The sequence below is a fragment of the Mesorhizobium sp. WSM4846 genome (genome assembly GCF_055811415.1).
Genome location: NZ_JBVVPZ010000015.1, coordinates 1 through 111,902, shown reverse-complemented (window position 1 = coordinate 111,902; position 111,902 = coordinate 1). Strand labels below are relative to the sequence as shown.

107 protein-coding genes and 4 pseudogenes (1 of these 111 running past the window's edge) are annotated in these 111,902 nt (G+C 62.6%); 46 read left to right on the top strand and 65 right to left on the bottom strand.

The window, feature by feature from the left end:
• The 3 genes in view from AC0L15_RS15295 to AC0L15_RS15285 are tightly spaced (at most 18 nt apart) and all read left to right on the top strand, a layout consistent with a single transcriptional unit that may run on beyond the window.
• Nucleotides 1-1,260: the 3' portion of a heavy metal translocating P-type ATPase gene (locus AC0L15_RS15295; protein WP_287249186.1), read on the top strand. It extends 999 nt beyond the left edge of the window; only the last 1,260 of its 2,259 coding nucleotides appear in the window; the start codon falls outside the window, past its left edge; it ends in the stop codon at nt 1,258-1,260.
• On the top strand, nt 1,257-1,445 hold the full coding sequence (gene ccoS / locus AC0L15_RS15290; RefSeq protein ID WP_023798498.1) for a cbb3-type cytochrome oxidase assembly protein CcoS: 189 nt from the start codon (nt 1,257-1,259) through the stop codon (nt 1,443-1,445). Before AC0L15_RS15295 ends, ccoS begins: the two co-directional genes overlap by 4 nt.
• A gap of 18 nt (nt 1,446-1,463) precedes the next feature.
• Nucleotides 1,464-1,595, top strand: a complete 132-nt coding sequence (locus AC0L15_RS15285; protein ID WP_287249188.1) for a hypothetical protein — start codon at nt 1,464-1,466, stop codon at nt 1,593-1,595.
• Nucleotides 1,596-1,622: 27 nt separating this feature from the next.
• Here the strand turns inward: AC0L15_RS15285 and soxA are convergent, their stop codons facing one another.
• The 8 genes from soxA to AC0L15_RS15245 are packed head-to-tail and all read right to left on the bottom strand — an operon-like array spanning nt 1,623 to nt 7,910.
• Complete coding sequence (soxA, locus tag AC0L15_RS15280) at nt 1,623-2,402, bottom strand: sulfur oxidation c-type cytochrome SoxA (protein ID WP_287249189.1); 780 nt, start codon at nt 2,400-2,402, stop codon at nt 1,623-1,625.
• The gene (gene soxZ, locus AC0L15_RS15275) at nt 2,402-2,722 is read right to left on the bottom strand and encodes a thiosulfate oxidation carrier complex protein SoxZ (protein ID WP_287064537.1); all 321 of its coding nucleotides are present in this window, start codon (nt 2,720-2,722) and stop codon (nt 2,402-2,404) included. The genes soxA and soxZ overlap by 1 nt, the downstream gene beginning before the upstream one ends.
• Nucleotides 2,722-3,204 (bottom strand): SoxY-related AACIE arm protein, encoded by a 483-nt coding sequence (locus AC0L15_RS15270; protein ID WP_287249191.1) that lies wholly within the window; start codon nt 3,202-3,204, stop codon nt 2,722-2,724. Before AC0L15_RS15270 ends, soxZ begins: the two co-directional genes overlap by 1 nt.
• Nucleotides 3,205-3,206: 2 nt before the next feature.
• Nucleotides 3,207-3,659, bottom strand: coding sequence for a sulfur oxidation c-type cytochrome SoxX (gene soxX, locus AC0L15_RS15265; protein WP_353813120.1), 453 nt, complete (start codon nt 3,657-3,659; stop codon nt 3,207-3,209).
• Entirely contained in the window at nt 3,656-4,918 is a 1,263-nt protein-coding gene (locus AC0L15_RS15260) for an FAD-dependent oxidoreductase (RefSeq protein WP_473496546.1), read from the bottom strand. The genes soxX and AC0L15_RS15260 overlap by 4 nt, the downstream gene beginning before the upstream one ends.
• Nucleotides 4,905-5,267 carry a c-type cytochrome gene (locus tag AC0L15_RS15255; RefSeq protein ID WP_287249196.1) on the bottom strand — a complete coding sequence of 121 codons (363 nt, stop codon included), beginning with the start codon at nt 5,265-5,267 and terminating at the stop codon, nt 4,905-4,907. Before AC0L15_RS15255 ends, AC0L15_RS15260 begins: the two co-directional genes overlap by 14 nt.
• Complete coding sequence (locus tag AC0L15_RS15250) at nt 5,254-7,428, bottom strand: xanthine dehydrogenase family protein molybdopterin-binding subunit (RefSeq protein WP_287249197.1); 2,175 nt, start codon at nt 7,426-7,428, stop codon at nt 5,254-5,256. Before AC0L15_RS15250 ends, AC0L15_RS15255 begins: the two co-directional genes overlap by 14 nt.
• Before the next feature lie 11 nt (nt 7,429-7,439).
• A complete protein-coding gene (locus AC0L15_RS15245) occupies nt 7,440-7,910 on the bottom strand; it encodes a (2Fe-2S)-binding protein (protein ID WP_023798506.1) in 471 nt (156 codons plus the stop codon).
• Nucleotides 7,911-8,222: 312 nt separating this feature from the next.
• Between AC0L15_RS15245 and AC0L15_RS15240 the strand changes: the two genes are divergently transcribed.
• Both AC0L15_RS15240 and AC0L15_RS15235 read left to right on the top strand, forming a co-directional pair.
• Nucleotides 8,223-8,942 (top strand): response regulator, encoded by a 720-nt coding sequence (locus tag AC0L15_RS15240; protein ID WP_023798507.1) that lies wholly within the window; start codon nt 8,223-8,225, stop codon nt 8,940-8,942.
• Nucleotides 8,939-10,420 (top strand): ATP-binding protein, encoded by a 1,482-nt coding sequence (locus tag AC0L15_RS15235; RefSeq protein WP_473496545.1) that lies wholly within the window; start codon nt 8,939-8,941, stop codon nt 10,418-10,420. Before AC0L15_RS15240 ends, AC0L15_RS15235 begins: the two co-directional genes overlap by 4 nt.
• 42 nt (nt 10,421-10,462) lie before the next feature.
• Here AC0L15_RS15235 and AC0L15_RS15230 read toward each other — a convergent pair whose 3' ends face one another.
• From AC0L15_RS15230 to AC0L15_RS15195, 8 genes are read right to left on the bottom strand one after another with little or no spacing between them, the layout of a single operon-like run.
• Complete coding sequence (locus tag AC0L15_RS15230; protein ID WP_287249199.1) at nt 10,463-11,257, bottom strand: SDR family NAD(P)-dependent oxidoreductase; 795 nt, start codon at nt 11,255-11,257, stop codon at nt 10,463-10,465.
• A gap of 11 nt (nt 11,258-11,268) precedes the next feature.
• Nucleotides 11,269-11,688 carry a diol dehydratase small subunit gene (locus tag AC0L15_RS15225; protein WP_023798510.1) on the bottom strand — a complete coding sequence of 140 codons (420 nt, stop codon included), beginning with the start codon at nt 11,686-11,688 and terminating at the stop codon, nt 11,269-11,271.
• Complete coding sequence (locus AC0L15_RS15220; RefSeq protein ID WP_473496544.1) at nt 11,685-13,952, bottom strand: propanediol/glycerol family dehydratase large subunit; 2,268 nt, start codon at nt 13,950-13,952, stop codon at nt 11,685-11,687. Before AC0L15_RS15220 ends, AC0L15_RS15225 begins: the two co-directional genes overlap by 4 nt.
• Nucleotides 13,953-13,977: 25 nt before the next feature.
• Nucleotides 13,978-14,139: a hypothetical protein gene (locus tag AC0L15_RS15215; protein WP_023798512.1), complete on the bottom strand. Its 162-nt coding sequence runs from the start codon at nt 14,137-14,139 to the stop codon at nt 13,978-13,980.
• Nucleotides 14,136-15,191 carry an ABC transporter ATP-binding protein gene (locus tag AC0L15_RS15210; RefSeq protein WP_473496543.1) on the bottom strand — a complete coding sequence of 352 codons (1,056 nt, stop codon included), beginning with the start codon at nt 15,189-15,191 and terminating at the stop codon, nt 14,136-14,138. Before AC0L15_RS15210 ends, AC0L15_RS15215 begins: the two co-directional genes overlap by 4 nt.
• An 18-nt stretch (nt 15,192-15,209) precedes the next feature.
• Complete coding sequence (locus tag AC0L15_RS15205) at nt 15,210-16,028, bottom strand: carbohydrate ABC transporter permease (RefSeq protein ID WP_023798513.1); 819 nt, start codon at nt 16,026-16,028, stop codon at nt 15,210-15,212.
• A complete protein-coding gene (locus AC0L15_RS15200) occupies nt 16,025-16,954 on the bottom strand; it encodes a carbohydrate ABC transporter permease (protein ID WP_473496542.1) in 930 nt (309 codons plus the stop codon). The genes AC0L15_RS15205 and AC0L15_RS15200 overlap by 4 nt, the downstream gene beginning before the upstream one ends.
• A gap of 53 nt (nt 16,955-17,007) precedes the next feature.
• Complete coding sequence (locus AC0L15_RS15195; protein WP_287249206.1) at nt 17,008-18,396, bottom strand: ABC transporter substrate-binding protein; 1,389 nt, start codon at nt 18,394-18,396, stop codon at nt 17,008-17,010.
• Between the two features lie 361 nt (nt 18,397-18,757).
• On the opposite strand from AC0L15_RS15195, the gene AC0L15_RS15190 reads away from it, so the two are divergent.
• Entirely contained in the window at nt 18,758-19,618 is an 861-nt protein-coding gene (locus AC0L15_RS15190) for a helix-turn-helix transcriptional regulator (protein ID WP_287249209.1), read from the top strand.
• 972 nt (nt 19,619-20,590) lie between these two features.
• A pseudogene (locus AC0L15_RS15185) lies at nt 20,591-20,695 on the top strand (hypothetical protein); the annotation flags it as partial.
• Between the two features lie 147 nt (nt 20,696-20,842).
• On the opposite strand, the gene AC0L15_RS15180 reads toward AC0L15_RS15185, so the two are convergent.
• The 4 genes and pseudogenes from AC0L15_RS15180 to AC0L15_RS15165 form a co-directional block, all read right to left on the bottom strand.
• Entirely contained in the window at nt 20,843-21,106 is a 264-nt protein-coding gene (locus AC0L15_RS15180) for a BrnA antitoxin family protein (RefSeq protein WP_287249295.1), read from the bottom strand.
• Nucleotides 21,107-21,791: 685 nt separating this feature from the next.
• Entirely contained in the window at nt 21,792-22,097 is a 306-nt protein-coding gene (locus AC0L15_RS15175; RefSeq protein WP_473496541.1) for a hypothetical protein, read from the bottom strand.
• 161 nt (nt 22,098-22,258) lie between these two features.
• Complete coding sequence (locus AC0L15_RS15170) at nt 22,259-22,396, bottom strand: hypothetical protein (RefSeq protein WP_287249213.1); 138 nt, start codon at nt 22,394-22,396, stop codon at nt 22,259-22,261.
• A 94-nt stretch (nt 22,397-22,490) separates the two neighbouring features.
• Nucleotides 22,491-22,637: pseudogene (locus tag AC0L15_RS15165) on the bottom strand (epoxide hydrolase N-terminal domain-containing protein); the annotation flags it as partial.
• A gap of 335 nt (nt 22,638-22,972) precedes the next feature.
• On the opposite strand from AC0L15_RS15165, the gene AC0L15_RS15160 reads away from it, so the two are divergent.
• Complete coding sequence (locus AC0L15_RS15160; RefSeq protein WP_287249216.1) at nt 22,973-23,272, top strand: hypothetical protein; 300 nt, start codon at nt 22,973-22,975, stop codon at nt 23,270-23,272.
• 782 nt (nt 23,273-24,054) lie between these two features.
• Here AC0L15_RS15160 and AC0L15_RS15155 read toward each other — a convergent pair.
• Nucleotides 24,055-24,951 (bottom strand): LysR family transcriptional regulator, encoded by an 897-nt coding sequence (locus AC0L15_RS15155; protein ID WP_287249217.1) that lies wholly within the window; start codon nt 24,949-24,951, stop codon nt 24,055-24,057.
• Between the two features lie 78 nt (nt 24,952-25,029).
• On the opposite strand from AC0L15_RS15155, the gene AC0L15_RS15150 reads away from it, so the two are divergent.
• From AC0L15_RS15150 to AC0L15_RS15130, 5 genes are all read left to right on the top strand, one after another.
• Nucleotides 25,030-26,244, top strand: a complete 1,215-nt coding sequence (locus AC0L15_RS15150) for a trans-sulfuration enzyme family protein (RefSeq protein WP_287064521.1) — start codon at nt 25,030-25,032, stop codon at nt 26,242-26,244.
• 31 nt (nt 26,245-26,275) lie between these two features.
• Nucleotides 26,276-27,310 (top strand): transporter substrate-binding domain-containing protein, encoded by a 1,035-nt coding sequence (locus tag AC0L15_RS15145; protein WP_287249219.1) that lies wholly within the window; start codon nt 26,276-26,278, stop codon nt 27,308-27,310.
• 61 nt (nt 27,311-27,371) lie between these two features.
• Nucleotides 27,372-28,487: an amino acid ABC transporter permease gene (locus AC0L15_RS15140; protein ID WP_287249220.1), complete on the top strand. Its 1,116-nt coding sequence runs from the start codon at nt 27,372-27,374 to the stop codon at nt 28,485-28,487.
• Between the two features lie 2 nt (nt 28,488-28,489).
• Nucleotides 28,490-29,578 (top strand): amino acid ABC transporter permease, encoded by a 1,089-nt coding sequence (locus AC0L15_RS15135; protein ID WP_287249222.1) that lies wholly within the window; start codon nt 28,490-28,492, stop codon nt 29,576-29,578.
• Nucleotides 29,579-29,633: 55 nt separating this feature from the next.
• On the top strand, nt 29,634-30,374 hold the full coding sequence (locus AC0L15_RS15130; protein ID WP_287249296.1) for an amino acid ABC transporter ATP-binding protein: 741 nt from the start codon (nt 29,634-29,636) through the stop codon (nt 30,372-30,374).
• Between the two features lie 71 nt (nt 30,375-30,445).
• On the opposite strand, the gene AC0L15_RS15125 is transcribed toward AC0L15_RS15130, so the two are convergent.
• Nucleotides 30,446-31,027, bottom strand: a complete 582-nt coding sequence (locus AC0L15_RS15125) for a TetR/AcrR family transcriptional regulator (protein ID WP_287249298.1) — start codon at nt 31,025-31,027, stop codon at nt 30,446-30,448.
• A 124-nt stretch (nt 31,028-31,151) separates the two neighbouring features.
• Here AC0L15_RS15125 and AC0L15_RS15120 point away from each other — a divergent pair, with 124 nt between their 5' ends.
• From AC0L15_RS15120 to AC0L15_RS15100, 5 genes are all read left to right on the top strand, one after another.
• Complete coding sequence (locus tag AC0L15_RS15120; RefSeq protein WP_287249224.1) at nt 31,152-31,331, top strand: hypothetical protein; 180 nt, start codon at nt 31,152-31,154, stop codon at nt 31,329-31,331.
• Complete coding sequence (locus AC0L15_RS15115) at nt 31,328-31,714, top strand: hypothetical protein (protein WP_287249226.1); 387 nt, start codon at nt 31,328-31,330, stop codon at nt 31,712-31,714. Before AC0L15_RS15120 ends, AC0L15_RS15115 begins: the two co-directional genes overlap by 4 nt.
• A 651-nt stretch (nt 31,715-32,365) precedes the next feature.
• Entirely contained in the window at nt 32,366-32,575 is a 210-nt protein-coding gene (locus tag AC0L15_RS15110; protein ID WP_353813122.1) for a hypothetical protein, read from the top strand.
• Between the two features lie 9 nt (nt 32,576-32,584).
• Complete coding sequence (gene copM / locus AC0L15_RS15105) at nt 32,585-32,821, top strand: CopM family metallochaperone (RefSeq protein WP_353813123.1); 237 nt, start codon at nt 32,585-32,587, stop codon at nt 32,819-32,821.
• Between the two features lie 49 nt (nt 32,822-32,870).
• Nucleotides 32,871-33,203 (top strand): four-helix bundle copper-binding protein, encoded by a 333-nt coding sequence (locus tag AC0L15_RS15100; protein ID WP_287249228.1) that lies wholly within the window; start codon nt 32,871-32,873, stop codon nt 33,201-33,203.
• Nucleotides 33,204-33,380: 177 nt separating this feature from the next.
• Here AC0L15_RS15100 and AC0L15_RS15095 read toward each other — a convergent pair whose 3' ends face one another.
• Genes AC0L15_RS15095 through AC0L15_RS15085 form a run of 3 tightly spaced genes read right to left on the bottom strand, consistent with a single transcriptional unit; the run spans nt 33,381 to nt 38,391 of the window.
• Entirely contained in the window at nt 33,381-36,548 is a 3,168-nt protein-coding gene (locus tag AC0L15_RS15095; protein ID WP_473496540.1) for an efflux RND transporter permease subunit, read from the bottom strand.
• The gene (locus AC0L15_RS15090) at nt 36,545-37,993 is read right to left on the bottom strand and encodes an efflux RND transporter periplasmic adaptor subunit (protein ID WP_473496539.1); all 1,449 of its coding nucleotides are present in this window, start codon (nt 37,991-37,993) and stop codon (nt 36,545-36,547) included. Before AC0L15_RS15090 ends, AC0L15_RS15095 begins: the two co-directional genes overlap by 4 nt.
• Nucleotides 37,990-38,391, bottom strand: a complete 402-nt coding sequence (locus AC0L15_RS15085) for a FixH family protein (protein ID WP_287249232.1) — start codon at nt 38,389-38,391, stop codon at nt 37,990-37,992. The genes AC0L15_RS15090 and AC0L15_RS15085 overlap by 4 nt, the downstream gene beginning before the upstream one ends.
• A 182-nt stretch (nt 38,392-38,573) precedes the next feature.
• On the opposite strand from AC0L15_RS15085, the gene AC0L15_RS15080 reads away from it, so the two are divergent.
• Complete coding sequence (locus AC0L15_RS15080) at nt 38,574-38,882, top strand: hypothetical protein (RefSeq protein WP_287249233.1); 309 nt, start codon at nt 38,574-38,576, stop codon at nt 38,880-38,882.
• Nucleotides 38,883-39,053: 171 nt separating this feature from the next.
• Nucleotides 39,054-39,416: a hypothetical protein gene (locus AC0L15_RS15075; RefSeq protein ID WP_287249234.1), complete on the top strand. Its 363-nt coding sequence runs from the start codon at nt 39,054-39,056 to the stop codon at nt 39,414-39,416.
• A 54-nt stretch (nt 39,417-39,470) separates the two neighbouring features.
• Here the strand turns inward: AC0L15_RS15075 and AC0L15_RS15070 are convergent, their stop codons facing one another.
• From AC0L15_RS15070 to AC0L15_RS15050, 5 genes are all read right to left on the bottom strand, one after another.
• A complete protein-coding gene (locus AC0L15_RS15070) occupies nt 39,471-40,871 on the bottom strand; it encodes an adenylate/guanylate cyclase domain-containing protein (RefSeq protein WP_287249235.1) in 1,401 nt (466 codons plus the stop codon).
• 201 nt (nt 40,872-41,072) lie between these two features.
• Complete coding sequence (locus AC0L15_RS15065; RefSeq protein WP_287249236.1) at nt 41,073-41,357, bottom strand: copper-binding protein; 285 nt, start codon at nt 41,355-41,357, stop codon at nt 41,073-41,075.
• A gap of 26 nt (nt 41,358-41,383) precedes the next feature.
• Complete coding sequence (locus AC0L15_RS15060) at nt 41,384-41,872, bottom strand: cupredoxin domain-containing protein (RefSeq protein ID WP_287249237.1); 489 nt, start codon at nt 41,870-41,872, stop codon at nt 41,384-41,386.
• A gap of 43 nt (nt 41,873-41,915) precedes the next feature.
• Entirely contained in the window at nt 41,916-43,274 is a 1,359-nt protein-coding gene (locus AC0L15_RS15055) for a multicopper oxidase family protein (RefSeq protein WP_287249239.1), read from the bottom strand.
• Between the two features lie 17 nt (nt 43,275-43,291).
• On the bottom strand, nt 43,292-44,749 hold the full coding sequence (locus AC0L15_RS15050; protein WP_287249240.1) for a TolC family protein: 1,458 nt from the start codon (nt 44,747-44,749) through the stop codon (nt 43,292-43,294).
• Between the two features lie 153 nt (nt 44,750-44,902).
• Between AC0L15_RS15050 and AC0L15_RS15045 the strand changes: the two genes are divergently transcribed.
• Nucleotides 44,903-45,457, top strand: coding sequence for a hypothetical protein (locus tag AC0L15_RS15045; RefSeq protein ID WP_473496538.1), 555 nt, complete (start codon nt 44,903-44,905; stop codon nt 45,455-45,457).
• Between the two features lie 139 nt (nt 45,458-45,596).
• Here AC0L15_RS15045 and AC0L15_RS15040 read toward each other — a convergent pair whose 3' ends face one another.
• The 6 genes from AC0L15_RS15040 to AC0L15_RS15015 all read right to left on the bottom strand — a co-directional run bounded on the left by AC0L15_RS15040 (nt 45,597) and on the right by AC0L15_RS15015 (nt 53,008).
• Nucleotides 45,597-46,034, bottom strand: a complete 438-nt coding sequence (locus tag AC0L15_RS15040; protein WP_091593883.1) for a YqaA family protein — start codon at nt 46,032-46,034, stop codon at nt 45,597-45,599.
• Nucleotides 46,035-46,060: 26 nt separating this feature from the next.
• Nucleotides 46,061-48,064 (bottom strand): multicopper oxidase domain-containing protein, encoded by a 2,004-nt coding sequence (locus tag AC0L15_RS15035; protein ID WP_287249243.1) that lies wholly within the window; start codon nt 48,062-48,064, stop codon nt 46,061-46,063.
• Nucleotides 48,065-48,130: 66 nt separating this feature from the next.
• Nucleotides 48,131-48,634 (bottom strand): cytochrome c, encoded by a 504-nt coding sequence (locus tag AC0L15_RS15030; protein ID WP_287249245.1) that lies wholly within the window; start codon nt 48,632-48,634, stop codon nt 48,131-48,133.
• Nucleotides 48,635-48,687: 53 nt separating this feature from the next.
• Nucleotides 48,688-49,086 carry a Cu(I)-responsive transcriptional regulator gene (cueR, locus tag AC0L15_RS15025; protein ID WP_023798548.1) on the bottom strand — a complete coding sequence of 133 codons (399 nt, stop codon included), beginning with the start codon at nt 49,084-49,086 and terminating at the stop codon, nt 48,688-48,690.
• A gap of 9 nt (nt 49,087-49,095) precedes the next feature.
• On the bottom strand, nt 49,096-51,612 hold the full coding sequence (locus AC0L15_RS15020; RefSeq protein ID WP_287249248.1) for a heavy metal translocating P-type ATPase: 2,517 nt from the start codon (nt 51,610-51,612) through the stop codon (nt 49,096-49,098).
• A gap of 229 nt (nt 51,613-51,841) precedes the next feature.
• The gene (locus tag AC0L15_RS15015; protein WP_287064501.1) at nt 51,842-53,008 is read right to left on the bottom strand and encodes an FAD-dependent monooxygenase; all 1,167 of its coding nucleotides are present in this window, start codon (nt 53,006-53,008) and stop codon (nt 51,842-51,844) included.
• Between the two features lie 209 nt (nt 53,009-53,217).
• On the opposite strand from AC0L15_RS15015, the gene AC0L15_RS15010 reads away from it, so the two are divergent.
• Entirely contained in the window at nt 53,218-53,880 is a 663-nt protein-coding gene (locus AC0L15_RS15010) for a hypothetical protein (RefSeq protein ID WP_287249252.1), read from the top strand.
• Nucleotides 53,881-53,912: 32 nt separating this feature from the next.
• Here the strand turns inward: AC0L15_RS15010 and AC0L15_RS15005 are convergent, their stop codons facing one another.
• Entirely contained in the window at nt 53,913-54,113 is a 201-nt protein-coding gene (locus AC0L15_RS15005) for a cupredoxin domain-containing protein (protein WP_287249253.1), read from the bottom strand.
• Nucleotides 54,114-54,325: 212 nt separating this feature from the next.
• On the opposite strand from AC0L15_RS15005, the gene AC0L15_RS15000 reads away from it, so the two are divergent.
• The 5 genes from AC0L15_RS15000 (at nt 54,326) to AC0L15_RS14980 (ending at nt 59,188) form a co-directional block, all read left to right on the top strand.
• A complete protein-coding gene (locus AC0L15_RS15000; protein ID WP_091593871.1) occupies nt 54,326-55,045 on the top strand; it encodes a FadR/GntR family transcriptional regulator in 720 nt (239 codons plus the stop codon).
• Between the two features lie 60 nt (nt 55,046-55,105).
• Complete coding sequence (locus AC0L15_RS14995; RefSeq protein ID WP_287249254.1) at nt 55,106-56,080, top strand: sialic acid TRAP transporter substrate-binding protein SiaP; 975 nt, start codon at nt 55,106-55,108, stop codon at nt 56,078-56,080.
• A 79-nt stretch (nt 56,081-56,159) separates the two neighbouring features.
• Nucleotides 56,160-56,732, top strand: a complete 573-nt coding sequence (locus tag AC0L15_RS14990) for a TRAP transporter small permease (protein ID WP_287064496.1) — start codon at nt 56,160-56,162, stop codon at nt 56,730-56,732.
• 3 nt (nt 56,733-56,735) lie between these two features.
• Nucleotides 56,736-58,142 (top strand): TRAP transporter large permease, encoded by a 1,407-nt coding sequence (locus tag AC0L15_RS14985; protein ID WP_287249255.1) that lies wholly within the window; start codon nt 56,736-56,738, stop codon nt 58,140-58,142.
• The gene (locus tag AC0L15_RS14980; RefSeq protein WP_287249256.1) at nt 58,139-59,188 is read left to right on the top strand and encodes an L-idonate 5-dehydrogenase; all 1,050 of its coding nucleotides are present in this window, start codon (nt 58,139-58,141) and stop codon (nt 59,186-59,188) included. The genes AC0L15_RS14985 and AC0L15_RS14980 overlap by 4 nt, the downstream gene beginning before the upstream one ends.
• Nucleotides 59,189-59,423: 235 nt before the next feature.
• On the opposite strand, the gene AC0L15_RS14975 is transcribed toward AC0L15_RS14980, so the two are convergent.
• From AC0L15_RS14975 to AC0L15_RS14965, 3 genes are all read right to left on the bottom strand, one after another.
• Complete coding sequence (locus AC0L15_RS14975) at nt 59,424-59,864, bottom strand: hypothetical protein (RefSeq protein ID WP_287249258.1); 441 nt, start codon at nt 59,862-59,864, stop codon at nt 59,424-59,426.
• A 235-nt stretch (nt 59,865-60,099) separates the two neighbouring features.
• Nucleotides 60,100-62,703: a TRAP transporter permease gene (locus AC0L15_RS14970; RefSeq protein WP_287249259.1), complete on the bottom strand. Its 2,604-nt coding sequence runs from the start codon at nt 62,701-62,703 to the stop codon at nt 60,100-60,102.
• A 72-nt stretch (nt 62,704-62,775) separates the two neighbouring features.
• On the bottom strand, nt 62,776-63,759 hold the full coding sequence (locus tag AC0L15_RS14965) for a TAXI family TRAP transporter solute-binding subunit (protein ID WP_023798563.1): 984 nt from the start codon (nt 63,757-63,759) through the stop codon (nt 62,776-62,778).
• Nucleotides 63,760-63,876: 117 nt separating this feature from the next.
• On the opposite strand from AC0L15_RS14965, the gene AC0L15_RS14960 reads away from it, so the two are divergent.
• A complete protein-coding gene (locus AC0L15_RS14960; protein WP_287249260.1) occupies nt 63,877-64,749 on the top strand; it encodes a MurR/RpiR family transcriptional regulator in 873 nt (290 codons plus the stop codon).
• A gap of 10 nt (nt 64,750-64,759) precedes the next feature.
• Here the strand turns inward: AC0L15_RS14960 and AC0L15_RS14955 are convergent, their stop codons facing one another.
• Nucleotides 64,760-66,082: an aspartate aminotransferase family protein gene (locus tag AC0L15_RS14955; RefSeq protein ID WP_287249261.1), complete on the bottom strand. Its 1,323-nt coding sequence runs from the start codon at nt 66,080-66,082 to the stop codon at nt 64,760-64,762.
• Between the two features lie 94 nt (nt 66,083-66,176).
• On the opposite strand from AC0L15_RS14955, the gene AC0L15_RS14950 reads away from it, so the two are divergent.
• A complete protein-coding gene (locus AC0L15_RS14950; protein ID WP_473496537.1) occupies nt 66,177-67,034 on the top strand; it encodes a beta-keto acid cleavage family enzyme in 858 nt (285 codons plus the stop codon).
• A gap of 112 nt (nt 67,035-67,146) precedes the next feature.
• Nucleotides 67,147-67,422, top strand: a complete 276-nt coding sequence (locus AC0L15_RS14945; RefSeq protein ID WP_287249263.1) for a hypothetical protein — start codon at nt 67,147-67,149, stop codon at nt 67,420-67,422.
• 84 nt (nt 67,423-67,506) lie between these two features.
• Here the strand turns inward: AC0L15_RS14945 and AC0L15_RS14940 are convergent, their stop codons facing one another.
• Entirely contained in the window at nt 67,507-68,193 is a 687-nt protein-coding gene (locus AC0L15_RS14940) for a N5-glutamine methyltransferase family protein (RefSeq protein ID WP_473496536.1), read from the bottom strand.
• Nucleotides 68,194-68,565: 372 nt separating this feature from the next.
• Here AC0L15_RS14940 and AC0L15_RS14935 point away from each other — a divergent pair, with 372 nt between their 5' ends.
• A complete protein-coding gene (locus AC0L15_RS14935) occupies nt 68,566-69,240 on the top strand; it encodes a LuxR C-terminal-related transcriptional regulator (RefSeq protein ID WP_287064488.1) in 675 nt (224 codons plus the stop codon).
• 72 nt (nt 69,241-69,312) lie between these two features.
• On the opposite strand, the gene AC0L15_RS14930 is transcribed toward AC0L15_RS14935, so the two are convergent.
• Nucleotides 69,313-71,061, bottom strand: a complete 1,749-nt coding sequence (locus tag AC0L15_RS14930) for a PAS domain S-box protein (protein ID WP_287249266.1) — start codon at nt 71,059-71,061, stop codon at nt 69,313-69,315.
• Nucleotides 71,062-71,307: 246 nt separating this feature from the next.
• On the opposite strand from AC0L15_RS14930, the gene AC0L15_RS14925 reads away from it, so the two are divergent.
• On the top strand, nt 71,308-72,048 hold the full coding sequence (locus AC0L15_RS14925) for a helix-turn-helix transcriptional regulator (protein ID WP_473496535.1): 741 nt from the start codon (nt 71,308-71,310) through the stop codon (nt 72,046-72,048).
• Nucleotides 72,049-72,172: 124 nt separating this feature from the next.
• On the opposite strand, the gene AC0L15_RS14920 is transcribed toward AC0L15_RS14925, so the two are convergent.
• Nucleotides 72,173-72,475 carry a DUF982 domain-containing protein gene (locus tag AC0L15_RS14920; RefSeq protein WP_287064485.1) on the bottom strand — a complete coding sequence of 101 codons (303 nt, stop codon included), beginning with the start codon at nt 72,473-72,475 and terminating at the stop codon, nt 72,173-72,175.
• A 215-nt stretch (nt 72,476-72,690) separates the two neighbouring features.
• Here AC0L15_RS14920 and AC0L15_RS14915 point away from each other — a divergent pair, with 215 nt between their 5' ends.
• The 4 genes from AC0L15_RS14915 (at nt 72,691) to otsB (ending at nt 78,627) form a co-directional block, all read left to right on the top strand.
• Nucleotides 72,691-73,752 carry a glycosyltransferase family 4 protein gene (locus AC0L15_RS14915; protein WP_287249270.1) on the top strand — a complete coding sequence of 354 codons (1,062 nt, stop codon included), beginning with the start codon at nt 72,691-72,693 and terminating at the stop codon, nt 73,750-73,752.
• 41 nt (nt 73,753-73,793) lie between these two features.
• Complete coding sequence (locus AC0L15_RS14910; protein ID WP_287249272.1) at nt 73,794-75,956, top strand: amylo-alpha-1,6-glucosidase; 2,163 nt, start codon at nt 73,794-73,796, stop codon at nt 75,954-75,956.
• A gap of 152 nt (nt 75,957-76,108) precedes the next feature.
• The gene (locus tag AC0L15_RS14905) at nt 76,109-77,869 is read left to right on the top strand and encodes an alpha,alpha-trehalose-phosphate synthase (UDP-forming) (protein WP_287249274.1); all 1,761 of its coding nucleotides are present in this window, start codon (nt 76,109-76,111) and stop codon (nt 77,867-77,869) included.
• Entirely contained in the window at nt 77,866-78,627 is a 762-nt protein-coding gene (gene otsB, locus AC0L15_RS14900; protein WP_287249275.1) for a trehalose-phosphatase, read from the top strand. Before AC0L15_RS14905 ends, otsB begins: the two co-directional genes overlap by 4 nt.
• A gap of 70 nt (nt 78,628-78,697) precedes the next feature.
• On the opposite strand, the gene AC0L15_RS14895 is transcribed toward otsB, so the two are convergent.
• From AC0L15_RS14895 to AC0L15_RS14885, 3 genes are read right to left on the bottom strand one after another with little or no spacing between them, the layout of a single operon-like run.
• Complete coding sequence (locus AC0L15_RS14895) at nt 78,698-79,369, bottom strand: ABC transporter ATP-binding protein (RefSeq protein WP_287122153.1); 672 nt, start codon at nt 79,367-79,369, stop codon at nt 78,698-78,700.
• On the bottom strand, nt 79,366-80,607 hold the full coding sequence (locus AC0L15_RS14890; RefSeq protein ID WP_473496534.1) for an ABC transporter permease: 1,242 nt from the start codon (nt 80,605-80,607) through the stop codon (nt 79,366-79,368). Before AC0L15_RS14890 ends, AC0L15_RS14895 begins: the two co-directional genes overlap by 4 nt.
• 6 nt (nt 80,608-80,613) lie before the next feature.
• The gene (locus tag AC0L15_RS14885; protein ID WP_473496533.1) at nt 80,614-81,624 is read right to left on the bottom strand and encodes an efflux RND transporter periplasmic adaptor subunit; all 1,011 of its coding nucleotides are present in this window, start codon (nt 81,622-81,624) and stop codon (nt 80,614-80,616) included.
• 146 nt (nt 81,625-81,770) lie between these two features.
• Between AC0L15_RS14885 and AC0L15_RS14880 the strand changes: the two genes are divergently transcribed.
• Nucleotides 81,771-82,454, top strand: a complete 684-nt coding sequence (locus tag AC0L15_RS14880) for a TetR/AcrR family transcriptional regulator (protein WP_287249304.1) — start codon at nt 81,771-81,773, stop codon at nt 82,452-82,454.
• A gap of 83 nt (nt 82,455-82,537) precedes the next feature.
• Nucleotides 82,538-82,720, top strand: a pseudogene (locus AC0L15_RS14875) (winged helix-turn-helix domain-containing protein); the annotation flags it as partial.
• 72 nt (nt 82,721-82,792) lie between these two features.
• On the opposite strand, the gene AC0L15_RS14870 reads toward AC0L15_RS14875, so the two are convergent.
• From AC0L15_RS14870 to tpiA, 8 genes and pseudogenes are all read right to left on the bottom strand, one after another.
• On the bottom strand, nt 82,793-83,095 hold the full coding sequence (locus AC0L15_RS14870; RefSeq protein ID WP_128172574.1) for a DUF982 domain-containing protein: 303 nt from the start codon (nt 83,093-83,095) through the stop codon (nt 82,793-82,795).
• 306 nt (nt 83,096-83,401) lie between these two features.
• Nucleotides 83,402-83,836 carry a type II toxin-antitoxin system VapC family toxin gene (locus tag AC0L15_RS14865; protein WP_287249277.1) on the bottom strand — a complete coding sequence of 145 codons (435 nt, stop codon included), beginning with the start codon at nt 83,834-83,836 and terminating at the stop codon, nt 83,402-83,404.
• Nucleotides 83,833-84,084 (bottom strand): type II toxin-antitoxin system Phd/YefM family antitoxin, encoded by a 252-nt coding sequence (locus AC0L15_RS14860; RefSeq protein ID WP_023798583.1) that lies wholly within the window; start codon nt 84,082-84,084, stop codon nt 83,833-83,835. The genes AC0L15_RS14865 and AC0L15_RS14860 overlap by 4 nt, the downstream gene beginning before the upstream one ends.
• 403 nt (nt 84,085-84,487) lie before the next feature.
• A pseudogene (locus tag AC0L15_RS14855) lies at nt 84,488-85,026 on the bottom strand (DUF1697 domain-containing protein).
• A 33-nt stretch (nt 85,027-85,059) separates the two neighbouring features.
• Entirely contained in the window at nt 85,060-86,697 is a 1,638-nt protein-coding gene (locus AC0L15_RS14850; RefSeq protein WP_084646645.1) for a CTP synthase, read from the bottom strand.
• Nucleotides 86,698-86,835: 138 nt separating this feature from the next.
• The gene (locus AC0L15_RS14845) at nt 86,836-87,954 is read right to left on the bottom strand and encodes a L,D-transpeptidase (RefSeq protein ID WP_287064569.1); all 1,119 of its coding nucleotides are present in this window, start codon (nt 87,952-87,954) and stop codon (nt 86,836-86,838) included.
• 211 nt (nt 87,955-88,165) lie between these two features.
• Nucleotides 88,166-88,624 (bottom strand): preprotein translocase subunit SecG, encoded by a 459-nt coding sequence (gene secG, locus AC0L15_RS14840; RefSeq protein WP_027151881.1) that lies wholly within the window; start codon nt 88,622-88,624, stop codon nt 88,166-88,168.
• 305 nt (nt 88,625-88,929) lie between these two features.
• Nucleotides 88,930-89,697 (bottom strand): triose-phosphate isomerase, encoded by a 768-nt coding sequence (gene tpiA, locus AC0L15_RS14835; protein ID WP_027151882.1) that lies wholly within the window; start codon nt 89,695-89,697, stop codon nt 88,930-88,932.
• A gap of 144 nt (nt 89,698-89,841) precedes the next feature.
• Between tpiA and AC0L15_RS14830 the strand changes: the two genes are divergently transcribed.
• The 6 genes from AC0L15_RS14830 (at nt 89,842) to lexA (ending at nt 96,223) form a co-directional block, all read left to right on the top strand.
• Nucleotides 89,842-91,734, top strand: a complete 1,893-nt coding sequence (locus tag AC0L15_RS14830; protein WP_287249280.1) for a SurA N-terminal domain-containing protein — start codon at nt 89,842-89,844, stop codon at nt 91,732-91,734.
• A complete protein-coding gene (trpD, locus tag AC0L15_RS14825; RefSeq protein ID WP_287249282.1) occupies nt 91,731-92,741 on the top strand; it encodes an anthranilate phosphoribosyltransferase in 1,011 nt (336 codons plus the stop codon). Before AC0L15_RS14830 ends, trpD begins: the two co-directional genes overlap by 4 nt.
• Nucleotides 92,742-92,745: 4 nt before the next feature.
• Entirely contained in the window at nt 92,746-93,597 is an 852-nt protein-coding gene (gene trpC / locus AC0L15_RS14820) for an indole-3-glycerol phosphate synthase TrpC (protein WP_287249283.1), read from the top strand.
• 66 nt (nt 93,598-93,663) lie between these two features.
• Nucleotides 93,664-94,161 (top strand): cyclic pyranopterin monophosphate synthase MoaC, encoded by a 498-nt coding sequence (moaC, locus tag AC0L15_RS14815; protein ID WP_287238163.1) that lies wholly within the window; start codon nt 93,664-93,666, stop codon nt 94,159-94,161.
• Entirely contained in the window at nt 94,161-95,366 is a 1,206-nt protein-coding gene (locus AC0L15_RS14810) for a molybdopterin molybdotransferase MoeA (RefSeq protein ID WP_287249284.1), read from the top strand. The genes moaC and AC0L15_RS14810 overlap by 1 nt, the downstream gene beginning before the upstream one ends.
• A gap of 104 nt (nt 95,367-95,470) precedes the next feature.
• Nucleotides 95,471-96,223 (top strand): transcriptional repressor LexA, encoded by a 753-nt coding sequence (gene lexA / locus AC0L15_RS14805; RefSeq protein ID WP_027151887.1) that lies wholly within the window; start codon nt 95,471-95,473, stop codon nt 96,221-96,223.
• Here the strand turns inward: lexA and AC0L15_RS14800 are convergent.
• Nucleotides 96,217-98,664, bottom strand: a complete 2,448-nt coding sequence (locus AC0L15_RS14800; RefSeq protein ID WP_287249286.1) for a ComEC/Rec2 family competence protein — start codon at nt 98,662-98,664, stop codon at nt 96,217-96,219. The two genes, lexA and AC0L15_RS14800, sit on opposite strands and share 7 nt — an antisense overlap.
• A gap of 103 nt (nt 98,665-98,767) precedes the next feature.
• On the opposite strand from AC0L15_RS14800, the gene gltX reads away from it, so the two are divergent.
• Nucleotides 98,768-100,192 (top strand): glutamate--tRNA ligase, encoded by a 1,425-nt coding sequence (gene gltX / locus AC0L15_RS14795; RefSeq protein WP_287249288.1) that lies wholly within the window; start codon nt 98,768-98,770, stop codon nt 100,190-100,192.
• A 181-nt stretch (nt 100,193-100,373) separates the two neighbouring features.
• Nucleotides 100,374-101,702 carry a citrate synthase gene (gene gltA, locus AC0L15_RS14790; RefSeq protein WP_031255684.1) on the top strand — a complete coding sequence of 443 codons (1,329 nt, stop codon included), beginning with the start codon at nt 100,374-100,376 and terminating at the stop codon, nt 101,700-101,702.
• A gap of 144 nt (nt 101,703-101,846) precedes the next feature.
• Here gltA and lpxB read toward each other — a convergent pair whose 3' ends face one another.
• The 9 genes from lpxB to AC0L15_RS14745 form a co-directional block, all read right to left on the bottom strand.
• Complete coding sequence (gene lpxB / locus AC0L15_RS14785; protein ID WP_287247719.1) at nt 101,847-103,013, bottom strand: lipid-A-disaccharide synthase; 1,167 nt, start codon at nt 103,011-103,013, stop codon at nt 101,847-101,849.
• Complete coding sequence (locus AC0L15_RS14780; RefSeq protein ID WP_287247721.1) at nt 103,003-103,905, bottom strand: LpxI family protein; 903 nt, start codon at nt 103,903-103,905, stop codon at nt 103,003-103,005. Before AC0L15_RS14780 ends, lpxB begins: the two co-directional genes overlap by 11 nt.
• A gap of 6 nt (nt 103,906-103,911) precedes the next feature.
• The gene (gene lpxA / locus AC0L15_RS14775) at nt 103,912-104,745 is read right to left on the bottom strand and encodes an acyl-ACP--UDP-N-acetylglucosamine O-acyltransferase (protein WP_128172572.1); all 834 of its coding nucleotides are present in this window, start codon (nt 104,743-104,745) and stop codon (nt 103,912-103,914) included.
• A 13-nt stretch (nt 104,746-104,758) separates the two neighbouring features.
• Nucleotides 104,759-105,217 (bottom strand): 3-hydroxyacyl-ACP dehydratase FabZ, encoded by a 459-nt coding sequence (gene fabZ, locus AC0L15_RS14770; protein ID WP_023801228.1) that lies wholly within the window; start codon nt 105,215-105,217, stop codon nt 104,759-104,761.
• 1 nt (nt 105,218) lies between these two features.
• Nucleotides 105,219-106,277 (bottom strand): UDP-3-O-(3-hydroxymyristoyl)glucosamine N-acyltransferase, encoded by a 1,059-nt coding sequence (lpxD, locus tag AC0L15_RS14765; protein ID WP_128172412.1) that lies wholly within the window; start codon nt 106,275-106,277, stop codon nt 105,219-105,221.
• Nucleotides 106,278-106,457: 180 nt separating this feature from the next.
• Nucleotides 106,458-108,803: an outer membrane protein assembly factor BamA gene (bamA, locus tag AC0L15_RS14760; RefSeq protein WP_287062505.1), complete on the bottom strand. Its 2,346-nt coding sequence runs from the start codon at nt 108,801-108,803 to the stop codon at nt 106,458-106,460.
• Nucleotides 108,804-109,020: 217 nt separating this feature from the next.
• On the bottom strand, nt 109,021-110,163 hold the full coding sequence (gene rseP / locus AC0L15_RS14755) for an RIP metalloprotease RseP (RefSeq protein ID WP_287062507.1): 1,143 nt from the start codon (nt 110,161-110,163) through the stop codon (nt 109,021-109,023).
• Between the two features lie 124 nt (nt 110,164-110,287).
• A complete protein-coding gene (locus AC0L15_RS14750; RefSeq protein ID WP_287247722.1) occupies nt 110,288-111,118 on the bottom strand; it encodes a phosphatidate cytidylyltransferase in 831 nt (276 codons plus the stop codon).
• Nucleotides 111,115-111,846, bottom strand: coding sequence for an isoprenyl transferase (locus AC0L15_RS14745; protein ID WP_236374111.1), 732 nt, complete (start codon nt 111,844-111,846; stop codon nt 111,115-111,117). The genes AC0L15_RS14750 and AC0L15_RS14745 overlap by 4 nt, the downstream gene beginning before the upstream one ends.
• Between the last annotated feature and the right edge of the window lie 56 nt (nt 111,847-111,902).

Below are 111,902 nucleotides of genomic sequence, written 5' to 3'. Positions count from 1 at the left end.
CGACCTCAGAAAGAGTCCTTCCTTGCTGACATGATGCGGTTGATGGAGGCTGCCGAAGGCGGCCGCGCCCGTTATCGGCGCATCGCCGACCGGGCCGCCTCGCTTTATACGCCGGTGGTCCATCTGCTTGCCTTCGCCACCTTTGCAGGGTGGATGATCACCACCGGAGACCTGCACCGATCACTGACGGTGGCGATCGCCGTCCTCATCATCACCTGCCCATGCGCGTTGGGCCTGGCCGTGCCGATGGTCCAGGCCGTCGCTGCGCGGCGTCTCTTCGCTCTCGGTGTGACCCTCAAGGACGGCGCGGCTTTGGAACGGCTGGCCGAAGTCGATCACGTCGCACTGGACAAGACGGGTACGCTCACCTCAGGCCTGACAAAAGTGGCGTCTTTCACGGTGCCGGACGACGAGATCGAAGCGGCCTCCGCGCTTGCCCGGTTCTCTCGGCATCCTGCCTCGCGAGCGGTGGCGGCGCTGCATCCGGCCGGGCAGGCTGCCGTCGAGCAGATTCGGGAGGAGCCCGGAAACGGCATCGAAGGCACGGTCGGCGGCCGCGTTTACAGGCTCGGCCGCCAATCTTGGGTCGACGCCCGCTCCACTGCCGGTTCCGCCTCGGCCGAAGCCTGGTTGTCGGCTGACGGCCGCGTCCTCGGCGCGTTCCGGATTTCCGACAGCCTCCGTCTCGGAGCCGCCGCCGCTACAAAGCGCCTGCGCAGTCTCGGCCTCGGCGTCGAGATCCTGTCCGGAGACGTGGAAACGGAGGTAAGGAAGGTGGCAGGCATGCTCGGCGTAGCAGCAGCCACTGCCGGGATGCTTCCTCGCGACAAAGTCGCGCGGTTGGAAGTCCTGCGCGCGCAGGGACGCAAGGTGCTGATGGTCGGTGACGGCCTCAACGACGCGCCCGCATTGGGAACGGCTCACGTGTCGATGGCGCCCTCCTCGGCCGCGGACGTCGGGCGCAACGCGGCCGATCTCGTGTTCCTGGGCTCCAGCCTGGACAGCGTTCCGAAAGCGATCACCATTGCCCGCAAGGCCAGGCAGCTCGTCACCCAGAACATTGGGCTCTCCATCCTTTACAATGCGCTGGCCCTCCCGCTCGCGGTTACAGGCCACGTTACGCCGCTGGTCGCGGCGGTGGCGATGTCCACATCATCCATCCTGGTGGTTGCCAATGCGCTTCGTCTTTCGGGTCCGAGCCGAGATCCGCAAGGAATACAAGGTGGCGTGACGTCCACTCATCTCGCGGAGGCTGCATGAGCCTGCTCGCCTGGCTGGTCCCCGTAGCACTCGGCATGGGCCTGGTTGGGCTTCTCGCCTTCCTCTGGTCGATGAAAAGCGGCCAGCTCGAGGACCTGGACGGAGCAGCGGAGCGGGTGCTTCTCAACGAGGCGGCCGACACCCCGCTGCCGGATATGGAACAGCCATCACCGAACAGGCGTTGATCTCTAAGGGAAGCGACAATGGGCGAAACTGCCGACAGAAAATTTGACTGGATTGCGGGGCTGGCGACTGTGTCCGGCGTTGCGGTGATGGTTCCAAGCGTTGTCGCGCTTGCAGTCGCCCTGATCGCGGTGATAGCCGCTTTGTTCTAGGCAGGAAACGACGGCCACAGCCCAGCATCACGGCCGCACGGCCGGCGTCTCGATCAGCAGGCCGCGGGCCCGCTCGGTCAGATGGAGCTCCAGGTCGACGAGTTCGGCTGCGCCGAATGCGAAGGGCTCGGCTCTGACCCCGATCATGCAGTTGCGCAGGCGCCGCTGCAGCGAACCGACCGTCTGCCACTCCAGTCGGTAGAGCGGATAGCCGGTCGGATGCGCCTGCGGGATGACGCTGCCGCCGAGCCGTTTGCCCCAATTGTCGTCGTGGCAGGAGGCGCAGGAGAGCTCGAGCTGTCCGATGCGGCTCTGGAACAGACGCCGGCCGTTGTCGCGAAACCGCGCGAGCCGGGCGTCGGTCGCCGGCGTGATTGGCATGCCGCGCGACTGATGCATCACATAGGCCGTCAGGGCGAGCAAAGCGTCGGACTCCGGCGCCAGCGGCTCGGCCTGCTGCCGCCCCGCTCGACAGGAGTTGATACGCCCGGCAAGGTCGATCGGCCGGCCCGTCGCCGCGTCAAAGGCCGGGTAGCGCGCGGCAACGCCGCGCATCGTCTGGCGGGCATCGTCATGGCAGCCGGAGCAGGCGACATCCGCCCTGCCCTGCGCCTGTTGCCAGAGCTGTTCGCCCTGCAGCACCCACAGCATGCCGGGATTGCTCATGTCGTCGGCCTGCAGCGCCTGCGTCTGCGGCGTCATGAAGTCGAAGCCGGAGCGCTTCTCGACGTCTTCGAGGCCGGCGGCGATGGCAATGCCGCAGACGACCGCCGCGATAATCCCCACCAGGCCCCCGAGGGCGCGCATCAGCTCACCGTGATCGTCGCCGACGCCGTTTGGGTCTTCCCGGCATCGTCGGTCCAGGTGAAGTCGATCGTGCCGCTCGTCGTGGCAACGAGCGTGAAGGCAATGAACGGATTGGCCGATACCGCTGGAAAGAGATCGGCCGAAAACACCTCCTTGCCATTGTAGGTGCAGGTGAAACGGCGGATGATGTCGCGGGGGATGTTGGAGCCGTTCGGGCCGATACGATAGCCGGTTTCCATGGGATGGGCGATCATCGCCTTGATCTCGACGACTTCGCCCTGCCTGGCCACTTTCGGCACATTGACGAGCGCGCGCGCCATTATGAAAGGTCCTCGATACAGGCGGCCAGCGTGACGATGGCGCTCGCCCGGCTCGACCAGAAGCTGCCGTCGCTCATCTCAGCGACCGCGACAACGACCTGCGAGGTCGCGAGCCGGATCCGCGTCGAGACCATGGCGCGGCCGGAGCGCGCCCCGAGGTGGAAAACCGCGACATTCGCCTCCGGGTTTTTCTCGTTGAAGACCGCGATGCGCCGGACATGGTCGTCTTCGGTCATCGGGCTCTCGGCGACGACTGTGATCCCGACCGCGTTGCCGTTCTCTACCAGAGGCGGCAGGTCGAGCCGGACGCGGCCATCGAGAACGTTGGCGCCCCCGGTGAAGGTCCGGATCGCTTCCTCGAGGCTCGGACGGGCAACGGCCCAGCGCGGCAGGCTGATCGCCAGCAGGCCGGTCATGCCGGCCCGAAGAAACTGCCGCCGTCCGACCAGGCCTGCGTAAACTCGAAGCGGGTCTTGGTGCATGATCACCCCTTCAGCGTCGTGAGATAGGCGACGATATCCTCGATATCGGCGCCGCCCAGGATCGGCTTGCTGCGCCCGACGGTGGCGACGCGCCGGCCCTGCTCATCCGCGACCCGATAGTAGGAAGGCATGATCGTGTTCGGCACCAGCCGCTTCATGTCGACGACGCGCAGCCGGATCTGGCCTTCCGAAAGTCTTGCCCCGACGCCGGTCAGGTCGGGCGCCAGCGTGCCGTGCAGATGCGCGTCGGGAAACGGCCCGCTGTGGCAGAGCGTGCAGAGGCTGCGCTGCCGGCCCGCGATCAGCGCGGCGCCGCGCGCCGGATCACCCTTGTCGACAATCAGAGGTTGCATGATCGCATCGCCGGTCACGACATAAGACCCCGTCTCCTCGCCGGCACCGGGCGAGGCCGCAAGCTGCAATCCCATCAGAGCCAGAAAAGCCACCCTCATCATGCGAAGACTTCACTGGTGATCGTTCGGAACCAGTCCTGCGCATAGGCCGCTTCCAGTTCGCGGACGGAAAGCGGCGCTTCGAGCGGGCTGGTGCCGCCCGCACCCTCCACCTCGGCAAGCAGCCCGTCACGTGGCTGGTAGACGCCGGCGATCGAAATGCCGTAACCGGGCGCGACCAGGCTGTAGCAGGTGTTGATGAGCTTCGGCTGCGCCGGCTGCCGCTCCCTGACCAGGGCGGCGACCGCGGCGGCGCAAGCTTTTGCCTGGGCGTTGGCGCTGAAGGCGGATTTCGGCATCGCCCCGCCGATCGCCGCGTCGCCGATGACGTGGATCGCCGGCTGCAGGCGGGACTCGAAGGTGACCGGGTCGATCGGGCACCAGCCCGTCTGGTCGGCAACGCCGGCCGACTGCGCAATCGCGCCCGCACGCTGCGGCGGGATCACGTTGGCGACATCGGCAGTGTGATTGCCGAACTCGGTCACCAGCGTCCTTGTCGCCGGGTCGACTTCCGTCACCCTGCCCCCCGACGACAGCGGCACCCATTCGATCAAGCCGGGATAGAGTTCTTGCCAGGCCGCTTCGAACAGCCGCTGCTTCGAAAAGGCGTCCTTGGCGTCGAGGATGATCAGTTTGGATCTGGGTTTGCTGGTCTTGAGATAATGCGCGATCAGGCTTGCCCGCTCGTAGGGACCGGGCGGGCAGCGAAACGGATTGGCTGGCGCGGCGAGGATGACGACCCCACCGTCCGGCATCGCCGCGAGCTGGTCGCGCAGCAGCAGCATCTGCGCGCCAGCCTTCCACGCATGCGGCATGATCGCCGCCGCCGCCTCGTCGTAGCCCGGCAAGGCGTCGAAGCGCAGGTCGATGCCGGGCGCCAGCACCAGCCTGTCGTAGTCGATGTCCGTGCCATCCTCCAGGCGAACACGCCAGCGCTCGGCATCGACGGCGACAGCCCGCTTGCGGATCAGCGCGATGTCGCCGAATTGGTCATAGCTGAAAGTCTGCGCCTCGATGCCACGCAGCCCGGCAATCACGGCATTGCTGAACGGGCAGGCCAGATAGGCGGGCTCTGGCTCGATCAGCGTCACCGCAAGATCGCGATCCAGCCGTTTCAGCGCGCGGGCGCAGCTTGCCCCGGCAAAGCCGCCGCCGACAATGACCACGCTGGGCTGCGTCTGTGCGCGCAGCTGCGGCGCGGCAAGGACGGCCGCGGCGACGCTAGCCGCCACGCCGCCGATCAGGGCTCTACGGCTGGGCATGGCGTACGGCCTCCGGCTTGGCGAGCCATTCGGCGATGGCGCGCGTCTCCGCCTCGGTAAATCCCCTGGCGATGCGGTCCATGACCGTCGCCTTGCGCCCACCGGAACGGAAGGCGTGCATCTGGGCGACGATGTCGTCTGCCGCGTGGCCGTCGAGCGAAGGGATGGCTGAGCCGAGTGCCGCCGGCCCGTGACAGCCGGTGCATGCCGTAGCACCAGGCGCCGCGTCGGCCCATGCCGGCGCGCTGGCCGCAAGCGCCGCAAGCAGGACAGGCGCCGCAAGCAGGACAGGCGCGAGCGCCCGTCCGCCAGGCCTGTTCTTCGCGCGCCTCATATCAGGCGAGGTCATGGTTCTTCAGCGGCAGCGTGCGGATGCGTTTTCCGGTGGCGGCGAAGATCGCATTGAGGACGGCCGGCGCGGCGACCGCGATGGTCGGCTCGCCGACGCCGCCCCAGAAGCCACCGGACGGCAGGATGATCGTCTCCACATCAGGCATTTCGGCCATGCGCAGGACCTCGAAGCTGTCGAAGTTTTCCTGCTCCATGCGGCCGCCATTGACCGTGCATTCGCCGTAGATGCAGGCGGAAAGGCCATAGACGAAGGAGCCCTCGACCTGCCGCTCGACTTGGGCGGGGTTGACGACATGACCCGGGTCGGTGGCCGCCACGATGCGATGGATCCTGAGCTGCCCATCGGTCACCGAAACCTCCGCTGCCGCCGCCACATAACTGCCGAAACCCATGATCTGCGCCAGGCCGCGGTGAATGCCGGTCGCGGGCGGGGTGTCCCAGCCGATCCGTTCGGCAACCGCCTCCAGCACCGCGAGATGTTTTGGATGTTTGGCCATCAGCTTGCGGCGGAAGGCGAGCGGGTCGACGCCGGCCGCATGGGCGAGTTCGTCCATGAAACACTCGACGTAAAGCGCGTTCTGGTTGAGGTTGACGCCGCGCCAAAAACCTGGCGGGATCGGCGGGTTGCGCATGGCATGGTCGACAAGCAGATTGTCCACCGTATAGCCCAGCGTGCCTTCGGTGCCGCTGAGGACGAGGCCCTGGAAGACCACCGGGTCCATGCCGTTCTGCATGCCCTGCGGCCGCACCGCGGCAAGGATCGACTGGCCGGATATGCGCATGTGCAGAGCGGTCAAATTGCCGTCCGCGTCGAGCGCGCCCGTCAGCCGGCATCGGGTGGTCGGGTGATAGGCGCCGTGCAGCATATCCTCTTCGCGCGACCACATGAGCTTTACCGGCGTTCCCGGCACCTGCTTGGCAATGCTGACCGCCTGGCGCACATAGTCCTGGAAGTTGCCGCGCCGGCCGAAGCCGCCGCCGAGATGGATCTTGTGCACCTCGCATAGCTGCACCGGCAGGCCGGCGGCCTCGGCCGCTGCCGCAAGGCTGGCCTCGCCATTCTGGGTCGGCACCCACACCTCGCAGCGCTCCGGCGTGTAGAGCGCCGTCGCGTTCATCGGCTCCATGGTCGCGTGGTTCTGGTAGGGGAAGGCGTAGGTCGCCGTGACCGTCCGGCCGGCGGCGGACAGGGCAGCACCGGCGTCACCTTGCCTGGCGCCGATGAAGGCGTCGTTTGCGGCGAGCCCCTCTTCGAGCATCGCCGCGATCGAGGCGCTGGTGACCTGCCTGTTGGGACCTTCGTCCCAGGCGATCGGCAAGGCATCGAGAGCGGTCTTCGCCCGCCACCAGGTGTCGGCGACAACCGCAACGGCGGTCTCGTCGACTTGAACGACAGTGCGCACGCCCGGCATGCCCGCCACCGCCGCCGCGTCGAAACTCGCTACCTTGCCGCCAAAATACGGGCAGGCCCGGATCGCCGCGTTGAGCATGTTCGGCAGCTTGAGATCGGCGCCGTAGACTTGGCTGCCGTTAAGCTTGTCGGCCGTGTCGAGCCGCGGCAGCGGCTTGCCGGCTATGGTCCAATCCTTCGGGTCCTTGAGCGTGACATTGGCGGGCGGCGTCATTCGCGCGGCGGCGGCAGCCAGCTGTCCATAAAAGGTGGCGCGATCCGACGCTGCATGCGTGACCATGCCCATCCTTGCGGTGCATTCGCTGGCCGGGACGCCCCATTCGGCGGCCGCGGCGGCGATCAGCATCTCGCGCGCAACGGCGCCGCCAATGCGCACATACTCGTGCGACTCGCGGATGCCGCGGCTGCCGCCGGTCGAGAAATTGCCCCACACGCGGTCGCGCGCCAGGTTCTGGGCCGGCGACGGGTATTCCGTCGTGACCTTGGACCAGTCGCAGTTCAGCTCCTCGGCGACGAGTTGCGCAAGCCCGGTCAGTGTCCCCTGCCCCATCTCGGAGCGGGCAATGCGGATGACCACGGTATCGTCGGGCCTGATCACCACCCAGGCGTTGATCTCCGGCGCCGCCTCGCCGCCCTCGGCGCGTGCCGGCTTGATGAACGGCACGTTGAATCCGAGGGACAAGCCGCCGGCCGTGGCGGCCACGCCGATGATGAAGCTGCGGCGGGAGAGGGAAATTGTGGCGTTCATGACTGTTCTCCTCAACCGCGTTGCGTGGCTTCGCCGGCTTTGGCGGCCAGCTTGATCGCGGCGCGCACCCGGTTGTAGGTGCCGCAGCGGCAGATGTTGGTGATCTCGGCGTTGATGTCCTCGTCCGCGGGGTTCGGGTTCTGCATGAGCAGACCCGCCGCAGCCATGATCATGCCGGCCTGGCAGTAGCCGCATTGCGGGACGTCGAGCGCCAGCCAGGCCTGCTGGACCGGATGCGAGCTGTCCGGCGAAAGCCCCTCGATAGTAGTGATTTGCTGGTCGGGCTCGACCGCGCTCACCGGAAGCACGCAGGAGCGCGTGGCGACGCCGTCTATATGGATGGTGCAGGCGCCGCAGGCGGCAACGCCGCAACCGTACTTCGTTCCGGTAAGCCCGATCTGCTCGCGGATCACCCACAGCAGCGGCGTGTCCGGATCGACCTCGATGTCACGTGGCGTGCCGTTGATGATCAATCTGGCCATTGTGCAATCCTTTCGATCAAAGGCTGGCGAGGATCGAGTCTGGATGCCGCCCCTGGCGACAAAGACCGGACGTCCCGGCTAGCGACGGGGCCAAGTTAGGCGGGAGCTGTCGCAGAACCTTGTCCCGAACACCGGCAGTTCATCGCAAGTTGTCGCGGGCGCAGTGCTCTGATACATTTCGTTACACTTCTCACGCTTTGTTGATGTCGGGCGAGATTGCCGCCATGGCGCGGAAGGTGATCATCCGTGTAGACGCAAACTAGATATCGTCGATACTGACCGACTATTCAGCGGCGACCTTGGGAGCATTGCATGGAAGTGGCGCAGCACATCGCGGTCGTCGACGACCACAGGGACATCCGCGATCTCGTGGGGAAATACCTCACGCAGCAGGGTTATCGCGTCAGCGTCGCCGACAGCACGGCCGCGCTCAAGCGGCTGCTCGACCGCAGCCTGCCCGATCTAATCGTCCTCGACGTCATGATGCCTGGCGAGGACGGCATTGCCGCCTGCCGGCACGTGCGCGGAACGGTCGACGTTCCGATCATCTTCCTTACCGCCATGGCCGAGGAGGTCGACCGGATCGTCGGCCTCGAGATCGGGGCCGACGACTACCTGACGAAGCCGTTCAATCCGCGGGAATTGCTGGCGCGGATCAAGGCTGTGCTCAGGCGCGTCCACAGCCTGCCGCCGCAGCGCGGTCGGCTCAAGTCGAACGCGCTGCGCTTCGACCGCTGGACGCTGAATGTCGGCCGCCGCGAGCTGGTCGGGCTCGACGGCGTGGCGGTCGCGCTCAGCACGGCCGAATTCCGCCTTCTCACCGCTTTTATCGAGCATGTCGGAATCGTGCTCAGCCGGGATCAGTTGCTCGACCTCACCGTCGGGCGCTCGGCCGACGGTTTCGACCGGGCCGTCGACAACCAGGTGAGCCGGCTGCGCAAGAAGATCGAGGCGGACCCGAAGAATCCGATGCTGATCAAGACGCACTGGGGCGGCGGCTACTGCTTCACCGCCGAGGTGGCCCAGGCATGATGCTGTTATGGAGACGCAGCCTGGCGGCCCGCTTCCTCATGCTGGTGCTGCTTGCGCTCGCCCTGTCGCAGGCGATCACCTTCCTGATCTCGTGGGACGAGCGCGGACAAGCCCTGCACGCGGCGGCCAAGGGCGAGTTCGTCAGCCGCACGTCCTCGCTTGCCATTTTGCTGGACACGACGCCGCCCTCGCTTCGACCCGACATCCTCAACGTCAGCGGCACGGCCTATACGCGCTTCTGGACCTCGCACGACGGGCCGAGCAATCCCCTCGCCTGGCAACAGGAGGCGCTGACGCAACTCGCCAAGCCGCTGCCCGGCATTGCCGCCAAATATGCAGCCTACATGAACGGGCAGGCCTCGAACGCGGTCGCTGCCGCCGATCCTTCGGTGCCGCCGCGCATGCTGGACCTGTCCGGGAGTGGCAGCCCGTTCACGCGACCTGCCAAGTTTCTTTATCTGGACGGCGCCCCAAACGGCATGGGGCTTTCCGTCCGCCTTGACGACAGCACCTGGCTGAATGCCGCCTACGCCAAGGTGATGCCGAGCGCTTTCTGGACCGCGCAATCGGCGATATCGCTGGCGCTCACCGCGCTCATCCTGTCCGCCATAGCGATTTTCGGGGCGCAGGCAATCGCGCGTCCGCTGCGACGGCTCGCCAATGCCGCGGAACTGTTTGGCCGCGGCGAGGCCGTGCCGCGGCTGCCGGAATCAGGGCCGGACGACATCCGCCAGACCGCCGAGGCGTTCAACCGCATGCAGGAGCGCCTGCAGCGCTTCGTCGAGGACCGCACGCGCATGCTGGCGGCGATCAGCCACGACCTGCGCACGCCGCTGACCTCGCTCCGGCTGCGCGCCGAGTTCGTCCAGGATCGCGATCTCCAGGAAAAGATGCTGAAGACCATCGAGGAAATCCAGACGATGACGGAAGCAGCGCTCGCCTTCGCGCGCGAGGACGCCGCGGTGGAGGAGACGCGAACCGTCGATCTTTCGGCGCTGGTCGGCAGCCTCTGCGACGACCTCGAGGAGCTGGGCCAAAACGTCACCGTCAGCGACGGGCCCAAGGTGCTGTATCGCTGCCGGCCGGACTCGCTGCGCCGGGCGATCCGCAACCTCGTCGAAAATGCCGTCCGCTATGGCGAGCAGGCCAGGGTGAGCCTGGTCAGGCGCACCGACAGCCTGGACATCGTGGTCGAGGACGCCGGGCCCGGTATTCCGCAAGCCGACATGGAACAGGTGTTCGCGCCCTTCTTCCGCCTGGAGCAGTCGCGCAACCGGGAGACCGGCGGCGTCGGGCTCGGCCTGTCAATTGCCCGCGCCATCGCCCGCCACCACGGCGGCGACATCGTGCTGGAAAACCGGAGCAACGGCCTTCGCGCGATCATCAGGCTGCCGCTCATCGACATGGCCAAGCAGCTTGCCCCGGCGCCGGTGCCTGAGACGAGCCCTCCGACCGGACTGCGATCCTTGCCGGCTTGACCGAAACCCGTCCCGCGATCGCGCCAGGCCCGCTGCATAGGCTCAACGGGTGATAGATTGGCCCGAGTTCGTCCCACCCGCGAGAGACTCGCCTCCGTCAGCGACCAGTGCATGGCCGGTCATGTAGGACGACTTATCGGACACCATGAACAGAATGACCTCGGCGATCTCGTCGGTCGTTGCGAAGCGGCCCATCGGGACGATGTTGGCGATCGCGTGCTCCAGCGCTTTGCGGCCGCCGAGTTGGTCCGTGTAGGGTTCGTTGAACGGCGTATCGACCCAGCCGGGGCAGAGCGAATTGATGCGGATGCCGTAACGCGCGACATCCAGTGCGATCTGGCGGGTCATGGTGATCGATGCGGCCTTGCTGGTGATGTAGGCGGTCATCGCTCTGTCGAGGAAGACGCCGGAGTTCGACGACGTATTGAGGATGACGCCGCCGCGCTGTCTCTTCATGACCGGTAGGACTGCTTGGCAGGCGACGAACTGGGCATGCACGTTAACCGCCCAAGAGTGATCGAAACCGGCGCCGTCGATCTCCTCGACGCTGCCCGCGACCTGCACACCGGCATGATTGTGCAAGATGTCGATGCGCCCATGTCGATCGGCCACGTCCTGGATGACGCCGACGACGGCTGCATCGTCGGTGACGTCGACTCGGATGGCCTCGCCGCGCCCGCCGGCGGCGGCGATGGAGTCGACCGTGCCACGCGCGGCATCGAGATCGCGGTCGGTGACGATGACCGTCGCGCCCTCGCGCGCCATGGCTTCCGATCCGGCCTGACCGATGCCGGAGCCGGCACCGGTGACGATGGCGATCCGCCCCTGAAGTATCATTCGATTTTCCCCTAGTACCGGCGGCGAAACAGATTGCGGCGCTCGTAAACGGCGACCGCTTCGTCGATCAGCGCCGCGATGGTGTGCGCGCCGTATTCGCGACGCAGCAGCTCGGCGCGCTCTTTGAGCAGATGGGCTTCGGGAATCCGGCCCGGCCGCAACATTTCATAGGTGTCCAGAATGAGGTCTTGCGGGACGGAGACGAGGTCGGCGGCGCGTTCGAGATTGAGCGCAAGCCGGTCGCGGCCCGCATCGCGGGCGATCGATGCCTGAAGTCTGAGCACGTCGGCCGAAATCCGGATGTCTTCGGCACCGATCCGTTCCGAAATCACTGCGTCGAGCGTCAAATCGGCAAGCGGCATGCCCGACGCCGACACCGCCTGATCGGGCGCGTTCTCGGAGATGGGATAGAGGTCGAGAGGGGATGTCACGGACGAAGCCCTCCTTGCCCGATTGCAAACGCGACATCGAGCGGCGGGGCATCCGGCACTACCAGCCCGGTCTCTATCGCGTAGAGCATGGCGACGCGCACATGGTAGCGGGCGCCAAGGGCCTGACCTTCGGTCGGCACGATGACGGGTTCCGGCGCGAGCCCCAGCGCGTGGAGCGCGGCGTTGCGGCCCATTGCGCGGTAGTGATCGAGCGTCGTGATCGGTGCATTCGAGAACAGTTCGATGTTCATGTGCGGCAGCCGGTCGGCGCGGTGGATGACTGCGGTGCCCTTGGCCTGGATGCCGATGGCATAACCCGAGCCGGAGAGGCGCGCCGCGGTGAGGCCGAGGAAGGACGTGTCGGCGGTATGTCGGATGCGGACGAGGCGCGGCACGCCGCCGCCCTCGCTCACACCATCGGTCAGGGCCAGCACCACGTCGATCAAGTCGTGGCCGGCTGTCGTTTGCGTGAGCTCGTTGCCGAATGCGGGGCTGAGGCCAATCACCACCTCGCGCGGATCCGTGCCTTTGCCGGCCTCGCCGCCTGGAATCAGCCATGGCTCCGAGGTCGGGTCGACGCGACGCTCGCTCTCCAGCACCTTCTCGCGTGTCTGAACATCGCGCACGCCTCGGACCGCTTCCCATCTAGCTTCGGACATTCGATATCCGCTGCCCGGCCCCCGGTAATCGTTGGGATCGTTGAGCGCGCTGATGACCTTGCCGTCGCGCAGGATGGCCGAAGTCTGCAGATAGTCGCCGGAGATGCGCTGGCGAAGCATCAGCAATAGGTTCTCGGCCTCGCGCCCGAAGCCCCGTTTGTGCAGCGCCCGCACCACATCCACCGCCGTTAGTCCGCGATCGCGAATGGCTTCGCTGATGCGCGTGACCTCGCCTGTCGAGAAGGTTTCGGTATCGAGCGAGCCCGAGGCGGCGGCGACGGAGAGCATCCAGGCTTCCGGCACTTCGGCGAGGCCAAGCTCCTGGAAGACGGCGGCCAGCGCCTTGATCGCTTGCATGCGGAGCTCGCGGATATTGCTCTCCTCAATGGGCGTCAGCCCACCATCCGCCTCGAGGTCACGCTGCAGAGCGAGGAAGTCCTCGACGTCCTCGCCGTTGAACAGGGATGGGTTGAACGAATTGTCGTATTTGCGGATCGATCCCATGCCGGAACACAACAGGTCGGAGCCTGCCATGAGGAAGGGCGTGATCTTGGCGCCAACCCGGATCTCGGACTCGCTGACGCGGGTGTCGTTGCCGGAGGCGCATTCAAGGCCGAGCCAGACGGCGATGAGGTTTTCGGCCATGAGCTCGCGCATGCCCCCCGCCATCGAGACGGTCAACGGCGCGCCGTCGATGCCGCCGTTCTGCGTTCCCTGTACGCCCACGGCGCGCTGCAGGCAGAGGCAACGGGCTTCCAGGTAGAGAACGGACTGATGTTCGTGAAAACCCATCAGCAGCTCGGAGGATGCGCCAGACGTGCAGCGTGCCTTGATGCCGCGCGAGGCGTAGGCGGCGGTGAGGAAAGCCTTGGACCAGGGTGTGTCGTCGCCATCGACGAACGCAGCTTCCGTGCCATAAACCGATACCGTCTCGGCATAGGAAGTGAAGCCAGCCATGCCGATGCGCAGCTCTTCCGCTTCCTCGATCGAGCACTGGAACAGCACGCCGCCACGCCCAACCGACGCGCCGACGGCGCAGGCGACGGCGTTGGCCCAGGAGTTCGACGCAACGCGCATCGTCGTCTCGATCTCGTCGAAGCCGAGCGCCACGGCAACGGCGGCGTCTGCTGCAAGCTGCAGAGGATCATCCTTAGCGTTGGTGACGTGCGCCTGGTTTCCCGGCGTGCGGCGCTGCCGCATTTTGGAATAGGCGAAGGTGATCTCCAGTGACGACAAGTGCGACACGACGGAAGCCAGCTTCGCCGGCGTCATGCCGCGAGCCAGCCGCTCGAGCCTTTCGCGCGGCACGTTGATGTCGACCAGCATGCGGGCGACTTCGACCGAATCCATCGCCATCGCCTCGTCGATCACGTCGAGATCGAGATGATGTGCGGCGATGAAGGAATCGAGGATGTCGAAGTCGGCTTCCGGCTTACCGTCGATCTCGACCACGCGTCCGTTCTCGACTCGCGCCGACGGCGCGGGGTCCCACGGGCTGTGAAAGGTGGCAAAGCCCGCTTCCGGATCCTCCGCGGCAAAGCGGTCGTGCCGCAGCGGCCGCGTGTCCCATTCATCGAAGCGGCGCCAGCGCGGGGGCGAAGTCATTGCGTCCCTCCCATATGTCGAGCGCTCAGAACCATCGCAGCCACACAAGCTGGATGAGGATTAGCACGATCACGTCCCAAAAGATCACCTCGCCGATTGTGAACCAGCGCTTCATGCGGTTGACGCGCCAGAAGCCGAGCCAGACGATCGCTGCCAGGATGAGCGGGACAAAGCTGGCGGCGGTCACTCGACCCTCTTTCCCGTGGCAGCGTCGAAATAGTGCAGCGCCTGCTTCGGGAAGGAGACGCTCACCGGCTGTCCCGGCTCGATCGCATCGCAATTCGTCTGCGTCCGCAGCGTGATTGCCTGCTCGCCCGCGTTTTGGAAGATCAGCAGCGTGTCGGGTTCGATCGCTTCTTTCACGTCCACGGTGAGCGTCATGGCTGCCGGTGCATTCGACGCCATGAATTCGATCTGCTCCGGCCGGATGCCGAGCGTGACCGGCCCGTCGGGGCGATCGACCGAGCAAGCCACCGCGCCAGCCTTGAATATGCCGCCTTTGACCACTCCGTCGATCGTGTTCATCGCCGGGCGGCCCATGAACTCGGCGACGAAGCGGTTGGCGGGCCGGCGGTAGATCGTCTTCGGCTCGTCGAACTGCACCAGCCGGCCCTCCTTCAGCACGGCGATGCGCGTCGCCAGTGTCATCGCCTCCTCCTGGTCGTGCGTGACGAAGACGAAGGTTTTGTCGAGCTTGCGATGCAGGCGGTTGAGCTCGGTGCGCATATGCAGGCGCAGCAGCGCGTCCAAGTTGGAAAGCGGTTCGTCCATGAGGCAGATCGCCGGTTGCCAGACCAGCGCGCGCGCTACGGCGACACGTTGCGCCTGGCCGCCGGAGAGCTGCGCCGGCTTGCGCTGCAGATAGTGGGCGATTCGCAGAAGCTCGGCCATGTCCTTCACCGAACGCTCGATTTCCGCGGCGGCCACTTTGCGGATACGCAGGGGATAGGCGATGTTCTCGAAGACGGTCTTGTGGCTGTAGAGTGCGTAGTTCTGGAACACCATGCCGATGCCGCGGAAGCGCGGCGGCACGTTGGTCACGTCCCTACCTTCGATCTCGATGCGGCCGCTCGACGGCTGCTCCAGCCCGGCGAGCAGGCGGCACGCAGTTGTTTTGCCAGAGCCCGAGGGCCCAAGCAGCACGATGAATGCGCCGAGATCGAAGTCGAGATCGAGCCGATCGAGCGCGACGGTGCCGTCCGCAAACCGCTTCGTCACTTCCTTGAACGAGACTGCCATTGGATGCTCCGCTGGTCCTTAGCCCTTCACCGCGCCGAAGGTCAGGCCGCGCACGAGGTGCCTCTGGACGAGAAATGTGAAGACGATGATCGGCAGGGTGGCGACCACTGCCACCGCGGCGACTTGCCCCCACAGGGTGCCGTGTGGCGTGATCAGGCCGGGAATGCCGACCGTCAGCGGCCGCCCCTCGAACGCCACGAGGATGAAGGCGTAGAGGAACTCGTTCCACGACATGATGAAGCAGAGCACCGCCGTTGCCGCGAGTCCGGGCGCGGCCAGCGGCACGATGACGCGCACGAATGCTCCGAGCTTCGAGCGCCCGTCCATCATCGCCGCCTCGTCGATCTCCTTCGGTATCTCGGCGAAGAAGCCGCGCATCATCCAGACGACCAGGGACAGATTGAAGCTCGTATGGGCAATCACCACGGCGTAGATCGTGTCGGTCAGGCCGATTGTCGTGAAGAACAGGAAGAGCGGCACCGCGATCGCGATCGGCGGCGCCATGCGCGTCGTCAGGAAGAAGAAAAACAGGTCTTCCTTGCCGGCGAAATCCGTGCGCGCGAACACATAGGCGGCAGGCGCGCCGATCAGGATCGACAGCGCAGTCGATCCCAGCGAGATGACCAGCGAATTGAAGACGAGGGGGAGATATTCCTTATCGATGAAAACCGCCGGATAATTGGCGAAGGTCGGCATGAAGAACCAGGTCGGCTGCGTCGAGAGGATATCGAGGCGGCCCTTGAAGGACGTCAGCAAGATCCAGACGTACGGCGTGAGCGCAAGCACCAGGACGCAGGCGAGGATTCCGATCGCGAGGATCTTCCAGGATTTGCTCATGGCCTAGCCCCTTGGTCCGCCGACTTCCAGTACACGGCCTTGTAAAAGACCGAGCACATGATCAGCACGACGAGGTAGACCATGAACGAGACCGCGGCGCCGTAGCCGAGATTCCAGGTCTTGAAGTTGACGCGGTAGGCGTAGATCGAGAGCAGTTCCGAGACGGTACCGGGGCCGCCGCCGGTCATGATGAAGACCTTGTCGAACTCTTTGAAGGCGTCGATGCCGCGCAGCAGAAGCACCAGCGCGATGATCGGGCGCATCAGCGGCAACAGGATGTCGGTGAACTGCCGCCACGGCCCGGCACCGTCCATTGTCGCTGCCTCGAAGGGCGAGCGCGGCAAGCTCATCAGCCCGGCCAGGATGATCAGCGTCACGAAAGGCGTCCACTGCCAGACGTCGATGGCGATGATGGTGGGCATGACGAGGCTGGGCGACGAGAAGACGGCGCTGGATTGCGACAGCAGGCCAACGGCCCGCAGATAGTGCGTCGCCATGCCGAAGTCGCCCTGCAGCAGCAGGCGCCAGATCAGCCCGACAGCGACAGGAGCTAGCATCATCGGCACCAGCAGCAGCGTCGTCAGCAGGCGCTGCCGCTCGATGTAGCGCCAGATCAGCCATGCCAGCGCGAAGCCGAGCAGGAACTCGATCGACACCGCGACCAGGACGAAGCGGATAGTACGCCAGAAGGAGCCCCAGAAGATTGCATCCTCACGCACCAGCCTGCGAAAGTTGTCGAAGCCGATGAATACGCCCTTCTGGTCCGGATTGGCGAAACTCAAGTCGGTCATCGCCGTGTAAACCATGTAATAAAAAGGCCCCACGAGGAAGACGAGGACGAGCAGCGCCGCGGGCAGGATCAGGGGCATAGATGCGCCGCGGTCGAGCAGGAACTGTCCGCGCAAAGGTCGAGTGCATTTGGTCATGATATGCCCGGCGTTCTCCCGGGGTTGTCCCCACGGGATTAGGATAGCAGCCCTCACTGCACCGGATATTTCATCGGTGCGCAGGCCCCGAGCAGCGCCGAGATCTCCTTGGCCGACTCATCGAGCGCCGCCTTTGCTTCCTTCTCGCCGGCGAGATAGGAGGACAATTCGCGCACTAGGATGTCGGTCATCTCGCTCGCCTGCGGGATCGTAGGCTTCGGCTTGGCCACCTCATTGGACGCCATCGATGCCTTGGCATACGGCAGCTTCTGCACCTCGGCGGATGCATAAACATCTGGCCTTGCGGAAGCGCCGCCATTCAGATGCTGGTTGAGCTGTTGTTCGTACTCCAGCATCCACTGGATGAAGAGGTATGCGGCCTCCTTGTTCTTGGACGCCGTTGGAATGAGGTATGACCAGCCCTCCACCTGAGCGACCTTGCCGCCTTCACCCTGCGGCATGATGTCGAAACCCATCTTGCCGACGACCGTCGACACATTCTCATCGACGGCGACGGCGTAGGTCGCGTCGTTCCACATGATGAGCTCGGCGACCTTGCCCTGCTGCATCAACGCCATGACGTCGTCCCAGAAGTAGTTGAGCGTGTCGGGTGGCGAGAAGGCCATCAGGCTCTTGTAGTATTCGGTCGCGGCAATGGCCTGCGGGCTGTTGACGATGACCGGGCCGCATTCGGAGCCCGACTTCACCTCCAGCATGTCGCCGCCGAAGGAGTAGAGGAAGTTCAGCCACTCGTACCACAGCGCTTCGTGGCGCTTGCCCTGCAGTGCGGTGCCGTAGAGACCCTGGTCAGGGCGGTTGAACCATTCGGCGATGTCGCGATACTGCTTCCAGTCCTGCGCCGGGCCGAGGTCGTAGCCGTACTTGGCCTTAAAGCCGTCCATCTCCTTGGCGTCGGTCAGGAGATCGGACCGATACCAAGCGTACATTGTGAGCGCGGTGAACGGGAAGCCATAGGCCTTGCCCCCGTACCAAGAGATTTCCTTCCAGAGACCCTGGTACAGCTGTTCCTCCGGCTTGAACTCGGGGTCGCGCAGCGTCGCCGAGGTCATAAACTGCTCGATCGGCTCGACATGGCCGTTGGTGACAAACTTGCCGACATTGCGGTGCTGCTGGAGGATGAAGTCGTAGCGGCCGCGCTTTGAGTTGAGGTCGAGCATCACCTTGCTGGCGGTCTCGGACGCCTCATACATCTCGATCTCGACCGTGATGCCGGTGCGCTTCTCGAACTCGGGCGCCAGCTTCTTCATCGCCTCGAGCGGCGGCAGCGCCTCGCCAATAGTGCGGATCGTGGTTCCCTTGTACGGCGCCGCCGCTTCCTCCAGCGTCCAGGCACCGGCCTGTCCGGCAATGCCGAGCGTCGCGAATGCCGCGAGCGCCGGTGCCGTTATCAGCATGCGTAGGCGTGAACTGTCTCCAAACATCGAGATTCCCCTTTGGTTAATTGTCGTTGCGGTGCTGTCCAACTTGGCTGGGCTTGAATGCTGGTCCGCCGGGGGATCGGGCCGTGCCCGGGCCGCCCGTGAGATCTATGGCGTGTTGGCGGCGATCCGCCATTCAAGTCCTCCACCACTGCGCGCGGAATCGCCCGACTTGTCCGCGAGGCCTCAGGTCCGCAAGGCCTCAGGGTGTCAGTATATGCTATCGACGCCTGCCTGCGTAGCTCTTGGTACGAAGAAGGCATATTCCACAAACTAGACAAAGCCTATAAGAGCATGCCGATCATGGGATATTTCCCTTACAGTGTAATCCAAAACGCATATGCATTTGGGGATAGGAGCGACGGTGAGGGACGAAGCCTCTGCAGCAGCGTCAGGCAGGCGCCTGCTGTCGGATCCCGAATGGTTTGACGCCCTTGGCGAACTTCTCGCGCAGGTGGGATCGCACCAGTTCCCCGACGCATTCGCCAAAACCATCCATCGTCTCGCACCATTCGACTACACGGTGAGTTTCGCCTATAGCGGCCCGGGCAAGCCGCTGTGCGTGCACCACACCTTCGCCCCGAAGCAGTTCGACATCCACGTTCGGGAATACGAGATCGGGCCTTACCTACTCGATCCGTTCTATAAGGCGACGGCGAACGGCACGCGGTCGGGAGTTTACCGGCTGTCCGACCTTGCGCCCGACCAGTTCTACAAGAGCGAATACTACAAGTCCTATTATGTGCAGACCGGACCGGTCGACGAGATCGCCTTTTTCTCCCCCGGCAAGGACGGGTGGATCGTAGCGACGTCGCTGATGCGCGCGCCCAGCCGCCAGAATTTCACCGCGCACGACCTGCGCACGCTGCGTATCGTCGAGCCCTTGGTCCGGCGCATCGTTGAGATGCACTGGCGCACCGACGAAAGGCTCAAGACCGCGACGCCGGTCGAAGACGACAAGGCAGTGATGCGGCGCACCGTGCAGGATGCATTGGAGGCACGCGGCATGCCGCCGCTGACCCCACGAGAACTGCAGGTCGTCGGCCTCGTTCTTGAAGGTCACTCCTCCGAGTCGATCGCCAACCTGCTGGGCATCTCAGCCGGGACGGTGCGCATTCACCGCAAGAATATCTATGCCAAGATGCGCATATCCTCTCAGCGCGAACTATTTGCAATCTTCGTCAAGGCGCCGGCGACCACCTCGTGGCCGGTCACGTCTGGGTAGGCTGGTGCGGCTGGTGCCGCTATTTCGCGGCCGATCGACGAGCCAGGAAGATGGATGCTCCAACATCCGCTCTTGGATGAAGGGAATGTTGGCCTCTGCTGGCGGAATGGGGCGCCTTTCCGAGGACGGCCTTGCGGCTGCTAGCAGACGGACGGCTTTCGATCGTAGCATGGCAATGTCGGCCATGTAGTAGTAGTCCATGCGAATCACGCTTTCCGATCAGTCAATTGAGGCGCTTGCACAAGTAATCAGTGGCGGTGCAGCCGGCGCACAAAACTCCGTTGGCGTATACCGCCAAGGCTGGAAGCTGAAGGCTCTCCTCAAGAACTATGGGCTGCACTACGAGCTCGAAGGCACGTCGCGCGTTTCGGAGACCGTCCGCGCACTGATGTCGGCTGGCATGTTTCCCGATGCTGATGACATATACGAGAAGCTCTTAATCAAGGGAGTCGATCCTCGAGATTATGTTGGTCACGACGACTGGCATGCCGAAGCAATGGACTATCTTAATGCGCGGCTTGCCTTCGAGGATCTGCGGCTTGAACGTGATGGCATGCACGTACGTCTCGTTAATTTGGGGCGACATGCCCCAATCGTGAGCGCTTTCTCAGCGGCTATTCAGGCCCTCGACCTCGATACGGTCCAGCGCGATCTCCAACGCGCCTTGGATAGCGCCGAGCGCGATCCCGAGGATGCGGTTACGGCGGCATGCTCGGTCGTCGAGAGCGTGTGTCGATCGATACTGATTGAGAGCAATCTTGATCTGCCGGCGAAGCAAGATATCTCTGGCCTCTATCGCGCCGTGCGGGAACCGCTGGGAGTATCACCGACCAAAGAAGGGTTACCTGATGCAATCGCCGAGGATGTGCGCCATACGCTGTCTGGTCTGATAACCGCGGTGCAGTCGATCGGTGCGCTCGAACCCACGGCGGCGACGCACATGGTCGCGAACGCGGGTTTAAGCGGGTCGACGCGAGGATCGCACGGCTTGCGATCCACAGCGCTAGCGCCGTACGCCTGTTTCTGATCGAGACGTGGAAGCTCAAACTCCCAGAGCGGGCTCTCCGGAAAGAATAAGCCGCTGAGCAGTCGCCATAGTGGCAACCACCGGCGTTTCACTGATCCCGTCCTAAATGCCGGGGGATATCGCCCGGTGCTCATTTTGCTTCGGGCAGAGCGCCTTTCCTGGGCCGCCGCCAGCTCCGCCCGGCGGCTCTGCGATGCTCAGGTGATGGCGTCCGGACGGTCGTCCTCGCCGATCCGCTTCTCGACCGTGGCCCGCAAAGCATCGTTAATACGGTCCTGCCAGCCCGGTCCGTCGCCCTGGAAATAATCCAGGACAGCTCGATCAATCCTGATTGAAACAAGCTCTCTGAAATTTGGAGCAGCTGCGGTTTCGCGAATCGATGCGGCCGGCTTCTTGGCAGGCTTGAACGCGGCTTCGGCGGCAGCCATTGGATTTGTCGGTCGGCGCGGAGGATTTGCCATCGATGGTCCTGACTCAAGATAATGAAAGGAAGGAGACATGCAACGCAAAACGCAGCTGAATGCCTCGGCCGACTGCCTGGAACAGTGAATCGAATGTCGACGCGAGAGGCAATGGTCTCGCCTCCCCAGGAGGAGGAAATGCGCGCCATTGCATTATTTGCCGGCGTGTTGGTGGCTACGCCCTCGACGGCGGCGGCGCAACTGATCTTTTACACTGCCAGTTTTCCAGATGCCACCTCGGTCCAGCTCAGCATCCTGAACAACAGCGTCTCGCGAGATGGGGACTATGACTTCGACGTCGCTATTGGCTTCGTCGAAACAGCCGCGAACGGCGCCATCAGGTATGAAGATACCGGCAAGCATCGTGCACGCGTTCGCTGCAATTATCCGGCGTATGGTGAGCGTGGCGCGCGAAGATATCCTATAGAGATGCCTCTAAGCCGTTCCGCATCTGACGATTGGAAAGAGAATCTCTGGATAACATTCTGCGCGGCCCCTCGTCATGAAGCGCGTTTTTGCCTGATCGGACGGCGGCCGGGGGTTTATTTCCAACCCGCGGCGCTAGTCGTGGATCACTTGATATCGGTCGTGATGCGCCCGTTGACGCGCCCATGGAGTTCAGGCCTGCTACCGCGATCAGCCCTACAGGAGCGCCGCGAACTGGCGGATGTCGCCGACAAAGAAGCTAGAATCCTCCCAGGCCGCGAAATGCTCCGCGTTCTCCATGTCGTGGAACCGATGTCTGGCGGTCCGCCCATTCACGCGGAAGGCGCACGCCACCGGGGATGGGCGCTTCGCTGGCCACGGCAACCGGAACTTTGGTGTTCTTGCCCTTGATGGTCGGCGGCTGCATCGCATTCTGGTTATAGACCCAGAAAGATGAGGGCGCCGTCTCGGTTAGCCAATAGATCATGATATTGCTGAGCAGGTCGTCACGGCCAAACCGCGCATCCGCCTCGTCACCGATGCCCATTCCGGCCATGAAACTCATAATCTAGGCCGCGATGCCCACCGGCGAGTCGTTCATCGCGAACGCCAGGCTTTGTGGCTTGGTCGCGTGCATCAGATTGAACGCGCCGTGGGTAAAGAACCATTGCCGGATGGCGCCGGCTAAGCTTGTTCAGGCGGAGTCAAGGCGGCGAAATCGGTATTCTAGTCCGGATAGCCGACATCGGTCACGTGATAGCCGAGCAGCACCTCCGGATGACGCTGGGCCAGTGACATCGAGATGATGGATCCGCCGTCGCCGCCCGCAGCGATGAATTTTCCATAACCGAGCGTCTCGGTCATCAGACGCGCGAACGGCGACCATGTCCATCGGGAGGGCGGTCTTGCCGGAAAAGCCGCTGCCGGGAATGGAGGGGACAATGACATGAAAGTCCTCGGACAGCGGCTCGATCACCCGGTGGTAGCGATAGAACGAGTCCGGCCAGCCAAGCAGCAGCAGGAGCGGAGTCGCATCCGGTTTCTTCGAGGGCTGGTGGACGAAATGCAGCTCGATCCCGTCGATGCTGACCTTGAAATTTGGCAAGCGCGTTCAAGCCCGCCTCTGCCCGCCGCCAATCGTAGTCATTGATCCAGTAATCGGTCAGCCGCTTCATAATAGTCGAGATTGGTTCCCATGGCCCAGCCCGCATCGGTCGGCTCATCCGGCCAGCGCGTGTGTTAGAGCCGATATCTCAGGTCGGCAAGCTGGGCCTCGGGTTAGCAATTTCGAAAGCTGTCGGTTTGGTCATGGCAGAGGTCTCCTGTGAGAAGATGGAGTTGCTGGTGAAGCCCCTGAGTAGAGACGGCGGTTCATCTCTCAACTCAGGCGTGTTGTGATGAGATGAGGCTAGAGGGCGCGGCGGGGAAGCGATTGTAAAAATGCGCAAATCATTGCGCTGCATCGCCCATCCGTTCACGGGGCCGCATCAGCTGCGGTTCCTTCCGGAAGCGAAGCGTTTCCGCCCGAGCAGGCCCGCCTTCCATCGCTCCGGAGACCTGCATGCTCGCCCTGCTGTTGCGGGATCACTTGCTTCCCAGTTGTGCGGCGCTCGCTTCGCGCGCTTCGAGCTCGATATCAGCTTTGAGGGTCACATCAGTCGGGTGACCTCAGCGATGGACGAGGCGCTCGAACAAACCGAGCGTTCAGAGCGCGCGCTCGACCGGGGATTGAATGCCTAGGGTGGCTTCCCGGCAAACTGCGCCGTGCGCAAGGGCGATGTCCAATGCCCGCTTAGGGGCGCAAAGGGGACTTCCAGTAGATTCTTCGCTGTCGCCAGCGGGCCTGCGACGATGTCCGCGGCCCTGGCCCGTCCAGATTCTCAAGAGCGAGCCGGACGGCGCGTTCCCTCAATTTCGGCTTCGGACCACCGGCAAGCCGGATCCGCTCGGCGCGATCGCGATCACGCTTCCGAATCCTGATCGTGGGCTGTGGCGTAGTTTCGAGGGGAATCGGCAGCACATAGTTCGCAGTTTCGTTCGGCCCGGGGAGCCACCGCCTTTTACGCCAGGGCGCGATATTGCGCGCCGACGTGCGATTTTTCCCCACGCATCGATCCGATTCGTTCTGCTGGAATAGTACAAACAGCAGAGATTCCGATCGAAGTCAGTGGTAAGCTAGCGTAGCACCCTCCCCTCGCCTAGGCCTGCAAAGCTCTCATCGTAGAGTCGGCGGCAACATCGTGAAAGACATGCACCCGGCGCCATTGCGCCGAAACGAGCCGTTCAGAGATTTGGCCAATGACCGAGCCCCCCGCAACCCTCCAGTTCGAGAACCGGAAGAATTGACCGAAACAGCCTCTCACAGGTCAGGAGGCGGATGACAAAGTCTCCTCTCGGTCCCGTTCCCTGAGCGGTGATGTCGATCCTGTCTGGAATGCTGCAAAGGGCCGCGGATAGAAGGGCACTACTTTACGCGGGACAGGTATTGGCGTCCGCCTCGCCTCTGGACCGTGCTTCCTTGCCTACTCTTCGGGCGAGAGCATATTGCGCGCGGCATAGAGTTCCGCCGTGAAATCGGTAATCAGAGCCGAGTTGATGCCGTCTGGCGGTCGCAGGATCAGCGCTCGGAAATGGACTGCCGGCTCGAAGGGCGTCGCGATAATGCCAGCGATCATGCGGTCGGCGATAACGGACGGATTAACCAGGCCGATTCCCATGCCTTTTGCAGCAAGAATGGCGATCGTTAGGCCGTAGGGGGTCTCGATCAGGATGCGCGGGCGCACGCCATGCGCGGCGAAGACCTTGTCCATCGCAACCCGCACCGTGTCCTCCGGTGACAATGCCAGGAACGCCTCGTCGGCGAGATCGGTTGGCGTGATCACCGCTTTCTCCGCCAGCCGATGGTTCTTCGGCATCACGCAAACCGCGCGCGGCGTGTTGAAGACGCTGTGGAGCACACCGCTCGTGTCCACCTCGTCAGCGGCGAGCCCGATGTCGAAACTGCCTGACGCCACCAGATCGCGCACCACATTGGAGGTGCGCACCTGATAACTGATGCGCACCTGCGGATGCTTGCGCGAAAAGGCCACGATGGCGCGCGGCACCAGCCCGTGCCCCAGTGCCGACAAGCTGGCGACACGGATCGTCCCCGCGCCCACTTCCTTGATCTGGGCCGCGCGCAGCTTCAGCCGGTCGAGACCGACCAGATTAGCCTTCACTTCTGCATGGAAAAGTTCGCCCTCGCGCGTGGCTACCAGCCTGCCGCGGATGCGGTCGAACAACTTGAAGCCGAGTTCGGCCTCCAACTTCGCGAGCGAGCGGCTGATCGCTGGCTGCGAGGTGTCGAGCAGCGCTGCGGCAGCGCCAGCGCCGCGCGTGATCATGATTGCGTTGAAGACATCGACGTCGTGCAGGTTCATGGATAAGCCATATCAAAAACGGATTAACTTTATCGTTGCGGTCATAGATAGCAATGGGCGAGATGGCTATGGTTGCCTATGACCCAGCGCGACGACACCTGCCATGTCCATCCTCCCAAGCGTACGCAAGAGCCGTTCCGGTCGCTGGCGATGCCTGTCGAGCGTGCGTCGACCGTCGTCTTCGACGATCTGGAATCCTTCGAACGTCGCGTCGAGCGTCTGTATGACGGCTTCAGCTACGGGCTCTACGGCACGCCGACCAGCCGTCAGTTGGAGGATCATATCGCCATGCTGGAGCACGCGACGCGCGCGCTTGTCGTCCCGTCCGGCATGGCCGCCATCGTGTTGGCGACCATGGCCACTTGCCGCGGCGGCGACCGGGTGCTGATGCCTGAAACACTTTACAGTCCGGCGCGCGACATGATGGCCCGTTTTCTGGGGCCGCTCGGCATCCACGCCGTTCCCTATGATCCCCGGCTCGACGCTGGAATAGCTGCGCTGCTTGACGACACGACACGGCTGGTGTGGGTGGAATCGCCGGGCTCGACCACCTTGGAGGTGCAGAACGTGCCGGCCATCGTGGCGGTAGCTCACAGGGCAGGCGCATTGGTGGCGGCGGACAATACCTGGGCTTCGCACCTGCTGTTCAAGCCGCTCGACCACAACGTCGACATCTCTATGCAGGCGCTTTCCAAACATGCCGGCGGCCATGGCGATCTGCTAATGGGTTCGCTCGCCGTGCGTGATGAGGCGCTGTTCCGGCGCCTCAAGGATACGGCGCGATTTCTCGGCTACGGCGTTTCGCCAGAGGACTGCGCGCTATGCGAGCGCGGCTTGATGACCATGCCGGTGCGCATGCGACACGCCGACGCCACGGCCCGCAGCATCATGGAGTGGCTGTCGGGACGGACCGAAATCGCCCAGCTCCTTCACCCGAGCCTGCCGGACCATCCCGGCCACGCTGTCTGGAAACGCGACTTCGCCGGTTCGGCGGGTGTGTTCTCCTTCGTGCTACGGCCGGAACTGGCCTCGCTCCAATCCAAAGTCTTCGGTCGCATGCGTCTGTTCAGGCTGGGTGCGAGCTGGGGCGGTGTGCATTCGTTGATCGCGGTCAGCGATCCGCGAAGAGACCGGCCCGCCCCCGATTGGCTGAAGCGTGGTCCGGTCTGGCGCCTATCGATCGGCCTCGAGGCACCCGACGACCTGCTGGCCGATCTTTCCCAAGCCTTCGACCTTTTTGCCGTAGCCCGGCGGAACGGAGCTGCCTCGGCTGATGCCAAAGCTGCCGAGTGACGCCAAACTCAACAAAACAAGGGGAATAACGATGAAAACCAGAAGTTTGAAATGGATCACCGGTATGTCGATCGGGCTAGTGGGTCTGGCCACCGGCGTCGGCGAAGTATCGGCGCAGGCCGTGGTCAACAAGATCAAGGAGCGCGGTTATGTCAGCTGCGGCGCCAGCCAAGGCGTGCCAGGTCTCTCGCGCCCGGACGAGAAAGGCTATTATCGCGGCTTCGATTCCGACATCTGCCGCGCGTTCGCGGTCGCTATCCTCGGCGACAAGGATAAAATCCGCTATGTGCCCCTCAATGCCGGGCAACGTTTCCCGGCACTGCAGACGGGCGAGATCGACATTCTATCGCGCACATCCACCATCACGTTTACACGGGACACGGTTGTCCGTTTCGTTTGGATCAACCTCTACGACACGGACGGTGTGCTGGTGCGCAAGGCCGACAACATCACTGAGCCGAAACTGCTCGACGGCAAGACTGTCTGCCTGCAGGGCGGCGGCTCGCTGACCGAAAAGGCCATTGAGGAAACCGAGGAGGAATTCGGGATTTCCATGAAGAAGGTCTACTACGACTCGACCATTCAGGCGCGTGACGCTTTCTTCGGTGGTCGTTGCGACTCCTACGTAACCGACGGCACCGCCGCGGCAGGCCAGCGTGCCTCGGTGGCCAAGAATCCGGAGGACTACGACATCCTCAAGGTCGGCCACGCCGCTGAGCCCAATGGCGTGGCTGTCGCGCGCGGCGACGACCAGCTCTTCGACGTGGTGCGCTGGACGATCAACGCCCTGTTCTGGGCCGAAGCCAACGGCATCACCGCGCAGAACATCGATGAAAGGCTCGCGGCGGGCAATTCGGAGATCAAACGGGTGCTTGGCGAAGAGCCCGGCTTTGGCGCGCCGCTCGGGCTGGACGACAAATGGGTCTACAACGTCATCAAGCAGATGGGCAACTATGCCGAAATCTGGGACCGGAACCTGGGCAAGGACAGCCCGCTCAAGGTCGAACGCGGCATGAATGCGCTGTGGAAAGACGGCGGTCTCAACTATCCCTTCCCATGGGATTGAGCCCTGGTCGGGGGCGTGCCGTGCGCGCGCCCTTCCCCTCAATCGATGAACCGAGGCCGGTATGCTGAGCGACGCCAAGACCAGATCGATCATCATTCAAGGCGTGTTGGTGACAGCTGTCATCGCTTTCGCTGCGTTGCTGGTCTCCACCACCTTCGCCAATCTAAGGGCGCGCGGTATCCCGATTGGCTTCGATTTCCTGACGATGCCGTCCAGGATCATCATTTCCGAGGCCATCCTCACCTATAAATCGCGCGATCCCTACATTTGGGCGATCGTTGTCGGGCTGGCCAACACGGTCTTCATTTCCGCTCTTGTCATCTTCTTCTCCTCTCTGCTTGGCCTCGTCGTCGGCATCACCCGGCTGAGCAGCAATCCCCTAGCCGCGGGTACCTGCCGGGTCTGGGTTGAAATAGCCCGCAACTCACCGCCGATCGTCCTTTTGATTTTTCTCTATTCGTTGTGGTGGAAGGTGCTGCCACCGGTCGGCGAAGCGCTGAATCCGCTGCCCGGTGTTTATGCATCCATGCGCGGCGTCGTCGTGCCGGCCTTCAGCATCGACATCGGCATGACAGGCGCACTGATCATCCTGTTCGCCCTGACACTCGCCGCGCTCAGCTACGGTCTCGCCCGGAGTGGTCGCCTACCGCGTTTGGTTGTGCCGGCGATTCTGGCTGCCGGCGTCGTGGGACTCTGGCTCGCCGATATTCGCTTCGCTGTCGATTTCCCGGTCCTCACGGGTTCGAACTTCCGGGGCGGCAGTGAACTGACGCCCGAACTCAGCACCATCCTCGTCGGCCTCACGATCTACACCACCGGTTTCGTGGCCGAGATCGTACGCGGGGGTGTTCTGTCGGTCGGCCGCGGCCAGTGGGACGCCGGCCATTCGCTCGGCCTACCACGTGGCAAGATCCTGCGGCTGGTCGTCATTCCGCAGATGCTGCGGGTGATCGTCCCGCCGCTCAATAGCCAGTACATCAATGTCGTCAAGAATTCGACGCTGGCGATCGCCGTCGGCTACCCGGACTTCCTCGCGGTGATGAATACCATCATCAGCAAGTCCAGCCACTCGATCGAAGGCGTCTTCATCATCCTCGGCGCCTATCTCGCCCTTAATCTTACCCTGTCGAGCGCGGCCAACTGGTACAACCGCCGCATCGCCATCGTGGAGCGGTGACCATGGCCATGTCTCTTCCCATGTCCTCCGAGGCAACGCCGGACCATTTCCGGTTCGCCGGCCTGCGGCGCCCCGCCAAGCTGTTGTTCGGCACACCGCTCAACGCCGCGCTCACGCTGCTGTTCGGCGCGCTGCTGTTCGTCACCGTGCCGCCCATGCTGCGCTGGCTGGTGATCGATGCGGTGCTCTTCGACCCCGACCCGAATGCCTGCCGAGCAGCCACTGGCGCCTGCTGGAGCTTCATTTATGCCAAATCCGGCCAACTTCTGTTCGGCATCTATCCGTTCGACGAACGCTGGCGACCAGCCATTGTTTGCCTGCTCATTCTGGCGCTGCTCGGCTGGTCGGTGCGTCCGGCGAGCTGGACGTCACGACTGCTGGCGCTCTGGGTGGCAGCGTTCGCTTTGATCTTCTGGCTGATGGGGGGAGGCTTCGGACTGGCCGAAGTGCCGACTTCATCCTGGGGCGGCCTGCCGGTGACACTGATCTTGACCGTCGTCGCCATCGGGATCGCCTTTCCGGTCGGCATCCTGCTCGCGCTGGCAAGGCGCTCGACCCTGCCGGCCGTCCGAGTCGGCGCGGTGTTGCTGATCGAATCCGTGCGTGGACTGCCATTGCTGTCCATCCTGTTCGTGGCGTCAATCATGATGCCGCTGTTCTTGCCCGAGGCGCTGCTGCCCGACAAGTTCGTGCGCGCGCTTGTCGCGCTCACCATCTTCGCGGCTGCTTATCTCGCCGAAGTGATCCGCGGCGGCCTGCAGGCCATCCCGAACGGGCAGTATGAGGCAGCAGCGTCGCTCGGCCTGCCCTTTTGGCGCACACAACGTCTCGTCATCCTGCCGCAAGCCATCCGGGTGGTGATCCCTGCGCTCGCCAACACCATCATCGTCATGATCAAGAATACGAGCCTTGTCCTGGTCATTGGGCTGTTCGACCTGATCAGTTCAGGCAAGGCTGCACTGGCCGACCCCGAATGGCCGTCGCCAGCCGCCGAGACCTTTCTCTTCATTGGCGCGATCTTCTTTGCGCTGTCCTTCTCCTTCGCCCGCTTCGCCGATTTCCTGGAGCGGCGGGGCCCGGCCGCTCACTAGGAATGCTGCAATGTCGACGTCCGTATCTGCCATCCGGCACGTTCCATCCCTGCCCATGACAAACGATCCCACCGCCGTCGAGATGGTCGGCGTGAACAAGTGGTACGGGGCCTTCCACGTATTGAAACATATCGATCTCACCATCCAACGCGGTGAAAAACTGGTGATCTGCGGACCGTCTGGTTCAGGCAAATCGACCATGATCCGCTGCATCAACAGACTCGAAGAGCACCAGCAGGGCCGCATCGTCGTGGATGGTATTGAACTGACCGGCGACCTGAAGAAGATCGATGAGATCCGCCGCGACGTCGGCATGGTGTTCCAGCACTTCAATCTGTTCCCGCACCTGACCATTTTGGAAAACCTGACGCTGGCGCCGATCTGGGTGCGCAAGTTGCGGCGCAAGGATGCCGAGCAGGTCGCCATGCACTATCTCGATCGCGTGAAGATCCCGGATCAGGCGCACAAATATCCCGGGCAGCTTTCCGGCGGCCAGCAGCAGCGGGTGGCCATCGCGCGCTCGCTTTGCATGAGCCCGAAGATCATGCTGTTCGACGAGCCCACCTCGGCGCTCGACCCTGAAATGGTCAAGGAAGTGCTCGACACCATGATTTCGCTGGCCGAAGAGGGCATGACCATGCTGTGTGTTAGCCACGAGATGGGCTTCGCCCGACAGGTGGCCGACCGTGTCGTCTTCATGGACCAGGGTGAAATCGTCGAGATCAACACACCGGCCGAGTTCTCGAGCCCGCACCACGAGCGCAGCAAGCTGTATCTGGCCCAGATCCTGCATTAGCACGCAATTCCTCGTGCGTATGGTCAGCATGGAGCGCGTGGCGTGAGGCAATGTGATGACGACCCCCACGCTCACCTGCGGCTGGCGCGTAGAGGCCGCAACCCGGCCAGAGTGACCGCAACGAGCCGGCGGACCGCTGCTTTGGATGGCAGGCTGCTGGCCGCTGCGAGGGCGTGGAGGCAAAAGATTGCAAGCTCGCCGGGCGCGATATCATCCCGGATGTCACCAATCCTTGCGCCTTCGGTTAACAGGTCGCGGATGAGATGGCTGAGCCGCTGCTGCGCCCGGGCGACGTGCTCGCCTCGATGCAGGCGCGCCGCGAGTTCGGTGCCGTGGTGCTCGTGGGAAATGAACGCGTAGGCCTCGAGCACCGCTTTGAGCTTCTCGCCAGCGTCGCCAGCCTGGTCCCGGATTGTGATTAGATGTTCGAGATGCCCGGCGACCTGACGTTCATGCCAGGCGACGAGGATCGCTTCAACGTCCGGGAAGTACTTGTACAGCGTCGCACGGCCTATTCCGGTCTCCTCGGCGATTTTCGACATCGTCACCGACAGAAGCCCGTGCTCGGCCACCAGCGCCGCAGTGGTGTCCAAGGTCGCGTCACGCACCGCACGGCGGTGTGCATCGATGGTTTCGTTCCACAGCTTCGGCATCACCCCAAGATACCTGACGTGGCGACTTTGTCGAGATAAGAGACATCATGACTTTACATAGACAATTTGTCTCGATAAAATCGGGCCGTCATTGGATGTCGACATAGAGGCCGGAGGAACGTACATGGCCGATCCGCCCTCCTACCCCGGCGCACCACGCTGGGTAAAAGTGTCGGGAATTATCGCGATCATCCTGGTCCTGCTGGTTATGACCGCGATCTTCACCGGCGTCGGCGGGCCCCACGGTCCCGGCCGGCACATGCCCTCCCCCAGCGTTACGGAGCCTGGCGTGCAACAGCCATGATCATGACACCCGGCCTTCGCAAGTTCACCCTCACCGTGCATGTCACCTCCTCGGTCGGCACGCTCGGCGCGGTCGCCGGCTTCCTGGCCCTCGCCGTCGCCGGCCTGGCCAGTGAGGATTCGCAGATGGTGAGCGCCGCCTATCTCGCGATGGAGTTGATCGCCTGGTACGTCATCGTTCCGCTGGTTCTCGCATCGTTGGTGACCGGGCTTGTCCAGTCGCTGGGCACTCCATGGGGTCTGTTCCGGCACTACTGGGTCTTGACGAAACTTCTTCTGAACGTGCTTGTCACCATCGTTCTGCTGCTTCAGCTGGAGCTAATTGGCTATTTAGCAGCGTCTCTGCAGAGACGAAGTTATCCAGCGCGGATCTTCGGGGGCTAAGGGTCTCACCTGTGATCCACGCTGTGGGAGGGCTGCTGGTGTTGCTCGTGCCGGTGGCGCTGTCGCTGTACAAGCCGCGGGGCTTGACCCGGTACGGGTGGCGCAAGCAGCATGAGGGATCCATGGGTCCGCATCCATAGATGCACCCGTCTACACCGGCGCTCCGCCGCACCGGAACAAAGTTTTCGCGCTTCCGTTACGCAGCATGTCATTTGTTGCACACCTGCAAGTTCTACGGCGGGCGAAGGCAGCCGTTTTCATCTGCTTCGCTGCAGGTTTGCTTCTGTCGGCCGGGCAACCCGCTACCGCGCTGAACCACGCTCATCCTCCCAGCACGGAATTGCAATTGCCGCATTCGACGACGCAAGTCAGTGAGGCGGATGACACCGACCCATGCGCAAATACCGGCCATCGCGTCGCACATTGCTGTTCGGCGCTCCATTGCGTGGCCGGCTTCCCAGCTGTACCGGCGACTCTGCCGAGTGCCGCGCTGAAATCTCCTGTCCGTGTCGAAACCGCCAACCTGCCCGGCTCGCGAAATCCCTGACCGGTTGGACCGACCTCCAAAGCTCTAAGCGAATTCATGCCACGAGCCGGTGCCGGGGCGAGACTTTGGCGCCGCGCGTCATAGTTCAAGCATTCAGGAGACAAATGATGACCAAAACCAAACTCACGATCGCTACGGCACTGCTGCTCTCGAGTTTCGCCTCGGCGGGATTCTCCCAGCAATCCTCCGACCAGCCTATGGATGTGGCTCCAGCGCCGCTGCCGGAGCAATGCGGTCAGGCTGAAGGCGCGACAGCGGGGCACACCATGGCAGGAATGGCCGGCATGGACATGTCCGGCATGGATGAAGCGTAGAAGGCCAACATGGCGGCGATGATGAAGATGCATCCTGCCATGATGCAAGGCATGATGGCCAAAGACCCTGATGTTGCCTTCGCGTGCGGGATGATCGCGCATCACCAGGGCGCGATCGACATGGCCGAAGTCGAGTTGAAATACGGCGACAATGACGAAGCCAAGAAGATGGCCCAGACGATCATCGACGCTCAGACCAAGGAAATCGGCGAGTTCAAGCAGTGGCTTGAGACCAACGCAAAGTGATCGTCAGGAGCGTCATAGCGCTTCTAAACTCGAAGAAAGGACACCTTCCATGCATCACCTCAGCCCCGAAATGAAAAACTGCATCGACGAATGCCTGCACTGCTATTCCGTGTGCCTGTCGACCGCGATGGGCCACTGTCTCGAACTTGGCGGCCAGCACACGGAGAAGAAGCACTTTACGCTGATGATGGCGTGCGCCGAGATCTGCCGGACATCGGCGCATTTCATGCTCATCGGTTCCGAGCACCACAAGCATACTTGTGGCGAATGCGCCGAGATCTGCAACGAATGTGCGGATGATTGCGAGCGCTTTGGCGACATGCAGGAATGCGTCGAGGCCTGCCGTCGCTGCGCAGAGAGCTGCCGGAAAATGGCCGCCTAGAAGCCGCTGAGGGCGCACGGTTCAGACCGAGCGCCCTCGTTACTGCGATTGTCATCTGAAGAACACGAACTTGACCAAGGCAGCGATCTCGAGCACGACCAGAGCCAGGAGAATGAAGCCTGCCACCCCCATTCCCCACATTCCGCCGGACATCATCTGTTCCATCATTTTTCGCTCCTATTCCGCGGCCAACTTCAGCCGTGCGTCTACTCTTGGCTCCTCGACCGCACTCCGGCTCGGCAACCGCCAGCCCTTGACGATGCCGTAGACAGCCGGAATCACGACGAGCGTCAGGATGGTCGATGAAATCATGCCGCCGATCATGGGCACGGCTATCCGCTGCATGACCTCCGATCCGGTGCCCGTGCTCCACAGGATGGGCAGCAAGCCCGCCATGATGGCGACGACGGTCATCATCTTCGGGCGTACGCGCTCGACGGCGCCGAACATGATCGCCTCGTTAAGATCCGTTTTGGTCAAACTCCGCTTCCCGGCCGCACATCTGGCCCTCGCTTCGCTCCACGCGTTGTCGAGATAGATCAGCATGATGACCCCGGTTTCGGCGGCCACGCCGGCGAGCGCGATGAAGCCCACCGCGACCGCGACCGACATGTTGAAGCCCAGCCACCACATCATCCAGATGCCGCCGACGATTGCGAAGGGCAGCGACAGCATGACGATCAGCGTCTCGGTTAGCGCCCGGAAGTTGAGGTAGAGGAGCAGAAAGATGAGCGCGAGTGTTAGCGGCACGACGATCTTAAGCCGCGCCTGGGCACGTTCGAGATATTCGAACTGCCCGCTCCAGGCGACCGAATAACCGGGCGGCAGTTTTACCTCGGCGGCGACGGCCTGTTGCGACTCGTTGACGTAGCCGCCGAGATCACGGCCAGCGATGTCGACGAAGATGTAGACTGCGAGCTGCCCGTTCTCGGTGCGGATCGAGGTCGCGCCGCGCGTGAGTTCGACCTTGGCCACCTCTCCGAGAGGTACGAAGCCGCCGCCAGGCAGTGCGATCTGCACGTCGCGGGCGATCGCACCGGGATCGCTTCTCAGCGCGCGTGGATAGCGCATGGCGACGCCATAGCGTTCGCGGCCTTCGACCGTGGACGTGATCACCTTTGCGCCGAGCGCAATGGAGATCACGTCCTGCACGTCGCCGATCGACAGGCCGTAGCGTCCGAGGGCTGCCCGGTCGGGCACGATGTCGAGATAGTAACCGCCGATCACCCGCTCGGCATAAGCGCTCGACGTGCCCGGCACCGCCCTGAGTACCGCCTCGATCTGGCGCGCGACATTTTCCATCTCGCCGAGGTCGGTGCCGTAGACCTTGACCCCGACGGGCGTGCGTATGCCCGTCGACAGCATGTCGATGCGGGCGCGGATCGGCATCGTCCAGGCATTCGACACACCCGGAAACTGCAGCGCGGTGTCCATCTCGGTTTTCAGACTTTCCGACGTGACCCCTGGCCGCCACTCCGATTTCGGCTTGAGATTGATGATGGTCTCGAACATCTCGATCGGCGCAGGGTCGGTCGCGGTCTGCGCCCGGCCCGCCTTGCCGAAGACGGATTCCACCTCGGGGAAGGATTTTATAATCCGGTCCTGCATCTGCATCAGTTCGGCCGCCTTCGTGACCGAAATTCCCGGCAAGGTCGTCGGCATGTACATCAACGTTCCCTCGTCGAGGTTCGGCATGAACTCGCTGCCGAGCTGGCGCGCGGGCCAAACCGTCACTCCAAGGGCGACAATGGCGAGCAGGATCGTGAGCGTCTTTGCCCTCAGCACACTGGCAATGATCGGCCGGTAGAGCCCGATAAGCAGCCTGTTGAGCGGATTTCTGTGCTCCGGCACGATGCGGCCGCGCACCAGCATCACCATCAGGGCGGGCACCAGTGTCACCGAGAGCAGCGCTGCGGCCGCCATGGCGAAGGTTTTGGTGAAGGCGAGCGGACCGAACAGACGGCCTTCCTGGCTTTCAAGCGTGAATATCGGCAGGAACGAGACGGTGATGATGAGCAGGCTGAAGAACAGCGCTGGCCCGACCTCGGCTGCAGCCTTGATCAAAAGCTCGATGCGGGGCTTGCCCGGAGGCGCCCGTTCCAGGTGCTTGTGCGCGTTCTCGATCATGACGATCGCCGCGTCGATCATCGCCCCGATGGCGATAGCGATGCCACCGAGGCTCATGATATTGGAGCCGAGGGCAAGCAGCTTCATAGCGGCAAAAGCCATCAGGATGCCGACGGGCAGCATGATGATGGCGACCAATGCGCTCCTCACATGAAGCAGGAACACGATGGTGACGAGGGCTACCACGATACTCTCCTCCACCAGCGTTGACTTCAGAGTCTCGATCGCAGCCTCGATGAGCTTTGAACGATCGTAGACGGGCACGATCTCGGTACCTTCAGGCAGGCTCCTTTCGATCTCAGCGAGACTTTCCTTGGCGTTCTCGATGACGGTGAGCGCGTTCGCGCCGACCCGCTGCAGCACGATGCCGCTCGCGACCTCGCCCTCGCCGTTCAGTTCGGCGATGCCGCGGCGCTCGTCAGGCACAATCTCGACCTTCGCGACGTCGCCGAGCCTGAGCGGCACGCCGCTGACCGACTTCAACGCGATGCTTTCGATGTCGGTCGCACTCTTTAGGTAGCCGCGTCCACGCACCATGAATTCGAACTCGGAGATCTCGACCGTGCGGCCGCCCGTGTCCATGTTGCTGGTACGAACCGCTTCGCCGATTTCCGAAAGCGTCACGCCCTGAGCGCGCATCCGCGAGGGATCGATCACGATCGAGTACTGCTTCACGAAACCGCCGACGCTTGCGACCTCGGACACCCCTTCTGCCTTCGAGACTGCGAAGCGGACCACCCAGTCCTGCAGGGAACGGAGTTCCGCGAGGGACAATTCCTTGGCAACGACGGCGTACTGGTAAACCCAGCCGACGCCTGTCGCGTCCGGTCCGAGTGCTGGAGAAACGCCGTCGGGCAGACGGCTGGCGGCCGCGTTCAGATATTCGAGCACCCGGCTCCGCGCCCAATAGGGATCGGTGCCGTCCTCGAAGATCACGTAGACGAAGGATACGCCGAAGAAGGAGAAACCGCGCACCACCTTCGACCGTGGCACGGTCAGCATAGAGGTCGTCAGCGGATAGGTGACCTGGTCCTCGACGACCTGCGGGGCCTGGCCCGGATAATCGGTGAACACGATGACCTGGACGTCGGAGAGGTCCGGTATGGCATCCAGCGGCAAGGTCTTGACCGCATAGACCCCCGCGGCAGCGGCAAGTGCGGTCGCGAAGAATACGAGGATCAGATTTCGGGCCGACCAGGCAATGAGCTTTGCGATCATGGCTGCGCCTCCGCAGGCGTCAGCGCGCTGAGCGCGGCCTTCAGGTTGCTTTCGGCATCGATCAGGAAGTTAGCCGAGACAACGACCTTTTCGCCTTCGGCAAGGCCCTCCATGATCTCGGCCATACCGTCGCCTCGCATACCGATCTTCACGTCGCGCGGCTCAAAGCTGCCTTCGCCCTTGTCGACGATCACAACCTGGCGGTCCCCCGTGTCGATGACGGCGCTGTCGGGCACGGCCACGACAGGATCAGTGCCGCCCGTCGCGATCTCCACCTCGGCATACATGTTGGCAAGCAGCAGCCCCCCGGGATTGGGGAGTTCTATGCGAATCCTCGCGGTCCGGGTCTGCCCCTGGATTTCAGGGTAGATCAGACCGACCTTGCCTTCGAACACCTTGCCCGGAAGGCTGCGGATGCGGACGGTCGCCTTGTCCCCGATACGAACCGAACTCAACTCGTATTCCGGCACATCGGCCATTACCCAGAGGGTCGAAACATCGGCGATCCGGAACAGGGTCTGGCCCGCCTCCGCCATCATGCCGTCGACGGCCAAGCGCTCCAGGACAACGCCGCTGCGGGGCGCCATCAGCGTAACCGAGATCGGCACCTTCTTCGTCTTCTCGATCTCAGCAATCGCTTCCGCAGGGACGCCGAGATTTTCCAGACGCTGTAGGCTGCCTGCGACCGCGCCTCCACGCGCGTCGCCCTTCAGGTCGGCGGCATAAAGCGCACCTGCCGCGGCGATCTCCTTGGCGTAGAACCGCACCAGCGGCTGGCCTTTTTCAATCGCCGTTCCAGTCGTCACGTCAGCCACTTCCTCAAGGAAAGCCTCGGTGCGAGTCGAGACGACGCTGACGCGGCGCTCGTCCAGCGTGACTGTGCCGGGGACCCGGACCGGACGTTTGATCGCGCCTCTGGTGGCCAGCGCTGTCTTCACGCCTGTCCGTTGCAGCTTTCCTGCCGAGACTTTGACGGTCGAGCCGTCATCCGCTTCACCTTCGAAGACGGGAATGTAGTACATCCCCATGGAATCCTTCTTCGGCACAGGAGACGTGTCCGGCAGGCCCATGGGATTGCGGTAGTAGAGGATCTTCCGGTTGCTCGGCGCCACCGCTTCGCCGCCTACCTTCATCTCGGGGCGAAACTCGAAGCTCACATCCTCGCTTGCCAGAACCGCCACGAAATCCCGGCCATCTTCGGTGCGCTTTGGTGTCGGCGAATAGGCGGGATCTCCGTCGGGATGGCGGTAGTAGATGACGTGACCAGAGGGAGCCGGTTCGGCAGTCGCCGGTTTCGGTTCCGCGTTGAGCGGGCGCCCGATGGTCGTCTCGATCATTTGCACGATGTCCGAGACGGATAGATCATGTTGTCCGGCCGAGTATCCGCCGGCGCCCGCCCCTGCCGTCAATACGGCGAGGGTCAGGAATGAGCCGAACCTTTTCATTGGACGGCCTTGAATTCCAGGCGGCGCTCGACAGTCTCGGTCTCGCCCTGGACCTTGGCGGCAAGCGAGAATCGCCAGCCGCCCGCCATCGTGAGGTTGGTCTTGAAGCGATAGATGCCGGGCTCCTCGGGCGGCAGCGCCTCGACGGGCGTGCTCATCGCCTCCATTCCGTCCGGAGCCATGTCCATTCTGGTGGCGAACACGACGGCGTTGGCCACCGGGGCGCCTGTCCTCTTGTCGAGGAGCCTGACGGCGACGATGGCGCCGCCCCCTTCCTTGATCTCGTTCTCAACGAGCTGGAATTCGTAGTCCTCTTGCGCTGCTTTGGCCGCTTGGGAAGCGACAGTGACGGATGCAAGCGCAAGCATCGCGGTGCGAAATGCGAGTTTCGACTTCATGATCAATGTTTCCGACTGACAGTGTTCCGCGCTTGCGCACGGCGCGAGCATGACAACGTCATGCGAACGGCCCATGCGGCCTTCCTCTGCACGGGTCGCGGCGCTAAACGCGCCTATTTGCCAGTCAGGCTTTGGGTGGTCGCGGGGGCGGTTCGCCGATAAGCGAGGGTAGGATCAGGTCTTTGCCGTTCAGGAAGTCGTCGCCGACCGGCGCAAGGAGAAAGAAGGAGTGCGCTTCGGCAAGCGGGGCGCTGACCATCCCCGACACGCACAAAACGGCCAACGGGCAATCCTTGCCGCAGTCCGGCACCATTGGCTTGCCATCCGGGCAGCAAGGCATGTCGTCTTGCATGATCGATAAAGCTGGCCCGGCGACAGCGGCACTCGAGGGCGAAGCTCCCAAGGGTGCAAAGGCCAGCCCGAATACGGCCAGCAGTAAGAGCATTCTTCCGAAACCGAACAAGTTCGTCATCGACCACATTTTGGCATAGGGAGCCACCGGACGATAGTGTTTCCGGGATTTGTGACCTTCTTGTGAACGGCGCACAAGCCGTTCGCTACAAACGCGATGTCATGGGCGCGGCCCACTGCCGGAGAGTAGAATCGAATCGAATATCGACGCGAGAGATGATAGCATCGTCTTGGATCCTCGGGAGGAGGAGATGCGCGCCATTGCATTTTTTGCCGGCGTGATGGTGGCTACGCCCTCGATGGCGGCGGAGCAACTGGTCTTTTACACTGCCTATTTTCCGGATGCCACCTCGGTTCAGCTCCGCGTCCTGAACAATAGCGTCTCGCAAGATGGCGACTATGACGTTGCCATCGGTTTAGTCGAGACGGACGCGAGCGGCGCCATCAGGTATGAAGATACCGGCAGGCATCGTGCGCGCGTTCGCTGTAATTATCCGGCGTATGTGAGTGTAGGCACGCGAAAATATCCAATGGTGATGCCTCTGAGCCGAGCCTTACATGACGATTGGAAAGAATATCTCTGGATGACATTTTGTGCGGTCCCCTCGTCTTGATACCCGTGAATGTGAGGTCACCGGATCGTCCGATCTTCAACTGATAATAGCGGCTTATACCCCTGATGCGGCCGACCGGGTTTCTGGCCTGACCGTCGCCGTGACAGGTCGCACGGCGCGCGGCGCATCGGCCGGCCGTGTAGCGTTCCGATCGGGACCCTGCGATTGGTAACTTTGTATCCTTGACGCCTGCGTTGGCAGCAGATGGACGTCGACGGTTTCAGATCGGCCCGGGACGGTTGCAGCCCTCTGCGTTTGCCACTCAGGCGTCCTCCAATGCCGCGGCAGTTTGCAGGCGAGTTCATCCGAGATGACGATGCGAGCGTCCGTTAGCTTGCACATCGCCTGAAGCCTGGCGGCCAGATTTACCGAATCGCCGATAACGGTGTATTCGCTATGATGTTCTCCCGGTATGACGCCCCCGATCACGTGGCCGTAGTGAACGCCGATCGCGAAACTGAGGGGTTCCTCGCCGTCGCGCACCCTGATCTCGCTCCACACATCGAGAAAGTGGGACAACTCGACCGCGCATTCGAACGCGCGTAGCGCGGCGGTCGCGAGCGGCAAAGGAAAGCCGAATACAGCCATGACGCCATCGCCGATGAATTTGTCCACGACCCCATCACATCCCGATACCGCCTGCGTCACCCGCCGCCTGTATTCGGTGAGGAGGGATGCTATCTCCTCCAGCGGCATCGTCTCCGAGAGCCTCGTGAAGCCTCGGATATCGACGAACAGTATCGCCGCTTCCTGGCGGCGAAGACCAAGATTTGCACCCTCCGTTGCCAAGCGCTCAGCCGTCTCGGGAGCAAAGAAGCGGGTCAAGTTCGCCCGCTCGCTAGAACTTGCGACCGCTTCTTGCACCAGCCGCCGGATGTCCAATACCAGAACGATCTGGATCGCCGCGACGACGGTGAAAGCCACAAGCCGAACGCCCGCTGCCTGAGTTTCTTCCGAAGAGAGGCGGAAGACGGCTCCAAAACCGTCCTCCCAAATCGGCATCAAGACAACCGCCGAGGAGCCAAGAATAACGATGAGTGCGAAGGCGGCAACCGGCCCCGCGCGCATGCGCATGCTCGCGTGTGAAAGAAGCACAAACGCGATCGCGAGGCTTGGCGTTGCCAGCGCATCGACCAAGGAAGAGGCGGAGTCAAGGAGGTGCTCGGCGGTCAGATAGATGACGAGCGACGCGTCTACTGCAACATAAATCCAGTTTAGCCATGGGCGGAATAACCTCGTAATCACCAGGCCTACAGCTACAAAGCTAATCGCGGCATAGGCGCTCAGCAGCGTGAGGTGGATCTCGTGATTGACGATATCCGGTTCAAGCGCGACGGAGAGCGCGAACACGAACAAGGCCACGAACCGCCAAAGCGCGGTGCGCAGTTCGTTGCGCTGCTCGACCTCCGAAATGAGAACATCGATCTCCGTTCGAGCGCGATTGCTGGATGTCATAGGTACTCAGCTCGATTTCGAAATTAGGTGAACCTATCGACGAGGACCGCATCCTTGGTTTCGAGGGCCACAGGGGTCATCGATCGTCCCGATAGAACGATCGTAGCGCGGTCGACAGTGCGGCATCCCCAAAAGGATCTTGGCAGCCACTCGCGATGGCGGGCCGACGTTTTCCGACGGCCTGCCATCCACGCACCTCGCCTACTTGATTTCCGTGACCGTGATGCGCCCGTTCACGCGATCGGCTGTGAACTCTATCGCCTGACCCGTTTTGACTTTATCGAGCATGGCGTCCTCCGCGACGACGAACACCATCGTCATAGCGGGCATGTCGAGATTCGCCAGCGGCTCATGTTTGATTGTCAGCTTCTTCTGCTTAGCGTCGATTTTGACGACCTCGCCTTTAACGTATTCCTGTGCGAGCGCGCTCCCGCCGATGGCGAGCGCGAGCGCCAGGGTCGATAGTGCCTTTACCAATAGTTTCATGGCTGCTTCCTTTGCGGGTTTGAGGGTTAGTGAGCGACGCTGATGTCGCCCTTCATGCCGGAATCGTAGTGACCCGGGATCAGGCAGGCGAAGCCGAATTCGCCGGCGTTGGCGAACGTCCAGATGATCTCGCCTCTGGCGCCGGGCGCCAGCCGGATCGAATTGGGATCGGCGTGCTCCATCTCGGGGAATTTCTCCATCAGCGCCTTGTGCTCCATGATCCCGTCATGGACGTCCATGACGAATTCGTGGTCGACTTGGCCCTTGTTGACGAACTCCAGGCGAACGGTCTCGCCCTTCTTCACCTTGAGCACGGCCGGCTGGAACAACATTTTTCCGTCGTCCTTCTCCGACATTGAGATGTTGATGGTCCGCTTTGCCTTGCCAGCCTCGCCAGGGCTGCCGATCGGCATCGTGGCGGCTTTGTCGCCATGGCCTCCAGCGTGGGTTCCACCGGCAAGAGCTGCTCCCGAACTGACCGCCATCAAAACGGTCGCTGCGATTATATGTTTCATGTTGCACTTTCTCTCGTTGTTGAGGTTGAGGGGATTCGGATTCTCATCCCTGTTTGCCGTGACCGCCGTGCGTTGCCGGGGCCATCGTTTTTGCGTCGCCTGATTTCGTCGGAGCGGGGACATCTCCCTTCCACTCGTAAGCCACGGTTCCCTCCGGGTGCTGGTACCAGCCCGGATCGGCATAGTCGTTCGAGGCGAGGCCCTCGCGAACCTTCACGACCGAGAACATCCCGCCCATCTCGATCGCGCCGAATTGGCCCCAGCCGGTCATCATCGGGATCGTGTTGTCGGGAAGCGGCATCTCCATCTCGCCCATGTCGGCCATGCCACGGTCACCCATGGCCATGTATTCGGGCTGCACCCGGCGGATCTTGTCGGTGACCTTCGAGTTGTCGACGCCGATGAACGTGGGCACGTCGTGGCCCATGGCATTCATTGTATGATGCGACTTGTGGCAATGAATCGCCCAGTCGCCTTCGTATTTGGCATCGAACTCGTACGCCCGCATGGCGCCCACGGGGATGTCGATCGACACCTCCGGCCACCGCGCCTCCGGACGGACCCAGCCGCCGTCCGTGCAGGTCACTTCAAAGTCATAGCCATGCATGTGGATCGGATGGTTGGTCATCGTCAGGTTGCCGACGCGCACCCGCACCCGGTCGTTCTTTGCAACTGGGAGATGGCTGATCCCCGGAAAGACGCGGCTGTTCCATGCCCACAGATTAAAGTCCGTCATCTCCATGATGCGCGGGACGTACGACCCCGGTTCGATGTCGAAGGCGTTCAGCAGGAACACGAAATCGCGGTCTACCCGCATGAACGTCGGGTCCTTCGGGTGAATGACGAAGAAGCCCATCATGCCCATGGCCATCTGGACCATTTCGTCGGCGTGCGGGTGGTACATGAATGTGCCGCTCTTCACGAGGTCGAACTCGTAGACGAAGGTCTTGCCGGGCGGGATGCCGGGCTGGGTTAGACCGGTCACTCCGTCCATGCCGTTGGGCAGGATCATGCCGTGCCAATGGATCGTCGTGTGCTCCGGCAGTTTGTTTGTTACGAAGATGCGGACTCGATCGCCCTCGACCGCCTCTATGGTCGGGCCGGGCGATTGACCATTGTAGCCCCAGAGATAGGCAGTCATGCCGGGCGACATCTCGCGCTCGACCGGCTCGGCCACGAGGTGGAACTCCTTCACGCCGTTGTTCATGCGATGCGGAAGGGTCCAGCCGTTGAGCGTCACGACCGGCTGGTAGTCCGGTCCGCTCGTTGGGAAGATCGGAGGCTGCATGTCGGGGGACTCCATGATTGCAGCGTCGGGCAGCCCCATCGCGGACGTTTTGGTCCATGCAGTGGCGCCGGCGAGCAGGGCTCCCGCGCCAAGCAATTGACGTCTTGAAAGCATTTTCTTCTCCTTGAGGTTCAGTGGCCTTCGGCGCCCGCTTCGGCTGCTGCCGGTGCGTCGCCGCCGCCGGGCGAGCCTGCGCCGCCACCGTGGATGGCGGTCCCGAGATTGACGTCGGCCAGCCAGAAATTGCGCTTGGCGTTGAGGGAAAGCATGATCGAGCTGATTTTCGCGCGTGTGTCCGCCAGCAGTTCGAACGTGTTGGTGATCATGCCGTTGTAGGTGAGGAGCGATTCCGCCTCGATCTTTGTTCGCAGCGGCACAACATTGTTCCGATAGTGCCGGGCAATGTCGTGGGTCGAACGGTAGGCGTCATAGGCGGATCTGGCCTCGGACCGGATATTGACCGCCTTTTCCGCCATCCGATTTGCAGCTTGCATGTAGTCAAGTTCGGCCTTGCGCATGCGTGCCTTGCCGGTGTCGAAAATCGGAATGACGAACTCGAGCTCGAGAGTGGGTGAGACACTCGTCTCGGTTCCGCCCTCCTCGGCCTCCTCGCGTTCCACCTCCACGCCGGAAAGCAGTTCCAGATCGCTGACGTAGCGCGTCGCCTCGGTCAGACCGTAGGATTTCGCCAGCGCCTCCAGCTCAAGCCTTGCGATCTCAAGGTCGACGCGATTTCTTACCGCCTCCGCCTCGATCGCGCGTTTGGCCTTGGCGCCTTTGGGCAAGGCTGGAAGCATGTTGGGGACTGAGTACTCGACGTCCGGCCCCCAAAGGCCCATCAGCCGGGTGAGCTCTTCCTTGGCGGTCCGGGCGGCGAGCCGCGCCTCCGCCGCCTGACCGGTGATCTCGGCATAAAAGACGTGTTCGCGGGCTTGGCCGGTTTTTGTGAAGGCGCCCGTCTCGCCAAGTTTTTGAGCAAGTTCGGAGGCAGCATCGGCTGCGGCTTGCGCCTTGCTCAGATAGGAAACGCTCTCCCAGGCCGAGACGGCGTTGATCCAGGCCCGCCGCGTGTCCGCGGCCAGACGTAACGTTTCTTCGGCGGCGCGGAGCTGAGCCTGACGGAATCGCGCATCCGCGACTGCGACGCGCCGCTTATGGGTCGCGAGCGCAAGGATGTTGCTGACCACCGCTCCTTCAATCGTCCGCACAGGATCGACGCCGATCATGCCGACCGAGATCGTCGGATTGACGAGCATCGATTCCTGCCACATGTCGGCCGCCGACAGGCCGATCTCGGCGTAGGCGGCCTGCAGGCCCTTGTTGTTGAGCAAGGCGACCTGCACCGCGGTGTCCGGGCCGATCGTCTTCTTCTGGACGAGGCGCTTCACGCGCTCCGAGACCGTCCGCGCTTCCTCGCTGGACTGCACCCAGACGGTTTGCTTGCCGGTCACGGATTCGGCACGCGCCGCGACTGTCGTGAAGCCGGCCATGGGGGCTGAGATGCCATTGAGCGCGCCGCTGGTCGTGCATCCGGCAGCGATCAGCGGGATGGTTACCATCGCAATCATGGTCAGGAGCCGGCGCTTCATGATCCGGCTCCCGGGTTCGCAGGGGAGCGTTCTTCATTAAGGCGCCGCCAATTCTGCGGATCCACTGGCTCCCGGTGGCTATAAACGACGACCGGGTGGTAGTGCGCATCACGGACGCCCATAGCCGGATCGGCCGGATTGAAGGTGGGAAGGATGTCCGGCGGCGTGGTTGCAGAACATCCGGCAACTAGCAGCGATGCGAGCATCGCGGAGCTTGCGATTTTCATTGTAGACCTGAAGCTTGACGTATGCGTTTGGCCGCGCGGGAACGGATTCCCGACGCTGCGCGCGAACGCCCGAAGAGGGCGCGTCAATTCAGGTGTGTTTGGGGGGCCTTATCAGCGCTGCGTATTCGCCAAGCGGCAAAGTCACGGCAACGACCGACGCAAAGCAGCGGGAGACAACATGCTCCAAGTCAGGGCATTCGACCGGCACCGCATGTGCCGGTGCACAATGGACTTCACAGCTCTTGTCGGAGGATTGCTTGGCGCCGTCGTGATGATGGTCCGACGTGTCCGCGTCGTCCGCCGTGGCGCCGTGATGGCCCATGTCGTGTGCAGATGTCTCGGCCTGGAGATCCACCCCGGCGTGAAGATCCGCCCCCGCGTGAAAACCCGTGGCGTTGGCTGTGGCAAACAGACCAGGCTGAAGAGCCGACATGACCAGGAATACGACCGCCAGCATTGCTCGGAGCGGTATGTTTCCTAGGATCGTAGTTCGACCAAGAGTCGTCATCGCACCCTTCCGACATTGTTCGTCTGATTTGTCAAGTTCGCGTGCGTAAAGTTTGTTGCGTGCAACCAAAAGTGAACGCCACTGCCTGCTGCGACGCGTCTGCATTTCGATTTCACATCAGGCTCAGCACCGTTCCGGCGACAACCAGATAACGCGAAACCTTCGCCAGGGCGACGATCGCGACGAAGCTCCATAGCGGCTCGCGCAAAGCCCCAGCGACCACGGTCAGTGGGTCACCGACGATCGGCATCCAGCTTAACAAGAGCGACCATCTTCCATAGCGGTGATACCAATTCGTGGCGCGGTTGAGCGTCGCGGGACGCAGCGGAAACCAGGGCCTGTCCCGGAAGCGTTCGATCCCTCGACCAAGACCCCAGTTCACCACAGAACCCAGGACGTTGCCCAGGCTGGCGACAAGAACCAGCATTGCGGGCGAGAAGGAATCCATGGCGAGGAGCCCTGCAAGGGCGGCCTCCGACTGCGCCGGGAGGATGGTCGCCGCAGCGAAGGCAATAGCAAACAGGCCGCCGTAGATGGCAAGGATATCCATCTACGTTTCGCCTTGCGGAGCGGGCTTCAGGGTTGCACATCGATTACGACCATCAGTCCGCCACCGCCCTTCTCTTCGACATTGTTGTTGGTCGTATGATGCCCGATATGGCAATGGATCAGCCATTTTCCGGGCCGACGTGCCTGCCAGACGACATCGTAGCGTTGCCCTGGTCCGACGTTGACTGTGTCGGCAAGGAATCGTGCCGACTCCGGGATAGTCTCGCCGTCGCGGGCGACAACTTCGAATGGACCGCCGTGCATGTGCATCGGGTGGATAAACCCATTATTGGTGCCGATGAAGCGCACTTTCAGAGTTTCGCCGACCTTCATCCTGATCGTGTCCGTCGAAGGATAGGAGCGGCCGTTGATGGTGAAATAATTCGGCTGCCCGCCGTCCATCGGCATCGACGGAAAAGTCAGGCCCTCCCGCATCAGCCATTCCTGAAGCTGGATAACATAGTCGTGGTCTGCCGCAATCTCGTCCTGGGGATTGGCGGGATCGATGATGAGTGCGCCGTAGAGTCCGAGCGCCTGCTGGCGATCGACATGGTCATGCGAGTGATAGAAGTAGGTTCCCCATTGGCCTGCCGTAAATTCGTATCGGTAGCTGCCGCCGGGCGGGATCGGCTCCTGCGTGATCTCGGCCGGGCCGTCCATTTCGTTCGGCAGGATCAACCCGTGCCAATGGATGGTCGTACTCTCCGGCAGGCGATTCGTCACATTGATGCGCACCCGGTCGCCTTGCCGGATATGCAGCCGCGGGCCGGGAACCTGCCCGTTGATCGCATAGGCGTCGACTTTCACGTCCGCCAGGATCGCCCAGCGGATGACCGAGGTTTCCAGGTCGAACACCTTTACCCCGTTCTCCATCCTGGCTTCCAGTTCCCGGTCGCCGCGAACCTCCAGACCATGGCTGGCCGTGATCAGGCGAGGATGCACGGCGGCCATATCCAGCATCGCTGCAGCCGGCGTGTCGCGGTCCATGATCATGCCGGGCGGCATGATGGCGCCGCCTACGTCTCGCGCGCTGAGGGTAAGGTTCACCCAATTGGCCGGAGCGATCATGCCGAGCGCCAGCGCGAGTACGGACACGCCGCCGAAGGCCGCGAGTTGCGGCACAGTTGCATCCGGTTCCATACCGTCGTGACCGCCATGCGAACCACGCGACCCTCCTCCCCCATCGCCGTGGGAGGAGCCATGGCCGGATCCATGATGGCCAGGCCCGGGATTGCCGCCTGGGTTGGCATGTCTGGGCTTGGCATGTTCATCGAGGCGCGCGTAAGCGTGGTGCCCCACCATCCCGGCTTTCGCGCCGCTATGTGCGTGCTCGCGCCTGCCTTCCCTTGCCTTGTCGAACTCCGGTTCACGTTCGGTCATCAGCCCGTGCTTCAGTCCACGGGCCACCATCCATACGTTGGCGGGATATGCGGTGATGAATCCAACGATCACGCCGAACGACATGACGCCCCAGAACAGGAGCTCGGTCGGTTCCATGGCCCGCATGTCGCTGCCCATCATCAGGAAGCTCATGATCGGCGCCATGCCCGCCATCATGAAATTCATGCTGATGAATTCCGGCATAAAGCTCTTGCGGACATTCTCCCAGTAGGTGCCGCCCATCATCGATTTCATGAACAGCGACTGGAAGATGAACAGGCCGAATGCGAATCCGGCAACATACTCGACAATGAGATCGATCCACATCGGCAGCCCAAGAGCGGCGGTGATTGCCGCCGCGAGGATGATGCCGGTGGCGTCTCCGGCGACACAGTGGATCGTCGAGCCGACGCCTTGCTTCCAGAGCGGTTTGGTGAACGCCTCATGTTCGCCTGGCCGAGGCTCCTTGTCGGCCAGCACGTAAATCAGCAGTCCCAGCGGCCCCATATAAAGCGTGACCAGGATGAAACCCCATTTCATCACCACGGGTTCGGGGTTGTTGCGGAACTGGTCCCACGCAACATAGGCCGTGCTCAGGCCCGCCAGAACGAACCAGACTGCGAGGAAGTAGTCGACGGGCTGTACGAACATTGCAGGATTCCTGTCGATTGTCGTCAATGTCACCTAGTCCGGCAACGGGTGAAGTCGATGCCTTGCCTACTGCCGTTTCTCCCTGAACTTGGCGTGGCAGTTCGTGCAGTTCTGCAGCATCAGATGGAATACGTGTTCGGCTGGGATCTTCGAAGGATCGGAATCGGCCGCGCCGCCAGCCCGTTTTCCGAGCAGGCTGCTGCCCATTGCCATTCCGGGTTTCATCCTCATGGCTTCCGTAATGCCTTCGGGCGCATCGTCAGCCGCATCTGACAGCGCCGCAGCCAGGCTTTCGAGATGGCGAGCGAGCGCGGCGAATTCTTCTTGGGACTGACCGATATCCGCCTTAGCGGCCGAGGGTTCACCAAGCGAGTCCGCTGGAAATGCGTCTACCATGGCACTTCCGGACCGGCGGCGAATGGTTTCGGTTGCCGCCTTGAAGGCTGCGGCATCGTAGGCCACCTTGCCGGCAAAAATTTCGGAGATGGTCTTGGCGGCGCTCGCCATCGCCTTCATCGACGCTTGGCGCTCGGCGACGACTGGGGCGACGGCTGTCTTCGGGAGCGCCATCCCGGCGGCGATCCCGGCGGTAACAAGGACTGCTGCAATGATGGGGACGCGCCTCACTGAACCGTGCCGTGTCCAGCAAGCCCGTCGATGATCGGGCAATCAGGTCGGTCATCGCCGTTGCAATGGTCGGCGAGATGCCGAAGCATGTCCCGCAGTCCGGCGAGTTCCGCCAGTTTCCGGTCGATTTCAGCGAGCTTGGCTTCCGCTATGGCCTTCACATCCGCGCTCTCGCGCTCCTTGTCGCGGTAGAGTGAAAGGAGTTGTCGGCATTCCTCCACAGAGAAGCCAAGACTTCGGGACCGCTGCAGGAAGCGCAGGCGATGGACGTCGGCCGTCGAATAATCCCGGTACCCGTTGTCGGCACGATCAGGCCTAAGAAGACCGATGTCTTCGTAGTATCGGATGGTCTTTGGCGGCAGGCCGGACTTTTCTGCGGCGGTTCCTATGTTCATGGTCTAACCTCAAAGCTTCAGAGAACGAAGTCGTAGCGCGTTGCCGATCACGGAAACGGACGAAAGGCTCATTGCCGCTGCGGCGATCATCGGCGACAGCAGCGTGCCGAAGACCGGGTAGAGGACACCGGCCGCCACTGGCACGCCGAGCGCGTTGTAGACGAAGGCGAAGAACAGGTTCTGCTTGATATTGCGGATCGTCGCCTGCGACAGCCGCCGCGCCCGGACGATGCCGTTGAGGTCGCCCTTGACCAACGTGATGCCGGCGCTCTCGACCGCCACGTCGGCGCCGGTTCCCATCGCGATGCCGACATCGGCCGCCGCCAATGCGGGCGCGTCGTTAACGCCGTCGCCGGCCATCGCGACGCCCGCGCCTTTGGCATGCAGCTCATCGATCAGCGTCTTCTTGCTTTCGGGCAGCATGTCGGCCCGCACCTCGTCGATGCCAAGCTTCGCCGCCACCGCCTTCGCGGTGCGCTCGTTGTCGCCCGTCGCCATAATGATCCTGAGCCCGCTGTCGTGCAGCGCGCGGATCGCTTCGACCGTTGTCGCCTTGATCGGATCGGCGACGGCGACGAAACCGGCAAGCCTGCCGTCGGTCGCAACGAACATCACGGTCTTGCCGTCGGACCGCAGCGCATCGGCACGCTCCTTCGCCACCTCCAGGCCGATGCCCAGATCGTCCATAAGCAGCGCGTTGCCGAGCGCGACAGCGCGGCCCTTGACGGCCCCTCGGACTCCCTTGCCGGTGACGGCCTCGAAGTCGCCGGCCTCGCCGATTTCTGCGCCGCGCTCCCGCGCGCCCTCGACGATCGCCTCGGCCAGCGGATGCTCCGAACCCTTTTCCAGACTGGCGGCAAGGCCGAGAAGTTCGGCCTCGGGAAAGCCGTCGAGCCCGACGACATCCGTCAGCTTCGGCCTGCCCTCAGTGAGCGTGCCGGTCTTGTCGACGATCAGCGTATCGACCTTGGCGAAGCGTTCCAGCGCTTCCGCCTCCTTGATCAGCACGCCAGCCTGCGCGCCGCGTCCCGTGGCGGTCATAATCGACATTGGCGTCGCCAACCCAAGCGCGCAGGGACAGGCGATGATCAGCACCGAGACGGCCGAAACGATGGCGAAGACCATGCTCGGCTGAGGCCCATAGATGGCCCAGACGATGAAGGCGACGATGGCGACCAGAACGACAGTAGGCACGAAGTAATAGGAGACGCGGTCGGCAAGTCCCTGGATGGGCGCTCTGCTGCGCTGCGCCTTGGCAACCATTTCGACGATGCGCGACAGCATCGTATCGGCGCCGACCTTTTCGGCGCGGATGACGAGCGTTCCGTTCTTGTTGAGCGTGCCGCCGGTCACAAAGTCGCCTTGCGTCTTCTCGACGGGGACAGGTTCGCCGCTCAGCATCGATTCGTCGACCGAGGAGCGGCCTTCGAGCACCGTGCCGTCGACCGGCACACTGTCGCCGGGCCGCACGCGGAGCCGCTCGCCGGCCTTGACTTCATCGAGCGGCACGTCTGCCTCCGAACCGTCCGCCGCAATTCGCCTGGCCGTCTTCGGCGCCAGGTCGAGAAGCGCGCGGATCGCCGAGCCGGTGCGCTCCCTTGCCTTCAACTCCAGCACCTGGCCGAGAAAGACCAGCGCGACGATTACTGCGGCTGCCTCGAAATAGACCGGAACCGTGCCACCGTGGCCGCGAAACTGGTGCGGGAAGAGATTGGGGAATAACGTCGCCACGACGCTGTAGACATAGGCCGTGCCGACGCCGATCGAGATCAGCGTCCACATGTTCGGACTGCGGTTGACGATCGACTCCCAGCCGCGATGGAAGAAGGGGATCGCCGCCCAGAGCACCACCGGGGTCGCCAGCGCCAACTCAATCCAGGCTGCCGGATGTTCGCCGAGCCAGTCGCGGAACGGCAGGCCCAGCATCGGTCCCATGGTGATCAGAAGCAGCGGGATCGACAGGACGGCACTTACCCAAAAGCGGCGGGTGAAGTCGACGAGTTCCGGATTGGGACCTTCGTCGCCGGTCGGCACGCCCATCGGCTCCAGCGCCATGCCGCAGATCGGGCAGGAGCCGGGCTTGTCGCGGACAATCTCGGGATGCATCGGGCAAGTATATTGCGTGCCCTTCGGCATCGGCTCCGGCGCTGGCTGGCCGCTCAGATATTTCTGAGGATCGGCCTCGAACTTGGCTTTGCACCCGGCGGAGCAGAAGTAAAAACCCTTGCCCTCATGCCGCACGAAATGATTCGCCGTGGAGCGCTCGACTTTCATCCCGCAAACCGGATCGGTTGCATTCAGAAAGGCTTCTGGCTCCTTCTGGAACTTGGTCCGGCAGCCTTCCGAACAGAAATGATAGCTGTGGCCGCCCAAGGTCGCTGACGGCTTTCCCGCCGCTGGATCGACTGTCATGCCGCACACTGGATCGCGAGTGACGACGATTGAGGCAGCGGCCGGCGCGTGCGAGGAACAGCACGAGCCATGCGATGCGTCGGTGTGGGTGGCATCATCGTGACGGTCGATCATGGGGCACTCCTAAATGGGCAACTCCCCTTCCACCTACGGTTTCCAGTTACTGGAAGGTCAAGTGGCTTTCTGCAAAATGATCGCTTACTTCCGCCGCGATATGGCCAGCGTGTCCCCCTGTGGGCTGCCGCAGGATGAGATGGGCGCCCCTTCACCTGCCGCCAGGGCCTTGGCCACTATGCCGCCGACAAGAAAAATTGGACGATTGGTGTGCGTTTAATCGCCGGCGCTAGGCGGCGTTCCTGACAGGCTCGAAATCGATATCGAGAACCGCCTCGAGCTGCCGGTCCATGAAACGCTCCGGTATGCTCTTTACCAGCAAGTTGCGTAGCGGGACGACCAGCGGGTTCTGCCACTGCGCCACTTTCGCATAGAGGCGCGATTCAGCCGCGACCCTATGTGCCCTGCTGAGACGGCGCTTGTCATACTCGCGGATGGCCCGGTCGGTCGGAAGCCGCCCGAACAACGCTGCAAGAACGGCCGCGTCTTCGATGGCAAGTCCGGCTCCTTGTCCCAGATCGGGCGTCACCGCATGCGCGGCGTCGCCAAGCAAAACCGCCCTTCCGTGCGTAAACGAGGGCATTGGATCGAGATCGAGTATATCCGTCCAGATCAGCGCGTCCGCCGGTGTCCGATCAAGGACCTCCGGGACTGGCTCGTGAAATCCGGAAAACATCGCCTGCACTTCTGCAAGATCGGCCTGAGCCAGCTTGGGGTCGTCCCGGTGATTCGCGCCACAGCAAGCAAACCAGTAGACCCTTTCGCCGGGGATCGCGGCCAGGCCGATGCGTTTTCCGGCCCCCCAGCTTTCGGTAAGACGCGTCGGGTCCATTCCTTGCGGAAAACCGGGCGCGATGGCGCGCCAGCAGGTGTAGCGGGCGAAATGCTCGCGCGACTGCGGAGACAGCGCCCTACGAACCGCGGAGTGAATGCCATCGCAAGCGAGCACCAGCTCGCTTTCCACAATCTCCCCATTTACGAAGCGCAGGGCAATATTCTCACCAACCTGCCGTGCATCCACGCATTCCATGTCGGTGCGGATGACAGAACGCGGTAGTTCCGAAAGAAGGGCCTTGTGGAGATCGCCACGGTGCAGCACGGCCATGCTGAGGTGACCATATTGCTGACTGAAGCGCTGAAAATCCGTCGATTGGAGAACTTGTCCCTTGTCGTCGAGAAGGTCGAGTCTGTGTATTGGCTGCGCCTCGGTCACAACCGCTTCATATAGGCCGAGCGTACGAAGGGCACGAAGCGCATTGGCGCTGAGACTGAGACCCGCACCGAGTGGTTTCAGCTCGCTCGCCTGCTCGTAAATCTCGGTCTCCCATCCGAGGAGGCGCAGGCCCTTGGCAACTGCAAGTCCGGCGATGCCTGCACCAATGATGACTGCGCGCATGTTCACGCTCCCTTTCGCCTTTGCCACGCGGCAAAACACTTTGCGAGACCAAAGTGTTCCCGAGGAAACAGGCGGCTAACGCCTTCTCCAATTTCACTCGAAGGGAGGTCTGCGGTGTGGCGTAACCGACGCCCTGGAGCTCTGACGATCGCGTCCGAGATTCGCGAAACCGTGTTACAGGCGTTAAATAACTTCGCATGGACAGGGATATGAGCCAGACGCAGAGTTCCGTCGGCGCTTCGGCTACGGTGGCATTCATCGATCTTGCGGGCTTTAGCGCCATCGCGGACATTTATGGAGATGCAGCGGCAATCGATGTGCTCGAGATTTTCGAGAGCATGGTCCGCGAGGCGCTTGCTGGCTACGAGCCTCCGATCAAGTGGATCGGGGATGAAGCGATGCTCTCGTTTCCGGAGCCGGAGTTAGCGATCCAGGCGCTTGGAACGCTGTTGCAGGCATGCCGGGAAGAACCGCGCCTTCCGCTCACCCGGTCGGCACTGAACCATGGACCGGTCATCCGCAGGGCAGGTGATCTGTTTGGATCGACGGTCAACATAGCGGCACGTATTGCTGCGCTTGCGTCCCCCGGTCAATTGCTTGCGACTCAACCCATTGCCGACGCCGCTGCCGCCAAAGGCATCCTGGTGCGAGATCTCGGAAAGGTGGCGCTGCGGTCGGTAGCTGGCGAAGTTCCCATTTATGAGATCGAACTTGCCCCCTCGCCTGACCCGGCCTGGATCGATCCAGTGTGCAAGATGCATGCTCCGTATGCATCCTATCGACGGGCCGCCCCAGAAGGGCCATGGTTTTGTTCGCCGCGTTGTGAAGAGGCATATCGGAAGTCGCCGCAGACCTATCCATTGGCTCGATGACACGGCTTCCCTAGCTGCCCTGGCGCCCCCTCTCAGTCTATACTCATTGCGCAGGTGAGATATGCTACGGTGCTGGAGGTCGCCGCAGCATGATCCGCTGCCACAAGTGGCACATTGGTGCCGATGAAGCGCACTATCAGAGTTTCGCCGACTTTCATCCTGATCGTGTCCGTCGAAGGATAGGCGCGGCCGTTAATGGTGAAATAGTTCGGCTGTCGGCCGGCGGAAACCACGCGATAATCCTTCCAGCTGCTGGAAGTTCAAGAGTTGCCGTCCAGCCATGGCCGATCGGTCGTTTCCAAGAAGTCACGGAGAATGGGTTCCATGGGCGTTCTCTGCTGCTTGACTCTCAGCTTTTTTCGCGGCAAGTATCGATCAATAGGTCAGACCAATTTACCGATCCGGGATCAGCCAGATGATTCCGTTGAAGTAGAACTGGGTAACAATGCCGATCCAGGCCGTTGAACCGCGTCGACTTTACCGACAGATCGCCGATCAGCTCAGGCAGCTGATCGACGCGGGCGAGTTCGCAGTCGGCGATCGGCTGCCGACCGAGCGCGAGCTGGCCGATCAGCTTGGCATCTCCCGCCCGACCGTCCGTGAAGCGCTGATCGCGCTCGAGGTCGAGGGGCGCATACGCATTCGCGTCGGCTCGGGCATCTACGTCACCGAACCGCCGCGTGCCGAAATTTTGACCGCAGAAATGGATGAAGGCCCGTTCGAGCTGTTGCGGGCACGCGAGTTCATCGAAGGGGCGATCGCCGCCGAAGCCGCCCTCCATGCTCGGCCGATCGACATCGAGCATATGGACGACGTGCTGCGCCGCATGGAGGACATACCTCGCCCGACCAGGATGACGATCGCGCTCGACCGCGAGTTCCATACGATGGTGGCGGGCATTCTCGGAAACGCCGTGCTGGTGCGCTGCATTGGCGAGCTCTTCGACCAGCGCATGAACCCATATTTCGAACGCCTGTCGAGCTATTTCGAGAATAGGGAGTCCTGGCGGGCCGCCGCGGAGGAGCATCGCGCGGTGCGCGACGCGATCGCGGCGCGCGACCCTGAACGGGCCAAGGCCGCCATGCAAGAACATCTGCGTCAGTCGCAACTGAGATTCTCACGCAATTTCGGTGAGAAATCCGCGGCCAGGGAGGTCGCGGGATAGGAGTCAGCCGACCGGGAGGATCCTGTCGGCACCGTCAATCCATTCACAGGGAGGAATATGATGTTGAGGAAATACGTCGTTCTGCTCGGCACGATCGCCGCAATCGCTCTGCCCATGGCTTCGGCCTCTGCACAAACCGCGCTGAAATGGGCCCACGTCTACGAAACGTCCGAACCCTTCCACACCGAGTCGGTGTGGGCGGCAGAAGAGATCAAGAAGCGCACCGACGGCCGCTATACGATCGATGTCTTCCCGGCTTCGCAACTCGGCAAGGAAGCCGACATCAACCAGGGGCTGACCCTCGGCACGGTCGACATCATCATCTCTGGATCGAGCTTCGCCGCCCGCGAATTCCCGCCGATCGGCGTGACCTACTTCCCGTTCACTTTCCGCGACGCCGATCACCTGCTCGCTTACACCAAGAGCGACAAATACAAGGAGTTGACCGGCGGCTTCGAAGAGGCCTCCGGCCATCACATCACCGCGACCACCTACTACGGCACGCGTCACACGACGTCCAACCGGCCCATCGAGAAATGCGCCGACATGCAGGGCCTGAAGATCCGCGTGCCTGATGTGCCGGCCTATCTCGCCATGCCGCGCGCCTGCGGCGCCAACACCGCGCCGATCGCCTTCGCCGAGGTCTATCTCGCCTTGCAGCAGGGCACGGTGGAAGCGCAGGAAAACCCGCTGACGACGATCGACGCCAAGAAGTTCTACGAAGTGCAAAAGCACATTGTCCTGACCGGGCACATCGTCGATCATCTCAACACGGTCGTGTCGCAATCGCGCTGGTCGCAATTGTCGGACGAGGACAAGGCGATCTTCACCGAGGTGATGCAGGAAGCCGCCGCGCGAGCGACCAAGATCATCGTCGATCGCGAGAAGGCTCTGGTTGATACCTTCAAGGAGCGCGGTCTCACCGTTACCGAAGTCGATCGCGCCGATTTCGAAAAGAACGTGATGGAGAAGGTGACGTTCGAGGAGTTCGGCTACCGCAAAGAGGATTGGGAGGCGATCCGCGCCGTCAAGTAACCCGCATCGATCCGGGCCCGGCGCGACAAGCGCGTCGGGTCTGTCGAGCCCGCTGTCCAACAGTGCCCGGAGCTTGCCGATGACCGAAGAGGTCCACACCCAGGTTACAGCCGAAGAACTGGCGCATGCCTTCGAGGAAGAAGCGCCGCCCATCGATCTGTCGCGATACGCGGTGGAGGACTGGGTCACGCTCGCCGTGTTCTGGGGCATGTCGTTCTGCGTGTTCCTGCAGTTCTTCACGCGCTACGTCATGAACAACAGTTTTGCCTGGACCGAGGAGATCGCGATCAACTGCCTCGTCGTCGTGGTCTTCCTGGGCTCGGTGATGTGCACGCGCACCACGCGCCACATCCACGTCGACGTGCTCTATCACTATCTCCCCGCTGGGGCGGGGCGCTACCTGGCGCTCGCAGTCAATGTGATTACCATCTGCTTCTTCGCCTACATGTCCTGGCTTCTCTGGCGCTATGTCGGGATCGTCCACCGCGAGCGGATGGTCACCATCAACCTGCCGCGCAACGTCGTCTTCTACGCCGTCTTCGCCGGTTTCGTGCTGATGATGCTGCGCGCCATCCAGGTCTTCATCGGCAACATTCGCCGTGGCTACTCGGCGCTCGAGCGCCCCGCCGCGTTCGACGGATTGGGGGAATAGGCCATGCTGCTTCTGATCGGAGCCTTTCTCGTCCTGATGCTGGTCGGCGTGCCTGTCGCTGTGTCGATGGCGGTGTCGTCGCTGCTCTATCTCGTCTTCTATGGCGTGGCGCCCGACATCATCGCCGCGCAGCGCATGATCGCCGGTGTCGAGAGCTTTCCGCTGCTTGCCGTGCCGTTCTTCATCTTTGCCGGCAACCTAATGAACATCGCCGGTGTCACCGGGCGAATCTATTCCTTCGCGCTGGCGCTTGTCGGCTGGATGAAGGGCGGCCTCGCGCAGGTGAACATCATCGGATCGGTGGTCTTCGCCGGCATGTCGGGCGCAGCCCTTGCCGACGCCGCCGGCATCGGCACCATTGAGATCAAGGCGATGAAGGACCATGGCTATCCCGTGGAGGCGGCGGTCGGCGTCACCGCCGCCTCCTCGACGCTCGGCCCGATCTTCCCGCCGTCGCTGCCCTTCGTCATCTACGGCATGATGGCCAACGTCTCGATCGGCGCGCTATTCATGGCCGGCATCCTGCCCGGCGTCGTCATGACGGCGCTGATGATGGTGACGGTCGCGATCTTCGCCCACCGCCGGGGCTGGGGTTCGGACACACCGTTCAAACTGAACCGGCTCGCCGCCGCCTCGATCGAGGTCGCCGTCGTGTGCTGCTTTCCGCTGGCCGTCTATGTCCTTGTCCAGATGGGACTGTCGCTCAACATCGCCGTTGGAATCGCGCTCGTCGTCCTGATCGCCTGCGACTGGTATTTCGACTTTTCCGCCGTCATGGCGCTGATGACGCCGATCATCCTGATCGGCGGCATGACCATGGGCTGGTTCACCCCGACCGAAGCGGCCATGGCCGCCGTCATCTGGTCGTTGTTTCTCGGGCTCGTGCGCTATCGGACGATGACACTCGCAGCCCTCGCCAAGGCCAGTTTCGACACGATCGAGACGACCGCGTCGGTCCTTTTCATCGTCACCGCAGCGTCGATCTTCGCCTGGTTGCTCACGGTCAGCCAGGCGGCGCAGCTGTTCTCGGTCTTCATCACATCGCTGACCGAAAACAAATGGGTGTTCCTGATCCTGGTCAACATCCTGATGCTGGTAGTCGGCTGTTTTCTCGACACGATCGCCGCCATCACGATCCTCGTGCCGATCCTCCTGCCGATCGTGGTCCTCTACGGCATCGACCCTGTGCATTTCGGTCTGATCATGACGCTCAATCTGATGATCGGTCTGCTCCATCCGCCGCTCGGCATGGTGCTGTTCGTCCTCTCGCGGGTCGCCAAGCTGTCGGTCGAGCGTACGACCATGGCAATTCTGCCCTGGCTCGTCCCGTTGATCGTCGCGCTGATCCTGATCACCTTCATCCCCGCCATCTCGCTGTGGCTGCCGACGCAAATGGGGCTGATCCGTTGATCGACCGTGCAATCGCCGCAACGCTGTTCGGCCCCGAGGATCTGCGCGTCGTCGAGCACCCACTCGGCCCCCTCGCGCCCGGAATGGTGCGCGTGCGCTTCGGCGCCGGCGGCATCTGCGGTTCCGACCTGCACTATTTCCGCCACGCGCGGACCGGCGATTTCGTCGTCACATCGCCGCTCGTGCTTGGCCACGAGGTCGCCGGAGAGATCGTCGAGATCAACGCGGACGCGCCAGGACTTGCCGTCGGTGATCGCGTGGCGGTTAACCCGTCGCGCTGGTGCGGACAATGCGCGCGATGCGCGGAGGGCCGCGCCAATCTCTGTGAAAAAATCTATTTCATGGGCTCGGCGTCGAAAACGCCGCACATGCAAGGCGGTTTTGCCAGCCTGTTCGATGCCACGCCGGCGCAATGCGTCAAGGTTCCGCATGCTGTCGCCTACAAGGCGGCGGCACTCGCCGAACCGCTCGCCGTCAGCCTGCATGCCGTGGCGCGGGCCGGCGACATTGCCGGCCGCAACGTCATCGTGATCGGTGCCGGCCCCATCGGGCTCCTGACCATGCTCGCCGCCCGGCTCAAGGGTTGTGGCGAGCTCACCGTCGCCGACATAGCCACGGCGCCGCTCGCCTTCGCCAGCAAACTTGGAGCAAACAGGACGATCAACCTGTTCGGCGGCGATGACGAGCTCAAGGCGCTCGCGGCCGACAAGATGATCGATGTCGCGTTCGAGATTTCAGGCACCGCCGCGGGTCTCGCAGCTGCGATCGCCAGCGTCCGGCGCGGCGGCACGGTCGTTCAGGTCGGCAATCTGCCGGGTGGTCAGATCCCGGTGGCCGCCAATGCGGTGATGGCCAAGGAAATCAATCTGAACGGCACGTTTCGTTTCGGCGCAGAATTCAACGAGGCGGTCGACCTCATCGTCAGCGGGGATATAGATGTCCTGAAGCTGGTGACCGCCGAACGCCCCCTCTCCTCGGCCCGCGATGCGTTTGCCTTGGCCGCCGACCGCTCGCAGAGCGTCAAGGTGGTGCTGACCGGCGACTGAGGCGCTTTTTTCCCGGCGCCAGGGCGGTCCCGGTAGGGCGAAATGACACTCTAAGCGTTCTGCTCCTTCGGCCACGAAGTAAGCGATGTGCTGCTCACACAAGGGCGGAATATTTCCATCGCTCGGTATCAACTACCATCAGCGGCAGAGCGCTATGGCAACTGTGCCGACACCGACTGTCGACTTGGCCGAAAGTGGCTACTCCGCAATGTCCGTTTCGCATCGACACCTCGATCTATTGCCAGGACTCCGGTTCGGTATTGTGTAGCTCAATCAAGCGCTCGCACCCGCCAAGCTCCTTCGATGTGCTCATGGCCCAATCTTTCGCCTGCTGCTCAGTTAGAGACAGGCTTGGGTCTCCGCTCTGCGCCAATAGCGACAAGTTGCCCCCCTCCAACCTACCGATCGACATTTCGACATCCTGATAAATCTCTGTCTCAGGGCCGCAGCCTTGCCTCTTCAAATAGCCGAGAAACTTCGGCCTCATCGGGGCAGGTTCGGCACCACAGTATTTTTCGGCAAGCGCATACATTGTTAGCGCGTAGCCAATGCCCATAAAACGCGTCTCAATCTCTTCCCCAGGCGCAAAGCCGTTTCTACAAAACGGTGGCGACTGCCCGTAAGCAACCGTCACCAATAAACAAGACAGAGCGATCGCGCTAATAATGCGAAACATGCAATCTCCTCAAAGAAGAGCATGACTATGCTAAGCCCGAGGTGTCCGTAATCGGCCGTCAGGGTCTTCCAGGACGACAGCAATAAGTCGATGCCGTCTCCCATGTGCCTGTCCAATCACCGTTGTATGGCGGAAACCGGCCAATCCCGTCGTGTGAACGTTGCCATAGCGCTTGGCGTGTCATTCGCCCCATACCGGAATCGAGCCCCACCAGCTGTCATCAACCGCTCGAGACTCAGCGCGCCGGCCCGGATTCCTTCCTGTCGGCCTGCTTGCTCGCCCGCGCAAACTGCAGCCCGGCGACGCCAGCGGTCGCAGCGAGCGCCAGGCCGATCGGAATGAGGCTCGAGGGCTGGTCGGCCTTTCTGAGCACCGCCACCACGTCATACCCGACATCCAGCCCGATGCGCTTGGCGTAGGATCCGAAATCGACATTGCTGATCATCAGCGCGTCGCCCGCTTGCGTGATGGTAAGGCCGATGCCGCGCAGCCGCTCCAGCGGCTCGCCCGGCTCGCCGAGCGGCACGTTGACCGTCTTGCGGACATCCTCGCCCATGAGGTCGACGCCCTCGACGACGAAATTGATGCGGCCATCCGCCGGCGTCTGCGCCACCGCCGACAGGAACTCGCTCGCCGGCAACTCCTCGTAAGGCGGCGACACCTGGTTGAGCCACCAGTCCGGCCGAAACAGCGTGAAGCAGATGAGCAGCAGCGCCGCGCTTTCCCACAGGCGGCTTTTCGTCACGAACCAGTTCATGGTTGCGGCCGAAAACAGCAGGATGGCGATCAACGAGACCGTTGCCACCCAGATTGTCTGGGGCCAGGTGTCGACTCCGATCAGCAGGATCGCCGGATTGAAGATGAAGACGAACGGCAGGATCGCCGTGCGCAGCGAATAGAGGGCGCCCTGGAAACCGGTGGCGATCGGATCTTCCTTGGAAATCGCCGCCGCCGCGAACGCTGCCAGCCCGACGGGCGGGGTGATGTCGGCCATGATGCCGAAGTAGAAGACGAACAGGTGGACCGCGATCAGCGGGATTGGCAGTCCGGCCTGCGCGCCGAGATCGACCACGACCGGGGCCATCAGCGTGGCGACCAGAATGTAGTTTGCGGTGGTCGGGATGCCCATGCCGAGCACAAGGCTGATTGCTGCGATGAGGATCAGCATCAGGATGACATTGCCGCCGGAGATGAACTCGACGAGTTCCGTCATCATCAGGCCGAGACCGGTCAGCGTGATCGTGCCGACGACGATGCCGGCGGTGGCCGTGGCGATACCGATGCCGATCATGTTGCGGGCGCCGAGCGCCAGCCCGTCGATCAGATCGTCCCAGGCAGCCCGCACTGAGGCGGCCAGATTTTCTTTACGGAACAGCGCCATCAGCGGCTTGCGGGTGGCGACGATACCGAGGATTGAAACGGTCGCCCAGAACGCCGAAAGGCCGGGCGACATCTGCTCGACCATCAGGCACCACAGAAGCACCGCGATCGGGATGAGGAAGTCGAGCCCGGTCCGCGTGACGTCCCAGGCACGCGGCAGTTCGAGGATTGGCGCGTTCGGATCGTCGAGCGCGAGGTCCGGATAGCGCGAGGAATACCAGACCGAGGCGACGTAGAGAGCGACGCCGGCGAGCGCGAGCAGCGGCGGCGCGGCCCCACCGAAGACAGCCTGGATAGCAACGATGCCGTAATAGACGATACAGACGGCGAGAATGGTGCCCGATAGTCCCAGCCCCATCCGCAGCATCCGTTCTCTTGCCGGTGTCGGACGCTGTGGGATCGTCTTCAGGCCCATCTTTATCGCTTCGAGATGAACCATGTAGAGCAGCGCGATATAAGAGAAGACCGCCGGCAGCAGCGCGTGCTTGACGATCTCCGAATAGGGAATGCCGACATATTCGACCATCAGGAAGGCGGCCGCGCCCATGACCGGCGGCATGATCTGGCCGTTGATCGAGGCTGAAGCCTCGATGGCGCCCGCCTTGACGCCGGAAAGGCCGGTGCGCTTCATCAGCGGGATGGTGAAGATGCCGCCTGAAACCACGTTGGAGACGGACGAGCCGGACACGACGCCGTTGAGGGCCGATGAGACTACAGCGACTTTCGCCGGGCCGCCGCGCAGATGGCCGAGCAGCGCGATGGAGATCTGCATCATCCAGTTGCCCGCGCCTGCCTTTTCCAGAAGCGTGCCGAAGAGGACGAACAGAAAGACGAAGCTCGTCGACACGCCGAGCGCAATCCCGAAGACGCCTTCGGTGGTCAGCCATTGATGGTTGAGAAACTTGGTGAGCGATGCGCCGCGATGCTGAATCACGTCCGGCATATACTGGCCGGCAAAGGTGTAGAAGATGAAGACGCATGCCACGACCACCATCGGCAGGCCGAGCGCGCGGCGCGTCGCCTCGAGAAGCAACAGGATGCCAACGGTTCCGGTAACGAGATCGAGCGTGGTCGGCTGCCCTGGCCGTCCGGAAAGCTGGACGTAAAAGAGAAAAAGGTAGGCGCCGGCAAACCCGCCGACCACGGCCAGCACCCAGTCAAGCAGCGGCACACGATCGCGGGGCGAGGATCTCAGCGCCGGATAGGCGAGGAAGGTCAAGAACAGCGCGAAGCCGAGATGGATGGCGCGCGCTTCCGTATCATTGAGGATGCCGAAGCCGAACACGAACGGCAAAGGCGAAGCGTACCAGAGCTGGAAAAGCGACCAGGCGACTGCAACCCACAGCAGGATTCGCCCAACCGTGCCAACCGGATGCCGGCCACCCGTGTCGGCCTCCGCGACAAGTTGTTCGAGCTCTTCGAGATCGACGCCGGCCGGTTGTGCCTTCACTTCGCTCATGACGTCGTCTCCTGTTGCGGATAACCCCGGCGGATCCGCTGGACCCGCCGGACCGTCGTCAGGTCACGAAGCCTACTTCAACCAACCCTTCTCCTTGAAGTATTTTTCAGCGCCCGGATGCAGCGGCGCGGAATTTCCTTCCGCAACCATCTTGGCGGGATCGAGATTGGCGAAGGCCGGATGCAGCGACTTGAACTCGTCGAAGTTCTCGAACACCGCCCTGGTCAGTTGGTAGACGCTCTCATCGGGAACCTTGGCCGAAGTGACCAGCGTGGCGAGCACACCGAAAGTCCCGGTATCGTCGGGATTGTTTGCATAGAGCCCGCCCGGAATGATCGCCTTGGCGTAGTAAGGATTTTCTGCGACCAGCTTGTCCACGACTTCCCCGGTCAACGGCACCAGCTTGGCGGCGCAGGTGGTCGTCGGATCCTGGATGTTCGCTGAAGGATGGCCGACGCCGTAGAAGAACCCGTCGATCTTGCCGTCGCAGAGCGCCGGGCCGTGCTCGTCAGCCTTCAGCTCCGATGCGAGCGAAAAGTCGGCCAACGTCCAGCCCATCGCGCCGAGCAGACGCTCCATGGAAGCGCGCGTCCCGGAACCGGGATTGCCGACGTTGAAACGCTTGCCCTTGAAATCCTCGAATTTCGTCACGCCAGCATTGGGATGCGCCAGCACCGTGAACGGCTCCGGATGGATCGAGAAGACCGCGCGCAGGTCGGTATGGGGGCCACCGTCTTTGAATGATTCCAGCCCCTTGTAGGCGTTGTACTGGACGTCCGACTGGGCCATGCCGAAGTCGAGTTCGCCTTCCTTGATCGTGTTCACGTTGAATGCCGATCCGCCAGTCGATTCGACCGAGCAGCGGATGCCGTGTGTCTTGCGATCCTTGTTGAGCAACCGGCAGATAGCGCCGCCGGCGGCATAATAGACGCCGGTGACGCCACCGGTCCCGATGGTAACGAAATTCTGCTGCGCCATTGCGCTGGCCGAAAACAGCAGTGCCGCCGACAAGGCGGCAATCTGCGCTCCGAGGCGTGCAGTCCGGGCATGTTTCATCTGGTTCTCCCTTGGTACTTTGCGTGCCGTCGCGGCCGTCCGGTGTTATGGTGTCAAGGCACGTCGATGCATGCTACGATTGTTGCGCTTTATCAATCAAGGGAAATGCTTGTTACAATGGACAGTCGGGAGATGGGTTTCGACGCGCTTTTGGCGCGCATACTGACCGATCTCCCCGGATTGAGCTCGGAACTGCGCAAGGCGGCGCGTTTCCTGGTCGATCATCCCGACGAGGTGGCGCTGGTGTCCATGCGGGTGCTGGCCTCGCGGTCAGAGGTGACACCGACGACCTTCGTGCGACTGGCGCGGCGACTGGGTTTTGGCGACTGGGCGGCGCTGCGCAAGCCGTTCGAGGACCGGCTGCGCTCCGGCAAGGCGCCTTTCGCGGCAAGGGCCGATGCGCTTGTCAGGCGCAGGTCGGAAGCGATCTTCGCCGAATCGCTGAGGACGACGGTGGCCAATCTGGCGGCCGCCGAAGCGGTCAACGGCAGCGAAGAAATCGCAAGGGCCTGCGCGATACTTGAGAAGGCTCAGCGCATACGTGTCGCCGGCTTCCGAAGCTGCCGCGCGCCCGCCCACGCGCTCGTCTATCTCTGCCGGATGTTTCGGCGCGAGATCACGCTGCTCGGCGGCGACGGCGGTGCGATCGAGGCGGAACTCGCAGCGCTTGGAAAGAAGGAAGCGGTCGTCGCGATCGGCTTTTCACCCTATTCGCGTGAACTCGGGCCGGTGGTGGAGGCTGCGCAACGACACAGCGTTCCGATTGTCGCGATCGTCGACAGCATGGCCGCTCCGATCGCGCGGCATGCGCAGGTTGTTTTGCGATTCTCTACCGACAGCCCGTCCTTCTTCCCATCGGTAGCCGCAGCCATGGCTATCGTGGAAGCGCTGGCCGCAACGATGCTGGCGCGCAGCGGGCCGGCCGCCGCGGCTCGCGTCAGGGAGACGGAATTGGAGTTACAGGCGTTCGGCGCCTATCTGCCGGAATGAAGGCCGCTGGCTATGCCACCGCAGCGTCTATCGCGTCGCCGAGCCGTTCAACAACCGCGTCGATCGCCGCGGCGTCTATGATGAAGGGCGGCGCCAGCAGCACATGATCGCCGCGCACGCCGTCGATCGTGCCCCCTGCGGGATAGACCAGCAGTCCGCGCGCCATCGCTTCGCGCTTGATCTTCGCATTGAGCTTCCGCTTCGGTTCGAAGGGCGCCTTGGTCGAGCGATCCTCGACCAGCTCTACACCCATGAAAAGGCCACGCCCGCGGATGTCGCCGATATGGGCATGGTTGCCGAACCGTTCGCCCAGCCGCCGCGAAAGATGCGCTCCCATCGCCCGGACATTGGCAAGCAGATCGTCGCGATCGATCACCTCCTGGACGGCGAGCGCCGCCGCGCAAGCCATCGGATGGCACATATAGGTGTGGCCGTGCTGGAAGAAGCCGGAGCCTTCGGCGAAAGCGTCGAAGATGCGGCGCGAAAGCAGCACCGCACCGATGGGCTGGTAGCCGCCACCGAGGCCTTTGGCGATCGTCATCAGGTCGGGCGCGACGCCGTCCTGCTCGCAGGCGTGCAGCGTCCCGGTGCGGCCCATGCCGCACATCACCTCATCGAGGATGAGGAGTACACCGTAGCGGTCGCAGATTTCACGGACATGCCTGAAGTAGCCGGGAACCGCGGGCACAGCTCCTGCTGTCGCGCCGACCACCGGTTCCGCGACGAAGGCCATGACAGTGTCCGGACCGAGTTCGAGAATTTTATTCTCGAGCGCCTGGGCGGCGCGCAGTCCGTAGGCCGCCTCGCTCTCACCGGCTTTCTGGTAGCGGTAGGCATAGCATGGGTCGACGTGATGCGTGTCGATCAGCAAAGGGCGGAATTGGGCGCGGCGCCACTCATTGCCCCCGGCAGCGAGAGCGCCGAGCGTGTTGCCGTGATAGCTCTGGCGGCGGGCGATGACGTTTCGCCGGTCTGGCCTGCCGGTCTCGACGAAAAACTGCCGTGCCATCTTGAGCGCCGCCTCCACCGCTTCGGAGCCGCCGGACACGAAGTAGGCGTGGCTGATACGTTGTGGCGCGCCGGCGACGAGCTTGTCGGCCAATGTCTCGGCCGGCTGGTTGGTGAAGAAGCTGGTGTGGGCATAGGCGAGCTTGTCGGCCTGCGCATGGAGCGCGGCCGTCACCTCGGGATGGCCGTGGCCGAGGCAGGAAACCGCCGCACCGCCTGACGCGTCGATATAGGCGCGGCCATCGCGGTCGAACAGTTCGATGCCCTTGCCGCCAGCCGCGACGGGCAGGCTCGCGTGGATCTGGCGGTGCAGGATGTGTGTCATGCCTTCCCCGATTGACGATGGCGCGATTTGCAGCGAACCTATCATGCAACATATGTTACACACTGTGCAATACTGAAACAATTGGACTGAGCCTATGACCGTCGACAGGGACGCGACCCGCCCCGGACTTATCGCACCGACGGCAATCGCCGTTGCGCCGAATGGTGGACGGCGTGGCAAGCAAGACCACCCTGCCCTGCCGATCGGCCCCAAGGAATTGGCCCGGACCGCCGCCGCCTGCCTCGAGGCCGGCGCCGCCATGATCCATACCCATGTCCGCGACCGCGACGGCGGCCATTTGCTCGACGCGCACGCTTATCGCGAGACGACGAAAGCGATACGTGATGCGGTGGGCGAGCGGCTGATCATCCAGATCACCAGCGAAGCGATCGGCCGCTACCAGCCGGCCGAGCAGATGGCGGTGGTGCGCGCTGCCCGCCCTGAGGCGGTTTCGCTGGCGCTGCGTGAACTGGTGCCGGACTCCGCCCATGAGACCGATTTCGCGCAGTTCCTGGCGTGGTTGAAGAGCGAGCGGATCGCCCCTCAGATCATCCTTTACGCGCCCGAAGAGGCGTCGGCCCTGGCCGCCATGCAGCAGCGCGGGCTGGTGCCTTTCGACGACATCCCGGTGCTCTATGTGCTCGGCCGCTACACGCCGGGACAGGTTTCACGACCGCCCGATCTGCTGCCCTTCCTTGCGCAGGACCGCCCGCGCTTCGCGCACTGGATGGTCTGTGCCTTCGGTCGGCAGGAAACCGCTTGCGTTGCGGCCGGTGCGCTGCTGGGCGGTCATGCCCGCGTCGGCTTCGAGAACAATTTTACCCTGGCCGACGGCACGACTGCCAAGGACAATGCCGCGCTCGTGACAGCGACCAGAGGCGCTCTGACTGCTTGTGGCGTCAGGATCGCCCAAGCCAACGACCTGCGCGCCGCTTGGTCGATCCAGGGCTAACCCTCGCCCGCACGCCTCTTCGGTCCGTCACATTTGTCGAAAATCTCTTTGCTACGCTGCAACCGAACTTTTTGACTGACGTTAGGGTTGCAGTGGCGCTGGGGAGGCCTTTATGCAGACGTACCTCGTCGAACAAATGGAGGGCGATGACGTGATTACGGTGCGTGTCATCAACGCGCCGAGCCCCTTCAAAGCCGCCGCCATGTCGACAGATCGCCATGTTACGCTGCGAAGGTGGGAGAAGGATTGGATCCGAGTGACCGACGAGAACCGGGGACACATCTTTGCATACAGCTTTATCTCCGACGCAAACCCAGACAACAGCGGGCTTGTAATAGCACCGAATAAATCAAGGAAAGCTCAAAAAGCTGATCAGGGACGCGAGTAGGCGCCACCTTTTTTGCTTTTTGCTGGAGCGCGCCAGAAGCGTGAACACCGCGAATTGAGCCAGCCGTTGCGGCATGGCTGACGCTCACGGCGTAGTATGTCCCACAACCACCCTTCCCTCGCCGGCTTCGTTCGTGACGGCCCGGATCCCCTCGAAGGACTTGGAGCGCTCCAGCAAACGCATGACCTGCCGATCCTGGCCGAGACCGACCTCGAAGAGCAGGATGCCTCCGCGTCGCAAGTAGCGCGGCGCGTCCGTGATCACCCGCATATGGATGCTCAGGCCGTAGGGGCCGGCTGCAAACGCTTCACGCGGCTCGAGCTCGGTCAGATGCGCGCGGTCGCCCTCGAGCCGCTTTTCCGAAATGTATGGCGGGTTGCAGACGATCACGTCGATCGTGCTGTCGAGTTGCAAGCCCGAGAAAGCACTGAACAAGTCACCCCTCAGCACCGACACGCGATCTGCCATCTCGTGATGGGCGACGTTGCGGCGCGCGACCTCGACGCATCCATCGGTGAGATCGCTCGCCCAGACTTGCGCGGCAGGAGCGTAATGCGCGATGGCGCAGGCCAGATTGCCGGCCCCGCAGCACATGTCGACGACCCGCGGCGCCGACGGGTTCATTTGCCGCAGAACATCAAGTGCTGTCGTGCCGAGCAACTCCGTCTCCGGCCGGGGAACGAGCGCACCGGGCGCGATGAGCAACTCCAGCCCCATGAAGATGGTTCGGCCTCTGCGGTAGGCTTCGGCGACACTGATCTCTTCGCTCACGACAGCTCCCTCCTGTCTTGCCGGCCGCAGTGCCCGACAATTGAGTGGAAGTTAAATCACTAAGTTGCCGATCGACAATCGAAAAACACGCCTCGCCATGGGCATTTGCGATCGCGAGTTATCGGCATCGTCTCAAAGGCGTTGGCACATGGTCCTGGAGGATAGGAACAGAAGATTCGACGTGCTCAGCGGCTCGCGTCGACAGGGTTCAAAAAAAGAGGAGCCTTACCTGCCTTTTAGGATTATATTAGCAATCTGGGCTTGCGGTGTTGGGGCACCGCTGGCGTTGACTGGATGAATTGACGAGTGATTGGCCACGACTCCAAAGGCCGGTGACCGTTCAATCCATTCAGGTTTCGTTGGGGTAGTTCAATGTATCGAATCGTCATCGCCGACGATCACGGCCTGTATCGTCGTGGCCTGCGCTTGGCTCTGAGCGCAGGCATTCCAGGTGTGGAGATATTTGAGGCGTCGTGTTTCGACGCCGCGCTCAGTCTGCTGGCCGAGCAGGCGTCCGTTGATCTTGCGATCCTGGACCTGAACATGCCGGGATTGTTCAATCAGGAAGTGCTCAGCGGCATTCTATCGGCTTATCCGGATACTCGATTTGCCATCGTTTCCGGAAACGATTCACGCTCGGAGATACTCACGGCTCTGTCGATCGGTCTCCACGGCTATATCGTAAAATCGCAAAAAGACGAGGAGGTCGTTATGGCCGTCAACGAAATCCTCTCGGGCCGCATCTACGTCCCTGCACTTCTGTCGCGCCCCGGTGCTGCGCAAACAACTCACGTACCTGCTCCCGCCGAACCTGTCCCGCAGCGACGTACCACCACCGGCAATCTTGGCAGGCTGACCTCGAGGCAAAAGGAGGTCCTCAAGCTGATGGCGGAAGGGTATTCGAACAAGGAAATCGCGCGCGATCTGGAGATCGCCGAAGCGACGACGAAAATCCATGCCGCTGCGGTTCTGCGTGAGCTTGGGGTGCGGAATCGGACGGAAGCGGCCGTTATGCTGAAGACATGGTTAACGAGGGATATCAATTAATTAGAGCGATACGTTCTTTTGATACGCAAGGGGGCGTTGTTGTTAACGCTTTCCGATCTTGGCCCGCTGGCGTCAAGGGCCGATTTCCTTGCGCGACAGCCGCAGCGAATAGCGCAGCCCGTGATCCGTCATTTCCACCTTGGGGGAGTGACCGACAAGCGGCGCCCCATCCACTCCGATTATCATTGAACCGAAACCATGGCGGACAACTTTTGAAGGCCGCCGCCGCCCTGATTCCACCCAATCGAACACGATGTCACCGCCCGCATCTTCCGATGCGAACGTCCAATTTACCTCGACCCGGCCCTTTGAATCGCCAAGCGCTCCATGTTTCAAGGAATTGGTCGCAAGCTCGTGAACAATCATCGCAAAGCTCTCGGCCGCGCCTCCCGACATCGTAACCGAGGGACCGCTGACAGATATTTCGCGTGTCCCCATATACGGTTGCAACTCCTGGGCAACGAGATCGTGAAGCATCCCCGACCCGCTGCTGTTGCCCGAAAGCAGCAGATGCGTTGCCTCGAGCGAACGAATCCTGTCGATCAGCGTCTCCTTGTACCTGGCGACATTGTTCTCGGGAACATTGACCATGTTCACCAGTGCCGTGATCACCGGGAACAAGTTGATGAACCTGTGGCGTTGCTCGAGCATGATGCGCTCCCGCTTCTTTGCCGCGGCACGCAGCAGCGTGGTTTGCCGTCGCTCGGTCAGGTCGGCGGCCACGCCGAGCCGCTGGAGACGATCATCGTATTTCTCTTCCCTTCCGCGCAGAGCAACCCAGCGGATATGTCCGTCCGGTCGTCGGACGCGAATCTCGACGTCGTAGTTGGTGACCGACGCGAGCTTTCTCGATACAGCCAGCTTTGGCCAGTCCGCCGGATGAACGACGGCCGACAGTTCCTCCAACCGGCGGCTTCCGGCCGGGGGCAGTCCGAGAATGTCCCAGAACGCGCCCGAACCGGTGACGATGCCGTCTTTAAGGTCGATCCGCCAGGTGGCCAGGCGTCCAGCAGACAAAGCCAGATCCAGCCACTCCTTCTGAGCCCGAAGCGCTTCGTGCACGGCTCGTCGTTCCGAGATATCGTCGACCACCACGAAAATGGTCTCTGAGAGAACCCCGTCGGGCACGGACAAAGACAGCGTTAGCCGCGCCCAGAATGCCGAACCGTTCTTTCTTGACAGACGCACCTCCGAAACGAACGAAGCAGAGTCTTTGCCCAGGCCAGCCAGCAATTGCGCCAAGGCATCACGGTCGTCCGGGTGGACGAGCGTCTCCAGCTGCAATTGGGCAAGCTCGTCCTCCTCGTAGCCTGTCATCTCGCTGAGGCGTCTGTTGGATTGCAGCAGCTCACCTTTCTCGTTGGTGTTTGCGAACCCCATGGCGGCGCGCTCGAAAGCCCAACGGAAGCGGCTTTCGGTTGCTTCGACGGCAGCGAGCCTGGCTTCGGCTACCTCCAGCAGCTCACGCACGTCCTGCCGCAGCCGATGGAATGTCATGGCAATCACGCCACCGGAAATCAGCAGCAGAATGGCGCGCGCCCAGTCTTCGCCGGAGATCTGACCATGCAGGGTGCTTCGTGTCCACAAGCCGGCAGCCACCATCAGGATTGTCGCCGCAAGCGCAGGACCACGGTCTTCAAGGTAGGAAATGATAATGATAGCTGGAATAAATTCCAGGAAACTCGACCCTTCTCCGATGTATGCTGACGCTTTTGTTTCAAATATCAGCGTAGCAGCCAGCACCGATGCGGAGGCAATGTGAGTTAGCAGTCTGCCCGTTGGGTTCAAATCAGACCTGCGCGACTGCCAGTTCATCGACATAGACTACTACCTTTTGACTAGGCCATCGAGACTAGAGCAAAAAACGTACAACCTAGTCCGACTGCGGGATTGCCATACCACTATCACAGCGCGCATTTTATCAAACAGGGGCGAACAGAACTCATCAGAATATAACGAGTTTCAAGATAGTAGGGAGCGCATTTTTTGCGAGCCCTGCGCAAGAAGACTGTTCGTAAATCCCGGGCAAGTTACTACGGGCTGATGGACCTTTGGGGAGGTTGGAAAATGACTATGATCGATAGATACAGTGATGCCGTTGCGGGCGACCGGTACATCACGACAGGAGCCAAGTATAATCCTGACGCGCAGGTGACGCGGCCCTCATATGCTTATCCTTTAGCTCGTGCATCAGATCGGCCGCAGACAGGGGGCGACGAACCAAGGAGACGCAGCCTGGAATCCGTCACCGGCATGCTTGATCGCCTTGGCTGTGGTTATCTCGTACTAGACCGCGACAGAAAAGTAATCGAATGGAACGCGGCCGCTCTAACCACGCTGGAGCGCCCCACGCCGGAGCGCCCCACTCTGGAGCACAAAGGCGAAGCGGCTGATACAGCCAGTGCGCTTTCGGCAGCCCTAAGGCAGCTGGTCGCAAATGTTCCGGCGCCTTTCCTGCCGGGCTCCCTTTCCTGGGTGGTGATCCGCAGCACAGGTGACAGGCCGGTGGTACTGAAAGAGAACGGTCTTATCGCCCCCGACGGAACCAGCATCGTGGCATTGCTTGGCCGTGTGAACAGGTCGGGGCCAAACCCTCAGACACTGCAAAGGATGTTTGGCTTGACGAGCGCGGAAACGCATCTGGCTCTGCGTTTGGCTCAGGGCGATGCGCCTTTGGAGATCGCCCGCAGTTGGCGGCTCAGCCGCACCACGATCCGCTCACAGCTTGCGTCGCTGTTCGCCAAGACCGAAACGAGACGTCAGGCGGAACTGGTGGCTCTTCTGGGACGCATTTCGGTCTTGCCATGATTTTGGGGTCGGCCTGGATCCAGGCGCCCGGGCATCCTGCGCACCGACGCAGATCGCCGCTGTCGCGGCGACGCTGCTCGCCAACTGGGCTGGTCGGTAAACTGGCACCTGGGAGCGCAGGCGTCTATCGCCTCGGCGTGTATGCGCTGTCTATCCTTTCGCCGCGTATCGGCAGCGCTATGTCGTTATCCAGGAGCCGGGTGATCCGGGCAAAGCCCTTAAAAGCCTTTCTTGCTTCCTCGGCAGACATCTGACCTGCCAGTGCCGCAGCGCAGCAGTTCAGGGCGCATTGATACACCGGGCCGCGCCTACCCTTCGGCCAGTGGCGCAAAAACGTCATCGCTTCGCTGACATTGTCGATTTCTTCCACAGGCTCTCCGTGCCCGCGCGCAATTCGCACCGGCGTAAAGAATTCCAGGCGATTCATCTTTTCCTCCCGTCGATCGCGATGCGTTCGATCGAACCTAGTTAAATTCACGGCCAGCCAATTGGTTCCCGGCAAAAACGCCCACGGCCTTGATAAACAACGTCGGGCCGGCTGGGTGAATCGCCAGTCATCGCCCGTCTTCTTGCCGTTGCGGAACGTTCGGGGGAGTGGTGCATTTCGACATCAGCGATGATCTTTCTGGGAATACCCAGTCTATGAAAATAGCCCATGTGGCGCCGCTCCACGAATCCGTGCCGCCTCGGCTCTATGGAGGCACGGAGCGCATTGTCTCCTATCTGACTGAAGGGTTGGTCGAGCTAGGCCATGACGTAACTTTGTTCGCCAGTGGCGATACAAGGACCTCGGCAAAATTAGTGCCGTGCCGCGAGCGTGCGCTGCGTCTTGACCCAAGCCCGCTGAAATCCGAGACAGCCGCGCACCTTTCGATGCTTTCCGAGGTGAGGAAACGAGCTCAAGAATTTGATATCATTCACTTCCACCTCAGCCATTTCCTGCATTTTTCCTTCTTCGAGCACATCCATGAGCGGACGGTTACGACGCCGCATGGCAGGCTTGACTACGTCGATCTGGCGCCGGCCTATGAGCGTTTTCCGCGCTTTCCGATGATCTCCGTGTCCGGCAGCCAAAGGACGGGGCTGGCCGACGCCAACTGGCTGGCGACGATCCACCACGGGCTACCGACCGAACTCTACAAGCCGGTTTTCGAGCCGAGCCCAGGGGAGCCCTACCTCGCCTTCCTTGGCCGGATGTCGCGCGACAAGCGTCCGGATCGTGCCATCGAGATCGCGCTGCGCTCGGGGCTGAAACTGAAGCTTGCAGCAAAGATTGGCGACGACGACCGGGCTTATTTCCGCAAAATGGTCGAGCCGCTGGTCGATGGTGATCGTGTCGACTATGTCGGCGAGATCGAGGAAGACAAGAAGGCGGAATTCCTCGGCAACGCGGCCGGCCTCGTGTTCCCGATCGACTGGCCGGAGCCGTTCGGTCTTGCCGTCATAGAAGCGATGGCCTGCGGCACGCCGGTGATCGCCTGGAAATCCGGCGCCGTGCCGGAAATCGTCGACCAGGGCGTGACCGGTTTTATCGTGGATTCCATGCAAGGCGCGGTTGCCTCAGTGCCCGACCTGCTGCGGCTCGACAGGCGGAAGGTGCGAGCTGTCTTCGAAAGGCGGTTTTCTGCCAAAAGAATGACCCGTGACTACGTTTCCGCCTATGCGCGCCTGATCGGCGCCTCGGCCGAAGCAAGAGCGTCGTGAGCGCATTACCCAGGGGGCGAAACGAGAGGGATATGTAGAGAATGGCCCAACTCGACGAGCGCCAGCTTGATCCCGCGGTAGCACTTGCGTCCCTAGACGCCACCACACCTCGAGAGCCGCATCGGCTGTTCGCCCTCAAGCAAGGCGATTGTTTTGCCGTGTCCGACGCCTACGGCGATATCCGCGGCGCCGGCGACGGTTTCTTCCGTGACGACACGCGCGTGCTTTCCGAATTCCGGCTGACCGTCGGCGACCGGCAGACATCGCTGCTCGGTGCGTCGCTCAGCCAGGACAATGTGCTCTTCACCTCCAACCTGACCAATCTGCCGATGCAGAGCGTCCGCGGCCGGGACATTCCGCAGGGCGCGATCCATATCGAACGCGTCAGGCTGCTTTGGCAGGACCGGCTGTTTGAACGCATCACCCTTTCCAACTACAGCCAGGAACAGTCCAACATCCGCGTTTCGCTGTATTTTGCCGCCGATTTCCGCGACATGTTCGAAGTGCGCGGATCGACAAGGCTGAAGCGCGGCATGGCCCATGCTGCCAAGACGGATGCGACCTGCGTGCTGCTTCGCTACGACGGGTTGGACGGGCTGGCGCGAATATCGGCGATATCGTTCTCGCAGGCGCCAGACCAGCTGACGGGCGACCGAGCCGACTTCCTGATTGCCGTGACGAGGCGCAGCAGCAAGGTGCTGTATGTCGAAGTCGGTCCCGAAGTGGCGGAAACGCCGAACCGCGATCGCTTCCGCGCCGCCGCGGCCCGGGCTCGTTTCGGCATGCGGGCCAAGCGCCGCCATGGTGCTACGATGCACAGTTCCGGGCGCGTCTTCAACGATTGGGTCGAGCGCGCCCGCGCGGATGTGGCGCTACTGACCACCGAGCTTACGACCGGACCCTACCCTTATGCGGGCATTCCTTGGTTTTCGACGGCGTTCGGCCGCGACGGCGTGATCTCCGCCTTGCAGATGCTGTGGCTCAACCCGGGCTTGGCGCGAGGCGTGCTGGCGTTCCTTGCCCAGCACCAGGCGACGGAGACATCGCCGTTCAGTGATTCGCAGCCGGGCAAGATCATGCACGAGACCCGCAAAGGCGAAATGGCGGCGCTGCGGGAACTCCCCTTCGGCCGCTACTATGGCGGTGTCGACACGACGCCACTCTACGTCCATCTCGCCCGCGCCTATGCAGACCGTACCGGTGACATGGCGTTCGTCGACCGCCTGTGGCCGTCGCTCTGCGCTGCGGCTGAATGGATCGAGGAGGCAAGCCGGCCGACCGGCTTCGTCACCTATCAGCGTGCCGCCGAGTCCGGCCTCGCCAACCAGGGATGGAAGGACAGTGGCGATTCCGTCTTCCATGCCGACGGCCGAATCCCCAAGGGACCGATCGCCCTGGTGGAGGTGCAAGGCTATGCCTTTGCCGCGTTCCGGGGGTTGGCGGCGCTCGCCCGTCGCCGCGGCGAGATCGACAGGGCCGATCATTGGGAGAGCAGCGCCGAGGCCATGCGCGCCGCTGTCGAACGCCATTTCTGGCTGGACGACCTCGGCTTCTATGCCTTGGCGATCGACGGTGCCGGCGAGCCCTGCAAGGTGCGGACGTCTAATGTCGGCCACCTTCTCTATGTCGGCCTCCCCGCGCCGGCACGGGCGCAGATGGTCGCCGACCAGCTGCTTTCGGCGTCCTTCCATTCGGGCTGGGGGCTGAGGACGCTCGCTGACGATGCTGTGTTCTTCAACCCGATGTCATACCACAACGGCTCGATCTGGCCGCATGACACCGCCATGTGCGGCGCCGGTCTGGCACGCTTTGGCGAGCGTGAAAGCGTGATCCGGCTGATGAGCAGCACCTTCGAATCGGCTGTCCATTTCAACATGCGGTTGCCCGAACTGTTCTGCGGCTTTACCCGCGCGCCGGGCGAAGCGCCGATCGCCTATCCCGTCGCCTGCCTGCCGCAGGCGTGGTCGGCTGGGTCTGCCTTCATGCTGATGCAGGCCTGCCTCGGCCTCGAGATCGACGGCTGGGACGGCGAAATCCACGTCACCCGTCCCAGGCTGCCGATTGGTATCGACACGCTCACGCTGAGGCATCTTGGCGTTGGCACCAGGAAGGTGGATCTGACATTCCAGCGTGTCGGCGATAGGGTCGTCGCCTTTCTCGCCGAGCGGCATGAGGGGTTAGTGCCGCTCGTCGTGCGGACCTAGTTTGGCTTTTCGCTTGGAGCCGACCGCGGGGCTGCAATTAGCGGAACCGATGGCCCCCCTGAGCGTTCCGACGCACGGCAGCTGATTGGCGGCTGCGAATTCGAAAAACAGACAAAATGGCCACCGCCCGGCCGGAGAAGATCGTTGTTCCAATGTCAGACTTTGGCATAGAGGTGCTCTGGGTTCTAATCATTGCAAGCCTTGGCCTTTCCGCTGTTGCCCTGGTGTTCTCGATATTCCACCGGCGCCACATACCTGCGGCCGCATCCTCCGCAGGCGATGACCTGGCTTCGGAAGCGGCTCGCACGCTGCTGCGGGAATTTGAAAAGAATGGCCACTCGGCCGATGCAGCGCTGATCACATGGTCGCCCGACACGTTGCGCAAGATCCTGGCCGACGATCTGCCGGAGACGCAGGTGATCGTCGTATCCAACCGCGAGCCCTACATCCACAACACTAGGGATGATGGCATCGAGCTCCTGGTGCCGGCCAGCGGGCTGGTTTCGGCACTTGAGCCGATCACCCGCGCCTGTGCCGGCACCTGGATTGCGTATGGAGGCGGATCAGCGGACCGTTTCACCGTCGACGAGAACGATCGGGTTGAGGTGCCGCCTGGCAATCCGTCCTACACGCTGCGCAGGGTCTGGCTGACCGAGGAAGAATACCAGGCCTATTATCTGGGCTTCGCCAATGAAGGTCTGTGGCCGCTTTGTCATATCGCCTTCACCCGCCCGATTTTTCGCGCGTCGGATTGGCAGGTCTATGAGGCCGTCAACCGGAAGTTCGCCGATACGGTCGTTGCCGAAGCGCGCAACAAGCGGCCGATCGTGCTGGTTCAGGACTACCACTTCGCGCTCTTGCCGCGCATGATCCGTGAGCGCCTGCCCGAGGCGATCATCATTACTTTCTGGCATATCCCATGGCCCAATTCGGAAGTGTACAGCATCTGTCCATGGCGTGAACGGATCCTGGAAGGTTTGCTCGGCAGCTCCATCATCGGCTTCCATACGCAGTTTCATGCCAATAATTTCACCGAGAGCGTCGATCGCACCCTGGAAAGCCGGATAGAACGGGCGGACGCGGCGATCTCCCATGGCGGGCAAACGACGCTGGTCCACGCTTACCCCATTTCCATAGAATGGCCGGCCGAACTGCTGGCAAGATTGCCGGCTGTCGAGGAATGCCGTGCCCGTGTCCGCGAAAGATTCGGGCTGCCGGCGAACGTCAAACTGTGCGTCGGCGTCGAGCGCCTCGACTACACCAAAGGCATTCCCGATCGCTTTCAGGCCTTGGACGAATTGTTCACGCGATATCCCGAATGGGTAGGCGAAGTGGTTTTCCTGCAGGTCGCGGCGCCCAGCCGGGGCACATTGCCGGCCTACCAGCAACTTCATGACGAATGCCTTCGCTATGCCGAAGAGCTCAACCAGCGCTACGGCGGCGAGAATTACAGTCCCGTCCTGTTGCTCGCCGAACATCACTCGCAGGAGCAGGTCTACGAGATCTATCGCGCCGCCGACATATGCATGGTCACCAGCCTGCATGACGGCATGAACCTGGTGGCCAAGGAATTCGTCGCGGCGCGCGACGACGAACAGGGCGTGCTGCTGCTCAGCACCTTTGCCGGCGCTTCGCGCGAGCTCCTGGAGGCACTGATCGTCAACCCCTATGATGCGACCATGATGAGCGAGGCGCTGCTGCAGGCGCTGACCATGACGCCGGACGAGCAGCTCGAGCGCATGCGGCCCATGCGCGAGATGGTCCGCGACAATAATGTCTATCGCTGGGCCGGCAGCATGCTGCTGGACGCTGCGCGCCTTCGCAAACGCGGGGTGACTGGCAACGGCGAGCGGACATCCAACAGCAACAACGTCGTTTCCATCTTCGAGCGGGCGCGAAAGGCGGCTTCGTGACGAACCTGAGACTGCCGCTGGCCCCCGACCTGCCGGAAGAGCAATGGGCGCTTTTTCTCGATATCGACGGCACCTTGCTGGAACATGCCGCTCATCCCGACGCTGTCTTCGTCGGTGATGAACTGCGTCACCTTCTCGGAAATATCGAGCGAAGGCTGGGCGGCTCCCTCGCCTTCATCACCGGACGTTCGGTTTCTGCCGTGGACAGATTGTTTCATCCCCTGAAGCTGCGCATTGCAGGGCTGTACGGGCTCGAGCATCGGTTGACGGCGGACGGTCAAGTCGACATTGCCGACGCTCCGGCGGATATCGCGGCTCTTGCCGACGAGATTGAGGCCGAACTGGGTGGACGCAAGGTCTACGTCGAGCGCAAGGGACCGGTCTTGGCCATCCATACCCGCGCCGCGCCGCAACTGCTTGCCCGGGCAACGCAGCTGGTCGAACAGGCATTGACGCAGCTTCCACCCGGATACCGCGTGATTGCGGGAAACGCTGGCGTTGAACTCATGCCGCTGGAAGCCGTCAAAGGAGCAGCCATCCGGCGTTTCATGGAAATCCAGCCCTTTGCCGGCCGGCGGCCCGTATTCCTCGGAGACGACACCTCGGACGAAAACGGTTTCGAGGCAATAAACGAGGCCAACGGCATCTCTATCCGCGTGAAGCCGCGCGGGCCGACGGTTGCAAGCTATGCTCTCGACGACGTGACCGAGGCAATAGCCTGGATCGAGGCCAATTTCGGCGCGGCGCGGGTGTCCTGATCGCAATCCCCAGTGATCATTGGACAGGCTCGCGTCATGCCTGATCCGATGAATGCCGATTGGTTCCGGTTCAGCCGATCTTCCCGTCCACGATGTGAATGCGGCGATCCATGCGCGCCGCCATGTCGAGATCATGCGTGACTGCCACGACGGTCTTGCCGCCCTCGCGCACCAGATTCTCCAGGATTGCGAAGACCTGCTCGGAGCTCTTGCTGTCGAGGCTCCCCGTCGGCTCATCGGCGAGGATAAGCGGCGGATCGTTGGCGAGCGAGCGTGCTACCGCGACGCGCTGACGCTGGCCGCCCGAGAGTTGGTCAGGTCGCTTGTCGAGATGTTCGCCGAGTCCCAGAGATGAAAGCAGCTCACCGGCCCGTTCGCGCATCTGAGGCCGCGCCAGCCGGCCAAGCTTGCGCATTGGGATTTCGACATTTTCGCGCGCCGTGAACTCCGGCAGCAGAAAATGAAACTGGAACACGAAGCCCAGCAACGAAAGCCTAGTCCGCGCGCGCTCCCTTTCATTCATCGGCTCGGCATCGCGGCCGCCTATTGTCAACGTCCCGGCGGTCGGCCGGTCGAGCAGCCCGAGCAGGTAGAGCAATGACGATTTTCCGGAGCCGGAGGGACCGGTGACGGCGACGAATTCCCTTTCGTTGATCGCCAGCGTGATGTCCTTGACCAGCGTGACGGGAACTGTCTCGGGCAACACGCGGGTCAGTTTCTCGGTCTCGATGAGTGCGCTCATGACGCGCCTCTGATGATCTCGACGGGGTTCAGGCGCGCCGCACGACGCGCCGGCAGGTAGCCGGCCACTGCCGCCGAGCCCAGCGCGAAGGCCGACGCGATGACGTAGTGCATCAAGCTCCAGGCGATCGGCAGCCGGGCCATCTCCTGGCCGGTCGCGGCGATCTCGAAACGCACCAGCGACAGCGCATAGGTCATGGAGATGCCGAGCAGCCCGCCTAGCACGGAGCCGGCAGCGCCGATCGCGACGCCTTCCAGCAGAAAGAGCCGGCGCATGTCGGACTCCGGGAAGCCCAGCGACTTCATGATGGCGATGTCGCGCGCCATTTCGTGCGTGATGGTGGAGATGATGTCGTAGATGCCGAAGCCAGCGACCAGCATGATCGCGCCGACAACGGTGTACATGATGACGTTGCGTACGACGAGCGCTTCGAGGATCGATTCATTGGCCTCCTGCCACGCCACCGCCTTGTAGCCCAGTTCGGCCTCGGCACGCTGCGCCACCGCCGGAGCGCGGTCAGGATCGTCGAGCTTGATGCGGATCTCGTTGATGGCGTTCGGACGCGCCGAGAGGATCTGCGCGTTTTTCAGAAGCACATAGGCCTCGCCTTCGTCGCGCGCGGTGGTGCCGGTGTGGAACAGGCCGGCGATCTTGAAGTTGCGCGTCAGTCCCTCGGCGGAAACCGCCGTTATCGTGTCACCGAACCCGGCGCCGAGCCGGCTCGCCATCGTGTCGCCGATGAGCACGTTGTTGCCGCCCGCGGCAAGCGCCGAAAAGCTGCCTTCGACGAAGTTTCCGACAATCGGCGACACACCGGACTCGCGCTCCGGTTCGATGCCAATGATCGCCGCGCCGACTTCGCGGCTGGAAAAACGGATCACACCCTGCGTTTTGAGGCTTGCCGCGAACCGGCCGGGAATCCAGCTCTCCAGCCAGGAGGTCGCGGCGGTCGGATTGATGATGCCGCGTCGATCGTCACGCGGACTGAGCCCGGAAATCGCCACTGTCGCAAAAGCATCCTCGGCCGGTTGACGGCGGGCTGTGCGCTGCTCGTCGGTGATGTCGACATGCGGCATCGTGTCGACGAGCTGCCTGACGAAATCGTCCTGCCCACCCTGCATCAGCGCCGCCATGGCAATGGAGAATCCGACACCGACCGCAACGCCGATCACGGCAACCAGGGTCTGGCGACCGCGGCCGGCAATGTGCGTGAGGGCGATGTCGAAGATGAGCGGCATCGTGCTTCATCGCTCCTGGGCGCCGGTGATGCTCACGCGCGCGCCGTTGGCGAGGTCGGCGGGATAGGGCGAGATGACGCGAGCCCTCTCCTCGACACTCGAGAGAACCTCGATGCCATTGGTGGCGCGAATGCCGGTTCGGATTTCACGTTGCCAGGCCTTGTCGCCTTCGACGACGAACACCTTATTCCCGTCCACAGCAACGGACGGGATCAACAGCGCATTTTTCGAAACGCGGATGACGATGTTCACGTCGGTCGACATGCCGATACGAAGCGGCGTATCGTCTGGCAGGCGGAACCGGACGCGATAGGTCTTCGTCACCGGATCGCCCTTGGGTGTGATGCTGTCGACCACCGCTTCCAGGTTCTGCTGGCGGAACGCGTCGGATTTAAGCAGCGCGCGCTGGCCGACCTCGACCCGGGGTATGTCCTCCTCGTTGACCTCGGCGACCACCAGGAGCGGCTTCGGCTCGCCGACCCAGAATAGCACCGTGCCGAGTTCGGCGACCTCACCCACCTCGCCGTCCTGCCTGAGCACGACACCGGCGCTCGGCGCGCGTAACACGTAGGTGTCAAGTCGCGCTTTCTGTCCGGCGATCAGCGCTTCGATCTGGCCGAGCTCGCTCTGCGCACGATCGAGAGCCTGCTGGCTCGCCGCACGCCTTTCGGCAAGCACCGTCAGCCGCCGGAGCTCTTCCTGGGCAAGCGCTTGACGGGCCTCGAGTTCGCCAAGCACGGCCCGGGCCTCGCTGTCGTCGAGCCTGGCGAGCACGGCGCCTTGTGCAACCCTCGATCCCTCGCAATTGCATTGCTCGACGATCCCTTCGCGAACCACCGGAGTCACCTTGGCCCAGGTTCGCGGCTCGACGGAGCGACTCGCGTAAACGATTTCCGCCGCGTCGCCGCGTTGTGGCGTCACCACCGAAACCTTGGCCGGTTGCCAAAAATACCAGGCGCCGAACGCAGCCGCGGCCGCGACAACAACGATGCCGACAGTCCAGCGTATCCGTCGCAAGGGACTCTCCTTCGTGATCGAATCCGAATGTCCTGCGGTGACAGATAATAGCACTAGACCGACCGTCGGTCTATAAAAGTTGCATAAAGCTCCGGTTCGTGCTCCTCTTGCCCCACTTGCACTTTGTGAGGTTCGATTTGCCCCGAGTGATAAAGTCGCCGGAGATACGATCCGCCGAGCTCCTCGACTGCGCCCAGCGGCTTTTCTTCGAGCGCGGCTACGACAACACGACGGTGAACGACATCATCCGCGAGGCCGGCCTGTCGAAGGGCGCGTTCTACCACTATTTCGCATCGAAAGAGGCCCTGCTGGAGGCGCTCGCCACACGTCTCGCCCGCGACAGCTTCACCGAGTTGCAGCCCGTGCTCAACGATCCCTCACTCGATGGGCTTGGCCGGATCAATGCCCTGTTTGCCGGCTCGCGGCGGCTGAACGTCGAGCTTGCCCCGCAAATGCGCAAGACATTTTTCGTCCTGTTCCGGCCCGAGAACCTTGCCCTCTTCCATCGGGTCGACCAGGCGGCCAGGGAATTGGCCATGCCGATAATCACCGATCTGCTCAGGAAAGGCAGCGACGAAGGCATCTTCGACGTGCCCGACCCGGAAGCCTTCGCCGAGATGTTCTTGCAGCTGCGGCTGATCTTTCGGGATGTAATGCACCGCGCCCTGCTGAAGGCCGAGCAGGGCAGTATCGACGAGGCGGCGCGGCTGCTCGACGATCGGCTGCGGCTCTACGGCATCGCGATCGACCGGCTTTTGAAGCTGCCCGATGGAACGATAGAAGCAGCGCAACCCGGGTTTGCCCGGGCTTTCCTCGAAGCAGGCCCGTGAGCCGCAGAGTCCGCAAGGCCGCGGAGCAGCAATTCACCGCGCCTCGTATACCGGTGCAGTCCAAATCAGGGGGTCAGTGAAAGATGAGCCGCGAGCAGCTTCTCGCCGCCAGCAGGAGTCACGACGAAGAGGTGTTTGACCGCAGTATCGATGTGCAGATATTGCGACTGCGCCGCAAGCTCGAGCTCAACCCGAGCGAGCCGAAACTCATTGTCACCGAGCGGGGCGCCGGCTACGTCTTCGCTACCCGGGTCGAGGTGCAGTGACCTTTCGAGGTGCCGTGACTTTCCCGAGTTCTTGGCAGGGTCAAGTTACTGGCAGGGGTCAAACAGGAATGTTCATCGCCTCAGCGCATGCACGCTATCAACATTGCCGCCGCCTATCGGCAGAGCCATGTCTTCGTCGAGCAAGCGCGTGATGCGGGCGAAGCCGGTAAAAGCCTTCCTTGCTTCCTCTGCCGACATCCCGCCCGCCAGAGCCGCGGAGCAGCAATTCACCGCGCATTGGTAGACTGGCCCACGCCGGCCGACTGGCCATCTACGCAAGAACTCCATCGCTTCGGCTACGCTATCAATTTCTTCGGCAGGACTTTCCTGCCCGCGCGAAATACGCACAGGCGTAAAGAATTGCAGGCGATCCATTGTTTCCTCCCGGTCGATCGCTATGTGCCTGATCGAACCTTTAAACTCACTGTTGACCATGTGGTTTCCGGCAAACAGGGCCCGATGGTGAAAAAAGTCGGGCCAAAAACGAAGTCTTTCACATCACGCGACCGAAATCGAATCACCAAACGTGACAAGCATGTGACGAACCGTTGCCCGCCGCCGCATTGGGACTTCAATTATCCCGAGACGGAGCCTGGACGCGCTCATCCCGCATTTGAGGTATGCGGATTACGCAGCCGGATTTGGCTAGCCGCAGCAGACCCCTTTGGGATCTCTTCTCCGTCAAAGCGTCAGTGGATCGAGGCAAGGAACTCCTAAGGGCTGGAAGTGTCTCAGGTTCCCAGTCAGGAGCGTCAAGGAGTTCGCTTTAGCGGTCGCGGCGATGAGAATGTCAGCCAGTCCTGGATGACTCCCTGCGGCTGTGGCGGCGCCTTCCATGAGGCCTGCCTCCAACGCCACGGCCGCATCGATCGGCAAGATTTCCGCGCTGTAGTCCGTCATGATGCCCTGCAGCCACGCCATTAGCGTCAGAGCCTTCGCTGTTGCTCCCGAGCGGTCGAGCTTGGCGATGCCTCTCCGAAGTTCGTGGAGGGCAAAGGCAGGCACAAACAAGTTGCCCGTCTGCTGCAATAGCCAAGCTGCCGCATTCGGGGGCAGCGGAGGCTTTCCCGGCGCGGTCGCCGACAGCACCGAGGTGTCGAAAAGGTATGAGGTCAAAGGTTAACCTCGCGGCTTTGCTGGGTGCGGTCGCGCTCCGGTTCGAAGCCCTCGGGCCAACCGGGGAACGACAGCAGGTATTCCGCAAGGCTGGGCTTCTCGGGGTAAATCTTCCTCGCTTCTTCGATCGGAACGATAGCGGCCACTGGCTTGCCGTGCCTCGTGATCGTGATCGGTTCGCCGGCCTCGGCGGCATCGACGAGAGCCGTCAAAGTGGCCTTGGCTTCGCGAATGTTGATGTGTTTCACTGCTGTTGCCTCCATTGTGGTTGCACGCAACTACATTTAGCAAATCCATCGTCTATTACAAGTGGACACTTCCCGGAGAACAGGCCATTCCGAAACGCGATCATTGGCGAAATCTTTTGTGAAGGCGTCTTTCTCCCCGTCTCTATACGGGGAGAAATGCCCGGCAGGGCAATGAGAGGCAGCGCCACCTGAGGCGATTTCCCGGAGGTGGAGTTGTCCTGGGGTGTCGATGTCGGCGCTGCCCCTCATCCGCCTGCCGGCACCTTCTCCCCGTATAGTGACGGGGAGAAGGGGGCTGGCCGCAACATCGGCGCCCCTTTCTGCAGCGCTGCAGATTGGCGAAATCTTTGGCGAAGGCGTCTTTCTTCCCGTCGCTATACTCTCCCTGGGAGAAGGCGAAGCCCTATCCGCCGACCATCTCGGCCAGCCTGCGCACGGTGTTCCAATTGCGCGAGGTGCCGATGCCGAGCCGTTTATGGCTTATCGCCGCCACAAGCCGCGAGCTTGGCGTCTCGCGCGAAAAGAAGATCCAGATGTCGCCGCCGACGGCCTGCATCCGCTCATCCTTGCCGATATAGGCCTCCAGCGCCGCGACGGCCTCAGCGGGAACGGGCTTGCGCATCACGCGCACCGCTACCTGATCCGCGGCGGCAGCCGATTCGGCGGGAAACGGATTGCCGCCGCAAGCTTCAACCAGTCATCCGCGCGGCGCACGATGATGTCGACATGGCGGCCGAAGGTCTTTTGGAACGCCGTCTCCAATCGGCGCTCCAGCGCGGCAATCTCTGTTTCTTTCGTCTCGAAAACCAGATTGCCGGTCGCCACCAGCGTGCGCGGGTTGTTCAGGCCCAGGCCTTCTGTCATGGCCCTGAGATCGGACATGACGACACGCCGCCCCTCGCCCAGAACGATGCTGTAAAGCAGAGCGACGTAGGTTTGCATGTCAGCCCGGATATCTCACGATAGCCTGTCGATTTAGACCAAGCGGCTCTGCTCCACCGCTGCCTCAATGAAGCTGGCAAACAGCGGGTGCGGGTCAAGCGGCCGGCTTTTCAGCTCGGGATGATATTGCACGCCGATGAACCAGGGATGGTCGGGATATTCGACCGTTTCCGGCAGCACGCCGTCCGGCGACATGCCGGCAAAAACCAGCCCGCAATCCTCGAGCCGCTCCTTGTAGTCGACATTGACCTCGTAGCGGTGGCGGTGGCGCTCGGAAATCTGCGTGTCGCCATAGATCTCGGCGATCTTCGAGCCCCTGGCGAGGTCCGCCTGATAGGCTCCGAGCCGCATGGTGCCGCCGAGGTCGCCGGTTTCCCTGCGCTTCTCCAGCATGTTGCCTTTCAGCCATTCCGTCATCAGGCCGACGACCGGTTCCTCGGTCGGACCGAATTCGGTTGACGAGGCATGCTTGACGCCGGCCAGCGAACGCGCTGCCTCGATGCAGGCCATCTGCATGCCGAAGCAGATGCCGAAATACGGCACTTTTCGCTCGCGGGCGAACTTCGCCGCAAGGATCTTGCCTTCCGCGCCGCGCTCGCCAAAACCGCCGGGGACCAGAATGCCGTGGACCTTTTCCAGCCACGGCGCCGGGTCTTCCTTCTCGAATATCTCGCTCTCGATCCAGTCGAGCTTGACCTTGACGCGGTTGGCGAGACCGCCATGCGACAGCGCCTCGATCAGCGATTTGTAGGCGTCCTTGAGGCCGGTATATTTGCCGACGACGGCGATGGTCACCTCGCCTTCCGGGTTGTGGATGCGTTTGGACACCGCTTGCCAGGGCTCCATCCGCGGCTTCGGCGCCGGATCGATGCCGAAAGCGGCGAGCACTTCCGAATCCAGTCCTTCATTGTGATAGGCCATCGGCACGTCGTAGATGTGCGGCACATCGAGCGCCTGGATGACGGCGCTCTCGCGCACATTGCAGAACAGCGACAGTTTGCGGCGCTCTTCCCTGGGGATGGGGCGGTCGGCGCGGACCAGCAGGATGTCGGGCGCGATGCCGATGCCGCGCAATTCCTTGACCGAATGCTGGGTCGGCTTGGTCTTCAATTCGCCCGCCGTTGGAATATAGGGCATCAGCGTCAGGTGCACGTAGACGGCGTTGTTGCGCGGCAGGTCGTTGCCAAGTTGGCGGATCGCCTCCAGAAACGGCATCGCCTCGATGTCGCCGACGGTGCCGCCGATCTCGCACAGGACGAAGTCATAATCGTCATTGCCGTTGAGAATGAAATTCTTGATCTCGTCGGTGACATGCGGAATGACCTGCACGGTGGCGCCAAGATAATCGCCGCGTCGCTCCCGCTCGATGATGTTCTTGTAGATGCGACCCGTGGTGATGTTGTCCTGCTGGTTGGCCGAGCGGCCGGTGAAGCGCTCATAATGGCCAAGATCGAGATCGGTCTCGGCGCCGTCATCCGTCACGAAGACTTCGCCATGCTGGTATGGCGACATCGTGCCGGGATCGACATTGAGATAGGGATCAAGCTTCTTGATGCGCGCGCGATAGCCTCGCGCCTGCAAGAGAGCCCCAAGGGCCGCTGCAGCGATGCCTTTTCCGAGTGAGGAAACCACGCCGCCTGTGATGAATACATATCGCGCCATGGGAGTCATCGCTTAACGCGGCCGAATTGATTCCGCCAGAGAAAAAACCGCCGCGAAGGCTTTTTCCCAAAGAAGGCGCCCTGGTGATGCTCGAACCAAAACAAAAGGGCCGGCGAGGCCGGCCCTTTTGTTTGACCCGTCAAGGCGTCAGATGATGACGACCTTGGTGCCCACTTTCACTCTGCGATAAAGGTCCATGACGTGCTCGTTGATCATGCGGAAACAGCCGTTGGAGGAGCTCGTCCCGATCGACTGCGGCGCAATGGTGCCGTGAATGCGCAGATGTGTGTCCTTCTTGCCGTCATAGAGATAGATGGCGCGCGCACCGAGCGGGTTATCGCCGCCGCCTGGCATGCCGTCCTTGTACCGGCCGTAATTCTTCGGCTCACGCTTCTGCATGTCGAGCGTCGGGATCCAGCGGGGCCATTCCTGCTTGTCGCCGACGGCGACCGTGCCCTTGAACTGCAGGCCGTCACGACCGACCGCAATCGCATAACGGCGGGCGGTCCAGGAGGATTCGACGAGATAGAGGCGGCGCGCACTCGTATCGATGACGATGGTGCCGGGGCTATAGCCGGTGAACTCGACCTCTTGCGGCACGAACTCCGGCTTCACCTTGAACTGCTTCCTGGCTTCCTTGCTGGCGAGCGCGGCATCGAGGGCGCGGGTCTCGGGGAGCAGCGACATCGACGAGGACGTGCCGCCGAACAGGCCGGCGAACAGCCCGACGCGCTGGGGCTTCTGTCCGACCGGCTCGCTGCGCAATTCGCCGTTGTTGCCGGTCAGCGCGACGTTCATGGCCTCGGCGGGAATTGCCTCGGCCGACTGGATTGCGGCGATGGGTTGAATCGGGTCGATGATCTTGACCGGCCTGGCATCGGCCAGCCTGGCCTTGCCAGCGGACTTATCCTTCTTGACGAGGCCCTTCCTGGCAAGAAACGCCTGCCGTTCCGCGTCCGACTTGGCTTTGGCCGCCTCGCGCATCGCCAGCTTCCTTGCCTCGATCGCCTTTACTCGAGCAGACTGCTTGTCAGCCGCGATCTTGGCTTCGATCTTCCTGATCTGGGCAAGATCTGCCGCGCTCGGGTCTTTTTTCTTCTTGAGGAGCTTGAGTTGCGCCGTGTCGCTTTTGGCGGCGACGTAGACGACGTCAGTTGTGACTGCGGATTTAGGGGCCGAATTGCCCGCCGGCATGGCCGCGTAAGCGGGCGCACCAAGGCTGAGCACGGCCCAAAGGCCGGCTAAAATGAAGCTGCGAAGCTGCATGGCGAAGATCCGATCGTTCAATGCTTGTTGCCACGGCGTCGCCCGGCGTCCCCCAAGGACCCCGAATGTGCCGCGCGCAATCTATAATCGATTAGTCGGAGACGCCTCAAGCGCCCTGGCGTGCCGCGCCCGGTCGAATCCTCGTGATCGTGCGGCATTTGCCGCGACTGTGTTCAAACAACAACAGATCGCGGCGCCGGACGTCTGCTGATTACTGGTTTGGAACCTGCGGTGTTACTGGCGGGGTAGCGCCGTTTGTGGCCGGCGGCGTGGTCGCTCCCGCCGCTGGCGGTGCAGCGGGGGCCGGGGCTGCGGCATCATTGCCGGAAGGCGGTGTTGGCGCCGTACTGCCGGACGGCGGTGTCGGCGTCGTGGTGCCAGGCAACTGGTTGAGCACGCCGCCCCCACCGTTCGTCACAGGCACGCGATCGAGAATATCGATCGGCTTCTCGCCGTACCGGGCGACGATCGACAAGGTCAGCGAGGTGGCGAAGAACGCCGCCGCCAGGATCGCCGTCGCCCGCGTCAGCGCGTTGGCGGCGCCGCGTGCGGTCATGAAGCCCGATCCGCCGCCGATACCGAGGCCGCCGCCTTCGGAGCGCTGCAGCAGCACCACGCCGACAAGAGCGAGCACGACCATGAGGTGGACGACGATCAGTACGGTTTCCATAATTTATCCTGGCAAAGCCTTGCGCGGCCGCTGATACGACCGGTGATTTGGAGGCGGCTCAATACAATGCTTTGACGGCAATTCCAAGCCCGTGGCCGGAATATGGGAAGCAATGCGGCCGTTGCAACATTTTCCGCTGCGGCACAGTATCCGAAGTGCCCGACAGCCTTTCGATGCTAAAGCATGTCGCGCAAAAGCATGCCCTTGGGCCTGACCCGAGGGTGTGCAGCGGTTTTGCGATAACGACATGCGTAAAAACAACAACCTAAAGCGCGTCGCATTAGGCCGGCCAAACGCGACGCGCTTTAGGAGATATTTCGATAGGCTTCGGCAATGCCGAGAAAGTCCGCCGCCTTCAGGCTGGCGCCGCCGACCAGCGCGCCGTCGACATTTTTTACGCCAAGCAGTTCGACCGCGTTCGACGGCTTGACCGAGCCGCCATAGAGGATGCGCATCTTCGCCGCTGCGCTGCCAAGCCTTTCCGACAGTTTTTCGCGAATATGCGCATGCGCCTCAGCAACGTCGGCGGCGGTCGGCGTCAGTCCCGTGCCGATCGCCCATACCGGCTCGTAGGCGATGACGGTATTCGATGCCGTAGCGTTCGGCGGCACCGAGCCGGCGACCTGGCGCGACAGCACGTCGAGCGTAGCGCCCGCCTCGCGTTCGGCTCTCGTCTCGCCGATGCAGATGATGGCAACCAGCCCGGCGCGCCACGCGGCGGACGCCTTTGCCTGGACAATGGCGTCGTCCTCATTGTGATCGGCGCGGCGTTCGGAATGGCCGACGATGACGTGACTGGCGCCCGCATCTTTCAGCATCTCGGCCGAAATACAGCCGGTATGGGCGCCGCTCTCCTTGGTGTGGCAATCCTCGCCCCCGGCCCGGACCGGCGTGCGCGACAAGATCTCCGCGGCATGGGCAAGCAGCGTCGCCGGAACGCAGACCAGCGCTTCGGTCTCGGCATCGAGCCCGCTCATGAAGCCGTTGCCGATCATCCTGAGTTCGTTGAGCGAGGCGCTGGTGCCGTTCATTTTCCAGTTGCCGGCGACCAGCGGGCGGATTCCAAGCGTCATGGGATTGCTTCTCCGGGCAATATTCGGCTGCGTCCTCACTACCAAACTCAGCCCACAAAGCAATCGACAGTCGGCCGGAAGGACGCTATTGCGCTTGTTTCAGACTCGGCGCATGCGAAATGCGCGAAAAAATCGGAATTGACCATGCTTGGTATCTTGAGAAGCGCGGCGGGGACCTGGATCGCGAAAGCGCTGCTGATATTGTTGGTGTTGAGCTTCGCCGTCTGGGGCATTTCCGGACAGATGGTCGGTGGTTTTGCAGGCCACGACGCCGTTGTCACGGCCGGAGGCACCAAAGTGTCGATCAACGAGTATCGGCTGGCCTATGACCGGCAGATCAGCGTGATGTCGCAGCAATTCGGCCAGCGCATCAGCCGCGAGCAGGCGACGGCGCTTGGCCTCGATAACCAGGTGCTGGCGCAACTCGTGTCGGGGGCAGTCCTCGATGAGCAGGCCCGCAAGCTCGGGCTTGGACTGTCCAAGGACCGGCTGGCCCAACTCACGCATGAAGACCCGGCCTTCAAGGGTCCCGGCGGCAACTTCGACAGAAGGACTTTCGAATACATACTGCAACAGGTCGGCATGCGGCCGGAAGACTATCTCAGGAATCGCGCCCAGGTGGCTGTGCGCCAGCAGATCGTCGAGGCGGTTTCGGACGGCCTCAAGGCCCCGAATACGTTCTTGAAGGCGGTCGCGCTCTATCGTGGCGAAGACCGCACCATCGACTATTTGACGTTGCCGAAATCGCTGGTCGAGCCGATCGAATTGCCATCCGACACTACGCTTTCGGCCTATTTTGAGGAAAACAAGAAGACCTATGCGGCGCCCGAATACCGCAAATTCTCCTATGTCAGGCTCGAGCCGGAAGACATCATGGATGTGAGTGCCGTGACCGACCAGCAGGTCAGCGACGACTACAACAAGAACAAGGGGCGCTACACCACGGCGGAAACGCGCACCATCGAACAGCTCGTGTTCAAAACGCCCGATGCCGCGAAGGCCGCGCTCGATTCACTCAAGACCGGCGCGACCTTCGACAAACTCGTCGCCGCCGAGGGCAAGACGCAAGCCGACACGCTGCTCGGCACGCTGTCCAAGGACAAGATCGCCGACAAGGCGGTGGCGGATGCGGCGTTTGCGCTCAACGTCAACGAAGTCAGCCCGGTCGTTCAGGGCGCCTTCGGTCCGGTGCTGCTGCGCGTCACCGAGATCAAGCCCGAAGTGGTGAAGCCGCTGGCCGAAGTGGCCGCCGACATCCGCAAGGACCTGGCGCTGGGCGAGGCAAGCCGCATTCTGCTCGACGTGCATGACAGTTACGAAGACAGCCGCGCTTCGGGCAGCACGCTCGAGCAAGCGGCCGAAAAACTGAAGCTGAAGGTCGTCACCGTCGAAGCGATCGATCGCACCGGCCTGAGGCCGGACGGCGCCGTCGTCAAAGATCTGCCGGAATCGCCGGAGCTGATCAAGGCGGTGTTCGATGCCGAATCCGGCACCGAGAATCCCGACCTCACCACCGCCAACAATGGCTTCGTGTTCTACGAGGTGGATTCGGTCACGCCGGCCCGCGACCGCACGCTGGATGAAGTCCGCCAGAAGGTGGTGGCCGACTGGACGGCGGCGGAAACGACCAAGCGGCTCACCGCAAAAGCGCAGGAGCTCGAAAAGCGTCTCGAGGCCGGCACTACGCTCGACGTGATCGCGAGCGAGCTCAAGCTTGAGAAGCAGACCAAGCGCGGCGTCAAGCGCGGGGCGGACGACGCCGATTTCGGCAAGGAAGGGGCGGCTGCGATGTTCGGCGAAGGCGAAGGCGGGACCGGATTGATCCCCTCGCCCACCGGCGACGGACAGATCCTGTTCAGGATTGCCGAAGTGTTCGAGCCTGCCGGAGCCGACGCCAGCTCGGTGCCGGACGACGAGCAGAAATCGTTCACCGCCGGCATGTCCGACGACCTGCTCGACCAGTTGGTGGCGCAGCTGCAGACGCAATATGACGTTCGCATCGACCAAACCGCCGTTGCCCAAGCCCTGACCAGATGAGCGCGCTCAAGACCCATATCGCCAAGGTCGCCGCCGGCAGCTCCCTTTCCTTCGAGGAAGCGCGCGATGCCTTCGACATCATCATGTCGGGCGACGCTACGCCCGGCCAGATCGGCGGCTTCCTGATGGCGCTGCGCGTGCGCGGCGAGACGGTGAGCGAGATTTCCGGCGCCGTCGCCACCATGCGCGCCAAGATGCTGCGCGTCGACGCGCCGGCTGGCGCCATCGACATCGTCGGCACCGGCGGCGACAATTCGCACAGCGTCAACATCTCGACCGCATCCGCGTTCGTCATCGCCGCCTGCGGCGTGCCGGTGGCCAAGCACGGCAATCGCGGACTGTCCTCGCAGACCGGCGCCGCCGACGTGCTGACCGCGCTTGGCGTCAAGCTCGACATCCCGCCGGAAACGATCGGCCGCTGCATCCACGACGCAGGCGTCGGCTTCATGTTCGCGCCGGCGCATCATCCGGCGATGAAGCATGTCGGCCCGATCCGCGTCGAGCTCGGCACCCGCACCATCTTCAACCTGCTTGGCCCGCTCTCCAATCCGGCTGGTGTCGTCAGGCAGATGGTTGGCGTCTTCTTGCCGGAATGGATTATGCCGGTGGCAGAGACGTTGAAGGCACTGGGCGCCGACCACGCCTGGGTCGCCCATGGCGACGGCTATGACGAGATCACCACCACCGGCGAAACCCAGGTCGCCGAACTGGTCGGCGGCGAGATCCGCAGCTTTACGCTGACCCCGGAAGCGGTCGGGCTGAAGCGGCATACCAAGGACGAGTTGCGCGGCGGCGATGCCGCCTACAACGCCCAGGCGCTACGCGACATGCTGGGCGGCGCTGCCGGCGCCTTTCGCGATACGGTGCTGATGAACGCCGGCGCCGGACTGGTGGTGGCGGGAAAGGCGACGACGCTTGCCGATGGCATGGCGACGGCGTCGCAAGCCATCGACAGCGGCCGGGCGCTGAAGGTGCTTGACCGGCTGGTCGAGATTTCGAACGGATAGCGCCGTGTCTGATATCCTGCGCAAGATCGAAGCCTACAAGCGCGACGAGATCGCGGCGGCGAAGGCGCGGGTGCCGCTTGCCGAAATCAAGGCGCGGGCAAAGGCTGCCGACGCACCACGCGGCTTTCTCTCGGCCCTTGAAGCCAAACGCAAATCCGGCAGTTTCGCGCTGATCGCCGAGATCAAGAAGGCGAGCCCGTCCAAGGGCCTGATCCGCGCCGATTTCGATCCGCCGGCGCTGGCCACGGCCTATGCCGAAGGTGGGGCTGCCTGCCTGTCGGTGCTGACCGATGCGCCGTCTTTCCAGGGGGCGCCTGAATTCCTCACCGATGCGCGCAGCGCCGTGAGGTTGCCGGCTTTGCGCAAGGATTTTCTGTTCGAGCCCTACCAGGTGTTCGAGGCCCGTGCGTGGGGCGCGGACGCCATCCTGATCATCATGGCGAGCGTCGATGACGCCGTGGCCAGGGAACTCGAAACGACGGCGTTCGAGCTCGGCATGGACGCGCTGGTCGAGGTGCACGACGAGGCCGAGACGGAACGCGCGCTGAAACTGTCGTCGCGGCTGATCGGCATCAACAACCGCAATCTGCGGACGTTCGAAACCAGCATCGAGACATCGGAGCGGCTCGCGGCGATGGTGCCGGCCGACCGGCTGCTGGTCAGCGAGAGCGGTATTTTCTCGCACCAGGACTGCCGCAGGCTGGAACGGAGCGACATCTGCACTTTCCTCGTCGGCGAGAGCCTGATGCGGCAACAGGACGTGGCCACTGCGACGCACCTGCTTTTGACGGGCAAGGCGCCCGCCAATGCATCTGCCCGAAAATCGGAATCGATGTTCGGAGAGCATGATGCATAGATATAAAGCGTTAGAATGTACTTTGTGCGTTCAAACGGACGCACGTCGCTCCAGGGTGACCTGACGATGTCGGCCGCCCTCACCCATCTTGGCGCGGAAGGCGAAGCCAATATGGTCGATGTCGGCGACAAGGCGGAGACGACCCGCACGGCAATCGCCGAAGGTCTTGTCTCGATGCGGCCCGAAACGCTGAAAATGATTCTCGACGGCGATGCCAAGAAAGGCGACGTGCTGGGCACGGCGCGCATCGCCGGCATCATGGCGGCCAAGAGGACGCATGAGCTGATCCCGCTCTGCCATCCGCTGCTGTTGACCAAGATATCGGTAGACATCGAACCGGACGCGAAGCTGCCCGGCCTGAAGGTCACGGCGCTGGCCCGCGTCACCGGAAAGACCGGCGTCGAGATGGAAGCGCTGACCGCCGTCTCGGTCGCCTGCCTGACCATCTATGATATGGCCAAGGCGGTCGATCGCGGCATGGCGATCTCCGGCATCAGGCTGGTGGAAAAGACCGGCGGCAAATCCGGCGACTACAAGGCGGATGCCCAGGGGGCAGGCCAATAATGGCGCTGCTTGCGGTCGCCGAGGCGCTCGAGCGCCTGCTTGCGGATGCTGCGCCCTTGCAGGCTGAAAGCGTCGCCCTGATGGACGCCGCCGACCGCGTGCTGGCGGGGCCGCTCATGGCGCTCCGCACCCAGCCGCCATTCAACGCGTCGGCCATGGACGGCTATGCCGTGCGGGCCGACGATGTCGCGTCCGTGCCCGCGAGACTTTCGGTGATCGGCATGGCGCCGGCCGGACGCGGCTTTGCCGGGACAGTCGGCCCGGCGCAGGCCGTGCGCATCTTCACCGGCGCGCCGCTTCCCGCAGGCGCCGACACCATTGTCATCCAGGAGAATGTCCGCGACCTCGGCGGCGGCATGATCGAAGTGACCGCGCCGACGGTTGAAGGCCGCAACATCCGCCGCCTCGGGCTCGATTTCTCGAAGGGCGACTTGCTGCTGGAGAAAGGCCGCCTGCTTGATCCGGCGGCATTGTCGCTGGCGGCGTCGGCCAACCATCAGCAGGTCAGCGTGGTGAAACGGCCGCTGGTCGCCATCATCGCTACCGGCGACGAATTGCTGCCGCCGGGCAGCGACCTTGGCCCCGACCAGATCATCTCCTCCAATGCCTATGGCGTCGCCGCCGCGGCCCGCTTGGTCGGCGCCAGCGCACTCGATCTCGGTATCGCCGCCGACCGCAAGGAGGCGATCGCCGCGCTGGTGACGAAAGCCGTCGACGCAGGCGCCGAAATCATCGTCACGCTGGGCGGCGCCTCGGTCGGTGACCACGACCTCGTCCATGACGTGCTGACCGGTGAAGGCATGGCGCTCGATTTCTGGAAAATCGCCATGCGGCCCGGCAAGCCACTGATGTTCGGGCGGCTGGGCGACATCCGCTGCATCGGCCTGCCCGGCAATCCGGTGGCCAGCCTGGTCTGCACGCAACTCTTTCTGAAGCCGCTGCTGGCGCGGCTCGGCGGCCGCGCTTTTCGCCAGGACATGCGTCAGGCGCGGCTTGGCGCCGCCATGCCGGCCAACGATCTCAGACAGGACTATGTACGCGCGGTGGTGAAGGAAGAAGCCGGCACGCTTGAGGCAACGCCGTTCAGTATCCAGGATTCCTCGATGCTCAGAATGCTGGCCGACGCCAACGGACTGGTCGTGCGCGAGCCATTCGCTCCCGCGGCCGCAGCGGGCACCGCCTGCAGCGTGCTGATGCTACGCTGAACAAAGCGTCAACACATTCATTAAACTTTAAATGGTTGCGGAACACAACTGGAACAGATAGTGTTTGTTCTGGGTTTGTTTTTCTGATTCTGTTGGGGGTCGCGATGCTGACACGCAAACAACATGAACTGCTGATGTTCATCCACGAGCGGCTGAAGGAAAGCGGCATTCCGCCCTCGTTCGACGAGATGAAGGAAGCGCTCGACCTCGCCTCCAAATCGGGGATCCACCGGCTGATCACGGCGCTGGAGGAACGCGGTTTCATTCGCCGCCTGCCCAACCGCGCCCGCGCGCTGGAGGTGCTGCGCCTGCCCGATTCGATCGCGCCGGGCCTCAATGCGGCGCGCAAATTCTCGCCGAGCGTCATTCAAGGCAGCCTTGGGCAAGGCGGCCTTGGACAGGGCGGCCTCGGACGGCAGATCAAGCCGGCGCCTTCGCGCATGCGTGCGGCCGGCAATGACGACGACGTCGTTGCCACTGTCTCCATACCGGTGATGGGCCGCATCGCTGCCGGTGTGCCGATCGACGCCATCCAGCACCAGACGCATTCGATCTCGGTGCCACCGGACATGATCACCGGCGGCACGCACTACGCGCTGGAGGTCAAGGGAGATTCGATGATCGAGGCCGGCATCTTCGACGGCGACACGGTCATCATCCGCAACGCCGACACCGCCCAGCCTGGCGAGATCATTGTCGCTCTGGTCGACGAGGAGGAAGCGACGCTGAAGCGTTTCCGCCGCAAAGGTGCCTCGATCGCACTGGAAGCCGCCAATCCGGCCTACGAGACGCGCATCTTCGGGCCGGACCGGGTCAAGGTGCAGGGCAAGCTCGTCGGACTGATCCGGCGTTACTGAACGGCAGGCTTCCTGGGTTTCTCGGCCCTGCGGTATGGCGGCAGGCCCCTCGCCTCGCGCGAAAACCGCCGCTGCTCATGCCAAGGCCTATATGGCTGTCTGACGGCAAAACGGATTTCTGCGGGCGTCGTCGCCGATAGCGGATCGAAGAAGACGGCGGCACTGCCCATGCGAGCGAGCTGCCGTTTGGTGACGACGAGAACCAGCGGGTTGCGGCAGGGTTTGTAATAGGCTGTGGCATCGTCGATGACGATCAAATCCGCAAAGGCACAGGCCGGCCGCGCGGTTTTACGGTTGTCGGCGAGCGCGATGAGCGCGCCGGACGGATGCCGGGCCAGGCATAGGCCGGCAGTGCAGGTGAAAGGCGCTCCCGGCGGCAGGTCGGCCGGATCGGCGATGTCGAACCGCACATCTCCTTTTTCGAATGTCTCCGGCTCGACGATCGTTGTTGAAACCAGCGCATGTTTCCAGTTGTCGGTGGTGAATTCGTTCGAACGCACCCGGTTGACGGCAAGTTCGCCGCCGCCGATCGGCAGTGCCACCAGATGCGCATCCTCCGAGATCAGCACGTCGGGGGTGCGCGTCTCGGAAATCGTCAGCAGGCCGGCGAGCGCAAAGGGAAGTGCCGCAAGCCGCAGCCACGTCGTCGCCATCGTGGATATGACCAGGGCGACCGTCACCAGCAGAACCGATTGCAACGAAATCAGGCCGACTGCATCGACCGGCGAACGCTCCGAGATCCATCCCGAAATTGCAATCATCGCCGTCAGGCCCTTGCCCATCATGTAGAGGAAAGGGCCGTCGAGGCCGAAAGGCATTGCCAAGGCGCTGAGGACGGCCAGGAACATGACGATCGTGACGATCGGCATGACCGCCAGATTGGCGAACAGGCTGAGCGGCGAGACGCGCTGGAAGTGCCAGATGGCGAAGAGCGCGGTGGCGCTGCCGGCAATGATGGAGGTCATTGCGATGGTGCCTGCCCCAGCGACGAGCTTGCGCGTGACGAAAGCGGCCGGTGACCGTCGCTGTCGCGGCGCCTTGGCCTTGTCGGCACGAAAGTCGGACCAACTGGCATAGGCGCCCACGAGAGCCGCAGTCGCAGCGAAGGACATCTGGAAGCTTGGGCCGACCACCTCGTGCGGCGACACGACGATGACGGCGATGGCCGAAATCGCCAGGTTGCGCATGGTGAGTGCCGCCCGGTCGAACAGCACGGCGACAAGCATTACCGCCAGCATGATGAAGCTGCGTTCAGCCGCGACCACGATACCGGAGAAAATCAGATAGGCAGCGATGGAGACGAGTGCGGCAGCAGCCGCATATTTCTTGACCGGCCGGCGCGACGAAAAGTCGGGAAACAGCGCAAAGGCGCTGCGCAGCAATCCCATGACGGTGCCGGCGACAAGCGCCATGTGCAGGCCGGAAATGGAGATGATGTGGTAGATGCCGGTGCGCCGCATCGATTCGTTTATCTCTTCGGGGATGCCGGCACGCACGCCGACGATCAGCGCAGCGGCAATCTCCCCCTCGGCACCACCGATGCTGTCCCTGATATGGTCGGCGATGGTTTCGCGTGCCTTCTCGATCGACGAAGAAAGGCGTGCGGTTAACGGTGCATCTTCGGAGACGACGATCTTTGGACTGCCGAGGAAAAAGCCACTGGCACCGATACCGGCGAAATAGCTGTCAAAGGAAAAGTCAAAGCTGTCCGGTCTGACCGGGCCAGTCGGAGGCAGAAGCCTCACATAGCCGGTTGCCACCGAGCCTGCGGTCATCTCAGCGGGAATCTTGCGTGCCGACATCCTGACACGTTCGGGTGCATAACGCAGTGTCGGCCGGGCGGTCGACATCACGTCGATGGTCAGCCTGATCCGGCCGTTTGCCATCTGGTCGAGCCTGACGACACGGCCGGTCAGCCGGGTCTGGATTTCCGAACCGAGCATCTTCGTTCCGGCGCGCCAGGTTTCAACCTTGGCGGCGAGCACACCAAGCGCGCACAGCAACGCTGCCATGCAGCACAGGTGCGTTTTGCGGCGTGAGCGCGTGACGGCCGCACACAATGCCGTGAGGACCACGACGGCAATCGGCTGGGCAAAGTCCGGTTCGACGGCAAGCGAAAAATAGACGATCACCCCGCATGCCAGAAAAACCGGCACCAGCAGGAAGGCGACGCCGCGGTCGAGTTCCAGGCCGGCTGCGGAGGCCACGCTGTTGCGGACACCGGATGGTGAAAGATGGCTGAGCAGTCGGCGAAAACGAATGACAGGGCCGGGTGCTGGAGCCGGTATCGGTGCGGAGCGGTCCGGCGAAAGAGGCTGGATGCCCGGGGGCGACGCCGGCAGCGAAACGGGTAACGGCTCAGCGTCGGCGAACAGCGATCGTTCGCTGACGCTTGCGTTCGCGCCCTCGCTCTCGTCCACGCCGCGGCCTGGTCCAGCCATAGGGTTCGCCCCTTGCGCCCTTGACCTCCTATGCTACATGAACGCGCAACGCGCGAAAGTCCGCGCAACCACATCCGTTTTCTGCGCTTGCCCCGAGAGTTCCATGTTCGACAAGGTCGTCACCCGTTTTGCCCCTTCGCCCACCGGATTCCTGCATATTGGCGGGGCGCGCACGGCGCTGTTCAACTGGCTGTATGCGAAACACAGTGGCGGCAAGATGCTGCTGCGCATCGAGGACACCGATCGCGAGCGTTCGACCGATGCGGCAACCGCTGCCATCCTCGATGGGCTCTCCTGGCTCGGCCTCACCTGGGACGGCGAACCGGTATCCCAGTTCGAGCGCGCGCCGCGCCACCGCGCCGTTGCCGAGGAGCTGGTGCGCCTCGGCAAAGCCTATTACTGCTATGCGACGCCGGCCGAGCTGGAGGCGATGCGCGAGAGTGCGCGGGCCAAGGGCTTGCCTCCCCGCTATGACGGCCGCTGGCGCGACCGCGACCCGTCAGAGGCACCGGTTGGCGCCAGGGGCGCGATCCGCATCAAGGCGCCGGCCGAAGGCGAGACGGTGGTGCATGACCGCGTGCAGGGCGAAGTCCGCTTCCCCAACAAGGACCTCGACGATTTCATCATCCTGCGCTCGGACGGCAACCCGACCTATATGCATGCCGTCGTCGTCGACGACCACGACATGGGCATCACCCACATCATCCGCGGCGACGACCATCTGACCAATGCCGCCCGCCAAATGGTGATCTATCGAGCCTTGGGCTGGGAGGTGCCGTCAATGGCGCATATCCCGCTGATCCATGGCGCCGACGGCGCCAAGCTGTCGAAGCGGCACGGCGCCCTCGGCGTCGAAGCCTATCGCGCCATGGGCTATCTGCCCGAGGCACTGCTCAACTACCTGGCGCGGCTAGGCTGGAGCCACGGCGACGACGAGGTCATGTCGATCACCGACATGATTGCGTGGTTCGACATCGGCGATGTCAACAAGGGGGCCGCCCGCTTCGATTTCGCCAAGCTCGAGGCGCTGAACGGCGTGCATATGCGGCGCATGAACGACGCCGAATTGCTCGATATCTTCATCGACACGCTGCGCCATCTCGAAGGCGGCCCGGCGATCGCAGCGCGCCTCGACGACACACGCGAGGCGCAGTTGCTGGCCGCCCTGCCCGGCTTGAAGGAGCGCGCCAAGACGCTGGTCGAGCTGGTCGACGGTGCCGCCTTCCTGTTTGCCGAGCGGCCGCTGCCGATCGACGAGAAGGCGGCGGCGCTGCTCGGCGGCGAGGCGCGCGAGATCCTGCGGGGCGCCCATGCGGCGCTGAAGGCGATTTCAGGCGATTGGACGGCCGCAGCGGCGGAAGCGGCCATCCGCGAATATGCGCTGGCCGGCGGCCATAAGCTTGGCGCTGTGGCCCAACCTTTGCGCGCCGCGCTCACCGGCAAAAGCACCTCGCCCGGCGTGTTCGACGTGCTTGCCGTGCTTGGCCGCGAGGAAAGCCTGGCGCGCGTCGCGGATCAAATCGATTAGCAAAACTGGCCCAAGAAGATTGGCATTGAAAGGTGGGTTTCGCAGTGCAACATTAGGTCTTGGCCCAATTTGGCACGCAAATCCAATTGCGGGCGCAAACGCGCGAACTCCGATACTTTCGAGGTGTTGCGTTGCAGAAATTTTGCCTTTGCCGACATGAGAAAACAAAAAGGAGTTTGCAATGTCCGAAGCTGCGACAAAAATGGAATTTGGCGGCAAAACCCACGCGTCGACCGCGAAACTTGAATTCGGCGGCAAAACTCACGAACTCAAGGTGCGAAGCGGCTCGGTCGGACCTGACGTCATTGATATCGGCGCGCTTTACAGCACCACCGGGGCCTTCACCTACGATCCCGGCTTCACCTCGACGGCAAGTTGCGAGTCGGAAATCACCTTCATCGATGGCGATGCCGGCATCCTTTTGCATCGCGGTTATCCGATTGACCAGTTGGCCGAGCACGGCGACTTCCTCGAAGTCTGTTATCTCCTGCTCTACGGCGAACTGCCGACCAAGGCGCAGAAGGACGATTTCGACTACCGGGTGACGCGCCACACCATGGTGCACGAGCAGATGTCGCGCTTCTTCACCGGCTTTCGCCGCGACGCCCACCCGATGGCGGTGATGTGCGGCGTGGTCGGTGCGCTGTCAGCTTTCTATCACGATTCCACCGACATCTCGGACCCCTACCAGCGCATGGTCGCATCGATGCGGCTGATCGCCAAGATGCCGACGATCGCGGCGATGGCTTACAAATACCACATCGGCCAGCCCTTCATTTACCCGAAGAACGAGCTGAATTTCGCGGCCAACTTCCTGCATATGTGCTTTGCCGTGCCGTGCGAGGAATACAAGATCAACCCGGTGCTGGCGCGCGCGATGGAGCGCATCTTCATCCTGCACGCCGATCACGAGCAGAACGCCTCGACCTCGACCGTTCGCCTCGCCGGCTCGTCCGGCGCCAATCCGTTCGCCTGCATCGCCGCCGGCATCGCCTGCCTGTGGGGACCGGCCCATGGCGGCGCCAACGAGGCAGCCTTGAACATGCTGGGCGAGATCGGCCAAGTCGACCACATCCCGGAGTTCATCGCCCGCGCCAAGGATAAGAACGATCCGTTCCGATTGATGGGCTTTGGCCATCGCGTCTACAAAAACTACGATCCGCGCGCCAAGATCATGCAGAAGACCGCACATGAGGTTTTGGGCGAACTCGGCATCAAGGACGATCCGCTGCTCGACATCGCCATGGAACTGGAAAGGATCGCTCTGACCGATTCCTACTTCATCGAGAAGAAGCTATATCCGAACGTCGATTTCTATTCCGGCATCACGCTGAAGGCGCTGGGCTTCCCCACCACCATGTTCACCGTGCTGTTCGCGGTCGCCCGCACCGTCGGCTGGATCGCCCAGTGGAAGGAGATGATCGAGGACCCGCACCAGAAGATCGGCCGCCCGCGCCAGCTCTATACAGGTGCGCCGGAACGCGACTACGTGCCGATTGCTAAACGGTGAATAGTGAATAGTGAATAGTGAATAGTGAATAGTGAATAGTGAATAGTGAATAGTGAATAGTGAATAGTGAATAGTGAAGCAGGGTCTCTTTGTGGCCTTGGTCAAGCACGATTTTGACCATTCACTATTCACCACTTCACCAGTTCACCGCTTGATACACCTCACAACGACCCCCGCAGCGATGTCGCCCGAAGGTCCGTCGACAGCCATGCGTCTGGCCACCTCGGCAAAACCATCCTTCTGCCATGCGCGATAGGGGGTGTCGGAAAACAGCGCCTCCAACTGCCGCGCCAGGTAGTGCGGTCGCACATATTCGTTGTAGCTTTCCGGCACGATCGGGCGGTCGGCGATGAGATTGGGCAAGGAGGCGCTCCATACGGTGATCAGGCGTTGGGCCATCCGCATGACCGGATCGAGCCGGTAGCAGGAGATCATCGGCACACCCGACAGCGCCAGTTCCAGCGACACCGTTCCCGATGCGATCAGCGCTGCGTCGGCCTTGCCGAAGGCCTGCCATTTGCGCTCGGGATCAAGGATGATCTCCGGCTTCTCGTCCCAGCTTGCCACCGAAGCCCTGACCAGGTCGGCGACATGCGGCACCGTCGGCAACAGCAGGCGCAAGCGGTGTCCGCGCGCACGCAGGATCGAGATCGTCTTGCCGAACGGGCCGGCCAGCCGTCGCACCTCGCCGCGACGCGAGCCGGGCAGCACAAGCAGTGTCTTCACACGATCGTCGCACAGGTCGCGCGGCAGGCTTTGCGCCTTGGCGGCGCCGAGCACGCCCGGATCGTGGGTAAGGCGATGGCCGACATAGGTGCCGGTCGGACCGCCGAGGCGGGCGAGTTCCCTCACTTCGAAAGGCAGGATGCAGAGGATGTGGTCGACATACGGTTTCATCGCCACCGCCCTGCCCGGCCGCCATGCCCAGACGCTCGGGCAGACATAGTGGACGATCGGGATTGCCGGATCGGCGGCACGCACCTTTTTCGCCACGCGCAGCGAAAAATCCGGGCTGTCGATGGTGATGAGGCAGTCCGGCTTTTCATTGGCGACCGCACCGGCTGTCTGGCTGATCCGTCGCATCAGGCGCGGCAGATCGCGCAGGATGGCGCTCAATCCCATCAGCGCGATCTCGCCGCCGTCGAACAGCGGCGTGAGGCCGAGCGCCTGCAAATGCCGGCCGCCGATGCCGACGAGCCGGACCTCGCGGCCGGTCACGCGCTTGAGCGCCTCTACGATGTCGGCGCCAAGCAGATCGCCGGATTCCTCGCCGGCGACGATGGCGATCTTCAGCGATCGCTCAGTCGCCATGCACCGGCTCCCCAGCAGGCAGGCCAATCACGAACAGGCCGAGCGCGTCGGCGCGAGCGACGACTGTCGGGCCTTCGAGAACCAGCGAGCGGCCGGCTTCGACGGCAATGCCGGCAAGTCCGGCGGCATGCGCCGCCTCGATCGTCTGCGGGCCGATGGAGGGCAGATCGGCGCGCAACTCCTGGCCAGGCTTGGCGCATTTGACCAGGACGCCGCGCGTTCTGCCGGCCAGCCTGCCATGGCCGCGCAACTGCCGTGTTCGATCGAGCAATCCGTCGGTACCCTCGATGCCTTCCAGCGCGATGGCGCGGCCGCCGATCGCAACAGCCGCCTGACCGATATCCAGCGCGCCGATGGCCATTGCCGCTGCGTGGGCCGCTTTGATGTCGCGCCAGTCGGATTTCCGCGGCGCTGCCTTGGTCAGCGCGCCTTCGGCGGCGACCAGTTCCGGCACGATCTCATGGGCGCCGACCACCTTGATGCCGCTGCGCTCGACCCTTCGCACGAACAGTTTCAACACGGTGTCGTCGCCTTGGGTTACACCGACAAGAAGGCTGGGCACCCAGGCGAGCAGGCCGAGATTGAGGCGCATGGCGCCCAGCCTGGGGCGGCGTGTGATATGGCCCGCTGTCACCAGATGGGTAACATGACTTTTTTTGAGCGTCGGCAGCAGTGAGCCGACATCCTCCAGCCTCAACGTCGCCTGCTCATAGGCGTCGAAGTCGGATATGCGGTCGACCTCGCCCGCCACTATCACCACGAAGGGAGACTTGCCTTGCACAGCAAGCGCCCTGGCGACTTCGACCGGCAAACTGCCGCCGCCGGCGATGATGCCGACCCTGGCGTCTGGCGCGAGATCAAGGCCCGTCCGGCTGGCCCCAATCTTCGTCATCTGCCCTCAATCTTCGTCATCGGCATCGTCGCCGCCGCCAGCCCTGAGCGACGGGACGGCATAGTGCCGCTTACCGCGACTGGCGATGAAATCGATGATCTTCATGGCGGTCGGTGACGAGGCGAATTCCGCCTTGGCGAACTCGATGTTTTCGCCGACGGTTCGGGAGCGATCGAAGATCGTCTTGTAGGCCTTGCGCAGCGTGTGGATCTCGGAGCGCGGCAGGCCGGCGCGCTTCAGGCCGATGATGTTGAGGCCGCGAAGGCTGGCGCGATTGCCGACGGCGATGGCATAGGGAATGACATCGCCGACGAATGCCGAGCAACCGCCGAGAAAGGCGTTGTCGCCGACGCGGACAAACTGATGAACGGCGCTGAGACCACCGATATAGACGTTGTCGCCGATCTCGCAATGGCCGCCCAACGTCGCCTGATTGGCGAAGGTGGCGTTCTTGCCGACGATGCAATCATGGGCGATGTGGGCGTAGGCAAGGAAGTTGCCGTTGTCACCGATCGTCGTCTCGCCGCGGCTGGAATCGGTGCCGACGTGCATGGTCACGCCTTCGCGGATCGTGCAGTTCTCGCCGACGACCAGCGTGGTGCGGCCGCCCTTGTGCTTGTTGTTCTGCGGCGGCGCGCCCAGTGTCGCCATCGGATACACCTTGGTCGTCGCACCGATGGTGGTCGCGCCCATCACCGAAATGTGGCTGACCAGTTCGACGCGGTCGCCGAGCACCGCGTCGGCGCTGATGTGGCAGAATGGCCCGATGCGGACGCCTTCGCCGATTTTTGCGCCGGCCTCGATGACCGACGATGGATGGATGACTGTCTGGATTTTCATAAGCATTCGATCGTCAGTCGCTCGCGACCATCATCGCCGAGATCTCGGCTTCCGCGGCCTTGACGCCGTCGACGAGAGCCTCGCAGGCGAATTTGAGAAGGTTGCCGCGTTTCTTGATTTTCTTCACATGGATCTTCAACTGGTCGCCGGGAACGACCGGTTTACGGAATTTGGCGTTGTCGATGGTCAGGAAATAGACCAGCGACGGTTTTTCGGTGCCTAGGCTGCGGATGCAGATGGCGCCGGCCGTCTGCGCCATCGCCTCGACGATCAGCACGCCGGGCATGACCGGCTGATCCGGGAAATGACCTTGGAAATGCGGCTCGTTTATGGTCACGTTCTTGATGCCGGTGGCGGACTCGTCGCCATCGATATCGATGATGCGGTCGATCATCAGGAACGGATAGCGATGCGGCAGGAGCTTCATCAGCCCCAATATGTCGACCGCCTCGAGCGTTGTCGCCGCAACCATCTCAGCTCTTCCCTCCGTCGCCCGATTTGCGCGCCCTGGCCAGTCTTCGCAGAGCCGCGATCTCCCGCATGGCTTCCGCCATCGGCTGCGCCGGGTACCCTCCCCAAATCTCGCCTGCGGGGACGTTGCTCATGAACCCGCTTCTTGCAGCAAGCTTGGCCCCTGTCCCTACCGTCAGGTGATCCGCAAGACCGACACCGCCACCCATGGTGACGTTGTCGCCCACCGTTACGGAACCGGAAATACCCGAAAGGCCGGCGATTATGCAATTGCGGCCGATGCGGACGTTATGAGCGATCTGGACCAGATTGTCGATCTTGGTGCCTTGACCGATAATCGTGTCGGACATGGCGCCGCGATCGACGGTGGTGTTGGAGCCGATCTCGACGTCGTCCTGGATGACGACCCGGCCGATTTGCGGCACGCGCTCCGGGCCCTTGGCGCCGGCCACGAAGCCAAAACCGTCCTGGCCGATGCGGGCGCCGCCATGAATGATGACACGGTTGCCGATCAGCGCGTACTGGATGCTGGCGCCTGGGCCGACATAGCCGTCGCGGCCGAACTGGCAGGAGGGACCGATAACGGCATGAGGAGCAATGACGGTTCCGCTGCCGATAGAAGCGCGAGGGCCGATGATCGCGCCGGCCTCAACGATCGCGCCGGCCTCGACGCGCGCCGATGGATCGATATGGGCATGCGGCGAGATACCAGTTTCGCCGGTCATCGGCGCCGGTGTCGCAGCCGCCGGGAAAAGCAGGCGGCCGACCATCGCGAAAGCCTGTTGCGGGCGCGGATGGATCAGAACCGCGATACCCGCCGGCGCCTTGCCGGCAAATTCGGCCGGGCATAGAACCGCCGCTGCTCGCAGCGATTGCATCAGCGCGAAGTTGCGTCTGCCATCGACAAAGACAAGAGCGTGCTCGCCGCCTTCGCTTGCCGGCGCCAAGGCTTCGATCGATCTATCGGAGAGGTCGGAATCGACAAGCACCGAGCCGGTCAGATTCGCGACTTCGCCAGCCGTAAACCGGCGTGATGGCGCGAAGAACACCGGATCGGTCATTCCAGAAGCTATATCCAGCTAGCGCATGACCCCGAAAATCGGAATCGATTTTCGGAAAGGATAATGCGCAAAATCAAAGTCCTGCAGCGTCCTTTGCGCGTCCAGGAGGACACGCGGCGCCGTAGTGTCGAATTACTTTCTTCCGGACCGCTACGGCCCGGACGTATCGTTGCCCGCCGATCAGAACCGGGACGATATGCCGAAGTTGAATTCCTGCACCTCGTCGGTGTCCTCCTTGAGGACCGGGATCGCATAGTCGATGCGGATCGGGCCAAAAGGCGACGCCCACATCAAGCCGACGCCGGCCGAGGCACGCCATTCCATGCTGGTTGTCGATGGATCAACACCCGCCACATCGTTGCCATAAAGTGTCGCCGCATCGGCAAAGACCGCGCCGCGCAGGCCGAAGCTCTCCGGAATGATCGGCATCGGAAACTGAGCTTCCGCCGAGGCGTTGAAATAGGTGGTGCCGCCGAGATGGTCGTCAAAGCCCTGGTTGTCGACAGGACCGATGCCGCCATAGGCGAAGCCGCGGATCATGCGGTCGCTGCTCTGGAAATGATCGAAGATGCGCAGGTCGTCGTTGCCGAAGCCCTGGATATGGCCAGCCCCGCCCGAAATCAAACCAACCAGATCAAGCTGCTCCGACAACGTCTGATAGACGCTGCCGCGCGTTGTCACCTTGACGAATTTGGCGTCGCCGCCGAGGCCGGCGAATTCCGTGGTGACATTGGCGAAGATGCCTTCATGCGGGTTCTTCATGTCGTCGATGGTGTTGTAGACCAGGCCGAGACTGACCGACGACTTGAGCCACGGGCTTTCCGCAATGCCATTTAGGATAGCCGTAGAGACGGTGCAGCCAGGGAGATCGCAATCATCGTCGAGCTTGTACTTCTCCTGCGAGATATTATACGCCAGCTGCGTCGAGATGTCGTCGGTGATCGGCAGGCCGAAACGCACTGTCGCGCCTAGCGTCTCGCTCTTGTAGTCGTCGTATTCCCTGGTCCGGTTGAAGACATCGAAACCGGCGGCAATGCGCCGCCCGAGGAAATAGGGCTCGGTGAAGGAGAAGCTGTAGTCGCGCGAATTCTTGCCGCCGCCCGCCGAAAGCCTGATGAACTGGCCGCGTCCGAGGAAGTTGCGTTCGCTGATCGATCCTTCGATGGTTGGGCCTTCGGTGTCGCCACCGCTCGAATAGCCGGCGCCGACCGAGAACTCGCCGGTCGACTTCTCGACCACGTCGACCACCAGCACCACCTGGTCAGGCTCAGAGCCGGGCACGGTCGAAACCTCGACTTTCTCAAAAAAATCGAGCGCTTCCAGCCGTTTCTTCGCGCGCTGGATGAGAACCTGGTTGAAGGCATCGCCCTCACTCACGTCGAATTCTCGGCGAATGACATAGTCGCGTGTCCGGTCGTTGCCGCGAATCTCGATGCGCTCGACATAGGCCTTGGTGCCCTGGTCGATCGTATAGACCACTGAAATGGTGTGGTTCTCGAAATTGCGGTCGCCGCGCGGCGTCACCTGGGCGAAGGGATAGCCGGAACCGGCGACCCTCTCGGTCAATGCAATGATGGTGTCTTCGACGTTCTCGGCGTTGTAGACATCGCCCTTGTGGGTTTCGACCACCGACTGCAGCGATGCGCCGTCGACTTCGGGAATCGTGCTCTCGACGCTGATGTCGCCGAAGGTGTAGCGCTCGCCCTCCTGCACGGTGATGGTCACCGTGTATTTATTGGTGGTTTCGTCGAGCTCGCCGACCGCGGAAATCACCTGGAAATCGGCATAGCCGTGATTGTAATAAAAACGGCGCAGCAATTCCTGGTCGGCGTTGAGCTTGTCTTCGTCATAGACGTCGTCGCGCAGCACGAACGAAAGGATGGTCGAGCGCTTGGTCGAAATGACATCGGACAGGCGACGGCTCGAGTAGGCGCTGTTGCCGACAAAATTGATCGCGGCGATCTGTGTGCGGCCGCCTTCGTTGATGTTGAACACCACGTTCACGCGGTTGTCGCCGAGATCCATGATCTGGGTGGTCACGGCGGCGTCGTCGCGGCCGATACGCCTGTAGGCGGCCTTGACCGCCTCGACATCGGCATCGAGCGCCTGCTGCGAGAACGTTCCACGCGGCTTCAACTGGACCGCGGCCGCCAGCGCGTTGTCCTTGAGCTTCTTGTTGCCCTGGAACAGCACCTGGTTTACGACCTGATATTCGGAAACCTTGATGACCAGCGTCGAACCGACCTGGTTGATCTGGACGTCCGAGAACAGCCCGGTGCCGAACAGCGCCTTGACCGCCTCGTCGATATCGGCGCTGGAAAACGGCCTGCCGGGCTTGATCGTGACGTAGTTGCGGATCGTCTCGGCGTCGACACGCTGATTGCCGCTGACTTCAACTCTTGAAACAACAGCGGCCTCGGCCGCCGATGTGGCAACGAACTGCACTGCGAGCGCACCTGGTACGACCAGGGCGGCGGACAGGGCCACCGCGGACGCGGCGCTCAGAAACTTGGATGCTGCCTTCATCGGGCTTTTGTACCTTTTCTCGAAGTCCCCACGGCGAGAAAACCGGACGTGCGGTAATTTCCCCTACCGTATTAACCGGATTTTCCCTACACGCAAGGCTCCTGGTTAATTTGTATTTACTTAACCCAATTGCGTGGCTTTCGCGTCACGCATATCCCCACGCATGGTAAACGGCGTCTCAACATTGGCTGTGCTGAAGCCAAATTTCTTCATGATTTCAGCATCCAAACAGGTCGTTCCAGAAAACGAACCCCATGAAGCCCAAGACGAGAAGCAGGCCAGCCCTGTAGCCCAACTCCATCATCCGTTCCGACACCGGTCGCCGAATGATGGCCTCCACGCCGTAGAACAGGAGATGGCCGCCGTCGAGCGGAGGAATCGGCAAAAGGTTCAGAATACCGATCCCGACCGACAGCAGCGCGACAAGTTGCACAAGCCAGTCGAAGCCGAGTTTTGCCGCCTGCCCCGACATCTTTGCGATCTTGATTGGGCCGCCCAGCTGGCATTTGTCTTCGCGACCGACAACGAAACGCTGCAGGAACTGACCGGTGCGCTGAATGATGTATCCGGTCTCCTCGACCGCCGCCCCTACCGCTCCGACCGGGCTGTAAGTGATCAGCCTGGGCTGGCCGAATTCCTGGTTGTTGACGACGCCGATCACCGCCACCTTGACTTTGTTGCCCAGCCCGTCTTGCTGCTCCATCAATTCCGGCGTCGCCGTAACGGTGATCTCCTTGCCGTCGCGCAGCATGACGAAGGTGATGGGGTCGCCTCCACGGCCCGAGACCCGGCGCTGGACGTCGGCGAAGGTCTGGACCTTGCTGCCGTCGACGCTGACGAATCGGTCGCCGGGCAGGATGCCGGCCCTGGCCGCTGGGCTGCCCGCGGTGACTTCAGCCACCATTGGCTCCAGCACGGGCCGGCCATAGGCGGAAAACAGCACCGCGAAGACAGCGATCGTCAGCAGAAAATTGAACAGCGGGCCAGCCACCACAGTTGCCGCGCGCTTCCAGACCGGCTGCGTGTGAAAAGCGATCTTGCGTTCGGCAGCCGTCAGCGTTTCGATCTCCTCCGAACTGGGCTGGCTCGAGGTGGCGTTCATGTCGCCGACGAATTTGACGTAGCCGCCGAGTGGAATGGCGCAGAGTTTCCAGCGCGTGCCATGGCTGTCATTAAAGCCGAAGAGTTCCGGGCCGAAGCCGATCGAAAAGACCTTCACGCCGATGCCGCACCAGCGGCCGACGAGATAATGACCCATCTCGTGAACGAACACGACGACGGTCAGCACGAACAGGAAAGGCACCAGCGTGCCGAGGACAAAGCCCTCCGTGCTGAAAACCGCGTGAAGAATCTCGTTCAACTCATGTCCTCAAAATTCGTCCGCAGCACGGTGGTACCGCGACTGTGGCATCAATCCAGGCGAATCCATGGCGCATCCTGCGCAGGTCAAGAAACCAGGCCCCGAATCAAAGAATCAATGCCGATCAAGCTGGAAACAGCCCCTGTGCCGGATGGTCGGCGGTCGCCGAAATCCAGCCGATGACGTACAGGGCGAAAGCCGCCGCGACAAGCCCGTCGACCCGGTCCATGACGCCGCCATGGCCCGGTATCAGCGTGCCCGAATCCTTGCGGTTGTGGCGCCGTTTCACCCATGATTCGAAAAGGTCGCCAGCCTGGGAGACGAGCGAAAGCACCAGCGCGACGACGCCGAGCACTGCCAGATTGCCGGCTCCGGCCGCAGCGGCCAGAAGCAGCCCGGCAACCACGCCGCCGACGGCGCCGCCGAGCGCACCGCTCTGCGTCTTGCCCGGTGAGATCGACGGCGCCAGCTTCGGCCCGCCGACAGCGCGGCCGACGAAATAAGCTGCTATGTCGGTCGCCCAAACCACCGCGAACAGGAAGAGAATGGCGACGAGGCCGGAATGGTCGCCGTCGCGCAAAAGAGCAAGTGACAGTCCGGAAATGCCGGCATAGGCAAGGCCGGACGCGTCCCACTGCTCCGCCTGGCGCATCGAAGGCTGGCGCATCGAAGCCACGACCACGGTGACAACGACCATCACCGCCACAAGAAGCAGCAGCCAGAACGCCGGCAGGCCAGCGACCAAGGCGCCGACGAAAACCAGAAGCAGCGCTTCCGGCAGAAGACCAAGACCCGTGGCGGCGACCGGGCGGCACATTCGTGTCCATTCGTAGAAGATCAGGATCGTCATGGCGGCGCAAAGCAGCCTGAAGGGCAGTCCGCCGAGCCAGGTCAGGCCGAGCGTGACGACCGCAAGCACGACGGCAGAAATAACGCGAAGCTGGAGGTTGCTCATCCCTTGGCTGTCACGGCGACGCCTTCAGCGCCAAGCCCGCCGAAACGGCGCTCGCGACCGGCAAAATCGCGCAATGCGTCAGCCAGATGCTCGCGGCTGAAATCGGGCCAGTAGCAAGGCAGGAAGACAAGTTCGCTGTAAGCCGCTTGCCACAGAAGGAAATTCGACAGCCTGAGCTCACCGCTGGTGCGGATGACCAGTTCCGGATCCGGAATACCCTGGGTGTCGAGAGAGCCGGCAAAGGATTCGGCCGTGATCGCCTCGCTGTCGAGCTCACCGCGCGCCACCGCCGCGGCAAGCTTGCGCGCGGTGCGCACGATCTCGTCGCGTCCGCCATAGTTGAAAGCGATGACCAGGGTCAGCGCTTCGTTGCGGACGGTCAGCGTCTCGGCCTCTTCAAGCAGGCTCCTGATGTCAGGCTGCAGTCCTGCCCTGTCGCCGATGATCCTGACCCGCACGCCATTTTGGTGCAGTTCGGCGAGATCGCGGCGGATGAAGATTTTCAACAGGCCCATCAGGTCGCTGACTTCGGACTTCGGCCGCGACCAGTTTTCCGACGAGAAGGCGTAGACGGTGAGGAACGAGATGCCAAGGCCAGGAGCAGCGCGCACCGTGTTGCGCAGCGCCTCGACGCCGGCACGATGCCCAGCAAGCCGTGGCAAGCCACGCGCCTTGGCCCAGCGTCCGTTTCCGTCCATGATGATCGCGACATGCGCGGGGCTTGTCATGTTCTCGCTTTCGAGCCAGCAGTGGCCAGACTCTAAACCTGCATGATTTCAGCTTC

What these genes read in the sequence shown, in the direction of transcription:
- tpiA (WP_027151882.1), bottom strand. Translation starts at nt 89,697, where the DNA reads ATGACGCTTGGAATCCGCCCGCTGGTCGCCGGCAACTGGAAAATGAAC.
- AC0L15_RS15135 (WP_287249222.1), top strand. Translation starts at nt 28,490, where the DNA reads ATGGCCATGTCTCTTCCCATGTCCTCCGAGGCAACGCCGGACCATTTC.
- AC0L15_RS14895 (WP_287122153.1), bottom strand. Translation starts at nt 79,369, where the DNA reads ATGAGCGCACTCATCGAGACCGAGAAACTGACCCGCGTGTTGCCCGAG.
- AC0L15_RS15075 (WP_287249234.1), top strand. Translation starts at nt 39,054, where the DNA reads ATGCGCGCCATTGCATTTTTTGCCGGCGTGATGGTGGCTACGCCCTCG.
- AC0L15_RS14970 (WP_287249259.1), bottom strand. Translation starts at nt 62,703, where the DNA reads ATGAGCGAAGTGAAGGCACAACCGGCCGGCGTCGATCTCGAAGAGCTC.
- AC0L15_RS14910 (WP_287249272.1), top strand. Translation starts at nt 73,794, where the DNA reads ATGGCCCAACTCGACGAGCGCCAGCTTGATCCCGCGGTAGCACTTGCG.
- AC0L15_RS15015 (WP_287064501.1), bottom strand. Translation starts at nt 53,008, where the DNA reads ATGCGCGCAGTCATCATTGGTGCAGGCATCGCCGGACTTGCAGTTGCC.
- soxZ (WP_287064537.1), bottom strand. Translation starts at nt 2,722, where the DNA reads ATGGCGCGCGCGCTCGTCAATGTGCCGAAAGTGGCCAGGCAGGGCGAA.
- AC0L15_RS15180 (WP_287249295.1), bottom strand. Translation starts at nt 21,106, where the DNA reads ATGGCAAATCCTCCGCGCCGACCGACAAATCCAATGGCTGCCGCCGAA.
- AC0L15_RS14965 (WP_023798563.1), bottom strand. Translation starts at nt 63,759, where the DNA reads ATGAAACATGCCCGGACTGCACGCCTCGGAGCGCAGATTGCCGCCTTG.
- moaC (WP_287238163.1), top strand. Translation starts at nt 93,664, where the DNA reads ATGTCGGCCGCCCTCACCCATCTTGGCGCGGAAGGCGAAGCCAATATG.
- AC0L15_RS14845 (WP_287064569.1), bottom strand. Translation starts at nt 87,954, where the DNA reads ATGCAGCTTCGCAGCTTCATTTTAGCCGGCCTTTGGGCCGTGCTCAGC.
- AC0L15_RS14780 (WP_287247721.1), bottom strand. Translation starts at nt 103,905, where the DNA reads ATGACGAAGATTGGGGCCAGCCGGACGGGCCTTGATCTCGCGCCAGAC.
- soxA (WP_287249189.1), bottom strand. Translation starts at nt 2,402, where the DNA reads ATGCGCGCCCTCGGGGGCCTGGTGGGGATTATCGCGGCGGTCGTCTGC.
- AC0L15_RS15260 (WP_473496546.1), bottom strand. Translation starts at nt 4,918, where the DNA reads ATGCCCAGCCGTAGAGCCCTGATCGGCGGCGTGGCGGCTAGCGTCGCC.
- AC0L15_RS14945 (WP_287249263.1), top strand. Translation starts at nt 67,147, where the DNA reads ATGCAGACGTACCTCGTCGAACAAATGGAGGGCGATGACGTGATTACG.
- AC0L15_RS15285 (WP_287249188.1), top strand. Translation starts at nt 1,464, where the DNA reads ATGGGCGAAACTGCCGACAGAAAATTTGACTGGATTGCGGGGCTGGCG.
- AC0L15_RS14950 (WP_473496537.1), top strand. Translation starts at nt 66,177, where the DNA reads ATGACCGTCGACAGGGACGCGACCCGCCCCGGACTTATCGCACCGACG.
- AC0L15_RS15115 (WP_287249226.1), top strand. Translation starts at nt 31,328, where the DNA reads ATGATCATGACACCCGGCCTTCGCAAGTTCACCCTCACCGTGCATGTC.
- AC0L15_RS15130 (WP_287249296.1), top strand. Translation starts at nt 29,634, where the DNA reads ATGACAAACGATCCCACCGCCGTCGAGATGGTCGGCGTGAACAAGTGG.
- AC0L15_RS14800 (WP_287249286.1), bottom strand. Translation starts at nt 98,664, where the DNA reads ATGGCTGGACCAGGCCGCGGCGTGGACGAGAGCGAGGGCGCGAACGCA.
- AC0L15_RS15205 (WP_023798513.1), bottom strand. Translation starts at nt 16,028, where the DNA reads ATGAGCAAATCCTGGAAGATCCTCGCGATCGGAATCCTCGCCTGCGTC.
- AC0L15_RS14915 (WP_287249270.1), top strand. Translation starts at nt 72,691, where the DNA reads ATGAAAATAGCCCATGTGGCGCCGCTCCACGAATCCGTGCCGCCTCGG.
- AC0L15_RS15195 (WP_287249206.1), bottom strand. Translation starts at nt 18,396, where the DNA reads ATGTTTGGAGACAGTTCACGCCTACGCATGCTGATAACGGCACCGGCG.
- AC0L15_RS15250 (WP_287249197.1), bottom strand. Translation starts at nt 7,428, where the DNA reads ATGAACGCCACAATTTCCCTCTCCCGCCGCAGCTTCATCATCGGCGTG.
- bamA (WP_287062505.1), bottom strand. Translation starts at nt 108,803, where the DNA reads ATGAAGGCAGCATCCAAGTTTCTGAGCGCCGCGTCCGCGGTGGCCCTG.
- AC0L15_RS14955 (WP_287249261.1), bottom strand. Translation starts at nt 66,082, where the DNA reads ATGACACACATCCTGCACCGCCAGATCCACGCGAGCCTGCCCGTCGCG.
- AC0L15_RS15020 (WP_287249248.1), bottom strand. Translation starts at nt 51,612, where the DNA reads ATGATCGACCGTCACGATGATGCCACCCACACCGACGCATCGCATGGC.
- AC0L15_RS15100 (WP_287249228.1), top strand. Translation starts at nt 32,871, where the DNA reads ATGCATCACCTCAGCCCCGAAATGAAAAACTGCATCGACGAATGCCTG.
- AC0L15_RS14810 (WP_287249284.1), top strand. Translation starts at nt 94,161, where the DNA reads ATGGCGCTGCTTGCGGTCGCCGAGGCGCTCGAGCGCCTGCTTGCGGAT.
- AC0L15_RS15220 (WP_473496544.1), bottom strand. Translation starts at nt 13,952, where the DNA reads ATGACTTCGCCCCCGCGCTGGCGCCGCTTCGATGAATGGGACACGCGG.
- AC0L15_RS15140 (WP_287249220.1), top strand. Translation starts at nt 27,372, where the DNA reads ATGCTGAGCGACGCCAAGACCAGATCGATCATCATTCAAGGCGTGTTG.
- AC0L15_RS15230 (WP_287249199.1), bottom strand. Translation starts at nt 11,257, where the DNA reads ATGATACTTCAGGGGCGGATCGCCATCGTCACCGGTGCCGGCTCCGGC.
- AC0L15_RS15170 (WP_287249213.1), bottom strand. Translation starts at nt 22,396, where the DNA reads ATGACCGAGACGCTCGGTTATGGAAAATTCATCGCTGCGGGCGGCGAC.
- AC0L15_RS15200 (WP_473496542.1), bottom strand. Translation starts at nt 16,954, where the DNA reads ATGACCAAATGCACTCGACCTTTGCGCGGACAGTTCCTGCTCGACCGC.
- AC0L15_RS15240 (WP_023798507.1), top strand. Translation starts at nt 8,223, where the DNA reads ATGGAAGTGGCGCAGCACATCGCGGTCGTCGACGACCACAGGGACATC.
- AC0L15_RS14925 (WP_473496535.1), top strand. Translation starts at nt 71,308, where the DNA reads ATGACTATGATCGATAGATACAGTGATGCCGTTGCGGGCGACCGGTAC.
- AC0L15_RS15090 (WP_473496539.1), bottom strand. Translation starts at nt 37,993, where the DNA reads ATGAAAAGGTTCGGCTCATTCCTGACCCTCGCCGTATTGACGGCAGGG.
- trpD (WP_287249282.1), top strand. Translation starts at nt 91,731, where the DNA reads ATGAGCGCGCTCAAGACCCATATCGCCAAGGTCGCCGCCGGCAGCTCC.
- AC0L15_RS15120 (WP_287249224.1), top strand. Translation starts at nt 31,152, where the DNA reads ATGGCCGATCCGCCCTCCTACCCCGGCGCACCACGCTGGGTAAAAGTG.
- AC0L15_RS15040 (WP_091593883.1), bottom strand. Translation starts at nt 46,034, where the DNA reads ATGGATATCCTTGCCATCTACGGCGGCCTGTTTGCTATTGCCTTCGCT.
- AC0L15_RS14830 (WP_287249280.1), top strand. Translation starts at nt 89,842, where the DNA reads ATGCTTGGTATCTTGAGAAGCGCGGCGGGGACCTGGATCGCGAAAGCG.
- AC0L15_RS14850 (WP_084646645.1), bottom strand. Translation starts at nt 86,697, where the DNA reads ATGACTCCCATGGCGCGATATGTATTCATCACAGGCGGCGTGGTTTCC.
- gltX (WP_287249288.1), top strand. Translation starts at nt 98,768, where the DNA reads ATGTTCGACAAGGTCGTCACCCGTTTTGCCCCTTCGCCCACCGGATTC.
- lexA (WP_027151887.1), top strand. Translation starts at nt 95,471, where the DNA reads ATGCTGACACGCAAACAACATGAACTGCTGATGTTCATCCACGAGCGG.
- lpxD (WP_128172412.1), bottom strand. Translation starts at nt 106,277, where the DNA reads ATGACCGATCCGGTGTTCTTCGCGCCATCACGCCGGTTTACGGCTGGC.
- AC0L15_RS15210 (WP_473496543.1), bottom strand. Translation starts at nt 15,191, where the DNA reads ATGGCAGTCTCGTTCAAGGAAGTGACGAAGCGGTTTGCGGACGGCACC.
- AC0L15_RS15145 (WP_287249219.1), top strand. Translation starts at nt 26,276, where the DNA reads ATGAAAACCAGAAGTTTGAAATGGATCACCGGTATGTCGATCGGGCTA.
- AC0L15_RS15065 (WP_287249236.1), bottom strand. Translation starts at nt 41,357, where the DNA reads ATGAAACTATTGGTAAAGGCACTATCGACCCTGGCGCTCGCGCTCGCC.
- AC0L15_RS14930 (WP_287249266.1), bottom strand. Translation starts at nt 71,061, where the DNA reads ATGTCGATGAACTGGCAGTCGCGCAGGTCTGATTTGAACCCAACGGGC.
- AC0L15_RS15255 (WP_287249196.1), bottom strand. Translation starts at nt 5,267, where the DNA reads ATGACCTCGCCTGATATGAGGCGCGCGAAGAACAGGCCTGGCGGACGG.
- AC0L15_RS15000 (WP_091593871.1), top strand. Translation starts at nt 54,326, where the DNA reads ATGCCGATCCAGGCCGTTGAACCGCGTCGACTTTACCGACAGATCGCC.
- AC0L15_RS14745 (WP_236374111.1), bottom strand. Translation starts at nt 111,846, where the DNA reads ATGACAAGCCCCGCGCATGTCGCGATCATCATGGACGGAAACGGACGC.
- AC0L15_RS15055 (WP_287249239.1), bottom strand. Translation starts at nt 43,274, where the DNA reads ATGCTTTCAAGACGTCAATTGCTTGGCGCGGGAGCCCTGCTCGCCGGC.
- AC0L15_RS15175 (WP_473496541.1), bottom strand. Translation starts at nt 22,097, where the DNA reads ATGAGTTTCATGGCCGGAATGGGCATCGGTGACGAGGCGGATGCGCGG.
- AC0L15_RS15030 (WP_287249245.1), bottom strand. Translation starts at nt 48,634, where the DNA reads ATGGCGCTCCCGAAGACAGCCGTCGCCCCAGTCGTCGCCGAGCGCCAA.
- fabZ (WP_023801228.1), bottom strand. Translation starts at nt 105,217, where the DNA reads ATGGTTGCGGCGACAACGCTCGAGGCGGTCGACATATTGGGGCTGATG.
- AC0L15_RS15155 (WP_287249217.1), bottom strand. Translation starts at nt 24,951, where the DNA reads ATGAACCTGCACGACGTCGATGTCTTCAACGCAATCATGATCACGCGC.
- AC0L15_RS15150 (WP_287064521.1), top strand. Translation starts at nt 25,030, where the DNA reads ATGACCCAGCGCGACGACACCTGCCATGTCCATCCTCCCAAGCGTACG.
- AC0L15_RS15110 (WP_353813122.1), top strand. Translation starts at nt 32,366, where the DNA reads ATGATGACCAAAACCAAACTCACGATCGCTACGGCACTGCTGCTCTCG.
- AC0L15_RS14890 (WP_473496534.1), bottom strand. Translation starts at nt 80,607, where the DNA reads ATGCCGCTCATCTTCGACATCGCCCTCACGCACATTGCCGGCCGCGGT.
- AC0L15_RS15235 (WP_473496545.1), top strand. Translation starts at nt 8,939, where the DNA reads ATGATGCTGTTATGGAGACGCAGCCTGGCGGCCCGCTTCCTCATGCTG.
- AC0L15_RS14750 (WP_287247722.1), bottom strand. Translation starts at nt 111,118, where the DNA reads ATGAGCAACCTCCAGCTTCGCGTTATTTCTGCCGTCGTGCTTGCGGTC.
- AC0L15_RS14995 (WP_287249254.1), top strand. Translation starts at nt 55,106, where the DNA reads ATGTTGAGGAAATACGTCGTTCTGCTCGGCACGATCGCCGCAATCGCT.
- AC0L15_RS14985 (WP_287249255.1), top strand. Translation starts at nt 56,736, where the DNA reads ATGCTGCTTCTGATCGGAGCCTTTCTCGTCCTGATGCTGGTCGGCGTG.
- AC0L15_RS15060 (WP_287249237.1), bottom strand. Translation starts at nt 41,872, where the DNA reads ATGAAACATATAATCGCAGCGACCGTTTTGATGGCGGTCAGTTCGGGA.
- lpxB (WP_287247719.1), bottom strand. Translation starts at nt 103,013, where the DNA reads ATGGCGACTGAGCGATCGCTGAAGATCGCCATCGTCGCCGGCGAGGAA.
- gltA (WP_031255684.1), top strand. Translation starts at nt 100,374, where the DNA reads ATGTCCGAAGCTGCGACAAAAATGGAATTTGGCGGCAAAACCCACGCG.
- AC0L15_RS15045 (WP_473496538.1), top strand. Translation starts at nt 44,903, where the DNA reads ATGTCCGGCGGCGTGGTTGCAGAACATCCGGCAACTAGCAGCGATGCG.
- AC0L15_RS14920 (WP_287064485.1), bottom strand. Translation starts at nt 72,475, where the DNA reads ATGAATCGCCTGGAATTCTTTACGCCGGTGCGAATTGCGCGCGGGCAC.
- AC0L15_RS15070 (WP_287249235.1), bottom strand. Translation starts at nt 40,871, where the DNA reads ATGACATCCAGCAATCGCGCTCGAACGGAGATCGATGTTCTCATTTCG.
- AC0L15_RS14960 (WP_287249260.1), top strand. Translation starts at nt 63,877, where the DNA reads ATGGACAGTCGGGAGATGGGTTTCGACGCGCTTTTGGCGCGCATACTG.
- soxX (WP_353813120.1), bottom strand. Translation starts at nt 3,659, where the DNA reads ATGATGAGGGTGGCTTTTCTGGCTCTGATGGGATTGCAGCTTGCGGCC.
- AC0L15_RS15085 (WP_287249232.1), bottom strand. Translation starts at nt 38,391, where the DNA reads ATGAAGTCGAAACTCGCATTTCGCACCGCGATGCTTGCGCTTGCATCC.
- AC0L15_RS15245 (WP_023798506.1), bottom strand. Translation starts at nt 7,910, where the DNA reads ATGGCCAGATTGATCATCAACGGCACGCCACGTGACATCGAGGTCGAT.
- AC0L15_RS14870 (WP_128172574.1), bottom strand. Translation starts at nt 83,095, where the DNA reads ATGGATCGCCTGCAATTCTTTACGCCTGTGCGTATTTCGCGCGGGCAG.
- AC0L15_RS14990 (WP_287064496.1), top strand. Translation starts at nt 56,160, where the DNA reads ATGACCGAAGAGGTCCACACCCAGGTTACAGCCGAAGAACTGGCGCAT.
- AC0L15_RS15160 (WP_287249216.1), top strand. Translation starts at nt 22,973, where the DNA reads ATGCGCAAATCATTGCGCTGCATCGCCCATCCGTTCACGGGGCCGCAT.
- AC0L15_RS15270 (WP_287249191.1), bottom strand. Translation starts at nt 3,204, where the DNA reads ATGCACCAAGACCCGCTTCGAGTTTACGCAGGCCTGGTCGGACGGCGG.
- cueR (WP_023798548.1), bottom strand. Translation starts at nt 49,086, where the DNA reads ATGAACATAGGAACCGCCGCAGAAAAGTCCGGCCTGCCGCCAAAGACC.
- AC0L15_RS15010 (WP_287249252.1), top strand. Translation starts at nt 53,218, where the DNA reads ATGAGCCAGACGCAGAGTTCCGTCGGCGCTTCGGCTACGGTGGCATTC.
- copM (WP_353813123.1), top strand. Translation starts at nt 32,585, where the DNA reads ATGGCGGCGATGATGAAGATGCATCCTGCCATGATGCAAGGCATGATG.
- AC0L15_RS15035 (WP_287249243.1), bottom strand. Translation starts at nt 48,064, where the DNA reads ATGTTCGTACAGCCCGTCGACTACTTCCTCGCAGTCTGGTTCGTTCTG.
- ccoS (WP_023798498.1), top strand. Translation starts at nt 1,257, where the DNA reads ATGAGCCTGCTCGCCTGGCTGGTCCCCGTAGCACTCGGCATGGGCCTG.
- AC0L15_RS15095 (WP_473496540.1), bottom strand. Translation starts at nt 36,548, where the DNA reads ATGATCGCAAAGCTCATTGCCTGGTCGGCCCGAAATCTGATCCTCGTA.
- lpxA (WP_128172572.1), bottom strand. Translation starts at nt 104,745, where the DNA reads ATGAAAATCCAGACAGTCATCCATCCATCGTCGGTCATCGAGGCCGGC.
- AC0L15_RS15050 (WP_287249240.1), bottom strand. Translation starts at nt 44,749, where the DNA reads ATGAAGCGCCGGCTCCTGACCATGATTGCGATGGTAACCATCCCGCTG.
- secG (WP_027151881.1), bottom strand. Translation starts at nt 88,624, where the DNA reads ATGGAAACCGTACTGATCGTCGTCCACCTCATGGTCGTGCTCGCTCTT.
- AC0L15_RS14935 (WP_287064488.1), top strand. Translation starts at nt 68,566, where the DNA reads ATGTATCGAATCGTCATCGCCGACGATCACGGCCTGTATCGTCGTGGC.
- AC0L15_RS15125 (WP_287249298.1), bottom strand. Translation starts at nt 31,027, where the DNA reads ATGCCGAAGCTGTGGAACGAAACCATCGATGCACACCGCCGTGCGGTG.
- AC0L15_RS14905 (WP_287249274.1), top strand. Translation starts at nt 76,109, where the DNA reads ATGTCAGACTTTGGCATAGAGGTGCTCTGGGTTCTAATCATTGCAAGC.
- AC0L15_RS14975 (WP_287249258.1), bottom strand. Translation starts at nt 59,864, where the DNA reads ATGTTTCGCATTATTAGCGCGATCGCTCTGTCTTGTTTATTGGTGACG.